The following is a 111,915-nucleotide window of genomic DNA, read 5'->3' as shown; positions in this document are numbered from 1 at the left end:
CCGGGCGAAGCTCGGGGAGAAGGTGGGGCGCGGTTAGGCGAAGCGGAGTCGGTCGCCGGTGCCGATGACGCCGGGGCGGGTGACGCGGGCGTAGGCGCCCAGGGTCAGGTTGTACGGGGTCAGGGACGCGAGCAGGTGGGGGCGGGCTGGTAGGGAGTTTTGGGCTTGGCCGAGCATGGCGCAGCGGGTGACCAGCCCGGTGATCTCCAGTTCGGCCGTTCCGATCCGGACCCGCCTGCCCACCCAGCCGTCCTCGACGCGGTCGGCGCCGTCGACGTCGACCACGACATTCGGCCGGGGCCGCTGCCACTCGGCGCCGGACCAGCGCAGCGAGGCGCTGGTGATCAGGTGCACGGGCGCGGCGTCGAGGTGGGGCACGTCCCGTTCCTCGACTACCGCCACCGGTCTGCCGACGACCTCCGACACCGCGTCGTGGACCTTCGCGTCCGTCGTGGCGAACTCGCGGCCGTCGGGCAGGCCGACCACCGTGCGCACACCCCACACGCCCTTCGACCACATGTCCAGCAGGCGGGGCAGGTGGACGAAGCGTCGGGTGCTCTTGCCCGATCCCAGCTTCCCGTCCTCGGTGCGCAGCGCCCACCGCCGGTCGCCGATAACGCCGCGCTCGTCCAGTTCGAGCACTTCGGCCCGCTCACCGCGCAGCGATTTGACCGGGTAGCGGGCGAGCACCCGCACGGAGGTCACGGGGTTCTCGCGACGAAGAAGATCCGGCGGAACGGGAACCACGTGCAGCCGTCCGCCCGGCGCGGATACGCCTCGGCCAACCGAGGCGCCAGCGCGGCGCGGAACTCGGCCCACTCGTCGTCGGACAACGCGGCGCGGATGGGGCGCAGCGCCGTCCCGGTGATCCATTCCAGCACCGCGTCCTCGCCTTCGAGGCGCTGCACGTAGGTGGTCTCCCAGGCGTCGATCTCGCAGCCCGCGCCGGACATCACCTCGGCGTACCCCTCGGGGTCCAGCACCGAGTCCTCTTCCCGCAACTGGACGGGGTCGAGCCGGTCCCGCCACCGGGGCTCGGCCACCAGCTCGCGCACCAGCCCGTGGGACGGCGCGGCGAAGTTCCCCGGCACCTGCACGGCGATCCAGGCGCACGACGGCAGCTTGGCCGCCCAGCGGACCAGCAGCTCGACGTGGTCGGGAACCCAGTGCAGAGCGGCGTTGCTGATCACCACGTCGGTGTGGTCGTCCGGGTCCCAGTCCCGCAGGTCCAGGTTCCGCGCCTCGACCCCGCGCTGCCGCGCCGCTGCCACCATTTCGGGCGAAGAATCGATGGCGGTCAGCCGCGTGTGCGGCCAGCGCTGCGCCATCGTGATAGTCAGGTTGCCTGGCCCGCAGCCCAGGTCGACCACCGCGCGCGGGCTCTCGGCGCGCACGCGCGCGAGCAGGTCGAAGAACGGGCGGGCGCGGTGGTCGCCGAAACTCAGGTACTTCGCGGGGTCCCACATCGACGCCTCCCAAGTAAACCGTACGTACGTACTTTTTACTGTAGTCGGTGGCTCAGGAGTCCGCGAGCCCGTTCACCTGACCCATCTTCGCGGCGACCTCGGCCGCGATCGTCCGCACGACGTCGGGATCGGTGTCCGGGTCCGGCCGGACTTGCAGCACCGTGCCGTCGTGACCAGGCACCTTGCGCTGCACGAACCACGCCCCGCCGCCGGGCAGCTCACGGTGGTGCCGGGAGCGGATCGAGCCTTCGACGCGCCGGTACACGGCCTGCGGCAGCTTCCCCGGCGCCGCCACGACGAACCGCCGCGGCGGCCGGTCGGCCAGCAGGACGGCCTCGCCCACCCGCTCGACCTCGTCGGCCTCGACGATCACGAACGCCCCGCTGCCCCAGGTCGCCTTCGACACCAGGTGCCACCCGATCCGCCGGGGCCCGTCGTCGTCGGGCACCCACAGGCCCAGCGACGTGGCCACGAGATGCCCGCCGTCGCGCACCGGCGCGGAGGTGGCCACCGCCTCGTCGGCCGCGAGCCGCCCGGTGAACCCCTTCGGCAGCCCGCCCAGGATCCTGCTCAGGAAACCGGTCATTTCATGCTCCCGGCGGCCTGCTCGCCCAGCGCCTTGTACCACTCCTCCATCGCCACCAGGTCGCCCCACAGCGCCCGCGCCTCGTCGGGCTGCTCGACCGGGGACACCCGCTGCAACCGCGACTTGATCTCGGCGATCTGCCGGGCAACCAGCTCCCGCTGCAGGGCGGCGAGGATCGCCGAGGCGTAACGCTCGGCGGCGGCGTTCTTGTTCGGCAGCGGCATCGGCTCGACCCCGAGTTCGCTTACCAGTTTGCGCACAGTCGGCGCGGCGCAGTTCTTGGTCACGACCTCAAGCAGCTCGGCTCCGGCGAGCCCGGAAGCCGCGCCGCCAGAGTCCAGGATGGCCCGGTGCAGCGCGGCGTAAGCCGGATCGGTGAAGACCTCGACAGGCAGCGAGTCGTACATCGGGCCCGCGAGGGCGGGCTCCTGCAACGCCAGCTTCAGCACCTCGCGCTGGGCGTGCAGCCGCGGGTTGCGCGGGTCCGGCCGCGCGGGGCCCTCGACGTCGACGGCCAGCGCGCCCTGGTTCGGGTCCGCCTGCCGGGTCCGGCGCGTCGTGGCGACCGCGCCGCCCGCGCTCTCCCGGACCCGCCGCACGACCGTGGCCGTGTCCTCCCAGCCGACCCACCCGGCGAGCTGGCGGGCGTACTCATCGCGCAGCGCGTGGTCTTTGATCCGCGCGACCATCGGAACGGTGCGGCGCAGCGCCTCGACCCTGCCCTCCGCGGTGTCCAGGTCGTGCGTGGCGAGTTCGGCGCGGATAGCGAAGGCGAACAGCGGCCGCCTGCGCGCCACGAGGTCGCGCACCGCGACGTCGCCCTTCTCCTGCCGCAGCTCGCACGGGTCCATGCCGTCGGGGGCGATGGCGATGAAGGTCTGCGCGGCGAACTCCTGCTCGCCCTCCTCGAACGCCTTGCGGGCGGCCTTCTGGCCCGCCTCGTCGCCGTCGAAGGTGAAGATCACCTCGCCGCGGAAGGCGTCGTCGTCCATCAGCAGCCTGCGCAGCACCTTGATGTGCTCGGCGCCGAACGCGGTCCCACAGGAGGCGACGGCGGTGAGGACGCCCGCGGCGTGCATGGCCATGACGTCGGTGTACCCCTCCACGACCACGACCTGGTGCCGCTTGGCGATTTCCCGCTTGGCCATGTCGAGGCCGAACAGCACCTGCGACTTCTTGTAGATGGGGCTTTCGCTGGTGTTGAGGTACTTCGCCTGGATCTGGTCGTCGTCGTAGAGCCTGCGGGCGCCGAACCCGACGACCTCGCCGCCGATGTCCTTGATCGGCCACAGCAGCCTGCGGTGGAACCTGTCGATCGGCCCCTGGCGGCCCTCCTTGACCAGGCCGCCCTTGATCAGCTCGGTCACCTCGAAGCCGCGGCCGAGCAGGTGCTTGGTGAGCTTGTCCCAGCCCCCTGGCGCGTAGCCGCAGCCGAACGCGGCGGCCGCCGCCTCATCGAACCCGCGCTCGGCCAGGAACTCCCGCGCCTTGATCGCGTCCGGCCCGCGCAGCTGCTCGGCGTAGAACTCCGCCGCCGCCTTGTGCGCGTCGACCAGCCGGGACCGCGTCCCCCGGTCCCGCTGGACGCTGGTGCCGCCGCCCTCGAAGGTCAGCTGGAGCCCGACCCGCTCGGCGAGCCGTTCCACGGCCTCGACAAACGACAGGTGGTCGATCTTCATGACGAAGGCGATGACGTCGCCGCCCTCGCCGCAGCCGAAGCAGTGGAAAGTGCCGTGGGTCGAGCGCACGTTGAACGACGGGGTCTTCTCGTCGTGGAAGGGGCACAGCCCCTTGAGCGCGCCGCCACCGGCCCGGCGCAGTTGGACGTACTCCCCCACGACCTCATCGATCCGGCTGCGCTCGCGAACCAGCGCTATGTCGCTCTCCCGGATGCGTCCTGCCACGGTCCCCGAGTCTAGGCGCGCGCGCCGGACCACAGCGCTCAGGTCGCTACGACGTTCAGGGGACCTGAGCATCCGGAGCGTTCGAGTTCCCGCGCGTCCGGTCACCATTACGATGAACGGGTGAGCGACAGCGACCTGGCCCGGCGGTTCACCGAGCACCGGTCCCACCTGCTCGGTGTCGCCTACCGGCTGACCGGCACGCTGTCCGACGCGGAGGACGCCGTCCAGGAATCCTGGCTGCGACTGTCCGGTGTGGACGAACAGACGCGGGCGGAGATCCGCGACCTGCGCGCCTGGCTCACCACTGTCGTCGGCCGCCTCTGCCTGGACCGTTTACGCTCGGCCACCGCCCGCCGCGAACGGTATGTCGGCCAGTGGCTGCCGGAGCCGGTGGTCACCCCGTTCGGCGCGCCGCCGAGCCAGGACCCGGTGGACGCGGTGGTCCGCGACGACGGGGTGCGCATGGCCGCGCTGGTCGTCCTGGACCGGCTCACCCCGGAGCAGCGCGTCGCGTTCGTGCTCCACGACGCGTTCGGCGTCCCGTTCGGCGACATCGCCGCCACCCTCGGCTGCTCCGACGCCGCCGCCCGCCAGCACGCCTCCCGCGCCCGCCGCGCCGTCGCCCACGCGGACCCGCCCCCGCGCGTCGCCCTGGCCGAGCAGCGCGCGCTGATCGAGCGGTTCCTCACCGCCCTGGCCTCCGGCGACTTGGCCCAGGTCGTCACCCTCCTGCACCCCGACGCTGTCCTGGTCGGCGACAGCGACGGCAAGGCCCGCACCGCGCGCCACCTCGTCCTCGGCCCGGACAAGATCGGCCGCTTCCTGCTCGGCCTCCTGCGCCGCTACGGCGCGGGCGCGGCCACCGCGGGCGACCTGGTCCTGGTCAACGGCGACCTGGGCATACTCCTGCCCGACATCCCCGCCGACGACCCCCGCCGCGCCCTGAACCGCCGGGTCACCACGTTCGCGGTCCGCGACGGCAAGATCGCCGCGATCTACGACGTGGTCAACCCGGACAAGCTCACCCGGGTCAGGCCGTAACCCGCTGTGGGTCAGTCACGCCGTTTCTTCAGGTAGGCGGCGAGTTCGTCGTAGGCGCCCGTGTCATTGCTGTAGAGGGCGTAGTTGCGCGCGATCTCCAGCCACTCGCCGACGCTCGGCCGCACGGCGCGGGCGGCGTCGGTCAGGTGGCGCTGGGTGATCGGCTCGATCCGCCCGGAGGTCAGCGAGGCGTCCATGGCCACTTCGGTCGCCTGCTCGCAGATCAGCGCCAGGTCGGCGCCGGACCTGCCCGAGGTGATCTTGGCGATTTTCGCCAGGTCGACCCGGTCCGTGGGGCGACCGCGCAGGTGGAAACGCAGGATCGCCTCACGCGCGGCGAGGTCCGGCGGCAGCACCAGCACGGTCCGGTCGAAGCGGCCGGGCCGCAGCAGCGCGGAGTCGATGTCCCAGGGGTGATTGCTGGCGGCCAGGACGAACACGCCGTCGTTGTCAGTGCTGGCGCCGTCTAGTTCGGCGAGGATCTGGTTCACCACACCGCGCAGGGCGCCCCCGCCGCCGCGCAGCTGGGACCGCTTCTGGCCGAGGGCGTCGATCTCATCGAAGAACAGCAGGCACGGCCGGTTGCGGCGGGCGGTGTCGAAGATCGCGCGCAGGTTGCGCTCACTGCTGCCGACCCACATGTCGAGCACGTCGCCGAGGCCGATTTCGTAGAAGCTCGCCCCCAACTCACCCGCCAGAGCGCGGGCGACGAGCGTCTTTCCACAGCCGGGCGGGCCCCACAGCAGCAGCCCGCCGCGCAGGGACTTGCCGAACCGCAGCCGCAGTTCCGGGTTGCGCAGCGGCTTGAGGAACGACAGCTCCAGCCGCTTCTTCACCTCGGCGAGGCCGCCGACGTCGGCCAGCGTGATCCCGGCCGCGCCGAGCGTGCCGCCGCCGGACTCGACCACCGGCTCGCTGGCGGTCCACCGTTCGAGGATCTCGTCCGCGGTGTCCGGGACGGCCGCGACCGGGGCCGCGGGGGACGGGGGCGGGGCGAGCGCCGCGGCGAGTCGGCCGTACGCGGTCGCCTTGGCGTCGTCGCCGACCGCTTCTGCGGCCGAGGCTGCGATACGCAACGCCTCGACGTTATCCGGTTGGGCGGTAAGCACGACTGTCGCCTGGGCGAGAGCGTCGGCGGGACGGTCCGCGTCGAGCAACAAAGTGGCGAGGTGAACCCGCACCGGATGGTTGTCCGCGTCGGACGCGAGCACGCCGAGCAGGGCCTCGATCACCGGATCATGCGTCACCCGCCGCACGGTACTCGGCCCGACGTCGACGGTGACCGACGACTTCTTTACCGTGTGCCGCAAAGTGCCCGCGATCCGCCACTGGGGTGTGCAATGGAAGACGTCACTGACGCCGCGCTGCGGCGCGGCCAAGCGCTGCTGGAACTCGGCCGGGCGCGGGAGGCCGAGACGCAGCTGCGGACGGCGCTCGCCGCCCGACCCGAAGACGTCTCAGCGCGGGTCATGCTCGCGCAGGCACTGCTGAGACAGGAGAAATACGACGAGGCCCACGACGTGAGCCGCGCCGCCCTGTCCGACGCCCCGGAAAGCGTCGTCGCGCACGCCGTCCACGCTGGATCGCTGTCCAGGCTCAACCTGCACTCCGACGCGCTCGCCGTGCTCCGCCGCGGCCTCGCGCTCGCCCCGCACATCCCGGGCCTGCACCTGCAAGAGGCGTCCGTCCTGCTGGCCGATGACCGCCCCGAAGAAGCTCTGGCCAGCGTGGCGAAGGCACGCGCCCTCGACCCCGAGGACTCCGCGGGCGCGACCCTCCAAGCGGCCGCTTTCCACGCGACCGGACAGTTCGACAAGGCCGACGCCGCGGTGGCCGAGGCCCTGCGGCTGGACCCGGAGAACGCCGACGCCCACCGCATCCAGGGCCTGCTCGCCCTGCGCCGGGGCGGCGGCAAGTCCGCGGTCAGGTCCCAGCGCACCGCCCTGCGGCTGGACCCCACCGACGAAGGCGCGCGCGAGGGTCTGGCCCTGGCCCTCAAGAGCCGCAACCCGCTCTACGGTCTCCTCCTGCGGTTCCAGGGGTGGATCAGCGCGTTGCCCAACGGCCTGCGCGTCGCGGTGCTGATCACCCCGTTCCTGCTCAGCCGCGTGCTTCAGCCCTACGAGGGGCAGACCTGGGCCGCGGTCCTGCTCGGCGTGGTGATCGGCCTGGTCGCGCTGAGCTGGGCACTCGAACCGATCATGAACTGCGTCCTGCTCCTGAGCCGCGACCGACACCTGGTCAGCGCCCCAGCCCGCGTCGCGACCTACGGGTTCGTCGCCCTCGCCGCCGCAGCCGTCGCCGCCGCGGTGGCGGGCAAGGTCAGTGGCCTGGACGGGCTGCTCACCCTCGCCATCGGCCTCGCCTTCTGGGCGTTGGCCACCGGCCTCGCCCACACCGTCCGCCCAGGCCCGCGCAAGGTGGTGCTGATGGCGGCCGTCGCCGCGGGGGTGCTGGCCGCCCTCGGGGTGGCGGCCGTCCTCGTGGACGCGCCGGGCGCCGCGATCGCCGCGACGCTGGTGCTCGTCAGCGCCATCGCCGCCACCTGGTTCACCGCCCTGGCCAAGTGACCGCCGCACTGACGATCCATAGTGGACAGCACATCGCCCGCGAACTCGGTCACACGAGTTCGCGGGCGACGGGCTGTCACCCTTTGAGGGTGCCGTAGACGATCCAGTTGTCACGGTAGCTGCGCGCGGCCTCGTCGTACTCGCCGCCGCAGGTGATCAGCCGCACCTGTGGGGTGGCGGTGTTCCCATACACCTCTTCGGTCGGGAACTGCTTCTTCGGCACCTGCTTCACCCGGTCGACGGCGAACACCACGACCGAGCCGTCCTGGCGGCCGATGCGCACCTCGGCGCCCGGCTTGACCTCGTGCAGGCGCCAGAAGACGCCCTTCTGCTGGTTGCCGTCGACATGCCCGAGGATGATCGACGGGCCGACCTCGCCGGGCGTCGGGCTGAACTTGTACCAACTCGCCTGCATCGGCTGGGTCACCGGCACGACCTCGATCGTCCGGTCCGCGTTGATTCCGGTGGGCACGAGCGACGAGTTCGCCCCGATGCTGGGAACGTCGATCCAGGCCGGGTCCGATCGGGCCAGCGGCGCGGGCGCCGGGGTCGGATGGGCCGCGCCGCTCGCGGGAGAACCGGTGTGCCGCGGGCCGGTGCCATTGTCCGAGCCCACGTCGTCCGACCCGCACCCGACCAACGCGAGCAACACGAGCAGGACCAGCGGCAGGGCAGGCGTCCGTCGCGGCCGCGGTGCTGTGCTGGGCGCCGTCACGATGTCACCCGCTCAGCGCTGGGCGAGGCCCGCGGCGCCGGTCTCCGGAGCGCCGACCGGCACGATGCCCACCTGGCCGCCGCCGACCGCGGGCGGAGTCGGACGCGGACCGGGCGCGGGCGTCGATGTCGGCGCCGGGGGGCGCGTGGACGTGGTCGACGGGGTGGGGCACTGGTTCGGCGGCGCGGGCGGGGCCGTCCGCTTGACGAACTCGTACCGCGCGATCTTGCCCTCGGTGTCGGCCCGCGGCCAGAGGAACTGGTCGTAGCGGCCGTCGGAGTCCACAAACCGCTTCAGCCAGGAGATGTAGGTCTTGGCGACGGTGGTTTTCGCCGCCGCGTCGGGGTTCGGGGTGGCGACCACGTCGTGCTCGGCGCCCTTGAGTTCCAGGTACGCCTTCGGGCGGTTGGCGGGCAGGCTCTTGTAGAACGGGTAGGGCATGGTGTTCGGCGGCGCCTGGTCGTCGCTCTCGGCGCCGAAGATCAGTGTCGGCGCCTGCACAGTGCTGTACCGCGAAGTCGGAAGCTCCCACGGAGTCAGGGGAATCGACGCCTTCAGGTCGCGGTTCCGCGTGGAGTAGTCCAGAGCGGCGCCACCGCCGAAGGACCAGCCCGACACGGCCAACCGGCGCTGTCCACGATGCTCTTGACCGGACTGGATTTCGTCAGGTAATTGATGGCCGGGGTGAACAACTGGGCACGCACGGCGGGCAATTCGTGCTCGCTGTTCGCGTCCATGGTGAGCACGACGAAACCCTGCGACGCGACCCGCGACCCCAGCCACGCGAGCCGGTCACGGTCAAGGCTTCGGCCGGACTGCACAATCACCGCGCCGTACTTGCAGTCACCGGTCCCGGTCGGGGCGAAAATAGTAGCCCCGCCCATGCCGTTGACCGAGCCTTTGGGCACGTCGGTCACCGCCGTCCGAAACGGCCCGGCCTCGGTGCCGATGCTCGCCTCAGTCGGATTGGGCCCACGCAGGGTGGTCTGCGAACACGGCGGCGGAGGGCAATCCTGCTGCGCCGACGCCGCCACGGGGCTGACCAGACCGATCGACGCGGCCACTGTCGCCGCGAGCACGCAGTCACGCACTGGGTTTACTTTCACGAAGGAACTCCACTTTTGGCTGAATACCGCAGGAAGGCTCGCATAGTATGAAGTAGTACGCACTACGGGCAACGCGCACACCCCACAAAGAGGGGTTTATCAACTCATCGGGTAGATCGCGCCGAGAGTTGATTGCAGGTAAACCACTGTCAGTAGATTTTCAGCCAGTCGACATCCAGTCTCGACGGCTTGGACTCCACTTAAGACTATCCTCGGTGGGCGTTCAGACAGGCAAGCCGCCCCGAACCGCTGGAATCAGGACGAATGTGGTCCAAATCTCAGTCCAACGTGGACGGAGGCGAGATGATCATTCCGCCCGGGCCGACTCTTCCCGATAGCCAGCAAGTTGATCAAAGCCACAACTGTGTGGTTTCCACGATTCCGTGTGACCTGGCCTCTGGCGCCCAGTCACCGACATTCGGCATCCAGGATCCGGCGCTACTCACCGAACCCGCTACCCGCACAATGCGCACGGCCCTAGACACGTCGCGCCAACGCACCAGAACTCCGCGCCCAGGCACCGGACGCCACCCACCACCCGGGCACCCACCACCCAGGCACCTCAAGCACCTGGCACCTAGCGTCAGGCACGAGGCGCCCCCAGGCTTCTGGCGCTCCGGCACCTGGCACGCCACATCAGGCACCCAAAGCACCCGGTAAACCAACACTGAGGCACCAGGCACCCAAGCACCCGGTAAACCAGCACTGAGGCACCAGGCATCCCGCGCCCGGGCACCCGCAGACGAGGGGCGTCAGGCAACCAGGCAGCAGCATCCCGCATCCGATCACCCCCGACACCCGGCACCCGAGCACCACCGACCCCCGCACCCGGGGCACCCGCATCCGGCGTCAGACACCCCGGCACCCCGGCACCCCGGCACCCCGGCACCCCGGCACCCCGGCACCCCGGCACCCCGGCACCCCGGCACCCCGGCACCCCGGCACAGGATCACGCTGGCACAGCGCAACAGCCCACCTACGGCCACGCCACGCCCAGCGGCCCCGTCGCCCGCCCAATCGGGCAGGCAGTCTGGGAGGACTCGGCGGTGCCTCGGTCGGCAGCCACTTGTGCATCCCGCTGAACTGGTGCACCGTCCACGGGTTGAACGCCTCCGGCGCGCGCCGCTCGGCCGAGCGCAGCCAGGCGAACGCCCACAGCGCTGGGCGTGTGCCTGCGAGCGCCTTCGCTACCGCCCCTGGCTTCTGCCACCACCTCACCCAGCAGGCAGGCAGGTCAGCCTTAGCCTTGGCCTGTATCAGCGGCAGCGCTCCCGTGCACCAGCGGCCCCCTGGTTCCACCGCCGCCACAACGCCACCCGCGACTGTCAGGACGCGGACGCCAGTAACCGCCAGCGGAGCGTCAGGGCGTGGGAACCCGGCAGGCGTCGCCCGAGGTGAAGCCCTGTTCGGTGATGCCCAGTGCGCTGTTCATCCTGGCGCGCTGGTTCTCCAGCGCTATCTGGTAGGTCAGCTCGATCAGTCCCTTCTTCCCGAAGGCCGCCGTCAGTTCGGCGACCTGCTCGTCGGTCACGGCGACCGGGTTGGCGGTCATCGCGTCGGCGTAGGCGATGGCGAGTCGCTCGTCGGCGCTGTAGGCGTCGGATGTGGCGTAGTCATCAATGTGCTTGAGCCGCTCGATGTCCAGTCCGTCGAGGCGCTGCAGCATGGTGCCGAAGTCGACGCACCACGAGCAGCCCAACTGCTGCGCGACCCGGTACACGGCCAACTCTCGGATATTGGCCGGAAGGACCCGGGACGCGCGTTCGGCGCCGAGTTCGTGCTTGGCGGCGGCCATCATGAGCTTGCGGTGATGCGCCAGCACGGTGAACGGCTCGGGCACCGCGCCGAAGCGGCGCTTGGCGAACCAGTACATCGCGCGCAGCAGCGGTCCGGCTTCCCGGACGCTCACACCGGCGATACGGGACATGGCGTTCTCCTCGCTGTGGCGTGCCCCGGATCAGGGCAGTTCACGAGGAGGACGAGGCGTCCCGCCCGGGTGTGACAGCTCGGCTCAGGACGGATCGGTGACACGGGCCACGAAATACACCACCCCCGTCCCCACGTGTCGGACCACGAACAGGAACGGCCGGTCCACGGTCACCTCGACCGGTTCGGCGGGCAGGGACATCAGGCGCATCATGACGGCGGTGGCCGCCGCGCCCTCGAAACCCTGTTCGTCGACCTTGAGCACCGACTCGTGCAGCACGGCCTGCACAGCCAGCGGGTCGGGGCTGATACCCGTGAGGTCGGCGTTCGACGAGAACACCGTTCGCACGCCCAGTTCGAGCAGCGGCCTCGTCAGCTCGGCCTGAGTGGACACCTCAAGTTTCGGCAGACGCAGCAGAACCTGCCTCGTGCTCGGCGCGTCGAGCAACGCGCCCAAGGAGTCCCCGGTCAGACCCGGCTCGACCTCGGCCAAGTCGCCATCCGGAAGCAGGACAACGGCTTCGACGCCGCCGACCGCGGGCAGTCCGACAACCTGCCAGCCGTCCACCGCCGCGTAGCCCACGCTCTCGTTCAGCGTCATCGTGGGCACGTCGACAGAACCCGCAGCACTATGGAAGGGCAGAGGCCGCGTCGCGTCCGAGTCGAACACAGTGCGCCAGCCACACTTGAGGTAGAGCGCGTTGACCAACGACGACACGGTGTCCGACCTGATCGTGCCCGCAGGCAGCAACTCCGGGATCAGGCCGCGGGTGGTCTCCGAGACGTCGGCGTTGATCGTGTCGCGGGCCTTCTCCGGCTCGGTCCGGAACGGCGCGTTGCGCACCGCGCCACTCGACCATCGCGACAGTTGGTCGGTGAAGGTTCGCTCGATCGTGATCGTCTCGTCGGCCCAGAGCGTGTTGGACACCGCGATCAGCGGCTGGTCCTCACCCGGTCGGGGCTCGGACAGCCGGGCCGCCCCGGCGAGCGCCTCGGTCACCTCGTCCAACTCGCCGAGCAGGGCGACGAGTTCGGCCTGGCTGTCCCCGTGAGCGCCGTGGGCCAGCAGACCGAGTGCGCTGGCCACGGAAAACGGCGACCAGCACACCTGCTCACGCGGGTAAGGTGCGACCGCGCGATGCAGGGCGAGGATGAAATCCAGGTGCGACACAGCGACTCCCGACGACTCCGACTCGGTGGTGACCGTGCCTTGAGTGTGCCGGCTCAGCCGGGGGTGGCTCGGAAGTTATCCACAAGCACCGCGTGCCACACCACGGCCTGCGCGTCCGTGAGCGAGGCGACCTGGTCGACCACCACTCGCAGCCGCCCCGCGTCGTCGTCCGCCGAGTGCCAGGCTGGTTGGAACGCGGGTTCAAGGGCGTCGGGCGCCCGGTCCGCCAACACCGCGACGAGCCGTTCGAGGAGTTCACGCTGCCCCGCTTGGAGAATCCGGCGGTCCGGGTCGCTCAGGACATAGTGGACGGCGGTCGCCTTGAGCAGCGCCACCTCGGCCGCGACCCGCCCGGGCACCACCAGGTCCGCCACGTATCTGGTCAGCGGCCGGTCGCCGTGAGCTCGCCTAGTCCCAGTAACCGCGGCGGAGGCGAATCGGCCCACTAGTTCGCTGGTCAACCGCTTGAGCGCGACCTGCGCGCCGAGCGTGCCGTCGTACTCACGGGCGACAAGATCGGCGACGACCGGCAGGGCGAGCAGCCCGATGGCGGCCTCTTCCAGGCACGACACCGGCTCTGCCGAGAAGTGCTTGGCCGCCAACTCGGCGACGACGGCGCGTTCGGCGGGGTCCGCCAGCGCGGCGAGAGAAATCCGGCCTGCCCGGACGCCGTCTTCGACGTCGTGCACCGAGTAGGCCACGTCGTCCGCCCAGTCCATTATCTGCGCCTCTATGCAGCGGATGTCCTCCGGCGCGCCTTCGCGTATCCAGGTGAAGACGGGCAAGTCATCCTCGTAGACACCGAACTTCACCATTCCGGCGCGCCGTGGCCACGGGTATTTGGTGGCGGCGTCGAGCGAAGCGCGGGCCAGGTTCAGGCCGTGCTCGGCGCCGTCCTCGCCGAGCACCTTCGGCTCAAGCCGAGTCAGGATGCGCAGAGTCTGGGCGTTGCCCTCGAACCCGCCGCACCCCTGCGCCGCTAGGTCCAGTGCTCGTTCGCCGTTGTGCCCGAAGGGCGGGTGGCCGATGTCGTGGGCGAGCCCAGCGGTGTCGACGATGTCGGGATCGCAGCCCAGTTCCTCGGCGATCCCCCGACTGATCTGGGCTACCTCCAGGGAGTGAGTCAGCCGGGTACGCGGGATCCCGTGCACTTCCGAGCCCTCGTTGGGACCCACTACCTGCGTCTTACCGGCCAACCTCCGCAGGGCCGCGGAGTGCAGGACCCGCGCGCGGTCACGGCTGAACGGGCTGCGGACAGCGGGCCACGCCCCGGGCAGCGTCGAGCCCTTGGGGGACTCGGCGAAGAAGCGCTCGGCGTCATGCTCGGTGTAACCGGAACTCACAGAGGGAGACTACGTGCCTCAGCCGACTTCCCCGTCTATCGCGATCCGGTCAGCGGAGGCGTTGGTCGACCGGTAGTACAAGAGGGCGGCTGTCTCCCGCAAGATGTACCGAGCCTGCGTCTCACGGGTTCGCACGATCGGGCCGGTGTGCGTCGGCGAGGTCCACGCGTCCAGGCCCGCGTCCTTGGCCATCGTGCGGGCGCGCAGCGAGTGCCACGGGTCGCTGACGATCACCGCCGACTCCCAGCCGCGTTTCTTCACCTCGACCGCGACCGCCCGCAGGGTGCCCAGTGTGTCGTTGCCCTCGCCGACCTCGATGACCTTGTCTTCCGGGATGCCCCGGTCCACCAGCCAGGCGCGGCCAGCCTCCGCCTCGGTGAACTTGTCGCCCACGCGCCGCCCGCCGCCGGTGACCACGTATTCGGCCACGCCCTCGTCGTAGAGCGCCTTGGCCTGCCGCAACCGGGCCTCAAGGACCTTGGAGGGCTTGCCCGCGTACTGGGCGGCGCCGAGGACGACGACGACGTCGGCGCGATCACGGTCATCGATTCTAGCCACCTGCCACACCCGAAAGCTGGTTCCGCCGACGACCAGCAGGCCCATCAGCACGAAGCCGAGGAGCAACCGGCGCAGGAAACGGCGAACAGGGTGGGGGTTGGGAGGCACGATTCGCATCCTTCCAGAATCGGCGTCGCGTGGTGCGGCGCGGGCAGGATACGCCAGAGACGAGCGCCACTCCGCCGAAACGCCCGAGTTATCCACAATGCCCCGAACTTATCCACAGATCACAAGGACCCCTGTCATTCGAGAGCCGAACCCGGTTACCTCGAAGCCATGAACTCAAACCGCGCACTCCTCGATCTCGATCATCTGCCCGGCGTCTTCCCGCACGGCGTGGCCCGGGCCTCCGAACTCGTCTCGCTGGGGCTGTCCGGCCGCAGCATCCGCAACCGGTGCCTGCCCCACGGGCCATGGCAGCGGTTGCAATCCGACGTCGTCCTGCTCACCGACGCCCCTCCTACCCGCGCCCAGCGGCTGAAGGCCGCGCTGCGCGTCACCAGCCCGGAGGCGGTGGTGACCGGGCGGGAAGCCATGTGGCTCAACGGGATGCCGGTCACGCCCTTCGGCGCGATCCACCTCGTCGTGCCGGAGCACGTTCCCGGGCGCGCGGACGGCTCCGTCACCGTCGAGCGGACGATCCGGATGCCAGACCCGTTGTACCGCAGGGGCTTTCCCACCGCCCCGCTGGCCAGGGCCACAGTGGACGCGTGCAGGCGCACCCCGTCCGCGGGCGAGATCCGGGTCCTGGTCATGGAAGCGGTGCAGCGCGGCGGCGTGCCGTTGAGCTCGCTCCACGAGGAGCTGGCCCGCGGGCCCAGCGCCGGAACGACACTGTTGCGGCGCGTGCTCACCGAGATCGACCGGAAAGTCCGGTCGGCGGGCGCCCGGATCGCCGCGGAGCTGGTCGACCGGGCCGGTCTCCCCCAGCCGACATGGACAGCGCGGCTGAGCACTGTCCACGACGTGCACTTGGCCGTGGTGGACGCGTGGTGGGACAACGTGGGACTGGCTTGGGACGCGGACATCCACCGGCCGTGGTCGCCGCGCACCGGTCTGCTCGCGTCGACCCGCGCGGCGCGCCTGACCGCGGCCGGGATCGTCGCGGTCCACACCGAACCCCTGCGAGTCCGCGACGACACAGCGGCCGTGGTGGATGAGCTACGCGGCGCCTACCGCTTGGCGTCCGCCCGGCCGAGACCGGAGGTGATCGTGTCCTGATCGTGGAGATCCGATGGCAGGAGACTCACGCTGTGTCGTGCCTTACACAGCCGTCCAGACCACGGAACTGGCCGGCGTGAACCGCACGAGCTGGCCCACGTCCCCCGACCCACGCGGACAACCGAGTGGACCAGACGCGGCTAGCCCGCTACCAACCCAAATCGGGAGGTGACGATGTCCTGAACTCGAATGCCCTGAACTCAGCAGCCGACAAGCTGCCCGGCGAGGTACGACTCCAGGCGATCGATCGAGATTCGCTCCTGGGACATGGTGTCGCGTTCGCGCACCGTGACCGCGTGGTCGTTGAGCGAGTCGAAGTCGATGGTCACGCAGAACGGGGTGCCGATCTCGTCCTGCCTGCGGTAGCGGCGGCCGATGGCGCCCGCGTCGTCGAAGTCGACATTCCAGTGCTTGCGCAACGCGGCGGCGACGTCGCGGGCCTTGGGTGAGAGGTCCGCGTTGCGCGAGAGCGGGAGCACGGCGACCTTGACCGGCGCGAGCCTGCGATCGAGCCGCAGCACGATCCGCTTGTCGACGCCGCCCTTGGCGTTCGGCGCCTCGTCCTCGACGTAGGCGTCGAGCAGGAACGCCATCATCGGGCGGCCGACCCCGGCGGCGGGCTCGATGACGAACGGCCGGTATCGGGAATTGGTGGCCTGGTCGAAGTAGGACAGGTCCACGCCGGAATGGTTGGAATGGGTGGTCAGGTCGAAGTCGGTGCGGTTGGCGATGCCCTCCAACTCGCCCCATTCCTGACCGCCGAACTGGAAGCGGTATTCGATGTCCACAGTCCGCTTGGAGTAGTGCGACAGCTTCTCCTGCGGGTGCTCATAGACACGGAGGTTGTCCTTGGCGATCCCCAGATCGGTGTACCAGCGCATGCGCTCATCGATCCAGTACTGGTGCCACTCGTCGTCGGTGCCCGGCTCGACGAAGAACTCCATCTCCATCTGCTCGAACTCGCGCGTGCGGAAGATGAAGTTGCCCGGAGTGATCTCGTTGCGGAACGACTTGCCGATCTGGCCGATGCCGAAGGGCGGCTTGCGACGGGAGGTGGTCTGCACGTTCAGGAAGTTCACGAAGATCCCCTGCGCGGTCTCGGGGCGCAGGTAGTGCATGCCGTCCTCGGTCTCGACTGGCCCGAGGTGGGTCTTGAGCATCATGTTGAACTCGCGCGGCTCGGTGTACTGGCCGCGGGTGCCGCAGTTCGGACACGGCACGTCGGAGACGTCGTTCTCGGCGACGTCTTTGCCGGTCCGGGCGGCGTACTCCTCGGCCAGCTGGTCCGCGCGAAAACGCTTGTGACAGGAGGTGCATTCGACAAGAGGATCGTGGAAAGCGGTGACGTGTCCGGAGGCGGCCCACACCTGGCGCGGCAGGATCACCGACGAGTCGAGGCCGACGACGTCGTCGCGACCCTGCACCATCGCCTTCCACCACGCGCGCTTGATGTTGTCCTTGAGTTCCACGCCGAGGGGGCCGTAGTCCCAGGCCGACCTCGTGCCGCCGTAGATCTCTCCGCACGGGTAGACGAACCCACGGCGCTTGCAGAGACTGACGACGGTGTCGATCCGGTCGGCTGGCACTGACCCTCCATGCGGGCGAACTCAAGGTCGGCGAGACAAACAAGGGTAGTCCGCAACGCCCGCGGGCCCGCCAGGGGCTGGCGCGCTCGACCCGTTCCGGACGACGGCCGCGGCGCCGTCCGGAACGGGAAGGGGCAACGGGCCTGGGCGTGAGCGAGTGGGAGCCAGGGCGACCTGCTGGCCGGGTGCGCGCCAGCTTGCTCAAGCGTGCGCGCGAAAGGCGGCCCGAGCTGTCGTCAGGGGTGCCAGCGGGGCATTCCGGACGTCGGCGGCTCCCGGCAGGGCTATGGGCAGGGCTGTGGAAGTCGCCCTCCAAGTGCGCTGCGAGGTTCTCGGGGAGCTGCCGGGCTGTCCGGGAGCCGCCAACTGCCCGGCAGTCGCCAGGCTGACAGGCGGGCAGCGGGCTGATGGGCAGTCAGCGGGCTGACGCAGGCAGAGGGCTTACGCGGGCAGAGGGCTTACGCAGGCAGGTAGGGGTCTGACGGGCAGGCAGCGGGGCTCGGGTGTCAACGCGCCCTCGGATGGTCGGCAGGTTCTCAGCACTCGGCGGGTCCTCGGCACCCGGCGAGGCTCTGGGTGCCGATGTGCCCGGGTGCTGACGGGCTCGGCGTCCGCGCGCTCTCAGGCATCCGCGCGCTCGGGCGCCTGCGCGCTCTCGGGTTGTGTGCACGCTCTCGGGTGTCTGCACGCTCTCGGGTCTCGGGGGCTCTCGGGTGTCGGAGGGCTTCGGGGGCGCGGGCTCTCAGGGGGCCCGCAGGCCCTCAGGGAGTGCGGGCTCTCAGGGGTCGGGGGGCCTGGGGGACGGCGGGCTGGCGCTTGCCGTAGAGGCGGTGAGCTCGTTGCCCGTGGCCGTGTCGACCAGCTTGCGGTTCGGTGGCGGGGGGCGTTCGGCGTTGTCGGCGGGTGGGTTGCCCTGGTGTCACCGGGCTGTGGTGGGGCCGCCTGCCTCGCCGAGGTTGACGGTGTCCGCGTCGGCGGCGAGGAGGCTGGTGTGCCTGCGGGTGGCGCCGGGAGCGGCCTCGACCACCACCTCGTACGCGGCGGGTTCGGTGGTGTCCGCTTCGGCGAGGAGCGGGATGACATGAGTACGGACGTCGAAAGGAGACAGCGATTTGCGGTAGGCGGACACGGAAGCGAACTCCACGGTCAGCACCCAACTGGTCGCCGACTCGGTGGACCGGGCCAGCAACCCCCGCACGCAGCCGGGCTGGGCCAGCAGCAGCTCCAGGGCATGCTGCGCGCGGGTGGTGAACGGCTCGGGCTCGGCGACGGTGAACCTGGCGATCAGCAGCACGCGCGGGCGCCTTTCCTGGACGGCAGTGCGAAGATGCAGCACCGTAGCCCAACCGCCCTGGGAGGCACTGTGCGGCGAACACGGTCGTTGAAGGCGCCGCTGCTCGCGGGGGACGGGCCGTTGGCCCGGGTGCCGCCGGTGGTGGCTTTCGCCCTGGTCATCGCGGTGTTCACGGCGGGGGTGCTGATTCGCGGCCCGGTCGGCGCGGGACTGCTCGGGGTGCTCGCGGCGGGGGTGCTGGCGCTGCTCGCGGCCACGTGGCGGGTGCTGTCACCCGCGCACCGGCTCGGGCGGGTGCTGGTGCTCGGCGTGCTCGTCGCGGTCATCGTCTCCGTGCTGTGACCACGGCGCGCACCTCGCTGCCCGCCGTGAACTGCGGAAGCGCCTAATATGAACACGGTAACCATCATCCGGGCAGGCGACTCCGCCGCCGGTCAGCGAGGAGAGGACGACGTCGATCGTGACCTCGGAAGCCGCGTCGCACGAGCTGCGGGCAGCCGCCGAGCAGCACGAGCACTCGCCTGACCGGCCGGTGGTCGAGCCGGTCCACCGACGGCCCGCCGTGACCCTGACCGCCGCGGGCGACCTGCTGCGGGCACTTGCCGCGCCCGTGCGGATCGCCATCGTGCTTGAGCTGCGCGAAGCCGACCGGTGCGTGCACGAGTTGGTGGAGGCGCTCAACGTCGCCCAGCCGCTCATCAGCCAGCACCTGCGGGTGCTCAAGTCCGCGGGCGTCGTCTATGGGGAGCGCCACGGCCGCGAGGTCGTGTACCGGCTCGTGGACGAGCATCTCTCACATATCGTGGTGGACGCTGTAGCGCACGTGGAGGAAGGCGACGCCCGGTGACGATGACTGACCGATCCTCGGCGACCGTGCCCGGCAGGCGCTCCACGCGCCAGCGCACGGCCGTCGCACAACTGCTGGACCAGCTCGACGACTTCCGCTCCGCCCAGGAACTGCACGAGGAACTGCGCAAGCGCGGCGAAGGCATCGGGCTGACCACGGTCTACCGAACGCTGCAATCGTTAGCAGACGCGGGCGAGATCGACGTCTTGCGCACCGACTCCGGCGAGGCCATCTACCGGCGGTGCTCCAGCCACCACCATCACCACCTGGTGTGCCGCTCCTGCGGCCACACGGTGGAGGTGGAGGGCCCGGCGGTGGAGCGCTGGGCGGACCGCGTGGCGGCGGAGAACGGGTTCTCCCAGATCAGCCACACCGTGGAAATCTTCGGAACCTGCGAGCGCTGCGCCTGACCACGATCGCTGACGGCCACCTCGGACCGACAGTCGGCTAGCGGCCCCGCGCGGCCGGACACCGTCGGGTTCCAGCAAGCCCGGTCGGCACCGGCTTCAGCGCGCACTGCGGGGCGTCTGACCAGGCTTCGATGGGCACCGGTGACCGTGGTCGGGCGCAACCTAGACGAGCCGCCGATACGCGCCGAGTCACCGCGCGTATCGGCGGCCCAAGGGCTGTCAAGAAGGCCGCTACCGCGGCCTCGGTCGGTATGCCGTTCGTCGTGGGGCGGGGCTTGCCAGTGGCCTGGTTATTGCTCGTAGGGGTTTTCCGGCTGGGTGATCCTGGCGACGTCCTCGACGGACAACGTGGGGACGTAGTCGGTTTCCTTGGTGGCCGAGCCGGGCTGGACCTGGCCGGTGACCTCGACCCAGGTGTCATTGGTCAAGCCCGATGCGGCTGGGCCGTCCAGCTTCACCTTCACCGGGAACGCGTCGGCGGCGCAGCAGGCGATGCTGAGGCGGGCCAGGAAAGTGTCCTCGCCCTGGACGACGATGAAGCCGGTCAGGCGCACGGTGCGGCCGTTGAGAGAGCCGCCGGAGTCCCAGGCGGCGCGGGCGGCGAAGTCGCTCATCGGGAGCGAGACGACGTCGCCCTGGGGAATCGCGGGGAACAGGGCTGAGCCGTCGGTGCCCGAGGAGCGGCTGGCCGCGGCGCGATTGTCGCCGCGCATCACCGAGTCGGAGCCCAGGGCGGGCGGGGCGATGAGGAAGATCGCCAGCACCGGCAGGAGCAGCAGCCACGCGCTGCGCGCCGAGTGGTTGTGGTCGCCGTGGGCGTCCGGGGCGCTTGTCAGACTCCCCGCGGCCTGCGGGGCGCTGGAGTGCTCCCCGCCGTCCTGAGCGCTCGCGGTGACACCGGAGGCGCCGTCCGCGATGGTGGCGGCGGTGGCCGTGCCTGCCGGGGCGGTGTGCGCGGCGTGGGCGCTGTCGGTGGCAACGGCGCCTGTGTCGGTGTGGCGGGCGGCCAGGAGGTCGCGGCCGATGGACACCGCGGCCAGCAGGACCATGATCAGGCCACCGGCGATCAGCCAGTACTGGTGGGCGGGCTTGACGTAGAGCAGGTACGTGCCGGTGAACGAGATCTTCAGCAGCGCGCCGCCCACCAAGACCAGCAGGATGTTCTGGGTTTCCCGCCTCATCCGACACCTCCGAGGAAGACGACGCCCGAGAGGACCGCGCAGACCGTGGCCACGACGAACGTGGCCGGGCCGAAGCGGACCGCGAAGGACTTGCCGAAGGTGCCCGCCTGCAGGGCGAACAGCTTGACGTCGATCGCCGGGCCGACCACCAGGAACACGAGCTTGGGCAGCAGCGGCATGCCCGAGATGGACGCCGCCACGAACGCGTCCGCCTCGCTGCACAGGGCCAGCAGGACGGCGAGGGCCGCCATCACGATGACACCGAAGACGATTTCCTCGCCCAGGGTGTCGACCCACTCGCGAGGGATGACGACGTTTAGGACCGCCGCGGTGAGACCGCCGATGACCAGGAACCCGCCCGCGTCGACCAGGTCGGCGCGGGAGGTCTCGAAGAACATGCGCCAGCGGGAGCGCCCGTCGAGGTCGGGCATGCGGCGCAGGGCGCGCTCGATGATCCACTCGGCCTTGCCGAAGCGGGCCCACAGCCAGCCCATGACGATCGCGGTGGCCAGCGAGCCGACCAGGCGGGCCAGCACCATGCCCGGGTTGTTCGGGAAGGCGACGTTCGTCGCGACCAGCACGATCGGGTTCACCGCTGGCGCTGCGAGCAGGAACGCCAAGGCGACCGAGGTGGGCACCCCCTGCTGCATCAGCCTGCGGGCCACCGGGACGGCCGCGCACTCGCAGGTCGGCAGGGCCACGCCCGAGACCCCGGCCACCGGGACGGCGATCGACTGGCGCTTGGGCAGCAGCCGGTTCAGCGCCGACGCGGGCACGAACGCCGCGATCGCCCCGCTGATGAGCACGCCCAGCACCAGGAACGGCAGCGCCTGCACGCAGACGGCGACGAAGATGGTCGAGCCGGTCTGGATGGCCGGGACGTCGAGCCAGGACGCCAGCCAGCTCTGCCCCACCAGGGCCGCGATCAGCAGGACGCAGAGCACCTCCAGGGAGGTGATCCGCCGCTTCGGCTCGGCCGGGGCCGCGGCCTGCCGGTCCGCGACCGCCACCGGCCCGCCCTGGGGGTCGCCGGGCTCGGGAGAACTCCGCGGCTGTTCGCTCATGAGCGCCTGCCGCCCGTCGGGGTCCAGCGGTGCAAGAGGGTCACCTGCCGAATGATGCCGGCCAACGCATCACTTGTGTGGGCCACTGGCGGCACTTCGCCCACTGGCCGTTCCCAAGAGCTCGCCGCGCAACTGGGAAGCCGTGGACACCACCAGCATGAGCAGGGTGCCGAGCGCGGGCGCGGTGAGCCCGTCGGCAGGGAAGGCGTAGCGCAGGGTCACGTCCATCCCCCGATCGGTGTGGACCACGCCGAGCGTGCCGAACAGGCCCTGGCCCGCGCGCTCGGACGCCGACACCGCCAGCGCCGGGTCGTCGGGCAGGTCCCAGGCGACGACGCAGGTCAGGCTGAGCACCGTCAGCCCTTCGGCGAGCTGCATGGCCTGCACCGCGCACGGGACGTCGGCGTGCCGGAAAGTGAGCGCGCCGTCGTCGTCGACGTTGACGTCGTGGTAGTGCTCAAGGGCTTCGCGGGCCTTGCCGAGCAGGCTCGCGGTGTTCGCCGCCTCCGTGGTCATACGGGTCCTCCCTGGGTGAGCCGCGCGGCGACTTCGGCCGAGTCGGCCGCCGCGCCGAAGCGGCGGTCGCGCCGGGCGTAGGTCTCGACAGCGCTCCACAGGTGAAGCCGGTCGAAGTCGGGCCACAGGATGTCCTGGAAAACCAGCTCCGCGTACGCGGACTGCCAGAGCATGAAGTTCGAGGTGCGCTGTTCGCCGGACGGCCGGATGAACAGGTCCACGTCGGGCATGTCGGGCTGGTACATGTGCCGCCCGAGCGTGCGCTCGTCCACCTTCTCGGGGTTGATCTTCCCGGCTGCCGCGAGCCGGGCGATCTCGCGGGCGGCGTCGCCGATCTCCGCCCGCCCGCCGTAGTTGACGCACATGGCGAGGTTGAGCACGTCGTTGTGCTTGGTGCGCTCCTCGGCGACCTCAAGCTCCTTGATGACGCTCTGCCACAGCCGCGGCCTGCGCCCGGCCCAGCGGACCCGGACGCCCATCTCGTCCAGCTCGTCGGTGCGGTCGCGGATGACGTCGCGCGAGAAGCCCATGAGGAACCGGACCTCCTCGGGGCTGCGCCGCCAGTTCTCGGTGGAGAAGGCGTAAAGCGAGAGCCACTTGACCCCGATCTCGATACAGCCGCGCGCCGCCTCGACGACCTGGGCCTCGCCGCGCTTGTGCCCCTCGATCCGGGTGAGTCCGCGCTGGTTGGCCCAGCGGCCGTTGCCGTCCATCACGATCGCCACGTGCTTGGGCACGAACTCGGCTGGAATCGCGGGCGGACGCGCGCCGGAAGGATGCGGATCCGGGGGCGCGATCGGCCGCCCCGCCTCACGCCTGCTGATCCGCCGCCGTCGCAGCACCACACACTCCTTCGCATCCCGGGACTTGGCACGCCGACCCTACTGACCCGCCCGGCCCAACCCGCGCGGCACCGTGGCCTACCCCTTTCCGGCACTCCATCATCCCGGACCCGCTCATCCGGCGACGCCAGTTATCCACATGCCCCCGATTCATCCACAGATTTCGCGCACCCCTTCCACCAGGTCTGACACCCGATAGACTGGAGCGGGGCAGCCCCCCGGGAAGGGTGGGGGCATGTCACCCGCGCGCGAGGGGCGCTTGCGTTGTGCGCAGTGACATCACCGGGCAGGCCTCTCGCGGCAGCAGCACCCGGGCAGGCCTGTCACGGCGACGGCACCGGGCAGGCCGTCACAGTGGCAGCGCCGGGGCAGGCCCCTCGCGCGATTTGGGAAGCACTCGCCAGTGGGCGTCCGGGGTGGGATTGGGCGCTGGCCGAGGGGCGGGACCGGTGCCGGTGGATCAGTCGGGGTCTGGGAGCGGGGTGGGCGGGTGGGGGTCGAAGGGGCGGCGTTCGACTAGGGGGAGGGAGCGTAGTTGGCGTTCAAGGTGCCATTGGAGCAGGGCGGCAACCAGGCCGCTGGTCTCGCGGCGGGTGGCGTCGGTGGCTTGTTCCGCTGTGTCCCAGCCGCCGGTGGCTAGGGCGTTCATCAAGGTCAGGGACTCGTGGGCGGGGCTGGCGGAGCCGGGAGGCTTGCAGCGGGGGCACACCGACCCGCCCGCTGGGACGCTGAAGGCTCGGTGGGGGCCGGGGTCGCCGCAGCGGGCGCATTCGGTGATGGCGGGGGACCAGCCCGCGAAGGCCATGGCGCGGAGCAGGAACGCGTCCAGGACCAGGGACGCGTCGCGGTGGCCGTCGGCGAGGGCGCGGAGGGCGCCCGCGACCAGCAGGTAGAGGCGCAGGACAGGCTCGCCCTCTTCGGCTGACATGCGGTCGGCGGTTTCGAGGACGGCGCAGGCCGCCGTGTAGCGCTGGTAGTCGTGGACCAAGCCCGCGCCGAAGGCGTCGAGGGTGTGCACCTGGGTGATCACGTCCAGGGTGCGGCCGGTGTAGAACTGCACGTCCACATGGGCGAACGGCTCGACCCGGGCGCCCAGCCGCGACGTGGTGCGGCGGACACCCTTGGCCACCGCGCGGACCTTGCCGTGCTTCTGGGTGATCAGCGTGATGATGCGGTCGGCCTCGCCGAGCTTCTGCACGCGCAGCACGACCCCCGTGTCGCGGTACAGGCTCACCGGGTCATTCTCGCACGCGCTAGAGCGCCGCCAGGCTCACGATCAGGAAGATCAGGCCGGTCACGCAGCCCAGGCCGCCGAGGATCGTGCCGATCAGGCAGAACGTCCTCGTCGTGTTCGACGCCGACTCGGCCATCTGGTAGTTGCCCTGCATCTTGTACTGGGCGACCTCGTTCGACTTCATGATCGCGAGGATGCCGAAGATCAGGGCGAAGAAGATCGTCGCGATCGCCCAGCCCTTGTAGTCGGGGATGGCGTTGATGTCGGGGTAACCGGGCTGGCCGTACCCGTAGCCAGGCTGGCCGTAGGGGGCGGGCTGGCCATACGGCGGCTGCTGACCGTACGGCGCGGGCGGACCGTAGGGCTGCGGCTGCTGGCCGTACGGCTGGCCGTAAGGCGGCTGGCCCTGCGGCGGCTGCTGGCCGTAGGGCTGCGGCTGGCCATAGGGATTGGTCACGTTTGGTCCCCCTCGAACACCGACTCAGTGCGCGAGAGCGTAACGGGTGCCGCCGACAGACTTGCCGGGGATGTCGGCAAGCGCGGTCGTGCTCACACGTACAGCCCCATGAAGGGCAGGTTCCTGGCCACGAACCACAGCGCCAGCACGGTGACCGCCGCGTGCGGCGCCCACCGCCAGTGCAGCCAGCTGCGCACGTGCCTGGCCCGCACCCGGCCGACCGCCCAGGCCGCCGTGCTCCACGCGAACAGGACCAGGAAGACCAGGGACACCGCGTTGTAGTGCAGCGCGTCGAGCAGACGGCCGTGCAGCAGGCTGTAGACCATCCGGAACCCGCCGCAGCCGGGGCAGCAGATCCCGGTGAGCGCCTTCGTCGGGCACTCCGGGAGCCAGCCGCCCGGGGTAGTCGGATCGGCCAGGGCCACGGCCACACAGCCCGCGGCGGCGACGCCGACGAGGACCAGCGGCGGGCCGAGGGCGGCGGGCAGAGACCGGCGGGGAACGTGCACGGCTACCCGAGGATGACGACCGTGCCCGCGGCCCAGTCATGCAGGCCGCGCTGGCGGCGCTCGTCGTAGGCCGCGGTCAGGAAACAGATCAACGGAAACACCCACAGCACCGCCGCGCGCGCCGCCGCCCGCTTCCAGCCGGGCGGGTCGCCAGTGGCGTCGTGGGCGATCTCCACGCCGAGGATCTTCTTGCCCGGGGTGGTGCCGCGCGCCCCGACCAGCGTGGTGTCGTAGACGAACCCGACCAGCGACACCGCGACCACGAACGCGACCGCGCGCAGCACCGGGTCGGTCAGCCCCGGCAGCAGCGCCAAGACCGCCAGCACGGCGGGCACGCCGACCACGGTGGTGTCGATCAGCCGCGCGCCGACCCGGGCGCCGAGGGTGGCCAGCGGGACGACGCCGCGCGCGCCGACCGTGACGCGCTCGATGTCCGGGCGGTGCTCCACGTCAGAAACCCAGTCGGCGCAGCTGCTTGGGGTCGCGCTGCCAGTCCTTGGCGACCTTGACGTGCAGGTCGAGGTACACCCGGGAGCCCAGCAGCGCCTCGATGTGCTTGCGGGCGGTGCTGCCGACGTGCTTGAGCCGCTCGCCGCGGTGGCCGAGCACGATGCCCTTCTGGCTGGCCCGCTCGACGTAGAGCAGCGCGTGCACGTCGATCATGTCGTCGCGGCCCTCGCGGGGGGCCATCTCCTCGATGGTGACCGCGATCGAGTGCGGCAGCTCGTCGCGCACGCCCTCCAGCGCCGCCTCGCGGATCAGCTCGGCGACCAGGGTGGCTTCCGGCTCGTCGGTCAGCTCGCCGCCGGGGTAGAGCTGCGGGCCTTCGGGCAGCCGGGCGACGAGCAGGTCGGCGAGGGTGGCCACCTGGAAGCCGTCGACCGCGGACACCGGCACCAACTCGGCGAACTCCATGACCTCCTGTAGCGCCAGGAGCTGCTCGCCCACCTGGTCAGGCGAGACCAGGTCGGTCTTGGTGACGACGCCGATGACCGGGGTGCGTTTGGCGACCTTGGCCAGTTCGGCGGCGATGAACCGGTCGCCCGGCCCGACCTTCTGGTCGGCGGGCACGCAGAAGCCGACGACGTCGACCTCCGACCAGGTGTCCCGGACGATGTCGTTGAGCCGCTGGCCCAGCAGCGTGCGCGGCCGGTGCAGGCCGGGGGTGTCGATGATGATGAGCTGCGCGTCCTCGCGGTGCACGATGCCGCGGATGGCGTGCCGGGTGGTCTGCGGCTTGCTGGAGGTGATCGCGACCTTGCTGCCGACGAGGGCGTTGGTGAGCGTGGATTTCCCGGCGTTGGGCCTGCCGACGAAACAGGCGAAGCCGGAGCGATGGCCCTCGATGGTGCTGGTCACCGACTCATTGTGCCTTCCGCGCCCCGGGCGGGGTGATGCGGTGCAGCTCCAGCGTCGCGGGCAGCGGCGCCACCCCGGGGCCGCCCTCGGCGAGCCAGGTGTCGAGGTCGTCGACGGCCGCGTCGGTGAGCACGAAGCCCAGCCACACCGGTTTCCCGCCCTTGGCCTGTACCACGACGACGTTGGACGTCGCGCAGGTGTCGAGGCACTCGGCGACCCGGACGACGGCGCCGTGCCGGGCGGCGACATCCTTGATGCGGGCGAGCTGGTAGCCGTGGTCGACCTCGGGGTGCTTCTTCACGGTGCCGCAGCAGCAGTCGCGGCACACGGTGACCCGGACGCTCACCGGACCACCTCACTTGTTCGGTGGCCCCGCGCGCCCACGCACTGCGTCAATGATTCACTCGCAAGCTCGCTCACCGGACCACCTCACTTGTTCGGCGGCCCCACGCGCCCACGCACTGCGTCAATGGTTCACCCGCAAGCTCGCTCACCTGAGCACGTCGATGACGGCGCCGGAGGCGTCGGCGCGCAGCACCGGGGCGGCCGCGGCCAGGTCCCGCACGGCGGCGACCGACGCGGCGTCGACCTCGCCGGACTCGGTGACCACGGCGGCGGCTTCGATGCCCTCGGCCCCGCTGGACACCGCGGCGGCCACGGCGGCCTGCAACGCGGTGAGCCGCAGCGAGGGCAGCGCGACGGTGGCCGCGGCGTAGGTGCGGCCGTCGGTGTCGCGGACGGCGGCGCCTTCGGCCGCGCCGGTCCTGGCCCGACTCGACCGGGCCAACGTGACGATCTTCGCGTCCTCCGGGTCCAGCTCAGCCACGCTCGCCGCTCCTCTCCCACTCCTGGTCGTCGGCGGCGCCGGTCCGCGCCCGCGAATCCACGGCCTGGGTCGGGCGCACGACCACCGAGGTGATGCGCATCCGGCCGCGGTTGTCCTTGCCGCCCTCGGCCCGGAACCGTAGCCCGCTGATCTCCGCCTCCGCACCCGGCAGTGGCACACGTCCCAGCCGCTGGGCGAGCAGGCCGCCCACGGTCTCCACGTCCTGCCCGTCGAGTTCCAGCCCGAACAGGGCACCGAGGTCTTCCACCGGCAACCGGGAGCTGACCCGGACCGCGCCGTCGGAGAGGTGCTCGACGGGCGGGCGGTCGTCGGTGTCGGACTCGTCGGTGATCTCGCCCACGATCTCTTCGAGGATGTCCTCGATGGTGAGCAGACCCGCGGTGCCACCGTACTCGTCCACGGCGATGGCCAGGTGGTTCTTGGAGAGCTGCATCTCGCGGAGCAGGTCGTCCAGGCGCTTGGTGTCGGGCACGAACGTGGCCGGGCCCATGGTGTCGGCCACGGTCTGGGTCTCGGCCGCCGCCTCCATCGAGGCGCGGACCAGGTCCTTGAGGTTGACCACGCCGACGATGTCGTCCACGCTCTCGCCGATCACCGGGATGCGGGTGTAGCCGGTGCGCAGCGACAGCGCCAGCGCCTGGCGCACCGACTTGGCCTGCTCGATCCACACCATCTCGGTGCGCGGCACCATGACCTCGCGGGCGATCGTGCCGCGCAGCTCGAACACCGAGTGGATCATCTCGCGCTCGTCGGCGTCGACAACGCCGCGCTCCTGGGCCATGTCGACCAGCTCGCGCAGCTCGACCTCGGAGGAGAACGGGCCCTCCCGGAAGCCCTTGCCGGGGGTGATGGCGTTGCCGACGAGGATCAGGAACCGCGACAGCGGGCCGAGCACCGAGCCCAGCACGCGCACCGGGCCCGCCGCGATGAGCCCCACGCCGTAGGGGTGCTGGCGGCCGATGGTGCGCGGGCCGACGCCGACCAGGACGTAGGACACCACGGTCATGCCCAGGACGGCCGTCAGCCCGGCGGCCCAGCCGGGGGCGACCGAGCGCATGCAGACGAACGCGACCAGGACCGTGGCGGCCAGCTCGCAGCTCAGCCGCAGCAGGAGCAGCAGGTTGATGTGCCGGGGCCGCTCGGAGACGACCGCGAGCAACTGCTTCGCCCCGGTGCGGCCCGCCCGGACCAGACCCTCGACCCGCGCCTTGGACACCGCGGACAGCGCGGCGTCCGCGCCGGCGAAACTCCCCGCGGCCAGCACCAGCACGACCGCGACGACGAGCAGGCCGAGCGAATCGGCGGACACCCGCGCTCAGTCCTCAGGCCGATCGGGCTCGGCCAGGCCGACCGCGCCGAGCAGTTTGTCGTCCTCGACGCGCTGCTCCGCGCGCCGCTTCGCCTCGGCCGCGGCCGTGCGGAAGTCGGCGAGGATGCGCTTCTGCAGCGTGAACATCTCGCGTTCCTCGGCGGGCTCGGCGTGGTCGTAGCCGAGCAGGTGCAGCACGCCGTGCACGGTGAGCAGGTGCAGCTCATCGATGAGCCCGTGGCCCGCCGCGCGCGCCTGCTCCTTGGCGAAGGCCGGGCACAGCACGATGTCGCCGAGCAGCGCGGGCCCGGCCTCGGAGGCGTCCGGCCTGCGCGCGGAGTCCAGCTCGTCCATCGGGAAGGCCATCACGTCGGTGGGGCCGGGCAGGTCCATCCAGCGCTCGTGCAGGTCGGCCATCACGTCGAGTTCGACAAGCAGCACCGACAGCTCGGCGAGCTTGCTGACGTTCATCCGGTCCAGCGCGAACCGGGCGGCCGAGACGATCGACGCTTCATCGACCGCCACCCCCGACTCGTTGGCGATCTCGATGCTCACCGGCTCATTGTCCCCACACCTGGTCCGGCCTGTCTCAGCGGCCCTGCCGCCTGCCGCCCGCGCGGACCGGCCCGCGCCGGGTTTCCTCTTCTTCCTCCTGGCTGACCGTCCAACGCTCGTAGGCGTCCACGATGTCGCCGACCAGCTTGTGCCGGACCACGTCGCCGCTGGTGAGCTGGGAGAAGTGGACGTCGTCCACGCCGTCGAGGATCTCCTTGACCACGCGCAGGCCGCTGCGCTGCCCGCCGGGCAGGTCGATCTGGGTGATGTCGCCGGTGACCACGATCTTGGAGCCGAAGCCGAGCCGGGTCAGGAACATCTTCATCTGCTCGGGCGTGGTGTTCTGCGCTTCATCGAGAATGATGAAGGCGTCATTCAAAGTACGGCCACGCATGTATGCGAGGGGGGCGACCTCGATGGTGCCCGCCTGCATCAGCCGGGGGATCGACTCGGGGTCGATCATGTCGTGCAGGGCGTCGTAGAGGGGGCGCAGGTACGGGTCGATCTTCTCGTAGAGGGTGCCGGGGAGGAAGCCGAGGCGCTCGCCAGCCTCGACGGCCGGGCGGGTGAGGATGATGCGGTTGACCTGCTTGCCCTGGAGCGCCTGCACCGCCTTGGCCATGGCCAGGTAGGTCTTGCCGGTGCCCGCCGGGCCGATGCCGAACACGACGGTGTTCTCATCGATGGCGTCGACGTAGCGCTTCTGGTTGAGCGTCTTGGGCCGGATGGTGCGGCCACGCCGGGACAGGATGTCGAGGCTGAGCACCTCGGCTGGCGACTCGCTGACCCCGGCGGAGAGCATGGCGACCGTGCGGCGGACGGTGTCCGGGCCGATCTGCTGGCCGCGCCCGGCGAGGGTGGCCAGCTCGGTGAACACGCGCTCGGCGAAGGCGACGTCGGCCGGGGCCCCGGAGAGGGTGACCTCGTTGCCCCGGACGTGGACGTCGGCGTCGAGCAGGTCCTCAGCGAGGCGGAGGTTCTCGTCGCGCGAGCCGAGCAGGCCCAGCACGGCGCCCTCGGGGATGGCGAACCGGGACTGCGCGTCCGTGGCCGGGGTGGTCGTCGCCGATGCGGTCGTCGGAGTGGCGGAACGACGGGGGTCTCCCCCTGGTGCGGTACCCGTCACGTGCTCTCGGTCCTGCCTTCTGCGCCACCGCGCTGTTCGGTGCTGTCCGGTCGGCTGTTCGGCCGTGCTCAGCCTGTGCCACCGATGCTAGTCCCAGGGACCGACAGCGCGCATCGGTGAAAACGGCTCAGCGGCCGAACCCGCCCAGCCGCTCACCGCCGAGAACGTGCAGGTGGGCGTGGAAGACGGTGCGGGAGGCGTCCTCGCCGGTGTTGAACACGAACCGGTAACCGGACTCCTCGATCCCCTCGATCCTGGCCACCTCCGCGCCCGCGGTGAGCACGTCGGCGAGCACCTTGGGGTCGCTCGCGGCCAGCTCCCGGGCGTCCTCGTGGTGCTCCCGGGGCACGACCAGCACGTGCACGCGCGCCTGCGGGCTGATGTCGCGGAAGCAGTACACGGTGTCGGTGCTGTGCACGGCCGTCGAGGGCACGTCGCCGGCGATGATCTTGCAGAACAGGCAGTCCGCGGTGCTCATGCGTGCAGCGTAATGGGACCGCGGCCGAGCCGGGAACGGCATGGCGGCCGACGCGGTTTTCCTCCACTTCGGACTACTCGACAGAAATCCGCTTCACCTATTTGTGGAATTACGACAAAGACCACGGACGGGGGACACTTATCGTTCCGACGTGTGATCGGAGGACAAGCGGAAAGAATGAGCACACTCCCGCCTGGTTCGCCGCGGAACCCGGCGCGCTCATCGCGGAGCAGCTTATGGGAAAGACGCACACCCTGCCACGCCTCGACGCGAACCAGGTCGAGCGGTTCACCGAACTCGGCTATCTCATCCTTCCGGCATTCCTGCCCGCCGATCTGGTCGGGCAGCTCAAGTCCGAAGTGGACCACTGGGTCGACGCGGGGCACCGGGCCCGGTCGATCGCGGCGTGCGCCGCACCCGGGCGCGCCGCGCCGCCGCTGCTGGAACTGGAGATGCCCGCGCACGGCAGACTGGTCGCCTATCCGGCGCTCATGGCGCTGCTCGCCCAGATCATCGCGCCGACGTTCGCGTTTCACCACCTGCACAGCGACCGGCGCGACCCCGGCTCGCCGGGAAAGGCGTGGCACCACGATTACGAGCAGAGCCCGCAGTCCCACCGCACGCACGTGATGGTCCACGCGATGCATTACCTGGCCGGGCTGGACAAGTCGACCGGCGGGCTGGCCACGCTTCCCGGGTCGCACCGCGAGGTGGCGGAGAAGACCGCGCGCGCCCATCTCGGCACGGCGGCGCTGCCCGGCGAAGTCGTCATCGAGGATCTGCCGCCGGGCTCGACGGTGCTGTTGCATTCCGCGCTGTTCCACGCCCGCAGGCCGTCGCGGGCCGAGCGCGGCGGTCCCCGCTACCTGATCGACGGGTCCTATTGCCAGACCGGGATCCGCTGGCCCAGCGTCAAACCGTACTGGCGGCACATGCTGGCCAGGGCGCGGGAACTGCGGCTGGACCACGGCCGCCTGCCGGATCTGTTCGCCGAGCGGCATTTCGCCGAGTACACCCGGCCCACGGCGCGAACGAGCCGCGCATGACGGGAAACCTGGTCACGGATCTGCGGGCCCGGGAGCGGTGGACGACGCGGCTCTCCGGGCAGGAGCGCGCCCTGCTGCGCGAAGACTGCCTGGCCGGTCGATGGGACGCCGCCGCGCCGGTGCGGGCGAGAATCCGGGATTTCGCGCGGCAGGCGATCGAGGCCACCGGCGTCGCCCTGATCGCCGACGCGTTCGACCCGACGCTGTCCGAGGCCGACGCGGTCCGCTGTCTTTGCTTCGCCGTAAGGGATTTCGGGGAGATCGTGCCGCAGACGCCCCGGGGCGCGTACTTCGAGATACTCCGCGACACCGATGGCGACGGGGCGACCGAACTGGCCCTGCACACCGACACCACCGACATGCTCATCCTGCTGTGCCTGCGCCCGGCCGCGGACGGCGGCGGGCAGACCCTGCTGGCGAGCGTGCGGCAGGTGCACGAGATCCTGCGGACCGAGCGCCCGGACGTGCTCGCCACGCTCCGGGCCGACTGGAGTTTCGACCGGCGCGGCCGTCCGGGCCCGCAGCTGATCGTCCGGCCGATCATCACCGAGGACGACGGGTCGGTCGGCTGCTACTACTCGCCCCGCACCGCGCGCAAAACCCCTGCGCTGCACGGAAAAAGTCTGACCCGGGAGCAGACGGAGGCGCTGGACTTCCTCGACGAGGTGCTGCGCAGGCCGGAGGTGGAACACCGGCTGTCGATGGCGGCGGGCGACCTCTTGCTGCTGGAAAGCAGCAAAGCGCTGCACGGACGGTCCCCGTTCGTGGACTCGGCCGATCCCCTGGCCGCACGGCGGATGCTGCGGCTTTGGCTGCGGTTCGGCCCGCGGGCCTGACGGCGCGGGGCGGGCGGGCATGCGGGTTCTGGAGACGGTCGACTTCGATGAGGTCCTGCGCCGGTTCACCGCCGAGCACATGGCCGACCGCGCGCACGAGGCGAACACCAACCGCGACGCGCTGCTGTCGCTGCGGCGCGCCGACGAGCTGTTCGCGCGGTGGACGAGAGTCGCGTTAGGACGGTCTGAGGTCCGGGACGTCATTCTGCCCTGGCACACCAGCGAAGGAGGCGCGATCACCCTCGTCCCCCCGTCCGGGCTCACCGTCGCCGACGCGGCGGCGTGGCTGTCCCCGATCACCCGCCGCTACGCGACGCTGTGCCCGACTTGCTGGCGCAAGCTTGAGCGCATGGGCGCGCGGGAGCCGACACCGGTTTTCCTGAGCACCCGGGCGATCGACCGCCCCGACTACGCGGATCTGCGCGTCCGGGACGGCCTGGTGCACCTCGACGGGCTGCACCGCCTCGTTTCCTGGGAACTGCACAACCTGCTCGCCGACGCCGAAGTGGAGGCGTACGTGGCCGGTCTCTGAGCCCGGCGCGCGCGGCGGACCGACAGCACCGACAGGGGTTCGGATTACATGGACAGCAAGATCTGCGTGGTCACCGGCGCGGGCAGCGGAATCGGCCGCGCCTGCGCGCTCGCCCTTCTGGACGACGGGTGGTCGGCCGTGCTGGCGGGCCGCCGCCGCGATCCCCTGGTGGAAACCGCGGCGCTGTCGGGCCTCGGCCAGGACCGGGTCGTGGTCGTTCCCACCGACATCGGGAAACCCGATCAGGTCGCGGCCCTGTTCGACACCGTGCGGGCCCGGTTCGGGCGTCTGGACCTCTTGCTCAACAACGCCGGGAAGGGAATGCCCGCGACGCCGATCGACGAGGTCGCCTACGCGGACTGGTCGCGGGTCGTGCACGACACCGTCACCGGCACGTTCCTGTGCTCGCAGCAGGCTTTCCGGCTGATGAAGGAGCAGTCGCCGCGCGGCGGGCGCATCGTCAACAACGGCGCGCCGTCCGCGCACGTCCCCCGGCCCAACGCCATCGCCTACACCGCGGCCAGGCACGCCGTTCTCGGGCTGACCAAGGCGCTGTCGCTCGACGGCCGCGAATTCGACATCGCGTGCGGGCAAATCGACCTCGGAAACGTGCGCCCGCCGGACGGCGGTGAGCAGCCGCCGTCGAAACAGGCGGACGGCTCGCTCGACGTGGAGCCGACGATGGAGATGCGGCAGGTCACCGACACCGTTCTCCTCATGGCCTCGATGCCACTCGACGTGAACGTCCAGTACGTCACCGTGCTGCCGACCAAAATGCCCTACGTCGGACGAGGATGACCATGACCGCCCAGCCCGCCCGAGCGAGCCTGACCGCCCTGGGCGGCCCCCGGTTCGCCACGATGACGAACACCCCGCTGGTCCGGCTCCGCGTCACCGTGGCGGGCCGCTCCCACGTCCTTGGCCTGAAGCTGGAACAGGCCAACCCCACCGGGTCGATCAAGTACCGCACGGCCCTGGGGCTGGTCGCCGAACTCGACGCCGACGCCCCGCTGCTGCCCGGGTCGCGGGTCGTGGAGTCCACCTCGGGCAACCTCGGCATCGCGCTGGCGTGGCTGCTGGGCAACCTGGGCTGCGGGTTCGTCGCGGTCATCGATCCCAAGGCGCCGCCGAAGGTCCGCGAGTCGCTGCTGGCGAACCGGGCGAGGGTGGTGGAGGTGGCCGAGCGGGACGCGCACGGCGGCTACCTGCTGACCAGGATGGCCAAGGTGGCCGAGCTGCTGGCCGCCGACCCGGGCCTGCGGTGGACCGACCAGTACGGCAACCGGGGCAACCCGGAGGCGCACCGCACGACACTGGCTCCGGAGCTGCTGCGGCAGACCGGCGGCGACCTGGACGCGGTGTTCGTCGCGGTGAGCACGGGCGGGACGCTCGCAGGGGTGGCCGAGTCGCTGCGGCTCACCGCGCCTTCGGCCCGCATTCACGCCGTGGACGTGGAGGGGTCGCTGGTGCTGTCCGACCGGGCGCACCCGCACCTGCTCACCGGGATCGGCGCGACCCGCAAGTCGTCGTTCCTGCGGGCGGAGCACTACGACCACGCCGCGCGGGTCAACGACATCGAGGCGATCGCCTACTGCCGGGCGCTGGCGCGGGAGACCGGGCTGAGCGTGGGCGGGTCCGGGGGCGCTGCGGTCGCGGCGGCCGTGTCGGCGATCCGGTCGGCCGCGCGCGCCGGTGTCCCCCCGCCGCGGTTCCCGGTGGCGGTCATCGCCGACGGCGGCAACCGGTACCGGGCCACGCTCTATGACGACACCTGGCTCGCGGCCCGGCACGCGCTCGCGCCCGTGCTGGCCGCCGAGCACGCCGTGCGCCGCGGCGTGGGGTTCCGGTTGTTGCGCGGCAGGCACGGCTGACAGCGCTAACACAGAACAGGTAAGGAGTCGTCAATGGCTGACGGTCAGGAAATCCGGTACCTGCCCCGCGCCGACGTCGTGCGCGCCGCCGAGGACGTGGACGTGGTGGCGGTCGTCGAGCGGGCGCTGCTGCTGCACGCCGAGGGGCGCACGACCCTGCCGGACGAGGCGTACCTGGGCTGGGAGACGGCCGGGGGCAGCCCGGCCCGCAGCCTCGCGCTGCCCGGCGCGCTGTGGGGCGAGCCCCGGGCGGTCGGCCTGAAAGTGATCAACGCCAGCCTGGGCAACACCGGCCGCGGCCTGCCTCGGGCGCAGGGCCTCACCCTGGTGTTCGACCCGGAGACCGCGCACCCGACAGCGATCATGGAGGCGGCGCACCTCAGCGGCCTGCGCACGGCCGCGTACACGGTGCTGAGCGTGCGCGCGCTCGCCCGGCGGCCGGTCGAGCGGGTCGCGGTGATCGGGTGCGGGCCGATCGGCGCCACCCACGTCCGGATGCTGGCCGCGGCGCACCCCGGCGCGGTGTTCACCCTCTACGACCAAGACCCCGACCGGGTCGAGCGGGTGGCGCGCGCGTTCGCGGGCGACGTGGCCTGCGACGCGGCGACCCGGTGCGAAGACGCCGTGCGGGGAGCCGACGTCGTGGTGACCGCGACGACGACCACGACCGGCTACCTCCCGCACGACTGGTTGCGCCCCGGCGCGCTGATCGCGCACGTGTCCCTGGACGACGTGCTCGCCGAGGTGGTGCTGCGGGCGGAGGTCGTCCTGGTCGACGACTGGCCACTGGTGAGCGCCGACACGCGCAGGCTGCTCGGCCGGATGCACCGCGACGGGGACCTGCTCGGGCCGGGCAGGGGACCCGCAGGGCCGGTGCGGACGGGCCCGAGGACCGTGGACGGCACGCTCGCCGACGTCGTGGCGGGCAGGCACCCCGGCCGCACGTCCGACGACGAGGTGATCCTGAGCAACCCGTTCGGCATGGGCGTGCTGGACGTCGCCGTCGCGGCGGAGGCGGTGCGGGCCGCCGAACGACTCGGGCTCGGCATGGTCCTGCCGGTGTGATCGGGAAACGGGCCCAGAAAAGGAGGAAGCCGCGCGGGCGGTGAAGCCTGGGGGTCGCTCCACCGCCCCGCGCGGCGCCGCCGGACCGAGGGGGGAGGTGTCCGGCGGTAGTCGTCGCACGCGTCCACGGCGGACCGTGGAGGCGTTGCCGGTAAAGAATAAACCCTGGTCGCCGGTCAGCGCCAGCGTGCGGTCAGCGCGCCCAGGGCACCCAGCGCCACCGCGGCGGCGGTGGAGGTGCGCAGAACGGACGGTCCCAACCGGACCGAGCGCGCGCCCGCCGCTTCGAGCGCGGCGATCTCGTGATCAGCGAGTCCGCCTTCAGGACCGACGACGAGCACGAGGTCACCCGTTTCGGGCAATGGGACCGCCGTCAACGGCGTCGCCATGTGCGCTTCGAGCACAAGGGTGGCCGAACTTTCCCCCACAAGGGTGAGAAGTCCGGGCAGCCCGACCGGGTCGGCCACCTCGGGCACCCAGGGCCGCCGAGCCTGCTTCGCGGCCTCCCGGGCGGTGCTGCGCCAGCGACTGAGAGCCTTCTCACCACGCTGCCCGTCATCCCATTTGGTGACACAGCGGGCCGCGCGCCAGGGGACGATCGCGTCCGCGCCCGCCTCGGTGGCCAGCTCCACCGCCAGCTCGCCCCGGTCGCCCTTGGCCAGCGCCTGGGCGACCACGACGCGCGGCGCGGGCTGGGGCTCGGTCCAGCGGTCGACCACGCTCAGGTCGAGCGAGTCGCGGGCCGCGGCGGCGACCGCGCAGCGGGCCACCGCTCCCCGGCCGTCGGAGACCAGCAGCTCCTCGCCGACGCGCAGCCGCCGGACGGCGGCGGCGTGCCTGCCCTCCGGGCCGTCGAGGGTGAACGCCGCCGCCGCGGGCAGCGCGTCGACCAGGAACAGCGCCAGGGTCATCGGGTGTGGCGCGACCGCAGCCGGGAGAACAGCCCGCTCGGGCGGCCGTTGGCCCCGGCCAGGGTGTGCTCCTCCTCGCCGCGCAGGGCGGCCAGCTCGCGCAGCAGCTCGGTCTGCCGGGGGTCGAGCTTGGTGGGCACCTCGACCTCGATGTGCACGTGCAGGTCGCCGCGGCCGTCGACCCGGCCGGTGGACCGCAGCCGGGGCAGGCCGCGGCCGGGCAGGACCAGCTCGGTGTCGGGCTGGGTGCCCGGCTCCAGCTCCAGCTCCACGGAGCCGTCGATGGTCTCCAGCGGCAGCGCCGCGCCCAGCGCCGCGGTGGTCATCGGGACCCGCAGCGTGCAGTGCAGGTCGGCGCCCGCGCGCTCGAACGTCGCGTGCGGCAGCTCCTCGACCTCGACGTAGAGGTCGCCCGCCGGGCCGCCGCCCGGGCCGACCTCGCCCTGGCCGGACAGCCGCACCCGCATGCCGTCGGCGACACCGGGCGGGATCTTCGCGGTGATCGTGCGCCGCGCCCGGACCCGGCCCTCGCCAGCGCACTGGTGGCACGGGTCGGGGATGACCTCGCCGAGGCCCCGGCAGGTCGGGCAGGCGCGCGCGGTGACGACCTGGCCCAGGAACGAGCGCTGCACCGACTGCACCTCGCCGCGCCCGCCGCAGGTGTCGCAGGTGATCGGGGACGTGCCCGCTGCCGTCCCCGCGCCGCGGCAGACGTCGCACAGGATCGCGGTCTCCACCGCGATCTCCCGGCTGACGCCGGTCGCGCACTCCTCCAGGGTCATCTGGATGCGCAGCAGCGCGTCCGACCCCGGCTGGACCCGGCTGCGCGGGCCGCGGCCACCGCCGCCGCCCGCCGCGCCGAAGAAGGCGTCCATGATGTCGCCGAGGCCGCTGAACCCGGCGAACGGGTCGCGCCCGCCACCGCCGCCGTTGCCCAGCGGGTCGCCGCCCATGTCGACGATCTTGCGCTTCTGCGGGTCCGACAGCACCTCGTACGCGGCGGTGACCTCGCGGAAGCGCGCCTGCGCCGCCTCGTCGGGGTTCACATCCGGATGCAGTTCGCGCGCGAGCTTGCGGTAGGCGCGCTTGATCTCGTCGGAGGTCGCGTCCTGCCGCACCCCGAGAGTGCCGTAGTAGTCCCTCGCCACCGTGTCCAGTCCTCCTGCCCCGGGCACGCCGGGGACCCATTGTCGTCTTTCGGAAAGAGCCCTCTTACTGTCCGAGGATCTCGCCGACGTAGTTCGCCACCGCGCGGACCGCGGCGATGTTGGTGGGGTAGTCCATCCTGGTCGGCCCGACCACGCCCATGCCCCCGAGCAGGGTCGCACGCGTGCCGTAGCCGATGGACACCACCGACGTGCTGCGCATCTCCTCCGCCTCGTTCTCCCCGCCGATGCGCACCGTGATGGTGCCCGGATCGGCGGTGGCGGCGAGCAGCTTGAGCACGACGACCTGTTCTTCCAGGGCCTCCAGCACCTGGCGCAGCGAGTTCGGGAAGTCCGCGGCGTTGCGGGTGAGGTTCGGGGTGCCGCCCAGCACCAGCCGCTCCTCCGGGTGCTCCACCAGCGACTCGACCAGCACCGTGGCCAGCCGGGTCATCGGCTCGCGCAGCTCGCTCGGCGCGGTCTCGGGCAGCTCGGCGACCTTGGCCGCGGCGTCGGTGAGCCTGCTGCCGGACAGGGTCGAGTTCAGCATCGCGCGCAGCCGGGCGACGGCGTCGTCGGACACCACGTCGCCGAGGTCGACCATGCGCTGGTCGACGCGGCCGGTGTCGGTGATCAGCACCATCATCAGCCGGGCCGGGGTGATGCTGACCAGTTCGACGTGGCGGACGGTGGACGTGGTCAGCGTGGGGTACTGCACGATCGCGACCTGGCGGGTCAGCTGGGCGAGCAGCCGGACGCTGCGGCGCATCACGTCGTCGAGGTCGATGGCGCCTTCCAGGAAGCTCTGGATGGCGCGGCGCTCCGCGGCGCTGAGCGGCTTGACGTCGGTGAGGCGGTCCACGAAAAGCCGGTAGCCCTTGTCGGTGGGGATGCGGCCCGCGCTGGTGTGCGGCTGGGTGATGTAGCCGTCCTCTTCCAGCGACGCCATGTCGTTGCGCACTGTGGCGCTGGACACCCCGAGGTTGTGCCGCTCGACAATGGCCTTCGAGGCCACCGGCTCCTGATTGCTCACGTAGTCGGCGACGATCGCCCGCAGCACCTCGAATCGGCGCTCGTCAGTGCTGACCACCTGCCACCTCCCTCGCGTGCTTGACCCGTGTCGAGTCAAGTTTACGGAGCGCCGGGCGTCCTTGGTCGATTCGCCCTGAGATCGACTCGTGGTTGCGTCCTCGGCCCGATCGTCTGAATGATGCTCGGATCGGGTTCCACCCACGCGGTGTCTGGAGCGGCATAGTGTCATCCCCCCTGACCACGGTGTTCCTGCCGATCGCCCTGGCGATCATCATGTTCGGCCTCGGCCTGACGCTGACGGTGGCCGATTTCACTCGGGTCGCCAAGATGCCCAGAGCCGTGCTGCTGGCCCTGGCCGTGCAGGTGATCGTGCTGCCCGCGCTGTGCCTGGGCCTGGTGCTGCTGTTCGACCTGGAGCCCGACCTCGCGGTGGGGATGATGCTGCTGGCGGCGTCGCCGGGCGGGACGACGGCCAATATCTACAGCCACCTCGCGGGCGGCGACGTCGCGCTGAACATCACCCTCACCGCCGTCAACTCGGTGCTGGCGATCGTGACGCTGCCGATCATCGTGAACCTCTCCCTCGCGGGCTTCCTCGGCGCGTCGGGAAGCATCGGCCTGCAACCGGGGAAGATGGTGCAGGTGTTCGCGATCGTCCTGATCCCGGTCGCGGTGGGGATGGCGATCGCGCGCCGCTTCCCGGGCGCGGCGGCCCGGCTGCGGGGGCCGGTGCGGATCGCGTCGATCGTGGTTCTGGCGGCGGTCATCGTGGGCACAATGCTCGCCGAGCGGGCCAACATCGCCCGCCACATCGGCGCCGTCGGGCTGCTGGCGGTCCTGCTGTGCGTGCTGAGCCTGGCCATCGGGTACGCGGTGCCGCTGCTGGCCCGGGTCCCCCGCCCGCAGGCGATCGCCTCGTCGTTCGAGATCGGCATCCACAACGCGGCCCTGGCCATCACCATCGCCGTGTCATTGCTGAACAACGCGACCATGGCGGTCCCGGCGGCGGTTTACGGGGTCGCGATGTTCTTCCCCGCCGCGATCTTCGCCTGGCTGATCAGCCGCCGGAAAACCCCGGTCGCCGCCGTCGCCTGACTCAGCCCCGCCCAGCCGCCCACTCCAGGTTCCGCAAAGCGGCAGCAGCCGCGATCCGCACGATCGGGTCCTCATGCCCCGCCGCCCCCGCCACGATCACGGTCGAGTCCGGTCCCCCGATGAGACTGGCGAGATAGACGGCCTTGCACGCGAGCACGGTCTCGGGCCCCGCCGCCAACTCGGCCAGATGGGGCAACACGGCGGGCCCCAGCGCGGCGACGTCCTCATAGTCGACCGCGTCAGCGGCTAAGCGTCTGCGCATGTCCTGCAAGGTGACCGACATGGGCGCTCCCGGAGTTGGCTGGAAACAGCATGCAGCCAACAAGAGCCCCGAAACACACCCCGGATACCACTAGACGAAAACCCGCCGCCGGGTCACTCACCACCTGCCACAGTGACGCCCATGACGAGAACCCGGGCAGGCGCGGCCCTCGCACTGCTGCTGTTGGCAAGCTGCGCGACCGAGACAGCGGCGCCCGCTCCCCCGCCTCCCCGTCCGCCCGCGGCGGGCCATGAGCACTGCCGCGCGAACCCCGCGCAGATCCTGGTGTATGCCAAGGGAGACCCGGAGATGCGCCAAGTGGTCGAGCAGTTGCGCGGCGACCCGGACATCGCCGCCATCGCGACCGAAGACCAGATGGCGGCCTACGAGCGGTTCAAGGTGCTGTTCAAAGACCAACCCGAACTGGTGAAACTGGCCCGCCCGGAGGCGCTGCCTGCCTCAGTGTGGGTGGCGGTCTCGCCGAACGTCGACCAGGGCCGAATGGCGGAGCGCCTGCGCCAGGAGTTGACCTCGGCCGATTCGGTCGAGGCGAGCCCCTGCGCGTGGCCACCAGAGCCGGACTGAGGCGCCCGTCCGGGTACGCGGCGAGCGGCCACAGCGGAACCCCTGCGACCCCCACCCATCTACCAGCCGCACCCACGCGCGCCAGGTGCCCGATGGTGCCGACCGAACAGCGAACCCGAGCACCTACCAGCAGGAACCCGAAGCTGCCAGGTGCCCGATGGTGCGGACCGAACAGCGAACCCGCGTTCCTGCCAGGCCGCACCCAACGCTGCCAGGTGCTCGATGGGGTGGAGTGGTTTCTTCGGGGGAGAAGGAAGATCGCTAAGCTGGCTGCGCGTGTGAGGCCGTAGGCTTCCCACCCTCTTTCACACGGGCGATCTTCCTTCGTAGGGGCCCCGAAGAAACCACTCCACCCCATCGAGCAGGCCCCACCTCTCACACGCGAACGGGAACCTTCGCCGCCCCACGCAGATTGATCCGGCCGTTCCACTCGACCTCGCCGTCGAACGCGAGGTCAGGGAACCGCCGCACCAGGCGCCCGATCGCCACCCGACCTTCCAGACGTGCGAGGGCAGCGCCCAGGCAGTGATGCGGCCCCGCGCCAAAGGACACGTGAAAACGAGCGTTCGGACGGTCGAGCTTGAGTTCGGCCGCGTCCGCCCCCCAGAAGCGCTCATCGGTGTTGGCCGACGCGAGGCTGGCAACCACGAACGTCCCCGGCGGGATCTCCCGACCGCCCACCTCGAACGGCGCGAGGGTGATCCGCCTACTGGACTGAACCGGGCTGTCGTAGCGCAGCAACTCCTCAACGGCGTTGCCGACCAGCTCGGGGTCATCGCGCAGGGCCGCCAGCTGGCCGGGATTGCGCAGCAACGCCACGACACCGTTCGAGATCAGGTTGACCGTGGTCTCATGCCCGGCCACATACAGCAGGATCACCTGGGCGACCAGCTCGTCATCGGTGAGGACAGCGTCGTTCTCCTCGGCGTGGATAAGAGCGGTGAGCAGATCGTCCCCGGGGTTAGCCCGCTTCCAAGCGATCACCTCGGCGGTCAGCGCGGCCAGTTCGGCGTCGGCCGCCGCGATGCGCCGGGCCAGGTCCGGGTCGGCCAGTGGCTCCAGCGAGCGGACCAGGGTCCCGGTGAGCTCCCGGATGTGCGCCTCGTCCGCGGGCGGCATGCCCAGCATCTCGTTGATCACCGTGAACGGCAGCGGGAACGCCAGCTCCTCGACCAGGTCGGACCGGCCAGCCTCGGCCATGCGGTCGAGCGCGGCGTCGACCAGCGCGACCACCCTCGGCTCCAGCGCGGCGATGGCGCGCGGGGTGAAGACCTTGGCGACCAGGCCGCGCAGCCGGGTGTGGTCGGGCGGGTCGCGGTCGAGCATGGACAGTCCGCCGGACCGCCAATCCTCGCCGCCAGCGGCCTCGCGCATCTGGTCGCGGACCGGGTGCGGGGCCAGGTTGCGCTCCTCCGCCGACATCCCGGCGCGCAGGAGGGCGGTGACGTCCGCGTGCCGGGACAGCAGCCAGAACCCGAGCGGGTGCTCCTGGACGGGGTCGAGGTCGCGCAGCTCGCGGTAGTGCGGATACGGGTTCTCGGCGAACCCCGGCGCGAAGGGATTGAACAGCGTCTCCGTCATCGCTTCACCTGCTCCACGTTGGTCACATACACAGTGTATGTGAGTAGGGTCTCAGCCTATGGCTGCTGTCAAGAGTCGGCGCGAGCAGTACTCCGACGCGACACGGGCGGCGCTGATCGACGCCGCCACCAAGAGGTTTGCCACGGACGGCTTCGCCGCGACCGGCCTTGAGGACATCGCCACCGACATCCAGGCGACCCGGGGCGCGGTCTACCACCACTTCAGCAACAAGAAAGCCCTGTTCGAGGCCGTCCTGCACGAGTTGGAGACCCAGGCGACCCAGCGGGTCGACGCCGCGTACAGCGCGGCGGCGGACCCCTGGTCCGGCGCACAAGCCGCGCTCGGCGCCTACCTCGACTACTGCCTCGACCCCGTCTACAGCCGGGTGGTCTGGCGCGAGGGCCCGATCGCGCTGGGCTGGGAGAGCTGGATCGCGCTGGAGCAGGAGCACGCCTACGGGGTGATCGAGAACATCCTGCGCGCCCTGGTCGACCACGGCCTGCTGGTCCCGCTGCCGCTGGCCACCACGACCAGGGTGATCTTCTCCGCGCTCGGCGCCGCGGGCGTCGGGCTGGCCGAGGCCGACGGCGCGGACCAGCTCCGGCTGCGCGCGGAGTACGCCGAGGTGATGCTGCGGATGGTCACCGGCCTGCGGCCCGGCCTAGGTCAGCCGCCGGACGACCGCGTCGGCGAGCAGCCTGCCCCGTGAGGTGAGCACGCACCGGCCCGCGGCCAGCGCCGGGCCGTCGAGCAGGCCGTCGCGGACCGCCAGCTCGGCCTCGGCGACCGCCGGGCGGTCCAGTGCGTCGACCGGCAGGCCCTCGGCGAGCCGCAGTTCCAGCAGCACCCGCTCGACGCGCTGGTCGTCGGCGCTGAGCCGCTCCCGGCCCGCCGCTGGCGAATGGCCCTCGGCGAGCAGCGCGGCGTAGCGGGCCGGGTGCTTGACGTTCCACCACCGCACGCCGCCGACGTGGCTGTGCGCGCCCGGCCCGGCGCCCCACCAGTCGCCGCCGAGCCAGTAGCCCAGGTTGTGCCTGCACCGCGCCGCCTCCGACGACGCCCAGTTCGACACCTCGTACCAGCGCAGACCGGCCGCCGACAGCGTCGCGTCGACCTGCTCGTACCGGTCGGCCAGCACGTCGTCGTCTGGCATCGGCAGCTCGCCGCGCCGGACCCGGCGGGCCAGCGCGGTCCCCTCCTCCACGATCAGCGCGTACGCGGACACGTGGTCGACCCCGGCCGCCAGGACCGCGTCCAGCGACGCGGCCAGGTCCTGCGGGCGCTCGCCGGGGGCGCCGTAGATGAGGTCGAGGTTCACGTGCCCGATCCCGGCGGCGCGCGCCTCGCGGGCGGCGGCGACGGCCCGGCCGGGCGTGTGCGTGCGGTCGAGCACAGTCAGCACGTGCCGGGCCGCGGACTGCATCCCCAACGACACCCGGGTGTAGCCCGCGTCGGCGAGACCGGCGAAGAACTCCGGCGACGTGGACTCCGGGTTGGACTCCGTGGTCACCTCGGCGCCGTCCGCGAGGCCGAACGAGGCGCGGACCGCGTCCAGGACGGCGGCGAGCCCGTCGGCGCCCAGCAACGACGGGGTGCCGCCGCCGACGAACACGGTGTCCGCGCGCGGCGGGTCGCCGAGCACCCGGGCGGCCAGGTCCAGTTCCCGGCGCAGCCCGTCCAGCCAGGACGCGGGCGACGCGGACGTGCCCAGCTCGCCGGGGGTGTAGGTGTTGAAGTCGCAGTAGCCGCAGCGGGTGGCGCAGAACGGCACGTGCACGTAGACCCCGAACGGGCGCGCGCCCAGTCCGGCGAGCGCCGTAGCGGGCAGCGCGCCGTCGGTGGGAGCGGGTTCGCCTTCGGGGAGTGTGGAGGCCACCGGGCCATCATCCCAGGTGGGGACGGCACTTTCGGCGGCCGGGCGCAAGGGACGTGGCGGTCGTCCCAGTATGCGGATGGCGGTGGACCACACCTTGGACGCGTGGCACGCTGAGCCCATGTTCGCGACTCAAGTCTTCCTGGTGGCCCGCCGCCACGTGGACTTCCGTCGCGTCTCCAGCGCGATGTGCCGTCAGCACCGCTGACCGCCGCCGCGAATTCGCATTCAGCAGGCGTCGGGCGCGCCCACTGAGTGATCCCCACCAGTTCCGCACGGGGTTGCCGAGGGCGCGCACGAGCGCCCCGACCCCGGAGGACTACCGGTGGCTCCCACCACACCCCCCACCAACACCCCGGCAGCCAAGGGCACGCGCGCGCACGCCCGCCGGGGCGAGGGCCAATGGGCGCTCGGCTACCGCGAGCCGCTGAATCCGAACGAGCGGTCCAAGAAGGACGACAACCCGCTGCACGTGCGGGACCGGATCGAGAACATCTACGCCCGGGGCGGCTTCGACAGCATCGACCCGGGCGACCTGCGGGGCCGGTTCCGCTGGTACGGGCTCTACACCCAGCGCAAGCCCGGGATCGACGGCGGCCGCACCGCCACCCTGGAGCCCGAGGAGCTGGACGACGAGTACTTCATGCTGCGCGTGCGCATCGACGGCGGCGCGGTCACGACCCAGCAGCTCGCCGTGATCGGCGAGGTGTCGCAGACCTACGCGCGCGACACCGCCGACATCACCGACCGGCAGAACATCCAGTACCACTGGATCCGGGTCGAGGACATGCCCACCATCTGGGCCAAGCTCGAAGGCGCCGGGCTGACCACGATGGAGGCCTGCGGCGACAGCCCCCGGGTCGTGCTGGGCTCCCCGGTCGCGGGCATCGCCGCCGACGAGGTGATCGACGGCACCCCGGCGATCGACGAGATCAAGCGCCGGTTCATCGGCGACAAGGCGTTCTCCAACCTGCCGCGCAAGTTCAAGTCGGCGGTCTCCGGGCTGCCCGACGTCGCCCACGAGATCCACGACGTCGCCTTCGTCGGCGTCGTGCACCCCGAGCACGGCCCCGGGTTCGACGTGTGGGTCGGCGGCGGCCTGTCGACCAACCCGATGATCGGCCAGCGGCTGGGCGCGTGGGTGCCGCTGGACGAGGTCGCCGACGTCTACGGCGCGGTGATCAGCGTGTTCCGCGACTACGGCTACCGGCGGCTGCGGCACCGCGCCCGGATCAAGTTCCTGGTCAAGGACTGGGGCGCGGCGAAGTTCCGCGAGGTCATGGAGGAGAAGTACCTCGGCCGCAAGCTGGTCGACGGGCCCGCCCCCGAGGTCCCGGACGCGCAGCGCGACCACGTCGGCGTGCACCGGCAGAAGGACGGCAAGTTCTACGTCGGCGCCGCGCCGATCGCGGGGCGGGTGTCCGGCTCGACCTTGGTCGAGGTCGCCAAGGCCGCCGAGCGGGCTGGCTCGACCCGGGTGCGGTTCACCCCGCTGCAGAAGCTGGTCGTGCTCGACGTCGCCGAGGGCGAGGTCGCGGGCCTGCGGGCGGAGCTGACGAAGCTGGGGTTGCAGACCGAGCCGTCGCCGTGGCGGCGCGGGATCATGGCCTGCACCGGCATCGAGTTCTGCAAGCTCGCCATCGTGGAGACCAAGGGTCGCGCGGTCGACCTGGTCACCAAGCTGGAAGCCCGGCTCACCGATATCACCGACGGGGTAACGGCTCCTATCTCGATCCACATCAACGGCTGCCCCAACTCCTGCGCCCGCATCCAGACGGCGGACATCGGCCTCAAGGGCCAGATCGTGACCGACGACGAGGGCAACCAGGTCGAGGGCTTCCAGGTGCACCTCGGCGGCGGCCTCGGCCTCGACGCCGGGTTCGGCCGCAAGCTGCGCGGGCACAAGGTGACCGGCGACGAGCTGCCCGACTACGTGGAGCGGGTCGTGCGCAACTTCGTCGCCAAGCGCGAGGCCGACGAGCGGTTCGCGCAGTGGGTCACGCGGGCTGACGACGCGGATTTGCGATGACCAGCCGACGTACTTGTCGCAGCGGAGGCCGCATATGACTGAGCGCGCGACGCCGTTCTACTGCCCCTACTGCGGCGACGAGGACCTGCGGCCGCAGGAGGAGCCGCGGGCGGCCTGGCTGTGCGCGGGCTGCCGCCGAGTCTTCACGGTCACGTTCATTGGGCTCAATCTCAACACCGCACCAGCGGAGGCGGGTCGATGACCACCACACTGCAAGAGATCGCCGAAAAGGCCGAGCGCGAGCTGGCCGAGGCCACCGCAGCCGAGGCGCTTGCGTGGACCACGCAAACCTTCGGCGACAAGTTCATCGTGGCCTCGAACATGCAGGACGCCGTGCTGATCGACCTGGCTTACCAGGCCAAGCGCGACATCGATGTGCTGTTCCTGGAGACCGGCTACCACTTCGCCGAGACCATCGGCACCCGCGACGCGGTCGCGGTGGTCTACCCCGAGGTGCGCATCGTCAACGCCGAGGCCGAGCAGTCGGTGGCCGACCAGGAGGCCGAGTTCGGCCTGCTGAACAAGACCGACCCGACGCGGTGCTGCTTCCTGCGCAAGGTGGTGCCGCTGCGCCAGACCCTGGCGAAGTACGACGCGTGGGTCACCGGTGTGCGCAGGGTCGACGCGCCGACGCGGGCGAACACCCCGATCGTGCAGTGGGACGACCGCAACGGCCTGGTCAAGGTCAACCCGATCGCGGCGTGGTCGGACGAGGAGTTCAACGGCTACATCGCCGACCACGGGATTCTGGAGAACCCGCTGGTGAGCGAGGGCTACCTGTCCATCGGCTGCGCGCCGTGCACGGCCAAGCCGCTGCCGGGCCAGGACGCGCGCAGCGGCCGCTGGGCGGGGCAGGCCAAGACCGAGTGCGGATTGCACGGGTAGGGACACATGAGCATCTTGGAAACCAAGCCCTTGGACGCGTTGGACCGCCTTGAGTCCGAGGCGATTCACATCTTCCGCGAGGTCGCGGGCGAGTTCGACCGGCCGGTGATCCTGTTCTCCGGCGGCAAGGACTCGACCGTGCTGCTGCACTTGGCGGTCAAGGCGTTCTGGCCCGCGCCGGTGCCGTTCCCGCTGCTGCACGTGGACACCGGGCACAACCTGGACGAGGTCATCGCGTTCCGCGACCGCACCGTCGAGCGGCACGGGCTGCGGCTGGTTGTGGCGAGCGTGCAGGACTACATCGATGACGGCCGACTGGAGGAGCGCCCGGACGGGACGCGCAATCCGCTGCAGACCGTGCCGCTGCTCGACGCGATCACCGAGAACAAGTTCGACGCGGTCTTCGGCGGCGGGCGCCGCGACGAGGAACGCGCCCGGGCGAAGGAAAGAATCTTCAGCCTACGCAATTCCTTCGGCCAGTGGGACCCGCGCCGCCAACGTCCCGAACTCTGGAACCTCTATAACGGCAGGCACCGCGCCGGCGAACATGTTCGCGTGTTCCCACTGTCCAACTGGACCGAACTCGACGTCTGGCGCTACATCCAGCGCGAGCGCATCGACCTGCCGTCGATCTACTTCGCGCACCGCCGCGAGGTTTTCCAGCGCGACGGCATGTGGCTCACGGCCGGGCCGTGGTTCGGCCCGAGGGCGAACGAGCCGGTCCAGGAGCTGACGGTGCGGTACCGGACCGTCGGCGACGGCTCGTGCACGGGGGCGGTGCTGTCCGAGGCCGCCGATCTCGACCAGGTCATCGCCGAGGTGTCGGCGAGCAGGCTCACCGAGCGAGGCGCTACCCGCGCGGACGACCGACTGTCCGAGGCGGCCATGGAAGACCGCAAGCGGGAGGGCTACTTCTGATGACTGATCTGCTCCGGCTGGCCACGGCGGGCAGCGTCGACGACGGCAAGTCCACGCTGGTGGGCAGGCTGCTGTACGACACCAAGTCCGTGCTGGCCGACACCCTCGACGCCGTGCACCGCGCCAGTGTCGACAAGGGACTGTCCACTCCGGACTTGTCGCTGCTGGTCGACGGCCTGCGCTCCGAGCGCGAGCAGGGCATCACGATCGACGTGGCGTACCGCTACTTCGCGACGCCGAAGCGGTCGTTCGTGCTCGCCGACACCCCCGGCCACGTGCAGTACACCCGCAACACGGTCACCGGCGCGTCCACCGCGCAGCTCGCCGTGCTGCTGGTCGACGCGCGCAAGGGGGTGCTGGAGCAGACCCGCCGCCACGCCGCGGTGCTGGCGCTGCTCGGCGTGCCCCGGCTGGTGCTCGCGGTGAACAAGATCGACCTGGTGGGCTACGACGAGGAGACCTTCGAGGTCATCGCCAAGGAGTTCACCGACCACGCCACGGCCCTGGGCTACCCGATCGGCTCGGTGCTCTCGATCCCGGTCTCGGCGCTGGTCGGCGACAACGTGGTCGAGCGCTCCGCGCACACCCCCTGGTACGGCGGGCCGACGCTGCTTGAGCACCTGGAGACCGTGCCGGTCGAGCCCGACCCGCACCACACGCCGTTCCGTTTCCCGGTGCAGTACGTGATCCGCACGAACACCGCCGAGCACACCGACTACCGCGGCTACGCGGGCCAGGTCGCCGCGGGCACGGTCCGCGCGGGCGAGGAGATCGTGGTCCTGCCCGCCGGGCTGCGCACCACGGTCACCCGCATCGACACCCCCGACGGCGAGCTGGCCGAGGCCGAGGCGGGCCGCTCGGTGACGCTGGTGCTGGCCGACGAGATCGACATCTCCCGCGGCGACCTCATCGCCGGGGTCGCCGACGCGCCCGCCGCCGTGGACGAGTTCGAGGCGACTGTCGCGTGGCTGTCGGACAAGCCGCTGCGGCCGGGGGCGCGGGTGCTGGTCAAGCACGGCGCGCGCACGGTCCCGGCCATCGTCGGCGAGCTCAACGCCCGCTTCGACGAGCAGAAGCTGGCCGCGGTGGCCAACCCGGAGACGCTGGCGCTCAACGAGATCGGCCGCGTGCGGATGCGCACGGCCGAGCCGCTGCCGGTAGACGACTACGCGGCCAACCGGCGCACCGGCGCCTTCCTGGTCATCGACCCGGCGGACGGGTCGACCCTCGCCGCCGGTCTCGTGGGAGCGGGCCTCCCGGCACTGGAGACGGACCCGAGCTGTACCAGCGGCGGAAAGGCCGCCGCGACGCCTGGTCCGTGACCATCCCCCACCTGAAAGGCCCAGAAGTGACTTCGCACCGAAAGCGCGTCGCGATCGCCATCGCGTTATCCCTGGTCACCGCCCTCGCGGGCTGCTCCCGCGTCGAGTCGACCAACACCGCGGACGCGGCGACCGACAAGGGCGAGGCGGCCGAGCTGCGACTGGGGTACTTCCCCAACGTGACGCACGCTTCCGCCCTGATCGGCCTGGAGAAGGGCCTGTTCGCCCAGGAGCTGGGCGCGACCAAGCTGGTCCCGACCAAGTTCAACGACGGCCCCACCGAGGTCGCCGCGTTCCTCGGCGGCTCGCTCGACGCGGGCTTCATCGGCTCCGGCCCGGCGATCAACGCCTACGCCAAGTCCAACGGCGAGGCCGTGCGGCTGGTCGCGGGCGCCACCTCCGGCGGCGCGCAGCTGGTCACCACCGCCGACATCGCCAAGCCGGAAGACCTGGCGGGCAAGACCGTGGTCACCCCGGCGCTGGGCAACACCCAGGACGTGGCGCTGAAGAAGTGGCTGGTGGACAACGGCCTCAAGGACAAGGTCCAGGTCACCAACCGGGAGAACGCGCAGACCTTCGACGCGTTCAAGAAGGGCGAGGTGCAGGCGGCCTGGCTGCCCGAGCCGTGGTCGTCGCGGCTGGTGCTCGACGCGGGCGCGAAGGTCCTCGTCGACGAGAAGGACCTGTGGGCGCAGGGCAAGTTCCCGACCACGGTGCTGCTGGTGCGCACCCAGTACCTGCGTGAGCACCCGCAGACGGTGCGGAAGCTGCTCAAGGGCCTGCTCGCGGCCAACGACTACGTCAAGACCGACGCGGCCGGAGCCAAGACCGCGGTGAACAAGCAGCTTGAGGCGCTGACCGGCAAGGGCTTGGCTGCCCCGGTCCTCGACCGCGCGTTCACCTCCATCGAGCTGAACCCCGACCCGCTGGCCGCGACGTTCCCCCAGCTGGCCAAGGACGCGGTCACCGCGGGCGTCGCGGAGAAGGAGACCCAGCTCGCCGGATTCGCGGACCTGAGCGCGCTCAACGCGGTTCTCACCGCGGCGGGCAAACCCGCGGCCGACGCCGCGGGCCTGGACAAGAAGTAGTCAGTGGACGACCGAGGAAGGCAGGCGAAGACCATGACCGCCACGCTTGAGGCCACCCCCGCGCGCGCGGGCGCCGCGGCCGCGGTTCGGCTGACCGATGTCCGGAAAACCTTCGGCCACGGCCCCCGCGCCGTGACCGCGCTCGACGGGATCGACCTGCGGGTCGAGCCCGGCGAGTTCGTCTGCCTCCTCGGCGCGTCCGGCTGCGGCAAGACGACGGTGCTCAACCTGATCGCCGGTCTCGACGCGCCGTCGTCCGGCGAGATCGAGCTGACCACGACCCGGCCCGCGGTGATGTTCCAGGAGGCCGCGCTGATGCCGTGGCTGACCGCGGCGCGCAACGTGGAGCTGCCGCTGCGGCTCGCGGGCGTCAAGCGGGCCGACCGGGTGGCGCGCACCACCGAGCTGCTCGACCTGGTGCGGCTGCGCAACGTGGGCGACAAGCGCCCGCACGAGCTGTCCGGCGGCATGCGCCAGCGGGTGGCGCTGGCCCGCGCGCTGGCCTCGGCGCTGGACGGCAACAACGGCGAGGCCGCGTCGCTGCTGCTGATGGACGAGCCGTTCTCCGCGCTCGACGCGATCACCCGCGACGTGCTGCAGGGCGAGTTGCTGCGGGTCTGGGAGGCGACCGGCACCGCGGTGGTGTTCGTGACCCACGACGTGCGCGAGGCGGTCCGGCTGGGCCAGCGGGTCGTGCTGCTGTCATCCAAGCCGGGCCGGGTCGTGCAGGAGTGGGCCGTCGACGGCCTCACCGGAGCCGACGAGGCCAAGGCGATCGAGAGCGTCAACGCCCGGCTCCGCGAGGTGATCAGCAGCCATGCCGCGTGAGGTGGCCGACAAGGTCGAGGACTCCGCCGCCGTCGAAGCGGGCCTGGACGCCCTCGACACCCCGCCGCCGACCAGGGCCAAGAGCACGCTGACCCGGTCGGTCCTCTCGCCGATCATCGCGCTGGCGCTGTTCGTCGGGGTGTGGCAACTGCTGTGGTCGCAGGCGATTTGGCCGGAGTTCCAGCTCCCCGCGCCGCTGGCGGTGTGGGACCAGATCTGGAAGGTCATCGACAACGGCCAGGTGTGGGAGTTCCTCTGGGTCTCGGTGCACCGGGCGATCATCGGGTTCCTGGTCTCGGTGGCCGTGGCGACCCCGCTGGGGCTGCTGCTGGCCAAGGTCCCGCTGGTGCGGGCGGCCATCGGGCCGACCATCTCCGGCCTGCAGAGCCTGCCCTCGGTCGCCTGGGTGCCCGCGGCCGTGCTGTGGTTCGGGGTCACCGACGGCGCGATCTACACCGTGGTCCTGCTCGGCGCGGTCCCCTCGATCGCCAACGGGCTGGTCGCGGGCATCGACCAGATCCCGCCGATCCTGCCCCGGGTCGGCAAGGCGCTCGGCGCGGGCAGGCTCGACTCGGCCCGCTACATCCTGCTGCCCGCCGCCCTGCCCGGCTACCTCGCCGGACTCAAGCAGGGCTGGGCGTTCTCCTGGCGGTCGCTGATGGCCGCCGAGCTGATCGCCACCTCGCCGCAACTCGGGTTCGGCCTCGGGCAGTACCTGCACAACGGCATGGCCCTGTCGGACATGTCGATGGTGCTGGCGGGCATCCTGCTGATCTTCTTCGTCGGCGTCGGCATCGAACTGCTGGTGTTCCGGCCGCTGGAACGCGCCGTGCTGCGCGCCCGCGGGCTCACCGGAGCGCTGTAAGCGAATGCCCCCTGTCCCCCTGGTGGCCGTCGCGCACGGCAGCCGAGACCCGCGCTCGGCTGCCTGCGTCGGCGACCTCCTGGCCGTGGCCAGGACCCGGCGGCCGGACCTGGACGTGCGCGGCGCGTTCCTGGACCTGTCGGCGCCCCGCCTGGCCGACGTGCTCGCCGCCCTGCACGGCGAGGGGCACCGCGCGGTCGTCGTGGCGCCCCTGCTGCTCGGCCGCGCTTTCCACGCCCGGGTGGACCTGCCCGCGCTGATCGACGACGCGGTGGGCAGGCTTCCCCGGCTGTCGGTGACCGTCGCCGACGTCCTGGGGCCGGACGCGGCGCTGGAGCGGGCCGCGCTGCGCAGGCTCGCCGAGATCGGCGCCCACCCCGGCGACCCCGGGCTCGGCGTGGTGCTGGCGGCCACCGGCTCGTCGCACCCGCCCGCGAACGCCCGGGTCCACGAGATCGCCGACCGCTGGGCGCGCGCCCTGGGCTGGTCCGGGGTGCGCGCCGCGTTCGCCTCGGCCGCCGACCCGGGCGTGCCCGCCGCCGTCGCGGCCCTGCGCGCCCGGGGAGCGGAGCGGATCGCGGTCGCCGGGTACTTCCTGGCCCCCGGCCTGCTCCCCGACCGCGTCGCGGCCCAGGCCACCGCGGCCGACCCGGGCGCCCGGGTCGCCGCGCCCCTCGGCCCCGCCGTCGAAGTCGCCGACCTGCTGCTGTCCCGCTACGACGAGGTCAGCACCGCCCGCGCCCGCACAGCCTGACCGCGGGCACTGTCGACCACCGCCGTTCGCGCCGTTCCCTCACCAGTCCGCTGCGAGACCGGGCCGCCTGGTCCTTCCGCGGCCACGCCCTGGCTCCTCGGCCGTGAGCGTGGTGGCCCCGGTTGCCGGGGCCACCACACCGGTCACGCGAGCAGGCCCCGCATCTCGGCGATCTCCGCCTCCTGCGCGGTGATCACCGCGTCCGCGAGGTCCCGCACCCGCTGGTCGGCCGCCTTAGCCTTGGCTTCCCTGGCCATGGTGACCGCGCCCTCGTGGTGGCGGACCATCATCTCCAGGAACATCCGGTCGAACTCCGGGCCGGACGCGCCCGCGAGGGCGACCATCTCGGCGTCGGTCATCGTGCCGTGCGCGCCGTGCCCCGGCTCGGTCGACTGGCCCCACTCGGCCAGCCACCGGGTCATCTGCTCGATCTCCGGGGCCTGCGCCCGCTCGATGCGCGCGGCGAGGTCCTTCACCTGCCCGCCGCTCGCCTTGGTCGCGGCGAGCGCGGACATCTCCAGCGCCTGCCGGTGATGGGTGATCATGTCGCGGGCGAACGCCACGTCAGCGGGGTTGTGGGCGGTGTGCGCGGACGACGAAGGCGCCGAGTGGCCGCCACCGTGCGTCTCCTGCCCCGCCGAACACCCGGTCAGCGCCAAGAGCGCGCCGAGAACGAGAACTGTCTTCTTCATATCGACTCCACCAGAACGTCGTCGGATCGGACGCGTGCCGAACCGCGCGGCCGGGTCGTCCGGTCGCCGGGTTCGGGATGGGTCGGTCTAGATCCGCCAGACCTGGAGGTCGGCGCGCGCGGGCGGCCCGCAGCCGGTGCCGGCCACCTCGGCCCAGGCGACCCGCCCCAGCAGCCCCTCGGGCGGCGGCGCGGGAACAACCGGCAGGTCGAGCACCGCGTCGGGGTGGACCGGCAGGGCGCCGGACTCGCACACCGGGCCGACATGCCCGTGCTCGACGGGCGCGTGTTCGTCGGCGGGATGCTGGGTGACGGAGGACGTGTGCCGGTCGCTCACCTGCGGCCCCGAGAGGGCGTGCATCCCGAGCACCCCGACCAGCACGGCGAGAAGAAGCACCAGGCGGCCGAGCGCGGGCGTCTTCGTCCTCACGGGCGCCAGGTTAGCGCAGCCCACGGCCACCCCGTCGGCGCGGAAACCGGACACTAGGCTGAGGCGCATGGCTGACGAGCTGGTGCACTACGAGGTCGCCGCGGGGGTCGCGCGGGTCACCCTGGACTCGCCGCACAACCGCAACGCGCTGTCCGCGCGACTGCGCGCCGACCTCCGCGACCACCTGACGACGGCGAACGCCGACGACGCCGTCCGGGTGATCGTGCTCGACCACACCGGACCGGTGTTCTGCGCGGGCATGGACCTCAAGGAGGCGGGCGGCGCGTCGTCGTCCGCGCAGGGCGTCAACGAGTTCCCGGCCATCCTGGAGCAGATCTGGACCAGCCCGAAGCCGGTCGTGGCCAAACTCGCTGGCCCGGCCCGAGCGGGCGGGGTGGGCATCGTCGCCGCCGCCGACATCGCCGTGGCCGCCGACACGGCGACGTTCGCGTTCACCGAGGTCCGCATAGGCGTGGTCCCCGCCGTCATCTCGGTGACCGTCCTCCCCCGCCTCCTCCCCCGAGCCGCCCACGAGCTGTTCCTCACCGGCGAACAGTTCGACGCGGCCCGCGCCGTCGCCATCGGCCTGCTCAACTCCACCGTCCCAGCCGACAACCTCGACGCCGAAGTGGACCGCTACACCGGCATGCTCGCCCTCGGCGGCCCCCAAGCCCTCGCCGCCACCAAGCGGATGCTCCGCCGCACCCGCCCCGCCGACCTGTCCACCGACTTCGCCGAGATGCTGACCCTCTCGGCTGGCTTCTTCGCCAGCGCCGAGGGCCAAGAGGGCATCACCGCGTTCGCCCAGAAGCGCAAACCCCACTGGGTCCCCGAGCCCTAACCGCTCACCGCACCCGCCAACCTCAGTCCGGCCCCACCACCCAACGCACTCTCGACCAGGCGGCGAGCCACCCTCGCCTTCCGCCATGCGTGCGGGTCCCCGCCGTCCCGGCAGGGCTCCGTCAAGGTCGGAGTTGACATTCCGTGGCCTCGGCGACCAAGCCCACAAGCCCGGTCGGCTGACCGTCTCGACACCGGTCACATCAGTCCATACCGGACACAGTCACCCGCCGACCAAGTCCACACCGCCGGGTGACTGATCTTCGGGCCGATCACGCGTTCCAGGGCCGGGTGGATGCCGGTGAGCAGCCCTCGGATGCGGTTGCCGAGCCGAGTGGCCTCGCAGGCCAGGTCGTCATCGAACCCGACCAGCACGTCCAACTCGGCCAGCGCCTCGTCGCCGACATCGACGCCCCGTGATGCTCGCCCTTGCCCACATCCAGGCCGAGAAACACCCCGAAAACCGCTGCTCATCCACCATGCCGTTCGTTCGTCGCGACTGGTCGCCGGTCGAGCGTCGAGCGCAGGCACCCACGCCTGCGACGAGACCTCCCCGAAGGCGGCCATGTCCCTATTCAGCGGTCCCCCGATGCCACCAGACCCGGTGACACCACCCCCCGAATCATGGGTTCGACTGGGGACGTCAGTCATGCCGGGCCCGGCGACCACAGCTCCTTGATCAGGAACTGCGAAAAAAGTAACGGGGGGCGGCCCCGCTCCAGTCTATCGGGGGTCGGCAGCGCGAGGAAGGTGCGCGCGGCGCCTGTGGACAACTCGCCGGGGTGACAGGGGCGACGCGCCGGGCGGCGGCCGGGAATCACCCGTCAGGGTTTGTTCTCGGCCAGGACGACGGTGAGGGTGCGGTCCGGGTCGGTGAAGCCTTCGACGGCGTCGTCGAGGACTTCCTTGATCGCGCGGTAGCCCGCCGGGTCGGCCTTGGCGAGGATCTCCGGGTGGGTCCAGATGAGCACGTGCTCGCCCGGGGCCAGCCAGGACAGGTCGACCAGGCAGTCGTAGAGGGCGTCGAGGTTGTGGCCGAACCAGTCCGGAAAGGACAGTGTTTCGGCGAGGGCGGTGAACATGGCGCGCTTGCTGCGCACCCGGGTCCCGTCCAGCACGTGTTCGGTCATCGCGTGGGGTCCACGGCGACGAAGGACACGTAGTGGTCCTCGGTGTAGAACAGTTCCTTCTCGGCGCCGGTGACCAGGCGGCGGGGGCCGCGGTCGGGGCTGCCAGGGGTGGGCACGGTGTACTCCCGGTAGTAGCCGGAGCGCTGCTGGGGGAGCAGCTTTTGCCGGTTCTCGAACGTCTTTCCGTCGTGGCGCGGATACGGGAACGGCCCGTCGGCCTCGATGAGCCGCCAGGTGGTCGCGGCCTCGGGCGGCAGTTCGGACAGCGGTCGCAGGGGCATCCCGGCGACCGAGTCCGCGGAGGTGGCTGCGGGCGGCGGCGCGGTGGTGCCCGAGTCGCGGATCAGCCAGCCCGCCAGGACCAGCACGACGAGCCCGACCAGGGCGGTGGTGATGCGCTTTCGGGAACCCACTCGGTCAGCCTACGAATCCGGGTCCGCGGTGTGGCGCGAGCCCAGCGGCGCCTCGTCGCGGGAGGTGCCGAAGCGGGCGGACGCGTAGTCCACGACCCGGTCGATGAACCAGGCGAGGACCACGCACAGCGGGAGCAAGATGGCCATGACCAGGGCGAACTGCAACGGGAACGAGAGCTGGATCAGCCACAGCTCCACGTCGTTCCACCAGTCGGACAGCCCTTGCAGCACGCCCCGAGACTAGACCTAGGCCACTTCCGTGGGGCGACGGGCCGCGCCCGTCGCTATGTTTCCACCCATGTTCGCCGTCTACGCCGCTGAGCCGAACCCGGACGACCCGCTGGCCTCCCTCATCGTGGGGGAACGGCCCGAACCGGAGGTCCCCGACGGTTTCGTGCCGGTGACGGTGAAGGCCGCCAGCCTGAACATGCACGACCTGTGGACCCTGCGCGGCGTCGGCATCAAGGCCGAGCGGTTCCCGATGATCCTGGGCTGCGACGGCGCGGGCCTGCTGCCCGACGGCACCGAGGTGGTGCTGCACTCGGTCATCGGCGACCCCACCTGGTCCGGCGACGAGACCCTCGACCCGAACCGCACCCTGCTGACCGAGAAGCACCAGGGCTCGTTCGCCGACACCGTGGTGGTCCCGGCCCGCAACGCGCTGCCCAAGCCGCCCGGCCTGACCTTCGCCGAGGCCGCGTGCATGGGCACGGCGTGGCTGACCGCGTACCGGATGCTGTTCGTCAAGTCCGGTCTCCGCCCCGGCCAGACCATGCTCGTCCAGGGCGCGTCCGGCGGCGTCTCGACGGCGCTGATCGAGCTCGGCAAGGCGGCGGGCCTGCGGGTCTGGGTCACCGGCCGCACCGAGGAGAAGCGCGCCCTGGCCACCGAGCTGGGCGCCCACGAGACCTTCGAGTCCAACGCCCGCCTCCCCGAACGCGTCGACGGCGTGTTCGAGACGGTCGGCAAGGCGACCTGGTCGCACTCGATGCGCGCCCTCAAGCCCGGCGGGGTCATCGTGGTGTCCGGCTCGACCAGCGGTCCCGATCCCAGCGCCGACCTCCAGCGCCTGTTCTTCCTGCAACTGCGGGTCGTCGGCGCCACCATGGGCACCCGCGACGAGCTGGCCGACCTGATCAGCTTCTGCGACCTGGCGGGCATCAAGCCCCGGATCGGCGCCGAGCTGCCGATGACCGAAGCGCGTGACGGCTTCGAGCAGATGCTGGCGGGCGAGACCGCCGGGAAGATCGTCTTCACCCGCTGAACCGGCTCCCGGCAGGTCTCGGGGGTCGGTCGGTCCGGCTGGACGCCGCTTAGGCGGCGTCCAGCCCGTCCTGGAAGCGGTCGATCAGCGGCCAGGTGCTGTGGCGGGCGGCGCGGCCGGTGAGGACGCCGAGGTGCCCGCCGGGAGCGGTCTCGAACCGGACCCCCGCCGACTCGGGAAGCAGGTCGACCAGCTTGCCGACCGCCCGGGGCGGGGCGATCGCGTCGGCGGCGCCCGCGATGACGAGGGTGGGCTGCTTGACGTCCGCCAGGGTGGTGGTCGTGCCCGCCAGGGTCAGCGATCCGGACGCGAGGCTGTTCTCGCGGAAGAAGCGGTGGTAGATCTGCGCCACGGTCCGCCCCGGATAGGCGACCATGCGGTCGGTGAACCGCTCCACGGCCTCGATCTGCGCCAGGTAGTCCCGGTCGGCGAGGTTGAGCGCGATCGCGAACGGCTTGGTGATCTGCTTGTCCAGCCCGCTGATCTGGAACGCGGTGCGCACCAGGGGCGCCGGGATGGACCCGAACGCCCGGTACAGCGGGGTCAGGGCGTGCCCGCCGGTCGCGTTGATTAGCGGCCGGAACGGCGCGACCAGCGGGATCGCGGTGAAGTCGAACGGGCTCGCGACCACCGTCAGCGACGCGATCGGCCACGCCCCCAGCCGCGCGGCGGCCAGGACCGACATGATGCCGCCCAGGCACCACCCGACGACGTGCAGCGGCTTGCCACCGGAGTGCTCGTGCGCCACGCGCACGGCGGCGGGCAGGACTTCCTCGACCCAGTGCTCCAGCCCCAGCGCGCGGTCGGCGAAGCCGATCTCGCCGTACTCGACCAGGTAGGTGGGTCTGCCCCGGTTGACCAGGTGCTCGACGACGCTGCACCCGCGGCGCAGGTCGAAGCAGGAGTCGGGCACCGCCAGCGGCGGCACCAGCAGCGTCGGGTTGCCGGTGGGCTCGACGCCCGCGGGCAGGTGGTAGGAGAACACCTGCCGGGTGCGGCCTTCAGCGATCAGCGTGCGCGGCACCGGGCGGAAGTCCGCCAAGCCGCCGAACAGCCAGCGGTGCGCGACGTTGGACGCGGCGTCGCGGACGGTGTCCATGGTGGGCAGTCCAAGCATGGCGGGGCCTCCTCTCCGGATTACTCCCGGTAAGTTAGCCCGACAGCGGACCGGTTTCCCCACGCTCTGTGGGCAACGGCACAGGCGCCAGAAAGTCCACTGTGGACTATTCCAGTCCGGTGATCCCCAACCGGCCCGCCACCGCCGCCGCGGCCTCCTTGGCCTGCCGGGCGAGCACGGCGACCACCTCGGCGACCGGCGCGTCCCCCGCGAGCGAGTACGCCTGCCCAGCCCACAGCGACATAGCCTCGGGGTCCCCCGCCCGTGCGGCAGCGGCACGGAGCGGGCGCGTGAGGTTGTTCAGGTTCGGGTAGGCACTGGGGGCGTCGGGGTGGTCGGTGATGAACCGGTTGACCAACCCGCGCGCCGGTCGCCCGGTGAACGCCCGCGTCAGTGTGGTCTCCCGCCCACCCGCGGCGAGAGCGGCCCGCTGGACGGCGGAGGCGCCCGCCTCCGGGCAGCGCAGGAACACCGTCCCCAACTGCGCGGCGACCGCCCCGGCGGCGAGCACGGCGGCGACGTCCCCACCGTGGCTCAACCCACCCGCGGCGATGAGCGGAAGCCGGGTCTCCTCGGCGATCAACCGCAGGGCGGGCAGCAGGTCGTAGAGCGGCCCGCCACCCGGGAACGCGGGGTCGTCAAGGAACACGCCCCGGTGCCCACCTGCGGCTGCCCCCTGCACGCAGAGCGCATCAGCACCCACCTCGGCGGCGGCCTTGGCCTCCGCCGGGGTGGTGACGGTGACGACCACGGACGTCCCCACGTCCTTCAGCCGCGCCACGTCCGCCACCCGAGGCAGCCCGAAGGTGAACGACACGACCGGCACCCGGGCCTCAACCACCAACGCGACCTTGGCCGCGTAGTGGTCGTCATCCCACTCCGCCTCTCCCGGCGCCACCCCATACCGCCGCGCCTCGACGCGAACCCGCTCGCGGTAGTCGCCAAGGTCCACCGCGGACCGAGCACTGGGCGTGAAGATGTTGACCCCGAACGGCTCCCCCGTGAGCGCCCGCACCTCCTCGATCTGCGCGCGCACCGCATCGACACTCAACATCCCCGCCGCGAGAAACCCGAAGGCCCCCGCCTCGACCGCCCCCGCCACCAACCCGGGCGTGCTGACCCCACCAGCCATCGGAGCGACGACAACGGGCACACGCAGCTCACCAAACACCCGCCGACCGTACCGCCCGCCCTCGAACCAAACCCCTCCCTGCCCCCGGCGCGCTGAACCACAAGCAGCCACCAACGAACGCCCCAACGTCCCGCCCCCGCAGAGCCAGTGCGCGCGACCAAACCCAAGGCTCACCACCAGGACAAGGCGGCACCGCCAGCAGCCCCTCAGCGCCCATCCACCAGACTCACCGACCCGTAATGTCACCACCTCCCATCGAGCGGCGCGCCCCACCACCAGGTAGGCGACCGCATCCCCGATCACATCGACTACCGCACCTCACGCCAGCACAGGCGCCAACGGCATCCCCCTCAGCCACCTGTCAATGGCATCTCACGCCACCACATGGACCAACAGCGTCCCCCGCAACCACCCCAGCGTGAGCGTCTGCCGCCACCACACGGATTAACGACATCCCCCACAGCCACCTGGCAACGGCATCTCGCCCCACCACATAGCCCAACGGCCTCCCCCACCACCAGCGTCAGCGTCTGTCACCGCCACACAGCCCAACGGCGTCCCCCACCACCAGCGTGAACGTCTGTCACCGCCACACGGACCAACAGCGTTCCCACAGCCCACCTGGCAACGGCATCTCGCCTCACGACACAGGCCAACGGCCTCCCCGCCACCAGCAGCGTCAGCGCCTGTCACCACCACACAAGCGAACGGCGTCGCCCACCGGCAGCATCGGCTGCTGTCGCCGCCACAGGGCCAACAGCCTGCCCGCCACCACCAGAGCGCAGGCATCTGTCGCCACCACGCTGGCCAACAACGCCGGCCCGCAACCACCAGACGCCGGCATTTCGCCCTACCACGCAGGACGACAGCGTCTCCACCACGTCCCAGCGCAGGCATCTACCACCGCCGCACGCCGAGCGACCGCACCTCAAGTCGCGCCAGGCGACGCCTGGTTGAGCGGCGACGGTGGCCACGGCAGCGCTGTGCCGCTGGCTCGGAACCGCGCGAGCGCGGCCAATTCGCCTGTGCGTGCCCGACCAGCCGCTAGATTGCCCTTATGTTCACTTTGGACGACGCCATCCGCATCGCCCGCGATGCCCACGACGGCCAACTGGACAAGTGCGGGATGCCCTACATCGGCCATCCCCTGCGCGTGATGAACGCGGTCACCGGCGAGCACGAGCGGATGGTCGCCGTGCTCCACGACGTCATCGAGGACACCGCCGTGACAGCGGACGATCTGCTGGCCGCGGGCTGCCCACCGGAGGTCGTCACCGCGGTCGTGGCCATCAGCAAGGAGCCGGGCGAGTCCCAGTCGGACTACCTGGCACGGGTGTCGGCGAACCCCATCGCGCTGACGGTCAAGCACGCGGACATCGCCGACAACTCCTCCCCCGCCCGCCTGGCCCGACTGGACGCCGCGACCCGCGACCGCCTGAGCGCGAAGTACGCCCAAGCTCTCGCATTCCTCGCCCAGTCCGCGGGTCCCCGGTGACGACCTCGTCACCGCGTTCAACGCGATCAGGTACGGCACCAGCGCCAACAGCCTCGGCAACCGCTCCTGCGACCCGGTCACGACGCCCCCTCCGTCACCGCCACCAGCCGCTCCCGCACCGACTTCGCCAGCACGTCCGGCTCCCGCTGACCGTCCTCACGGGACGAACAGGTCAATCCGCCGCGCGCCCTCGCAGACATCGCCACATCGACGCCACATTCCCGTCGACCTGACGCCGCACCCGCACACGCACGCACCGCCCTGCCGCACACGCACGCGCCGCCTTGCCGCCTGCTGCACCCGCACGCGCCGCCCTGCCGCCTGACGCGCACTCGGCCAGCGCGCCACTCAGCCAATGCGCGCACTCTCGATACGGCGATTCCCGAATACCGTCACCTCCCCTGATGACCAACTCCCTTGTGGCACACGACCACCTCCTTCCAATTCACAGAAGCATCCAGCCAATCCATGTCCGCTACTTGTCCACGCCGAGGACCGCCTCGCCGGGGCGCGTGCCGCCGAGACCAGACCTCTGTGGATAGAGCGCTAACCGGTGCGGGCGTCGAGTTCGGCGAGTAATCGCTTGGGCGCCACGACCCGGTACGCCTGGTCGACGATTTCGGCGACTTCAGCCCAGTCCACATCGATGTCCAAGTAGACACCCAGCCAGCCCCGATGCCCGACGTACGGCGGCCGGTAGAAGCGGTCCGGGTCCTCGGCGATCATCTCCTCCTGAACGCCGGGTGGGGCGGCGCACCAGAAACCGACGCGGTCGCCGTGGTGATGGGCCGCGTAGTTGACGAAAACCTTCTTGTCGCGCACGAACCAGGTGGGCTCGCCGTGGCTGACGCGCTCGGTGGCCTCCGGCATGGCCAGGCACAGCGACCGCAGCCTCTCCAGCGGATCGGTGTCCATCAGTCCGCCAGCGAGCCGAGAAGGCCGACCGGGATGACGCGGGCCGGAAACAGATTCCGCGCCACCAACGGATCTTCGCCTGTGACCGGACGGCCGTGGGCGAGCGGAGACGAACCGGGAGTTGGGACCACGGTTCCCATGGGGCTCTCCTTTCTTGTCGAAACCAACACGACCAGAATGCCGCAGGGGGACGACGGGTGGAGAAAGTTATCCACAACCCCGAAAGTTATCCACAGGCCAGCGGAAGCAGGAGGCACATCAATCGTGAGCGAGTATGCTGCGGGCACCTTCGTGGTGGATCTCTGGGACGCGCAGGACCCCTACGACGAGCACGAGGGCATCGCGCTGGGGCGCACGGTCATCCGCAAGACGTTCTCCGGGGCGTTGGTCGGCACCAGCGAGGTGCAGATGACCCGGGTGGTCGCGGGCGGGTCCGGCTCGGCCGCCTATGTGGCCTTCGAGAAGGTCCACGGCACGCTCGACGGCCGCAAAGGCAGCTTCGTCTTGCACCACACGGCTACCGCGACGAAGACAGCGCAAGAGGCCGTGATCACCGTCGTGCCGGACACCGGCACCGACGAGCTGACCGGTCTGACGGGCACCTTCGACATCGCCAAGAACGCCGATGGCTACACCTACAGCTTCTCTTACACGCTGCCCTGACGACCACGCTGTCGGACAACACTGCCGCGAATGGTCAATAGTGACTCTTTCCGCGCGCCCGCCCGGTCGAGAATCCGGCCAAGCGACAACGCGGGGAGGACGCAGTGAGCGAGCAGGCGACCGGCACGTTCGGCATCGAGGCGTGGCAGCCGGAGGAAAGCGACGAGCAGCACGGAACCACGGTCACGCGCACGACCGCGCGCAAGAGATACACCGGCGACCTGACCGCCACCAGCGTGGTGACGATGTTCCAGGTGCAGGCACCGGTCGAGGGCTCGGCCGCCTATGTCGCGGTGGAGCGGGTCAGCGGCACGCTCGGCGGGCGCGCGGGCACGTTCGTGCTCCAGCACAACGCCACCTCGACGCCGGAGAAGCAGTCGATGGACATCACCGTCGTGCCGGACACCGCCTCCAGTGAGCTGACCGGCCTCACCGGCGAGATGGTGATCGCCCTAGTGGACGGGACGCACCACTACACGATCGACTACAAGTTCGACTGAGCCGCACCGCCGGGGCCCGCGCCAGGGCCCCGGCGGCAGGCGCTACTTCTTGCCCTTGCCCTTGTCGGAAGACTCGTCGGTGGACAGCGCCGCGACGAACGCCTCTTGGGGCACCTCGACGCGGCCGACCATCTTCATCCGCTTCTTGCCTTCCTTCTGCTTCTCAAGCAGCTTGCGCTTACGGCTGATGTCACCGCCGTAGCACTTGGCGAGGACGTCCTTGCGCATGGCGCGGATGGTCTCGCGGGCGATCACGCGGGACCCGATCGCGGCCTGGATCGGCACCTCGAACTGCTGGCGCGGGATGAGCTCGCGCAGCTTGGTGGCCATCCTGGTGCCGTAGCCGTAGGCCGAGTCCTTGTGCACGATCGCGCTGAACGCGTCGACCGCCTCGCCCTGGAGCAGGATGTCGACCTTGACCAGTTCCGCGTTCTGCTCGCCGGACTCCTCGTAGTCCAGCGACGCGTAGCCGCGCGTGCGGGACTTCAGCGCGTCGAAAAAGTCAAAGATGATCTCGCCCAGCGGCATGGTGTAGCGCAACTCGACGCGGTCTTCGGACAGGTAGTCCATGCCGCCGAGCTGTCCGCGCTTGCCCTGGCACAGCTCCATGATCGCGCCGATGTAGTCGCTGGGCGCGATGATCGTGCACTTGGTGACCGGCTCGTACACCTCGGCGATCTTGCCCACGGGCCAGTCCGACGGGTTGGTGACCGTCAGCTCCTTGCCGTCGTCCAGCACGACCCGGTAGACCACGTTGGGCGCGGTGGAGATCAGGTCGAGGCCGAACTCCCGTTCCAGGCGGTCGCGGGTGATCTCCAGGTGGAGAAGTCCGAGGAACCCGCAGCGGAAGCCGAAGCCGAGCGCGGCGGAGGTTTCCGGCTCGTAGGTGAGCGCGGCGTCGTTGAGCTGAAGCTTGTCCAGCGCCTCTCGCAGGTCCGGATAGTCCGAACCGTCGACCGGATAGAGCCCGGAGTAGACCATGGGCCGGGGTTCGCGGTAACCGGCCAGCGGCTCGGTCGCGCCCTTGCGCTCGGAGGTCACGGTGTCGCCGACCCGGGACTGGCGGACGTCCTTCACGCCGGTGATCAGGTAGCCCACCTCGCCGACGCCGAGGCCCGCGCTGGGCTTGGGCTCGGGCGAGATGATGCCCACTTCCAGCAGCTCGTGGGTGGCGTTGGTCGACATCATCCTGATGCGCTCGCGCGGGGTGATCTTGCCGTCGACCACGCGGATGTAGGTGACCACGCCGCGGTAGGTGTCGTAGACCGAGTCGAAGATCATCGCGCGGGCCGGGGCGTCGGCGACGCCGACCGGGGCGGGCACCTGCCGGACGACCTCGTCGAGCAGTTCGCGCACCCCCTGGCCGGTCTTGGCCGAGACGCGCAGCACGTCGCCGGGCTCGCAGCCGATGATGTGCGCGATCTCGGCGGCGTACTTGTCCGGGTCGGCCGCGGGCAGGTCGATCTTGTTGAGCACCGGGATGATCTGCAGGTCGCGGTCGAGGGCCATGTAGAGGTTGGCCAGCGTCTGCGCCTCGATGCCCTGGGCGGCGTCGACCAGCAGGATCGCGCCCTCGCAGGCGTCGAGCGCGCGGGAGACCTCGTAGGTGAAGTCGACGTGCCCGGGGGTGTCGATCATGTGCAGGATGTGCTCGGCGCCGTCGAGGACCCACGGCAGGCGCACGTTCTGCGCCTTGATGGTGATGCCGCGCTCGCGCTCGATGTCCATCCGGTCGAGGTACTGCGCGCGCATCGCCCGCTCCTCGACCACGCCGGTGATCTGCAGCATCCGGTCGGCCAGGGTGGACTTGCCGTGGTCGATGTGCGCGATGATGCAGAAGTTCCGGATTTGCTCCGGAGCGGTGAAGGTCGTGTCAGCGAACGTAGCCACTCAGGTCCTCGCATGGTCATAAGGGGTGACTCCATCGTCCCATGCCCGCCCACGGGTGAGCCGAGCAGGCGGAATGGGATCGTCCCCGGGCGCGTTGACCCCTCGCATGGAGATCGAGATCTGGTCGGATGTCGCCTGCCCGTGGTGCTATATCGGCCGGGCCCGGCTCAAGCAGGCGCTGGCGCGGTTCGCGCACGCCGACGCGGTGACCGTGCGGTGGCGCAGCTACGAGTTGATGCCCGAGGGCGGCCCGGACGAGGGCATGGCCCGCGACGTGCTGGTCCGGCTGCGCGGCATGACCTCGGAGCAGGTCGCCCAGATGACCGCGCACGTCACCAAGGTGGCCGCGGCCGAGGGGCTCACGCTGGACTACGGCAAGGTGCGGTCCTACAACACCGCCCGCGCCCACCAGGTCCTGCACCTGGCCGCCGAGCACGGTCTCCAGGACGCGCTGAAGGAGCGGCTGCTGCGGGCGCACTTCACCGAGGGCAGGTTGCTCAGCGACGAGGGCGTCTTGGTCGAGTTGGCCGAAGAGGTCGGCCTCGACCGCGACCTGGTGGCGACAGCGCTAAGCGAAGGCTCTTACGCCGACGCGGTGCGCGCGGACGAGCGGGAGGCGACCGAGCTGGGCGCCAACGGGGTGCCGTTCTTCGTCGTCGACCGGCGCTACGGTTTCTCCGGCGCCCAGCCCGCCGACCAGATCCTCGCGCTGCTCGACCGGGCGTGGGCGGAGTCCGCGCGGGTCACGCCAGCCGGGTGACGTCCACCGACACCTCGATGGCCGTGGCGGCTCCCCCGCTGTAGGTGCCCTTGAGCGGGGAGACGTCGGCGTAGTCGCGGCCGATGGCCACCCAGATGTGGCGTGGGCCGATCTCGATGTCGTTGGTGGGGTCGAATCCCCACCAGCCGCCGGTCCACGCCTCGATCCACGCGTGGCTCTCCCCTCGGACGGTCTCGTTGACCTTGCCGTCGGGATTGGTGTGCAGGTAGCCCGAGACGTAGCGGGCGGGGATGCCGATGGAGCGCAGCATCGCCAGGGTGAGGTGGGCGTAGTCCTGGCAGACGCCCTCACGCGCCTCCCAGGCGTCCGCGGCGGAGCTGTGCACGCCGGTGGTGCCGCGCCGGTAGGTGAGCCGGTCGTGGATGAGCTCGGCGATGGCGAGCACGGTCTCATGCGGCTTGCGGCCCTTGCGCATCGTCCGCGCCAGCTGGCCCAGCTCGGCGTGCCGCGGCACGTACCGGGTCCACTCCAGGAACTCGGCGTAGCGGTCGACCACTTCCGGGGCGCGGAGATCGACCCAGCTCGCCCCGTCCACCGGCTCGACGGTGGCTCCCGTCTCGACCACCGACGAGGACACGATCTTGAGTTCGGTGTGCGGGGCGTGCAGGTCGAACGAGGTGACCTCGGTGCCCCAGTAGTCGGTGTAGCGGAACGAGCGGGTCGGCGGCGTCGTCTCGATCCGGCTGACCACCAGGTTCTGCCACCGGTCGCTGCGCGGGGTGAGCCGGGCCTCGTTGTAGGACTGCACCACCGGCGCGGCATAGCGGTACCCGGTGGTGTGCACCACCCGAATCCGCCAGTTCTCCTCGGTCACAGACTCACCTCCGCGTTCGTCCAGGCCACCCACGGCACCGAGTGGAAATACTGCTGCGACACGGCCTCGCCGACCTCGCGCACGGTGGTCTGCAACTCCATGAGCCGGTCGGTCAGGTTCTCCAGCAGCTCGTCGGGCCGGAGGAACTCCAGGTCGCTGCGGGCCTTGCCGAGCAGCCGGATGGCCTCGGCCTTGGACCCGACCCTGGTCACCGGGCGGTGGTCCAGGTGTTCGAGGCAGGACTCGGCCTGGCGCAGCGCGTGGAAGACCGAGCGCGGGAACAGCCGGTCGAGTAAGAGGAACTGCACTACGCGTCGAGCGTCAAGAGCGCCCCGGTAAGTGCGTAGATAGGTGTCGTGCGCGCCTGCTGACCGCAGCACGGTTACCCAGCCCGGAGAGGACGGTTTGTCTCCCACTCGGGACATGAGAAGACGCACGATCATGTCCACGCGCTCGACCGAGCGTCCCAGCACGAGATAGCGCCACCCGTCGTCGCGGCTCATCGTGGAGTCGGCGAGTCCGGCGAACATCGCCGCCCGCTCCTCCACGAAGGAGAAGAACGAGTGCGGCCCGGTCCGCTTGGCCGCTTTCTGCCGCTCGGGCAACGCGTTCCACATGGCGTTGATGCACTCCCACAGCTCGGTCGACACGACCTCGCGGGCGACCCGGGTGTTCTCCCGCGCGCTGGAGATCGAGGACACAATCGAGCCGGAGTGCTCCCGCGAGAACGCCACCAGGTCGGTCAGCGACCGCATGTCGAACGCGGTGCCCTCGGGCGGGACGATGCCCAGCACCACCAGGAGCTGGCGGCTGGTGGCATCGGCGTCGACGGTGGCGTCTTCGAGCAGGTGGTGGACCGACACGTCGAGGATGCGCGCGGTGTCGTCGGCGCGCTCGACATAGCGGCCGATCCAGTAGAGCGATTCAGCGTTGCGTGCGAGCATCGGTCTCCTCCCCGCCTTGCTGTTGCTGCTGTTGCTGCTGTTGCGCCGCGGTCAGCTCCGGGCCGCGCTCGGGGGCGATCTCGTCCAGCGGCGAGGAACCGGCGAGGCCCTGGCCGCTCAGTTCGGCGTCCGCTGTGGACGAGCGCGCGGCGAGCACCCAGGTGTCCTTGGACCCGCCGCCCTGCGAGGAGTTCACGACCAGGCTGCCTTCGGGGATCGCGACCCTGGTCAGCCCACCGGGGAGGACGAACACGGACTTGCCGTCGTTCACCGCGAACGGCCGCAGGTCGACGTGACGCGGCTTGAGGCGCTGACCCACCTTCGTCGGCACTGTCGACAACTGCACCACCGGCTGCGCGATCCAGCCACGCGGGTTGGCGCGCACTCTCTTGCGCAGCGCCGCCAACTCCTTCGCCGAGGAGTTCGGGCCGAAGACGATGCCGTAGCCGCCGGACCCCTCCACCGGCTTGACCACCAGCTCGGAGATCCGGTCGAGCACCTGCTCCTGCTCGTCGGGCAGCCAGCAGCGGTAAGTGTCCACATTGGGCAGCAGCGGAGTCTCGCCCAGGTAGTACTTGAGGATTTCCGGCAGGTAGGTGTAGACGAGCTTGTCATCGCCGACGCCGTTGCCTACCGCGTTCGCGATAACCACGTTCCCCGCACGCGCGGCGTTGAGCACACCCGCGACCCCGAGCACCGAGTCCGGCCGGAACTGGACCGGGTCGAGGTAGTCGTCATCGATGCGCCGGTAAATCACGTCTACCTGGCGCTCTCCTTCTGTCGTGCGCAGGTAAATGACGTTGTCGCGGCAGAACAGGTCGCGCCCCTCGACCAGTTCGACCCCCATCTGCCTGGCCAGCAGCGAGTGCTCGAAGTAGGCGGAGTTGTGCACGCCAGGGGTGAGCACGACGATGTTCGGATCCGCCACGTTGGCCGCGGCCGCAGCCCGCAGCGCGCGCAGCAGGTGCACCGCGTAGTCGCCGACCGCACGGACCCGGTGCTTCGCGAAGAGGTCGGGGAAGACCCGCGCCATGGTGCGCCGGTTTTCCATCACATAGGAGACCCCGGACGGGTTGCGGAGGTTGTCTTCCAGCACGCGGAAAGTGCCCTCTTCGTCCCGGACGACATCGATGCCCGAGACGTGCACGCGCACGCCGTTGGGCGGGAGGACGAACGCGGCGGCGCGGTGGAAGTGCTCGCACGAGGTGATCAGCCGCCGGGGCAGCACGCCGTCGCGGATGATCTGCTGGTCGCCGTAGACGTCGGCGAGGAACATCTCCAGCGCCCTGACCCGCTGGACGATTCCCTTTTCCAGCCTCGACCACTCCGCGGCGGTGATCACCCTGGGCACCAGGTCGAGCGGGAAGGGCCGTTCCTGGCCGGAGAGCGAGAAGGTGATGCCCTGGTCGACCAGGGCCCGGTCGAGGGCTTCGGAGCGGGCAGTCAGGTCACCGGGCCGGGACGCGGCCAACTGCTCGTGCAGCCGCCGGTAGGCCTGCCGGACGGAGCCGTCTGGCCCGAACATCTCGTCGTAGGCGCCCGCGTGCGGACGTCGCGGGTCGAGGTAGCCGTCGAAGAGTCCGCCCAGATCCGGGCCGGTGTCACGCGCCCGGCGTGGGGCTCGCCGAGACGTGTCCGTGGTCGTTGAGCGCTCCATCCAGGCATCTTTGCCTACCGCGCCGGAATCTCGCAGTATCGCGACATCACTTCGACCCTGGGCGCCGTGTGAGATTCCCCTATTTGCCGTGGTCACCACGGTGGCCGATCATGATTGGCCGTTGCCTTGTATATTCCCGGTCGGTAATGTTCAGTGGATGGCGACCACCTTCACCGTGCTGGCCGAACCGACCCGGCGGCGCATCCTCGACCTCCTGCGCGAGCAGCCGCGGTCGGTCGGCGAATTGGTCACCGAACTCGGCCTCACCCAGCCGGGCACGTCCAAGCACCTCAAAGTGCTGCGCGACGCCGGGCTGGTGCGGGTCCGCAGGGACGCCCAACGCCGCTGGTACGAGCTGCGGCCGGAACCGCTCGCGGAGATCGACTCGTGGCTGGCGCCGTACCGGCGGCTCTGGTCCAACAGCCTGGACAAGCTGGAACAGCACCTCGACACGATGGACTGACGCGGCGCGTTGAGCGTCAGGCTGGCTCCCGGGAGTCCCGCCGGATCGGATGGTCGGCGGGAACCTCCACCAGCACGATCCGCACACCGTCGGGGTCGGCCAGCCACGCCTCACGCAGTCCCCAGGGCTCTTGGCGAGGCTCACGCAGCAACGTCACACCGTTGGCGGTCAACTCGGCCGCGGCGGCGGCGAGATCGCGCACCTGCAACCAGACAGCCAGGTCCGGACTCGCCTCCCCGGCGCCCTGCCCGGAGATTTCCAGGTAGCCGCCGCCGAGGAAGAACACGACCCCGCCCGGGAACTCTCGGTACACCGCCAGCCCCAACACGTCCCGGTAGAACGCCAGGGACCGCTCGGGGTCACGCGGACGGAGGATGAGCCTGCTGCTGAGAAACTCCACGGGTAAGTCCTACCTGCCCGCGACAGTCCGCGCGACTACGCTCGCCGTCCGTGCGACCTTCCTCGGACGACCCCCGCCCCGCCCACGGCGCCGTGTGGGAGGTCCCCACCCGCAACCGCCCGGACGCCATCGCCTACGCCCCCGACCTCGACGGCGCGGCCGACCCCGGCGAGATCGTCTGGGCCTGGGTCCCCTACGAGGACGACCCCGCCCGAGGCAAGGACCGCCCCCTGCTCGTGGTGGGCCGCACCGGCGCGACCTTGCGCGCGCTGATGCTGTCGAGCAAAGCCCCGCACGACCGTGAGCGCCGCGACTGGCTCGAACTGGGCACCGGCCGCTGGGACCGCGACGGCCGAGTGTCCTACCTGCGCATGGACAGGCTGTTCGGACTCGGCGAACAAGACATCCGCCGAGAGGGCTCGGTGCTGGAGGCCGACCGGTTCGCCCTGGTCGCCGAGGCCCTGCGGGTCCGCTACGGCTGGCAGTGACCACAGGCGGTCACCAACACTGCCTGTGATGGCGTCGAAGAACGCGGTCGGCGGCGTCCCGAGAGTGAACTCGGGCGAGGTCGCGCTCGGCGATGTTCCGCGCGAAGGGGATTAGCCGCGTCTCCCACAACTCGACGGGCGAGCCGCTCACTCGCCTGCCGCGCGTGCCCGTGATCGCGATGTCCAACGGCTGCTCCTTGGCGAATCCCGCTACCCGACCGGGCGAAAAAATGATATCACTTAGATAGAACATCGCTAGCCGGGAGGGGACCATGAACACGACCGTCACACCGCAGGACATCGACCGACCGGCGCTGCCGCAGCCCCACGTGCGGGAGAAGGTCGCGTTCGGGGTCGCCGGGCTGCCGATCGGGGCGGTCGCCGTAGTGCTGACGTTGGCCGGGTTAGCGCTGATCGGCGGCGGGATCGCCGGTCTTATCGGGGTGCTGTCGCTGGCTGACGCCGTGGCGGTCACCGCGGTCGTGCTCGGTGTGCTGGCCGTTGCCGCGGCGGCGATAGCGGGGGGCGGGCTGACCATGGTGGAGCCCGGTGAGGCGCGAGTTCTGCAGTTCCTCGGCCGCTACGTCGGCACCGTCCGGCTCGACGGGCTGCGGTGGGTGAACCCGTTCACCACGCGGCGGAAAGTGTCGACGCGCATCCGGAACCACGAGACGGCGGTGATGAAGGTCAACGACGCCGACGGCAACCCGATCGAGATCGCCGCGGTCGTCGTGTGGCAGGTCCAGGACACCGCCCGCGCGGTGTTCGAGGTGGACGACTTCATCGCCTTCGTCGCGATCCAGACTGAGACCGCCGTGCGGCACATCGCCACCACCTACCCGTACGACGCGCACGGCGAGCACGCGCAGCTGTCATTGCGCGACAACGCCGACGAGATCACCCACCGGCTCTCCGCCGAGATCGCGGCGCGCGTCGAGGCCGCGGGCGTCGGCGTGATCGAGTCGCGCATCACTCACCTGGCGTACGCGCCGGAGATCGCGGGCGCGATGCTGCGCAGGCAGCAGGCGGGCGCGGTCGTCGCGGCCCGGCAGCGGATCGTGGAGGGCGCGGTGGGCATGGTGGAACTCGCGCTGGATCGGCTCGCCGAACGGGAGGTGGTCAACCTTGACGAGGAGCGGAAAGCGGCGATGGTGAGCAACCTCTTGGTCGTGCTGTGCAGCGACCGAGAGGCCCACCCCGTGGTCAACACAGGGTCCCTCTACCACTGATGGCCGAACGCAAGAAGGTCCTCCTCAGGCTGGACCCCGCCGTGCACGACGCGGTGGCCCGGTGGGCGAACGACGAGCTGCGCAGCACCAACGCGCAGATCGAGTTCATGCTCCGCCGCGCCCTCGCCGAGGCCGGACGGCTGCCCGAGGGCGCGGGCGGTCTCCCGCGCCGGGGCAGGCCGCCCAAGGACGAGCCGCCCGAGGACTGAGCGTCGGCCACCGACTGTTACTCTTGCTCGTCGCGCCGTGCGGCACTCCGACGTGGAGGAGACCTGCTCAGCAGGGCCAGGGGACCGATTCCGGTCCCGTGAGTGCGGCGCGCCGATCCGGACTCGACACGAGGAGCACACGCATGGCCAACATCAAGTCCCAGATGAAGCGGATCAAGACGAACGAGAAGGCGCGCCTGCGCAACAAGTCCGTCAAGTCCTCGGTCAAGACCGCGATCCGCAAGTTCCGCGAGGCCGCCGAGGCGGGCGACAAGGCCAAGGCCCAGGAGCTGTTGGCCGTGGCGAGCCGCCAGCTCGACAAGGCCGCGGGCAAGGGCGTCATCCACGCCAACCAGGCCGCCAACAAGAAGTCGGCCATGGCGCTGCGGGTCAACAAGCTCGGCTGACCCACACCCACACGTGCCAGCGGCGCCGTCCACCTCCGGGTGGGCGGCGCCGCTGCCGTGTGCATAAGACTCGTCGCATGGACCTGGAGCCCAAACCCACCTCAGCGGCGAGGACCTCGCTCTCGCACATCATGACCGCCCTGGACACCAACCTCCTGGGCACCGTCCACGGCGGCGTCATCATGAAGCTGGTCGACGACGTGGCGGGCGCGGTGGCCCAACGCCATTCCGGCGGGCCCGCCGTGACCGCGGCGATGGACGACATGACCTTCCTGCACCCGGTTCGGGTCGGCGACCTCGTGCACGCCCACGCCCAGGTCAACTGGGCAGGCCGCTCCTCGATGGAGGTCGGCGTCCGGGTCCTGGCCGAGCCGTGGGACCGGGCGGGCGTCCCGCCGACCCAGGTGGCGACGGCCTACCTGGTGTTCGTGGCGGTGGACAGGACGGGCCAACCGCGCGCCGTCCCCCCGGTCTTACCCGAAACCCCGGAAGACGAGCGCCGCCTCCGAGAAGCGGAGATCCGCCGCCACCACCGTCTCGCCAAGCGAGCCGAGATCCTGGAAAGCCGCACCGCACCCCACTGACGCCCGCGCCCCACGAAAGCGGCCCCAGCTTCCACCTCACCCCGCGTGAACGCCCTGAGCAGGCGAAGGAACGCGGTCAGTCTCGCCGGTGCGCGTGGGCGAGTCGCAGCACTGCCCGTTCCAGGGCGTAGTCCGCGTCCGCCGCGACGCCCTTGACGTCGGCGTTCACCTCGGCCACCACGCGCATGGCCTCCGCGAGGCCCGCGGGCTTCCAGCCTCGGGCCTGGCCCAGCGCCTTCTTCACCTTCCACGCGGGCATCCCCAACTCGCCTGCCAGCCGGAACGGGTCGGCGCGGCCCGCGCCAGCGACCCTGGCCACGGTCCGCACGGCGTCGGCGAGCGCGTCGGCGACCAGGACGTGCGGAACGCCGAGGTTCATGGCCCAGCGCAGCGCCTCCATCGCCCCCGCCAGGTCCCCCGTCACGGCCTTCTCGGCGACGGCGAACCCGGTGACGTCGGCGCGCCCGCGGTGGTACCGCCGGACCGCCTCCTCGGTCACCGATCCCCCGGTGTCGGCGACGAGCTGGCCCGCCGCCGCGGCGAGTTCCCGCAGGTCGGAGCCGACGGAGTCGATGAGCGCGGCCACCGCGGCCGGATCGGTCTTGCCGCCCGCCCGGCGGATCTCGTTGCGGACAAACGCCTCCCGCTCCGACGCTTTGGTGATCTTGGCGCACTCGGTGACCACCGCGCCCGCCTTGCGCATAGCGGCCACGATGTCCTTGCCCGCCTTGCGTCCGCCGCCGTTGTGCACCACGACCAGCACGATCCCGTCCGCGGGCGCCTTGGCGTAGGACACGACCAGCGCCGCGATGTCCTGGGTCGCCTCGTGGGCGGCGTCGAGGACGATCACCCGCCCCTCGGCGAACAGCGAGGGGCTGACGAGTTCGGCCAGCTCAGGGCCTGTGAGATCAGCCACCCGGAGCCGGGTCAGGTCGGCGGCGGGGTCGGCGAGCCGGGCGGTGTCGAGCGCGGCGCGGATGGCGCGCTCGACCAGCAACTCCTCTTCCCCGAGCACGAGTTGCAGCGGGGCTGGCGTGACCGCGGGCGAGTTCACGCCCGCGATCCTCCCATGGCCGCGCCGCACCCAAGTGAGCAGACGAACAGGCTCCGCTCTCGAATACTGGACAGGGGACTGGCCGATCGCGTTCATGGTGCCGTAGCGTGGCGGGCAAGTCGCGGGCCCGCTTCGGCGCGCTCGGACCACAACTGAATACCGCTCATCCAGAGGGGCAGAGGGATCGGCCCGAAGAAGCCCCGGCAACCGGCGTTACGCGTCACTTCCTCATCGCGAGGAGGCGGACGACCACGGTGCCAATTCCGACCCGCGCAGCGGGATAGATGAGGAGATACCTCGCGATGACATCGACCGTTGACGTCCAGCAGACCAGCGCTTACGACCTCGGCCCCGCCCGGGCGCTCTCCTGCCGCGAATGCGGCCACCAGATCCCACTCGCCGCCGAGTTCGCCTGCGCCGAGTGTTTCGGCCCGCTTGAGGTCGCCTACGAGTTCGGCAACATCACTCGGGCTGACATCGAAGCGGGACCCCAGTCGATTTGGCGCTACCGGGGGCTGCTGCCGGTCCCCAGCGACGTCGCCGCCCACCCCAACACCGACCCGGGCATGACCCGGCTGGTCAAGGCCGACCGCCTCGCCGCTGCGCTCGGCGTGAAGTCGCTGTGGGTCAAGGACGACACCGGCAACCCCACGCACTCGTTCAAGGACCGCGTCGTCGCGGTCGCGCTCGCCGCCGCCCGCCAGCTCGGCTTCAGCGTGCTGGCCTGCCCGTCCACCGGCAACCTCGCCAACGCGGTCGCCGCGGCGGCGGCCCGCGCGGGCTGGGACTCGGTCGTGCTGATCCCGTCGTCGCTGGAGCGGGCGAAGATCCTGACCACGGCGGTCTACGACGGCGCGCTGATCGCCGTCGACGGCAACTACGACGATGTCAACCGGCTCGCCACCGAGCTGGCCGCCGAGCACGAGAACTGGGCGTTCGTGAACGTCAACGTCCGCCCGTACTACGCGGAAGGCTCCAAGACCCTGGGCTACGAGGTCGCCGAGCAGCTCGGCTGGCGGCTCCCGCGGCAGATCGTGGTGCCGGTCGCGTCCGGCTCCCAGCTGACCAAGGTCGACAAGGCGTTCCGCGAGCTGGGCGAGCTGGGCCTGGTCGAGCCGACGCCGTACCGCGTGTTCGGCGCGCAGGCCACCGGCTGCTCCCCGGTCTCCTCGGCGTTCAAGTCCGGCCACGACGTGATCCGCCCGGTCAAGCCGGACACCATCGCCCGCTCGCTGGCGATCGGCGCCCCCGCCGACGGCCCGTACGTGCTCGACTCGGTCCGCCGCACGGGCGGCGCGGTCGAGGACGTCACCGACGCCGAGGTCGTCGAGGGCATCCGCCTGCTGGCCCGCACCGAGGGCATCTTCGCCGAGACCGCAGGCGGCGTGACCGTCGCCACGGCGAAGAAGCTCATCGAGAGCGGCCAGATCGACCCCGACGCCGAAACCGTCCTCCTCATCACCGGCGACGGCCTCAAGACCCTCGACGCGGTCCAGGACCACATCGGCCCGCGCGCCACCATCCCGCCGACCGCCGCCGCCGTCCGCGAGGTCCTCGGCCGCGGCTGACCCACGACGCGTGTCCAGTGGCCGCACCCCGGGCGGGGTGCGGCCACTGCCGTTCCACACACCGCACACCCAGCCCAACTCCCCGGACAGCGCCTTGTCGCCCACGAGTCAGGGCGCGGCCGATCACCCGCCCGAAGTTCTCAGCCATCGGATCGGGTTCAGCGCCCAGCCGGCCCAGTTCCCAGCAGGTTTCAGTTCCCGGCAGGTTCAGTTCCCCGGCAGGTTCAGGTCCCCAGCAGGATTCAGCACCCCCAACAGGTTCAGGTCCCCAGGAAGATTCAGTACCCAGCAGGTTCGGTTCCCCGGCGAGATTCAGTTCCCCGGCAGCGTTCCCGGCCGCGCCAAGGGCGGTGGCGTGGCGAAGCCGCTGGCCCGCCGAGATTCAGCGGCCAGGAGGGGATCTGGGCTCGCCGCGCACCATCGCGGCGGGCCTCCCCCCGTCCTCGACTACCGCGCAATCGCCTCCGGTGTCGGTTCGGACAATTAGAACTCCTTTCTGGGTAAGGCTTCCCAACGTGCGCGGGCTCGGATGGCCGTAGCGGTTGCCAGCGCCCACACTGACCAACGCCACCCGCGCACCGGTGGCCGCGAGGAACTCCGGCGCGGTGTATCGACTTCCGTGGTGCGGGACCTTGACGATGTCGGCGGACAGGTCGACGCCCGCGGTCAGCAGGTCGGCCTGAGCGGCGAGTTCGATGTCCCCGGTGAGCAGCAGCCGTCCAGCCCGGGTGGTGGCCCGGAGCACCACCGAGCGGTTGTTGATCTGTGTGCCGTCCGGTTCGGCAGGCTCATCCTCCTTCGTTTGTGGGGCAAGGACTTCCACGGCAAGGCCCGGCCAGCTCAGTCGCTGCCCAGCCGTCAACTGCACGAGCGGGACCCCGGCGTCGGCCACTTCCTCGCGCACCTGCCGCCAGGCCCACGCAGGCGCCCGCCCGGGACCGACCGCGACAGCGCCGACCGCGTGGCCGGATAAGACCGCCGACAGGCCGCCCACATGGTCCGCGTGCAGATGGCTGAGGATCACCAGAGGAATCCGGTCGACCCCTAGCCGGTCCAGGCACTCGCGTGTCGGAGCCGATTCGGGGCCGGTGTCGACCAGCACCGCCCTGTCAGGGTCCGCTGTGGACAGTGCGATCGCGTCCCCTTGACCGACGTCACACGCGACCGCGGCCCAACCGGACGGCGGCCAGCCCGGAGCGATGACCCGGACCGGAATCACCACCAGCAGAACAGCGGTGAGCCCCAACCCGACCACCAACCGCGCCGTGCGCCGCCGCATCGCCACAGCCAACCCGACGGCTGTCAGGAGCAGCGCCGCCCCGCCCCACCACCCCGCGGGCCAGTCGAGGGCCGCTCCCGGCATCCCGGCCGCGGTCCGGCCGACCGCGACCAGCCACCCGACTTCGGGACCGGCAAGGCGCGCCAGCCACTCCGCGAGCCACGGCAGGACCGGCATCACCAACGCGGCCAGCACCCCGAGGACCGTCGCGGGCGCGACGACCGGAGCGGCGGCCAGGTTCGCCGCCACCGCGACGAGGCTGACCTGACCGCTCATCCCGGCCACGACCGGCGCCGTCACCAGGTGCGCCGCCGCGGGCACGGCGAGCGCCTCGGCCACGATCCGGGGAACGCCACGCCGCGTGAGCCGCCGCGTCCACCTCGGCGCGAGCAGGACCAGCGCACCGGTGGCCAGCACCGACAGCACGAACCCGAAGGCGACGGCCATCGCCGGGTCGTGCACGACGAGCACGATCACCGCCGCTCCGAGGGCGGGCAACGCGGACCGTTCCCGCCCGAGAGCGAGGGCGAGCAGGCCGACCGCGCCCATGACCCCGGCCCGCAGAACACTGGGTTCCGGACCGGCCAGGATCACGTATCCGACGAGCGCGCACAGCGCACCGGCCGCCGACCCTCGCGGCCCTATCCTGACCAACCGCAACAGGTAGAGAACGGCGACGCAGACAATGGCGAGGTTAGCCCCGCTGACCGCCAGCAAATGGGACATCCCGGCGACGCGGAACTCGTCCTCGACCGTGGTGGACATGCCGTCCTTGTCACCGACGACGAGCGCGGGCAGCAGCCCGGCGGACTCGGGTTCGAGCACGCCCGACGCCTGCCGGAGGCCCGCGCGGAGCGCGTGGGCGGCCCGTTGCCAGGCGGGCGCGTCGCCGACGGACGCCGGTGACCCCCGGGCGCGAAGCACGGCCACGGTGAGCGTGCCGCCCTCCGCCGGGGCGAGCGTGCCCTCGGCCACGGCCCGCTGACCGGGCAGCAATGCCGCCCACCGGTCCACCGGGGCCAGAATCAGGATCCGGGTCCCGGAGGGCGCCACAACGGCGGGCACGACGACCGAGCGCACCCCGGACGGCAGGCCGCCGAATCCGGCCGCGCGCACAGGTTTGGGCCGTTCGACGACCTCGACCTGGAGACGGGCCGCCGCGCCGCGGGCCGCCTCCGCCCGGAGCGGGTCCGCCGCGGCCTCGTGGATCCGCGCGGCGACCGGCCACACGGCGAGCACGCCGCAGACGAACAGCGGCACACCGGCGGCCAGCCGAACGGGCCCATCGCGCGCGGACTCGCGCCCGCGGCGCTCACGGCGTCGAGTGTGGGCGGCCCCGGCTAGAGCCGCGAGGCAGCCGACGACCACCGTCAGCGACCAGTGCACGAGCAGTCCCAGCAGCGCGGACAGCCACACCGCCAGCGCGCCGGACAACAGCCGCCAGTCGTGCGGTCTCGGGTCGGGTGGCGGCTGGTTCATCGGACCGTGACGAGATCGCGCAGGGTCGTGAACCGGGCCGGGCCGATGCCCTCGATCTCATGGAGCTGGTCGACCTTGGTGAACTGGCCGTGGCGCGTGCGCCAGTCGAGGATGCGTTGGGCGGTGACGCTGCCCACCCCGGGCAAGGTGTCCAGCTGCGCCAAGGACGCCGAGTTGAGGTTGACGAGCGCGCCCGGTTGCTCGGTCTGGGCATCGACGGGTGCGGGGACGCCGACGTGGATCTGCTCACCGTCGGCGAGTTTGCGGGCGAGGTTGAGCGCGCTCAGGTCGGCGCCGGGCAGGGCGCCGCCGCTGGCCCGGAGCGCGTCCACGACCCGCGCCCCATCCGGGAGCGACCGGATACCTGGGCTCCCGACCTTGCCGACGACGTCGACCACAACCTCGGCCGCGACACTCGGACTTGGGTTGGCCTGGTCGACGGTGGCAGCGGCCAAATTGGGCGGCACCTCTTTTACCGGGGAGTCGGAAAGAGCGACAAACCCGGCGACCACCGCGACGACCACGGTCAAGCCCGCGATGAGCGGAATCGGAACCCGGCGTCGATCAGGCGGGCTGTGCGGGGTGAACCGGCGGATGAGATGGCCTGTGGGACGGCGCCACGGGAACCTTCGCTCGACCCGGGGATCGGATTCAGGAGACTCAGAATCCGGTGATCCGGGATCAGGCGAACTGGTGGGCCGCGCCAAGAAAGATGGATCAGATACGTCTCGATCGGGGCGGGTGAAGAAGCGCCGCCACGGAATGGCCCCGGCTGGCGTCTGCTGGCGTTCGGAATCCGGCCGCGGTTCTTGACCTGGCAGGAGGTCAGGCTGGTCTCTGCGGCGAACGGGCGCGCTGGAGAAACCGATATCCGGAGGCTGTCGCGGATTTTGCGACTCGGGTCGGGGCTCGTCCCAGGGGCGGGCCGCGATGGTGGTCAACCGGGCCAGGACGGCGTCCATCTGAGCTGCGCGAGTGGCGTTGATCTGTGGCATAGCACCAACGCTAGGGACGAATCAAGGCCGTGGGTAGGCGTCTCCGTCGCCTGTGGACAACTCCGTCCTATGTGGATAACTCAGTTGTCAAAACGGCCAGGGCAGAGTACAACGCCGAGAACTCCGGGGCCGGTGTGCGCGCCGATGACGGCGCCCAACTCGGAAACCACGCAACCAGCGGACCGCGGAATGCGCTCGTCCAAGCGGGTGGCGAGTTCAGCGGCGCGATCGGGGGCGGCGAGGTGGTGCACCGCCAGTTGGACCGGCTCGTCGCCCGCCGCGGCCACGGCAAGGTCCACCAAGCGGGCCAACGCCCGGCTGGTCGTGCGCACTTTCTCCAACGGCACTATCTCGCCATTGTGGACATGGAGAACGGGTTTCATGGACAACGCTGTGCCCAGGAGGGCGGCGGCCGCACCGATCCGTCCTCCGCGACGCAGATACTCCAACGTCTCAACAATGAAGAAGCTCTTAGTGTTCTCCGCCGCCTCTACCGCGGCGGCTTCCACCTCCGCTCCCCCAGCGCCTCCCGCCGCGACCGCGGCGGCGCGCAGGGCGGCGAACCCGAGGCCCATGGCGGTCGTGCGGGAGTCGACCACACGGACCACGTCCGCACCGACCTCCTCAGCGGCCACCCGAGCCGACTCCCACGTCCCGGAGAGCCGCCGGGACAGGTGCACGGACAGCACGCCATCCGCCCCGCCGTCGAGAAGGCGGCGGTATTCGGCGGCGAACTCGTCGGGGTTGGGGCGGGAGGTCGTCACCACGCGGTGCCGCGTGAGCGCTTCCGCGAGTTCACCGGGGCCGAAGTCGACACCGTCGCGGCCCTCTCGATCGTCCACACGCACCAGGAGCGGCACCACCCGGACCGCGTGCCGGTCGGCGAAGCCTTCCGGCAGATACGCGGTCGAGTCGGTGACTACGGCGAACGGCACGATGCCGAAGCCTAAGGCGTGTCCTGTGGATCACGGCAGGTGGGATTCCCGATCCACAGGGCCGCCCTGGTTGCTCAAAGCCGGGAAACTACGTCGCGCGCCGCGCGCGATCCAGCAGCGGCCCGACGACCTCCGCGAGGGCCTTGCCAGCCAGTTCGTGGCCCCGCCAACCCCAGTGGATGCCGTCGACATTGCCGTGTCCGCTGAGCACGTGCTCACCGATGACTTCTGCCAAGTCGAGCACGGGCACGTTCGCGCTGTGCGCCCAGCGGCGGATCTCGGCCACGGCGTGGTCGCGGGCCGTGTGGACGTACCCGTACGCCCGGGAGCGGTGCACTCCCGGGAGGATGGCGACGGCGGGAAGGTCGGGCCGCAGGGCGCGAATGGCGACCAGAGTCTCATCGAGGTAGCGGACGGTCAGCTCGGCGGGCAACGCGACGGGCTTGCCTCGGGTTATCCGCGCCAACCAGGGCAGAGCCGACAGATAGGTCTGTCGGACACAACGGCGCAAGCTGTCTGGGCGCAGGTAGCGGATGCCCTGCCGCAGGTAAGTGGGCAGAGGCGAGGGCAGCGTGTCCATGCCGCCGACGGCGAGGACCAGAACATCGGCGTGCGGAAGCTGAGCCCACACCCGGGGGTCGCCGACGAGCGACCAGTACGCGTCGCGGGCGGTCCAGCCGAAGCCAGCGAACAGCTCGGCGCGGCCGCCGATGGCTGCCGCGGCCAGGTTCGGCCAGAGGCGGGGATCGTCAGCGGGATGGGGACCGTCTGGGCCGTGGAAGGTCAGCGAGTCGCCGAACATCAGCACGGTTGGCGACGACATGTCTAGCCGGTGATGCCCGCGTTGTACGCGATCAGGCGCCACGCCAAGCCGCTGGTCTCCCGGCGCGCCAGCACTGTCCAGTGACAGTTGCTGATGCCGCCAAGCTGCCACCAGTTGACCACCGGCAGCCCCAAGAGGCTGCCGGTAAGCGCGGTTATCAGGCCGCCGTGCGCGCACAACACGGCGGTCTCTTCGGTTCCTTCGTCCAGCGCGGTGACGACTTCGGTGGCCCGGGCGGCGACCTCGATTCGGGCCTCCCCGCCAGGCGGAGTCCAGGTCGCGTCGGTCTGCCACTGGGCGCGGCCGCCCGGCCACCCCTCATCGACCTCCGCGCTGGTCTTGCCCTGCCAAAGGCCGAGATTCGTCTCCCGCAAGCGCTTGTCAATGCGCAGCGGCACGCCGATCGCCTCGCTGAACACGGTGGCCGTGTCGGTCGCGCGGCGCAGGTCGGAGGCCACGATGACGTCCGGGGAGAACCGGGCCAGCGCGGGCACGGCGAATCGGGCCTGGTTCCACCCCACCTCGGTCAGGTTGGAGTCGAGGTGGCCCTGCATCCGTCCGGAGGCGTTGTAGTCGGTTTCCCCGTGCCGCCAGAGCACGAGTCTGCGCAATGTCACGGGGCGCTCTCCTCCTCCGCGGGTGGCGCCGCGTCGAACTCGATACGGGGGCAGTCCTTCCACAGCCGCTCCAAGCCGTAGAACGAGCGCTCCTCCGCGTGCTGGATGTGCACCACGACGTCGACGAAGTCGAGCAGGACCCACCGGCCTTCGCGGGCGCCCTCTCGGCGAACCGGCTTGGTGCCCGCCTCGCGCATCTTGTCCTCGACGTTCTCCACGATCGCGCCTACCTGCCGCTCGTTGGCGGCGGAGGCGATCACGAAGCAGTCTGTGATCACGAGCTGGTCGGAGACGTCCAGCACGATCACGTCGCTGGCCTTCTTGTCCGCGGCCGCGTTGGCCGCGACCAATGCCAGTTCGCGTGCGTCGTGCGTCGCTGCCACGTCACTCCTCAGTCCGGTTTCTCGATAGGTTGAACCCGTCGAGACTACCCGTGCCCGCACCTCGGTTGGCGAGGAAGGACCGGTTGGGGGCTTGTCTGTCACTGTTCGGGCGCGTAGAGGCCGCGCTTGGAGATGTACTGGACGACACCATCGGGAACGAGATACCAGACCGGATCCCCGGCGGCGACCCGTTTGCGGCAATCGGTCGAGGAGATCGCCATCGCCGGGACCTCGATCAGGCTTACCGATCCGCTGGGCAGATGCGCGTCCTTGAGGTGGTAACCCGGCCGGGTGACGCCGACGAAGTGGGCCAGGGTGAACAGCTCGTCCACGCGGTGCCAGGACAGGATCTGCTCCAGGGCGTCCGCGCCGGTGATGAAGAACAGCTCGTCGTCGGGATAGGTGGAGCGCAGGTCACGCAGGGTGTCCACGGTGTAGGTGACGCCCTTGCGGTCGATGTCCACCCGGCTGACGGAGAACCGAGGATTGGACGCGGTGGCCACTACCGTCATCAGGTAGCGGTCCTCGGCGGCGCTGACCTCCCGGTCGCCCTTCTGCCAGGGCAGCCCGGTCGGCACGAAGATGACCTCGTCCAGGTCGAACCGGGCCTGCACCTCGCTCGCGGCGACCAGGTGCCCGTGGTGCACCGGGTCGAAGGTGCCGCCCATGATCCCTATCCGGCGCGCCATGGCCGGAGCCTACGACGGCGCGAGCGCCGCGTCTTGGCATGCGGGGATGTGTGGGCGACGTCTCCGACGGGGGGCGTTCGACGCACGCCGCCCACACATCGTGGCCGAGCCTGGCGGGACCGAGCCCGTGCACTCGTCCCTCGCCGTGCCCGCGACGAGGAGACGCGGGTCCGCACGGCCTATGACGCCGATTGGCGGCGCCGTTCAAGATCTCAAGTTATCCACAGGCGAGCCGCGGGCGGTTCGACGCCCGTCGGGGCGGTGGGGTAAGCACGAGGTGTGGACGAAACAGCATTGCGGACTTCCGCGGAAGACCGGCTCCGCGCCCTGGCGGGCCCGGACGCGCGGCTGCGCGACGACCAGTGGACCGCCATCGAGGCGCTGGTGGCCGGGCGCAAACGGGCGCTGGTCGTGCAGCGCACCGGATGGGGCAAGTCCGCGGTGTATTTCGTGGCCACGGCGCTGCTGCGGGGGCTGGGCGAGGGGCCGACGGTGATCGTGTCGCCATTGCTGGCCCTGATGCGCAACCAGGTGGAGGCCGCGGCGCGGGCGGGGGTGCGCGCGGCCACGATCAACTCGGCGAATCCGCAGGACTGGGAGGCGGTGCACGACGCGGTCGCCGACGGCGATGTCGACGTGCTCCTGGTGAGCCCCGAACGGCTGAACAATCCAGACTTCCGGGACGCCGTGCTGCCCAAGCTCACGGCGTCGGCCGGGATGCTGGTGGTGGACGAGGCGCACTGCATCTCCGACTGGGGCCACGATTTCCGGCCGGACTACCGCAGGCTGCGAACACTGCTCAGCGAGCTGCCCGAAGGCGTCCCGGTGCTCGCCACGACGGCCACGGCCAACGACCGGGTGGTGCGCGACGTCGCCCAGCAGCTTGCCTTGGCCGAGAGCGACGCGCTGGTCCTGCGTGGCCCGCTCGCCCGGGAGAGTCTGCGGCTGGGCGTGTTGCGGCTGCCCACGGCGCAGGCCCGGCTGGCGTGGCTCGCCGAGCACCTGGCCTCGTTCACCGGATCGGGGATCATCTACACGCTCACGGTCGCCGCGGCCGAGGAACTGGCCGCGTTCCTGCGTGAGCGCGGGTACGAGGTGACCGCCTACACCGGGCGCACCGAGGCCGCCGACCGGCAGCGCGCCGAAGAGGACCTGCTGGCCAACCGGGTCAAGGCGCTGGTCGCCACGTCCGCGCTGGGCATGGGATTCGACAAACCCGACCTCGGGTTCGTGGTGCACGTCGGCGCGCCACAGTCGCCGATCTCCTACTACCAGCAGATCGGCCGTGCGGGCCGTGGCGTCAAGCGAGCGGACGTCGTGCTCTTGCCCGGCACGGAGGACCGCGACATTTGGTCTTACTTCGCCTCGCTGGCGTTCCCCGCCGAGCATGTGGTGCGCACGGTGCTCGGCGCTCTCGCTGAGGCGGGGAAACCTCTGTCGACACCGGCCCTGGAACCGCGGGTGGACCTGTCGCGGGGGCGGCTGGAGATGGTGCTCAAGGTGCTCGATGTCGACGGCGCGGTGCGGCGGGTGCGCGGCGGGTGGGAGTCGACGGGGGCGAGCTGGGAATACGACGCCGAGCGGTACCAGCGGATCGCGGCCGCGCGGGAGGCCGAGCAGCGGGCGATCCTGGACTACCAGGCGACCGATGGCTGCCGCATGGAGTTTCTGCTGCGCCAACTCGACGACCCGCACGCCGCGCCGTGCGGCCGGTGCGACAACTGCACCGGACAGCACTGGAGCGCCGAGGTCTCCGGCGCGGGCGTGGCGGCGGCCGAGGAGCGGCTGCGCAGGCCCGGGGTGGAGGTGACGCCGAAGAAGCAGTGGCCGACGGGCATGTCCGCGCTTGGTGTGCCGTTGGCGGGGAAGATCGCCCCGGGGCTGGCGGCGGAGCCGGGTCGAGCGCTGGGGCGGCTGACCGACATCGGCTGGGGCAACCGCTTGCGTGAGCTGTTCGCCGCGCCTGAGGACGACGTGGTTCCCGACGACGTGTTCAACGCCTGTGTGAAGGTTCTGTCGGCCTGGGGTTGGGCGGAGCGACCGGTGGGGGTCGTCACGGTCGGGTCGAGCAGGCGACCCAGGCTGGTGTCGAGCTTCGGCGAACGAATCGCGACGATCGGCAGGCTGCCGCTGCTGGGCGAAGTCCACAGTGGGCGGTCGGCGCCCCAGGCGAACAGCGCCCAACGGCTGGCGTGGCTGTGGAACTCGCTCCAGGTGCCGGACGAGTTGGCGGCGCGGGTGGCCGAGGTGACGGGGCCGGTGCTGTTGGTCGACGACCGGATCGACACGGGGTGGACCGTGACGGTGGCCTCGGCGCTGCTGCGCAAGGCTGGCGCGGATGGGGTGATGCCTTTCGCCTTGGCGACGACGAGCTGAACTCAAACCGCGCCTGCCCAGGTTCGCTGCCGTCGTTGGGTGTGGCAGGGGCGGTGGACGCGGCCGCCTTGGCGCGGGCCAGAAACGAGCCAGGCGAGTGCCCGGGGCCAGACGTGGCAGGACGGGCGCGGAGCCTGGGAGCAGTGGCGGAGTCCCAGAGCGGATGCGCGGTGGCCGGTGGACGCCGTCAACGGGATGGGGCTTCCCACGAAGGGGATGCCGAGGGTGGCGCGGCGAAGGATGCGGCGCGCGAGGTCAACCAGGCGGGTTCGGTCGGTCAGTGGTGGCGTGTGGTGCTTGTGAGCGGCGCTTTACGAGCACCACGCCGACAAGCCGTCTTGGTGCCCCTTGCGTGGGTGCGGGTCTGTGCCTGCCCGCCGAACGCAGCGGTTTGGTCCTGAGTGGAGCGAGTGGGCAATTGAAGGGGAGGGTGATCTGAACGGGGTGAGCCAGCTGAGCGGGCGTGGCAGCTAAGCGGGCGCGGGACAGCTATGCGAGGTGAGGAACCTGATCGGGCGTGGGACAGCTGGGCGGCTGTGCGGCAACCGGTCGGCCGTGCACGACCGACCGGGCGTGCGGGACCTAACTGGCGCGCGGCGGCCGAGCAGCCGCGCGACGGCCGATCGCGGTGCGGCAACCGAGCAGCTATGCGACACCTGACCGGGCGCGCGACAACCGAACAGCAATGCGGCACCTCACCGGGCGCGCGACAGGCAAGCGGCAGTCAATCGGGTGCGACAACTGAGCGGCCGTACGGCAACCGAGCGAGCACGCGACAACCGAGCCAGCCGTGTGGGACCCAACCGCGCGGGCAGCGGCCAAGCGGGCGCGCACGACCGACCGGTCGTGCACAACCGACCGGGTGGGCGGAACCTGACTGGCGCGCGGCGACCGAGCGCGGTGCGACACACGGACAGCTATGCGGCATTTGACGGGGTGCGCGACAACCGAACAGCAATGCGGCACCTCACCGGGCGTGCGGTAGGCGAGCAGCAGCCGATCGGGTGCGACAACTGAATAGCCGTACGGCAACCGAGCGGGCACGCGACAACCGAACCAGCCGCGTGCGACCCGACCGGGCGCGCACGACCGTCGGTCGTGCACAACTGACCGGGTGTACGGAACCTGACTGGCGCGGGACGGCCAAGCAGCGCGCGGCGACCGAGCGGGGTGCGACACACGGGCAGCAATGCAGCACCTGACGGGCGTGCGACAACCGAACAGCAATGCGGCACCTCACCGGGCGGGCGATAGGCAAGCAGCAGCCGATCGGGTGCGACAACTGAGCGGCCGTACGGCAACCGAGCGAGCACGCGACAACCGAACCAGCCGTGTGCGACCCAACCGCGCACGCAGTGGGCCAAGCGGGCGCGCAGCGGCCAGCATGCAGCGGCCGAGCGAGCGTGCACGACCGAGCGCATGAGGCGGCTGGGGAAGGGGGCGACTGAGCGGATGAGGCGACTGGTCGGGAATACGGCAACTGAGCGAAGGTCGGGGAGTAAGGCTGTGGAAGGGGGAGCGTAGGTCAGTGGCGGTGGAGGGGGACCAGGTCGTCAGCGTGGACCACTTCTCGGCGGCGGTTGGCGGGGAGGTTGTGGGTGGAGTGGCCGATCATCGTGGCTAGTTCGGCCGCGTCGAAGTTGGTGATGCCTCTGGCGATGACTTTGCCGGTGGAATCGGCTAGTTCGACCACGTCGCCTGCTTGGAACTCGCCTTTGGTCGCGGTGATGCCGGCGGCCAAGAGGGAACGGCGGCGGTCTACGACCGCGGTGACGGCGCCGTCGTCGAGGGTGAGGACGCCGGAGGCGTCGGCGGCGTAGCCGAGCCAGAAGCGGCGGGAGGTGAGGCGGCGGCCGCTGGTGGCGAACGCAGTGCCCACATCGGCCCGGTGCAACGCTTGCGCCGCGTCGGCGGCTGCGGCTAGCAGGACCGGCACGCCCGCGGCGGACGCCAGGCGGGCGGCGGCCAGTTTGGACGCCATGCCGCCGGTGCCCAGGCCGGACGCCCCGGTGGTGCCCGCCTCGACGCCCTCCACATCGGACTCGTCGGCCACCTCATCGATGCGGCGGGCGGCGCCCAGGCGGGGGTCGCCGTCGTAGAGTCCGTCCACATCGGACAGCAAGACCAGCGCGTCGGCACCGATGAGGTGCGCCACCAAAGCCGCCAGGCGGTCGTTGTCGCCGAACCGGATTTCCTCCGTGGCCACCGTGTCGTTCTCGTTGACCACGGGGACCACGCCCAAGGCGAGCAGCCTGGACAGGGTCCGCTGGGCGTTGCGGTAGTGCGCGCGGCGCACGACGTCGTCCGCGGTCAGCAGGACCTGGCCGACCTGCAAGCCGTACCGGCCAAACGAGGCGACATACGCGTGGCCCAGCACGATCTGGCCCACGCTGGCCGCTGCCTGCTGGGTCGCCAAGTCGCGGGGGCGGCGGGTGATGCCCAGCGGGGGCATGCCCGCCGCGATGGCGCCCGACGAGACCAGGACGACCTGGCTCCCCGCCGTGCGGCGGGCGGCCACCGCGTCGACCAAGGCGTGCAGGCGGGCCGGGGCGAGGCCGCCCGCGGCCGTGGTGAGCGACGACGAGCCGACCTTCACCACGACCAAGCGGGCCGCGGCGATGGTGTCGCGGGTGGCGGAGCGGGCGGTGCTCACTCGTCTTCGGGGCGGATTCGGCGGGCGATCTTGGCGGCCTTGCGCTCGTCGGCGGTGACGCGCTCGTTCTGCTCCAGGCGCGGGTCGCTGCCCCGGCCGTGCATCATGATCGCGACCCCCGCTGGCGTCGACGGCTCCCAGTCGAAGGTGACGCCGCCGATGGTGACCGGGCACCCCGGGCGCGCGCCCGCCTTGGCCAGCGCCTCCTCCACACCCAGGCGGGCCAAGCGGTCGCCCAGGTAGCCCACGGCCTCGGTGTTGTTGAAGTCGGTCTGGCGCACCCACCGCTCGGGGCGCTCGCCGCGCACGATGAAGCCTTCCGCGTCTTCCGGGTCGGCGACCACGGTGAAGCCCGCGTCATCGACCGCGGTGGGCCGCAGGACTACCCGGGTGGACTCGGGCGCGGGCTTGCTCGCCCGGTCGTCCTCGATGATCTTGGCCAGGGCGAAGCTCAGCTCCCGCAACCCTTCCCGGGACGCGGTGGACACCGCGAACACCGGCAGGCCGCGCGCCTCGATGTCCGGCCGCACGAACTCGGCCAGCTCGCGGGCCTCGGGCACGTCGATCTTGTTGAGCACGACCAGCCGGGGCCGGTCGGCGAGGTCGCCGCCGAGAGCCGGGGTGTAGCGGGCCAACTCCTGCTCCAGCGCGTCGATGTCGGAGATCGGGTCGCGGTCCGCCTCGTACGTGGCGCAGTCGATGACGTGCACCAGCACCGCGCAGCGCTCGATGTGGCGCAGGAAGTCCAGGCCCAGTCCCTTGCCCTGGCTGGCGCCCGGGATCAGGCCGGGCACGTCGGCGATGGTGTAGACCGACTCCCCCGCGGTGACGACCCCGAGGTTGGGCACGAGCGTGGTGAACGGGTAGTCGGCGATCTTCGGCTTGGCCGAGGACAACACCGAGATCAGCGACGACTTACCCGCGGACGGAAAGCCGAGCAGGCCCGCGTCGGCGACCGAGCGCAGTTCCAGCACCAGGTCGCGGGTCTCCCCCGGCTCGCCGAGAAGCGCGAACCCGGGCGCGCGGCGGGCCTTCGAGGACAGCGCCGCGTTGCCGAGGCCGCCGCGTCCGCCCTGGGCGGCGACGAACCGGGTGCCGTGGCCGACGAGGTCGACGATGATCTCGCCGTTCTCATCGAGGATGACCGTGCCGTCGGGCACCTTCAGCTCAAGGTCTTCCCCGGTGGCGCCGTCGCGGTTCGCGCCTTGGCCCTGCTTGCCGCTGGCGGCGTCGGCGTGCGGGCGGAAGTGGAAGTCCAGCAGCGTGTGCACGTTGCTGTCCACGACCAGCACGACGTTGCCGCCGTTGCCGCCGTTGCCGCCGTCTGGGCCGCCCAGTGGCTTGAACTTCTCGCGGTGCACCGAGGCGCAGCCATTGCCGCCGCTGCCCGCGGCAACATGGATGACCACTCGGTCTACGAATCGGGACACCAGGGGGTTCCTCTCAGAAAACACGAACGAGGGGCGGGCCGGATGCGCTCCAGCCCGCCCCTCGTCGGGGGTCTAGCGTCGGTCCGGTCGCTACTCAGACCTCGACCGGGACGATGTTGACGGTCTTGCGACCGCGCTTCGAGCCGAACTCGACCGCGCCCGCGGCCAGCGCGAACAGCGTGTCGTCCTTGCCGCGGCCGACGTTCACACCGGGGTGGAACTTGGTGCCGCGCTGGCGGATCAGGATCTCGCCGGACTTGACGACCTGGCCGCCGTAGCGCTTCACACCGAGGTACTGGGCGTTGGAGTCGCGCCCGTTACGGGAGCTGGATGCGCCCTTTTTGTGTGCCATGGCTGCTCAGGTCCTCTACTTGGTGATGCCGGTGACCTCGACACGGGTCAGCTTCTGGCGGTGACCCTGTCGCTTGTGGTACCCGGTCTTGTTCTTGAACTTGTGGATGCGGATCTTCGGGCCCTTGGTCTGCTCGACGACCTTGCCGGTCACCGAGACCTTCGCCAAAGCGCCCGCGTCCGTGGTGACGTCGGTGCCGTCGACGACGAGCACCGCGGCGAGGCTCAGCTCAGTGCCCGGCGCGCCTTCGAGCTTCTCGACCTCGACGACGTCGCCAACAGCCACCTTGTACTGCTTGCCGCCGGTCTTGACGATCGCGTACATCGGGACGGAAGTCTCCTGCTACTCGACGATGGGGGCCATGCGCGCCCTGATGTTCGGCAGTCATTCTCCGAACCGGGCTTCGCACGACACAGCCCACCGAGCGGCGGGCCGTGTCATAGGTTACGTGCCTTATCCAATCAGGGTCAAACCGGGGTGGCTTAACCGCGGCGTGATGCCCGCCATCACCCTTCCTGGGTCGCCGCGACCGGCGGACCAGCGGGGCGGGAAGCCGCCCGACGCGCGGTCCTGCGGCGCGGCGTGGCGGAAGTCACGGCGGCTGGCCGCGGCTCGGCGGCCACCGGCGTGGCCTCGGCGACCGGCTGCGGCTCGCTCGCCTGCGGCGCCTGGCCGTTGCCGCCGTGGTCGCGCTCCACGACCGGCTCCGGGACCGACCCGTTGCGCTCGGCGTGCTCCGCCGCCACCGGCTCGGCCACGGCCTGCTCGGCGGCCTTGCTGGTCGCCTTGGCGATGTCGCGGACGGCGACCTTGGCGGCCTCGTCCTTGGCCGGGTCCTTCGTCAGGTCCTTGACCTGGCCCCGGCCGTGGTCCTTGGGCTCGTCGGAGCCGCCGCGGCCGCGGTTGCGCCTGCTTTGCTGCTGGCCCCGGTCCTGTTGGCTCCGGTCCTGCTGGCGGTTGTCTTGCTGGCGGTTGTCCTGCTGGCCGCTGGGCTGGGGCGCCTGCGCGGCGGGGGCGGCAGGCGCGGCGGGAGCGGACATCTTGAGCTCGGTGGAGACCACCACGCCGCGGCCCTTGCAGTGCTCGCAGGTGGTGCTGAACGCCTCAAGCAGGCCGGTGCCGACCCGCTTGCGGGTCATCTGCACCAGGCCGAGCGAGGTGACCTCGGCCACCTGGTGGCGGGTGCGGTCACGGCCGAGACATTCGGTGAGCCTGCGCAGCACCAGGTCGCGGTTGGATTCGAGCACCATATCGATGAAGTCGATGACGATGATGCCGCCGATGTCGCGCAACCGGAGCTGGCGGACGATTTCCTCGGCCGATTCCAAGTTGTTCCGGGTGACGGTCTCTTCGAGGTTTCCGCCGGACCCGGTGAACTTGCCGGTGTTGACGTCGATGACCGTCATGGCCTCGGTGCGATCGATCACCAGGTAGCCGCCGGAGGGCAGCCAGACCTTGCGGTCGAGCGCCTTGAGCAGCTGCTCGTCGACGCGGTGCTCGGCGAAGACGTCCTTCGGGCCGACGTGCCTGCGCACGCGTTCGAGCAGCTCGGGGGCCACGTGCCGGACGTAGGCGTCGATGGTCTCCCAGGCGGTCTCGCCCTGGACGACCAGCGAGGTGAAGTCCTCGGTGAACAGGTCGCGCACGACCTTGACCAGCAGGTCGGGCTCCTCGTAGAGCAGCGAGGGCGCGCCAGCCTTCTTGACGCCGTTGGCGCCTTCGGCCTTGTCCTTGATGACCTGCCACTGCGCCTGCAGACGGCGCACGTCGCGGCCGAGTTCCTCTTCGCTGATGCCCTCCGACGCGGTGCGGATGATCACGCCCGCGTCCTCGGGGACGATCCGCTTGAGGACGTCCTTGAGCCTGCGCCGCTCGTTCTCCGGCAGCTTGCGGGAGATGCCCGTCGCCCCGCCGCCGGGCACGTAGACCAGGAAGCGGCCGGGCAGGCTGATCTGCGTGGTCAGCCGGGCGCCCTTGTGGCCGACCGGGTCCTTGGTGACCTGGACGAGCACGCTGTCTCCGGTGGAGAGAGCCTGCTCGATCTTGCGCGCCTTGCCTTCGAGGCCAGCGGCATCCCAGTCGACCTCACCGGCGTAGAGCACGGCGTTGCGGCCGCGGCCGATGTCGACGAACGCGGCCTCCATGCTCGGCAGCACGTTCTGGACCCGGCCGAGGTAGACGTTGCCGACCAGCGACCCGGTGCCCGACGAGGTGACGAAGTGCTCCACGAGCACGCCGTCCTCCAAGACGCCGATCTGCGTGCGGTCGCCGTGCTCGCGCACGACCATCGCCCGGTCGACGGCTTCGCGGCGGGCCAGGAACTCCGCCTCGGACAGGATCGGGGCGCGCCTGCGGCCCGCCTCCCGGCCGTCGCGGCGGCGCTGGCGCTTGGCCTCCAGCCGGGTCGAGCCGCGCACGCTGCGCACCTCGTCGCGGGCGTTGGCCGACTCGGTCTTCTCGTCGCGCGCCTCGCGGGACTCACGGACCTCGCGAACCTCACGGACGTGCACGACGGTGTTCGGCGGGTCGTCAACGGTGGCCTCAGCCTCGCTGTCGTCCCCGCCCTTGCGGCGGCGGCGACGGCGCCTGCGGCGGGTGGCTCCCTCGCCCGCCTCGTCGGCCTGGTCCTCTTCGACGTCGGCGGACTCGGCCTCGGGCTCGTCCGCCTCGGGCTCCGGCTTGCGGCGCTGCTCGTCCTCGGTCTGCTCGACGCCATCGTCCGCGGCGCCCTTGCCGCGGCCGCGGCCGCGGCGGCCACGCCGACGGCGGCGGCTGGCCGAACTGTCGTCGTCCTCGTCCGCGCCGTGGTCCTCGGCCTCGACCGGCTCCGGTTCGGGCTCGCGGACCGGCTCCCGGACGGGCTTGGGGGCGACCGCCGCCGGGGGCTCCGGCGGCAGGAACAGCGGCGACGCCGAGGCGAACACCGGGGTCGGCGGGACGCGCCGGGGAGCGCTCTCCGGTTCGGGCGCGAGCGCGGCCGCGGTCGCGGCGTCGACGACCTCCGGCTCGACATCGGCGGTCTCGACCTCCCACGGCGTGTCGGCGACGAGCGCGGCGGCGACCCGCAGCGCGGTGTCCTTGGCGACGCTGGACTGCGCGCCGCGCACCGGCTCACCGAGGTCGGCGAGCGCGGCGATGACGTCCTTGCTGCTCACTTCGAGCAGCTTGGCGAGCGCGTGGACGCGCACCTTGGCTGGCAGATCGGCCAAGGCGGCGTTGATGGGTGTGGTGGCAGCCCCGCCGGTGGATCCGGCAGGGGTCGACATATCCGACATGTAGCTCCTCCGCCCCCGGGCGCGTCGTCCAGACGCGGCCGCTCAGGGGCCTAGTTGTCATTTCCACCGCGCGAGGCGGCGGGAATCCTCGCCTGTCACCGTCCCGGCTCCGGACATGGGACCGGAGCCTGCTGACGGCAGGTCGTTCGACCACGGGTGAGGCGCTCCGACTCCGCAGTGGGCTAACCGAGGGCCGCCTGCCTGTCGAGGGCCAGCGGGTCGGACAGACCGCCATCGTCGTCAAGCCGTCCCTGGGCCATCCGGGTCGCCTTCGCGGGCACCGGCGGATCCAAGGCGGCGACGACGCGGAGCGCGCTCAGTACGTCGTCGGGTCGCACGGCTGGTGTTGTCTGCCGAACGACCACACGTAGTATCCCACACGAATCCTGTGGGTAGGACATGTCAGTGCCCACACCCTCGGGCGCGTCGTCGCCGGGGCCGCCGGGTCGCAGCACTTCGGCTCGGATAACCGCAGGTCGGGCGTCTATCAGCCGTCTGCCGTCCTTGGTCAGCCGCTCCACCTCGACGTGCTCGCGCGCGAGCAGCGAGTCGACCGCCGACTGGAGTTCGGCGACGCTCACCCCGGGCAGCTCGATGCGCCAGCGGCTGGCCTCCATCCGCTCCGCGAGCCCGCCCGGCCCCGCGGCGACCGCCTCCAGCACGTCGAGGCCGGGGGCGAGCGCGGCGTCGAGCACCTCGGCGAGCCGCGCCGGGTCGACGGCCTCGACTAGCTGGATCTCGACGTACTCCGCCTCGCTGGCGACCCCGGTCGGCGCCGCGCCGATCCAGGAGATCTTCGGGTGCGGGGAGAACCCCTGCGAGTAGGCCATCGGCACGCCCGCGCGGCGCAGGGCCCGCTCGAACGCCCGGGCGACGTCGCGGTGCGAGGTGAAGCGGAGCCTGCCGCGTTTGGCGTAACGCAGGCGGATCTTCTGCACTGGCGGCGCCGACGGGTTGGGCTGATCCTGGCGGCTCAGGACTACTCCTTCTGCTGGTCTCGTTTTATCCCAATGGTGAGTGAACCGGGATAGTGGCACCGTACCGGGGTCGCCAATTCAGGCCGTCGGGTTGTTTCCGACTCTCCGTCTGGCTAGCGTCCGCACGAAAGTGGTCAGCCCCGACTGGGAGGTCGCCTGTGCCTCTGTTCCGCCGCACGATGGCGGCAGCGGCAAGCGTCGCGGTAGTCGCGGCCGTGCTCGCAGTCCCGGGGACCGCCGTGGGCGCGCCGCTGGAAGACGGGGCGACGTCCTGCCTCGGCAACGGTCCCGACCTGAGCTATCTCGTGCTGTTCGACCCGGGCACCAGCGCGGGCGACGCGACGGCCGAGACCGCGTCGGCCTGCGGCTCGACCGTGGTCTACCACCCCGAGATCGCGGTCGCCGTCGTCGTCTCGGCGGAGCCGCGGTTCGCGGACCGGATGGGCCGTCACCGCGCGTTCAGCGCTCAAGCGGCGCTCGGTAAGTCGGCTAAGAAGGCTTCTCTTACGACTAGCGCGAGCGGTGGGGTGGACACCAGAGACCGCACTGACGAGCAGTGGGACATGGCCATGATCCGGGCCGACGAGGCCAGGGCGCTGGAGCGGGGCAGCGGCGACGTTGTCGTCGGCGTCCTCGACTCGGGCATCGATCCCGACCACCCCGACCTGGCGGCGGCCCTCGACCCGACGCGCTCGGCGGGGTGCCTGACCGGCAAGGCGGACCCGGCGCCCGCCGCGTGGCGGCCGACGACCTCGGCGCACGGCACGCACGTCGCGGGCCTCATCGCCGCGGCAGACGACGGGCGCGGCATCACCGGCGTCGCTCCCGGCGCCCGGGTCGCCTCGGTCAAGGTCGTCGGCGACGACGGGTACGTGCGGCCGGAGGCCGTGGTCTGCGGGCTGATGTGGGCCGCGGCGACCGGCATGACGCTGACCAACAACAGCTACTTCGTTGACCCGTGGCCGCTTACCTGCGACCGGGACGAGGAGCACGTGGTCTACGAGGCCGTGCGCCGCGCGGTCGAGCACGCCACGAAGGCCGGGGTGCTGACCGTGGCGGCGGCGTCCAACGAGGGCGTCGACCTCGCCGACCCGCACGGGCAGACCGCGGGCCCCGACGGCGAGCGGCGGGACCTCGACGGCTCGTGCAAGGTGCTGCCCGGCGGGCTGCGCGGGGTCGTCGCGGTGTCCGCGGTGAGTTCCGACCGGCTCAAGGCCGGGTACAGCGCCTACGGCCTCGGGGTGATCGACGTGACCGCGCCCGGCGGCGACCAGGCCCACGACGGCTGCGTGCTCTCCACGGTCCCCGGCGGCTACGCCAAGTCGTGCGGCACGTCCATGGCCGCCCCGCACGCGACCGGCGTCGCGGCCCTGCTGGCCTCGACGCGCCCCGACGCGTCCCCGCAGCGGCTCGCCCGGCTGCTCACCGAGCAGGCGCAGTCGGTCGAGTGCCCCGGCGACTACGACCTCGACGGCACCGGCGGGCAGGACGCCTACTGCTCCGGGTACGCGCCGTTCAACAGCTTCTACGGGCACGGGTTAGTCGACGCGCTTGCCGCGGTCTCTTAGCCCTGACCGACAGGCTGGTAGTCCCCGCTGTCAGCGCCTGTCACTGGCCGGTAAGCGCCGGGTTCCGGGTGGGCGAGCCGACACCGACCGGGCTGATCGGGAGCAGTTTGCGGCCGGTGGGACCGATCTCGATGTCGGTGCCCATGGCCGGGCAGACCCCGCAGTCGAAGCACGGCGTCCAGCGGCAGTCGTCCTGCTCGCGGGCGTCGAGCGCGTCCTGCCAGTCGTCCCAGAGCCATTCCTTGTCCAGGCCGGAGTCCAGGTGGTCCCAGGGCAGGACCTCGGCCTCGGCGCGCTCGCGGGTGGTGTACCAGTCGAGCGAGACGCGCAGCGGCTCCAGTTCCGCCGCGGCGGCGGAAACCCAGCGGTCGTAGGAGAAGTGCTCGCTCCAGCCGTCGAACCGGCCGCCGTCGCGCCAGACCCGCTCGATCACGCGGCCGACGCGGCGGTCGCCCCGGGAGAGCAGTCCCTCGATGAGGCTGGGCTTTCCGTCGTGGTAGCGCATGCCGATGTTGCGGCCCAGGCTGCGGTCGCGGTCAGAGTTGACGGCCTCGCGCAGCTTCCGCAGCCGACTGTCCACTGTGTCCGGATCGCACTGCGCGGCCCACTGGAACGGCGTGTGCGGCTTGGGCACGAACCCGCCGATGGAGATGGTGCAGCGGATGTCCCTGCGCCCGCTGGCTTCCCGGCCCGCGCGGATGACGTTCTTAGCCATCTCGGCGATCTGCAGGACGTCTTCGTCGGTCTCGGTGGGCAGGCCGCACATGAAGTAGAGCTTCACTTGCCGCCAACCGTTGGCGTACGCGGCGCTCACCGTCTTGATGAGGTCCTCTTCGGACACCATCTTGTTGATGACCCGCCGGATGCGCTCGCTGCCGCCTTCCGGGGCGAAGGTAAGCCCGGAGCGCCTACCGTTGCGCGACAGCTCGTTCGCCAGGTCGATGTTGAACGCGTCTACCCGCGTGCTCGGTAGCGACAGACCGGTGTTGGTGCCCTCGTAGCGGTCGGCGAGCTGCTTGGTGATCTCGCCGATCTCGGAGTGGTCCGCGCTGGACAGCGACAGCAGGCCCACCTCCTCGAAGCCGCTCGCCTCAAGGCCGGTCTGGATCATCGCGCCGATGCCCTCGATGGACCGCTCCCGCACCGGGCGGGTGATCATGCCAGCCTGGCAGAAGCGGCAGCCGCGGGTGCAGCCGCGGAAGATCTCCACGCTCATTCGCTCGTGGACGCTCTCGGCGAGCGGCACCAGCGGCTGCTTCGGGTACGGCCAGGCGTCGAGGTCCATGGTCGTGCGCTTGGCGACGGTGGCCGGGACGCGGTCTCGGTTAGGCGTGACCGCGTCGATGTGGCCGTCTTCGCGGTAAGAGACGTCGTAGAAGCGCGGGATATAGACCGTGCCGGTCTCCGCCAACCGGGTCAGCAGCTCGTCGCGCCCGCCGGGACGCCCCTCGGCTTTCCACTGCCGGATGATGTCGGTGATCTCGCCGACGGCCTCTTCGCCGTCGCCCAGCACGGCGGCGTCGATGAAGTCGGCGATGGGCTCGGGGTTGAACGCCGCGTGCCCGCCCGCGAGAACCACAGGGTGCTCGACGGCGCGGTCGGCCGCGTGCAGCGGGATGCCCGCCAGGTCGAGCGCGGTGAGCATGTTCGTGTAGCCCAGCTCGGTGGAGAAGCTGACGCCGACCACGTCGAACGCGCCCAGGGGCCGGTGGCCGTCGACGGTGAACTGCGGGACGCCGTGCTCCCGCATGAGCTTCTCCAGGTCCGGCCAGACCGCGTAGGTGCGCTCGGCCAGGACGTCGGGCATCTCGTTGAGCACCTCGTAGAGGATCATGACGCCCTGATTGGGCAGCCCGACCTCGTAGGCGTCCGGGTACATCAGGGCCCAGCGCACCGCGGCGCTGTCCCAGTCCTTGACGGTGGCGTTCAGCTCCCCGCCGACATACTGGACCGGCTTGGACACCCGGGGCAGCAGGGGCTCAAGGCGGGGGAACACAGACTCGACGCTCACAGTGAACCAGGGTAACCCTTCACCCGAATGGCGCTCGCACGCAGCGAGCCGTGCGACCTCGGTAGGGCTGCCCGTTCCCGGACAGCCCTACCGCGCGGATCAGAGGTTGGGGAACCAGAGCTTGATCTCGCGCTCGGCCGACTCCGGGGAGTCCGAGCCGTGCACCAGGTTGTACTGGACCTCCAAGCCGAAGTCGCCGCGGATGCTGCCCGGCGCGGCCTTGTCGACCGGGTCCGTGCCCCCCGCCAGCTGACGGAACGCGGAGATGGCCCGCGGCCCCTCCGCGACCAGCGCCACGACCGGGCCGGAGGTGATGAACTCCAGCAGCGACTCGAAGAACGGCCTGCCGTCGTGCTCGGCGTAGTGCTGCTCGGCGACGGCGCGCTCGACGGTCTTCAGTTCCAGGGCGGCCAGGGTCAAGCCCTTGCGCTCGATGCGGGAGATGACCTCGCCGACCAGTCCACGGCTCACGCCGTCGGGCTTGACCAGGACCAGGGTGCGCTCACTCACGGCTTTCCGTACTCCTTCATGGGAATGGCTACGCACCGTGCACGGCCGCACGCGCGTGTGAGGAGAGTAACCCGGTGTGGTGGCAGTGGTTGCCGGGCTCCCGAGAACACCCCACGGTGACCTCATCCCGCACAAGATCGGAGAGCACTATGCGCCTTGCCCGCCGGGCCGTCCTCGCCCTCGTCGCGGCGCTCGCCATGAGCGTCCCGGTGTCCGCCGCCGCCCAGCCGTCCGGCATGTCCTACAGCTTCGGGTACTCGCTGCGGCTGGAGACCGCGCGGACACCGGAATCACTCACGACCGCCGTGACCGCGGAACTGGCCCGGCTGTTCCCATTCAAGTCCAACTGCGCTGTCTTGCCACCGGTCGGCGGCAAGTGCGACCTCTACGCGATCCCGAACGTCGCTATGTGGAACGCGGTAAACCCGGTGCAGGTGAGCGGCCGAACCGCGACGGGATGGACGTTCCACACGCTTCCCGGTCACGGGGAAGGCGCAGGCCGCACCATCACGTTCTCCTTCGACTGGCTCGGCTCCGCGCCGACGTTGCAGGTGCGCGGGGAGGGACCGTATTCGCAAGAGGTCTGGAACACGGTCTTCTCCGGCGCGGCGTTCAAGGTCTGGCAGAGGCTTGCCGACAACGTGTCAGCCGCGTTCTAGCGGCTTGGTCGCAGGGTCTTAGACCACAGAGAGACGCCGCTACCGTCGCGCAGGTAAACGGTGAGTTCGCCGCTCCGCCCGTCGACCTGCACCTCCCCGAAATGCTGGAACCCCAGCAACGGCGAGGTGTTGGCCGCGGGCGGGGCGTGCACGAACACCGCCTCCGGGCCGAAGGTCGGGTCGAGGACGTTCGGCCCGAAGGCCCCCGCGTGCAGCGGCCCGGACACGAACTCCCAGAACGGCTCGAAGTCCCCCACCGCCGCCCGATCCGGCGAGTAGTGGTGCGCGGCGGTGTAGTGCACGTCGGCGGTAAGCCAGACCACGTCGGACACCCGGCGCTGGGCAAGCGTGCGCAGGACCCACGCCAACTCGTGCTCTCGACCACCCGGCACGCCGGGCAGTCCGTTGGCGACGCCCTCGATGTGCGCCCCGTCCGGCACGGTCAGCCCGATCGGCAGGTCGGCGGCGACGATCTTCCAGGTCGCGCGGCTGCGGCTGAGGCCGTCGACCAGCCACCGCGCCTGCCGCTCCCCCAGCACCCGCCCCGCACCGTCCCTCGGCGCGGTGTTGGCGTCCTTGTAGCTGCGCATGTCGAGCACGAACACCTCGACGTGCTTGCCGTAAGCGAAGCTGCGGTAGATCCGCCCGTCCTCGGCGAGGCGCCGGTCGATCGGCTGCCACTCGTGGAACGCCTGGAACGCGCGCGCGGCCAGCACGTCGACCCGCTTCTCGGTGTACTGCGGCAAGTCGAGGATCTCGCCCGGGTACCAGTTGTTGACGACCTCATGGTCGTCCCACTGCACGATGGTAGGCACCCGCGCGGCGAAGGCGCGGACGTTGTCGTCAAGCAGGTTGTAGGCGAACTGGCCGCGGTACTCGGTCAGGGTTTCGGCGACCTTGGCCTTCTCCGGGGTCACGAGGTTCCGCCAGACGCGGCCGTCCGGGAGGGGCACCGTCTCCTTGAGCGGCCCGTCCGCGTAGACGGTGTCACCGCAGTTCAGGAAGAAGTCGGGGCGGCGGGCCGCCATCGCGGCGTAGGCCGTCATGCCGCCCAGGTCCGGGTTGATGCCCCAGCCCTGGCCTGCCACGTCGCCCGACCAGGTGAACCGGACATCGGCGCGGCCCACCGGCGCGGTGCGGAACGAGCCGACGAGGGGTTCGCTGGCGGCGCGGCCGTCCAGGTCCTCCGCACGGACCCGGTAGTGCACCTCGTGGCCTGGCGGCAGACCGGTGAGCCGCACCTTGCCGGTGCCGTCGGTGTCCGGGGTCAGCAGCGGCCCCCGCACGTGCCGGACGTGCCGGAACGACGGGTCGCGCGACACCTCGATCAGCATCCGGGCGGGCCGGTCGGACCGGGTCCAGACGAGGGCGCCGTCAGTGGTGACGTCGCCGGTCTGCACGCCGTGGGTCAGCACGGGCCGGGCCTTCGGGGAGGCGAACGCCACCCCCGGCACGGTCAGTCCCGCTACCGCCGCTATCCCGCCCGCTCTTAACAGTGTCCGCCTGGATAACCCGCGCTCATCAGTCATGGCGCCGTTGTAATCCCGGACCGCTGCGCGCGGGCCAACCGCACATGTCCTGCGGATGACGTTTCCGCGCGCGCCGCTACCCCTGCTGGCTCGGCAGCCTGCCCTCGGCCATGCGCTTGGCGACGTCGTGGCGCAGCCAGATCATCCAGGCCCAGGCGAGGCCGAACAGGACGCCGACCGCGCCGAGGGTGGGCACGGCGAAGTAGCCCAGGATCATCACGGCCTGCAGCGCCACCGCCAGCCAGATGCCCCAGGGTTTGCCGACGAACCCGCAGGCCAGGATCATCGCCAGGGCGAGGCCGCCGACCAGGCCGCCCTGCCAGCCCACCACGCCGCCGTCCATCTTGGCGATGACGAGCAGCGCCAGGAGCACCACGATCGCTTCCAGGATGAGCATCGCGGCCATGACGCCGCGGAAGCCCTTCATGGGGTCGGGGGGCGGGGCGTCGGTCATGCGGGCTCCTTGCCGAACAGCGCGCGGACCTCGCCCGCGGTGACGACCGAGCCGGTGGCGACCACGCCGCCGCCCGCGACGGGCTCGTCGGGGTCGTCGGTCTCCTCCGCGAGGCGGACCGCGGTCTCGATGGCGTCGTCCAGGCGGGCCTCGACGGTCACCCGGTCGTCACCGAAGATCTCGACGGCGATGGCGGCGAGGCGGTCGGGGTCCATGGCGCGCTGCGAGGAGTTGGTGGTGACCACCAGGTCGGTGAAGACCGGCTCCAACGCGGAGAGGATGCCGGTGGCGTCCTTCTCCGAGAGGACGGCGACAACGCCGACGAGCCGCCGGAAGCCGAACTCGTCGTCCAACGCCGCCGCCAGGGCCGCCGCGCCGTGCGGGTTGTGCGCGGCGTCGACGAACACGCTGGGGGCCATCCGCACGCGCTCCAGCCTGCCGGGCGAGACGACCGAGGCGAAGCCCTCCCGGACGGCCTCGACGTCGAGCTGGCGCTGGGCGCCCGCGCCGAAGAACGCCTCCACCGCGGCCAGCGCGAGCGCGGCGTTGGCGGCCTGGTGGGCGCCATGCAGGGGCAGGAAGATGTCGTCGTAGACGCCGCCGAGGCCCTGCAGCTTGAGGACCTGGCCGCCGATCGCGACGTCGCGCTGGAGCACGCCGAACTCCTGACCCTGGCGGGCCACCGTCGCGTCGACCTCGGTGGCGCGCTCCAGCAGCACGCGGGCGACCTCGGGGTCCTGTTCGGCGAGCAGCGCGATAGAGCCCGGCTTGATGATCCCCGCCTTCTCCCGGGCGATGCCCAGGATGTCGGGGCCCAGGTACTCGACGTGGTCGATGCCGATGGGCGTGATCACGGCGATGCGGGCGTCGGCGACGTTGGTGGCGTCCCAGGAGCCGCCTAGACCGGTTTCCAGGACAGCGACGTCTACCGGGGCGTCGGCAAACGCGGCAAACGCCATGGCGGTAAGCACCTCGAACTTGCTCAACCGCACGTCGGACTTGGCGTCGATCATCTCCAGGTAGGGCTCGACGTCCCGGTAGACCTCGACGTAGCGCTCCGGGTCGATGGGCGCGTTGTCGAGGCTGATGCGCTCGGTGACGATCTGCAGGTGCGGGCTGGTGAAGCGGCCGGTGCGCAGCCCGACGCGGGTGAACAGCGCGTCGATCATGCGGGTGGTGGAGGTCTTGCCGTTGGTGCCCGCGATGTGCACGACCGGATAGGCCTTGTGCGGGTCGGCGAGCAGGTTCACCAGCGCCGCGATCCTGGCCAGCGACGGCTCGATCTTCGTCTCCGACCACCGGGTGTCCAGCTCGGACTCGACCTGGTGCAGTTCCTCCAGCGCCCCGGGGTCCAGCTTGGGCACGCTCATTCTCCTTGGAGGTAGCCGACAGTCACCCGTCGAGTCTACGTGCGGGTTCCCGCACGCGGTCAGCCCGCCGGGAGCGCCGCGATGCGCGCCTGGATGCGGGTGATCTCGGCGGCCGCGGTGTCCCGCCGGGTGCGGATCTTGGCCACGACGTCGGCGGGGGCCTTGTCGGTGAACTTCGGGTTGCCGAGCTTGGCGTCGCACTGGGCGAGTTCCTTCTCGGCGACGGTGAGGTCCTTGGTCAGCCGCTTGCGCTCGGCGGCGACGTCGACCGTGCCCGACAGGTCCAACTCGACGGTGACGGCGCCGCCCGCGAGCGGGATCTCCAGCGACGCGCTGGGCGCGAACGCCTCCCCGGGAGCCTCCAGCCGGGCTAGCGAGGCGACCGCGGCCTGGTGCGCGGCGAGGCCTGCGGCGTCCACCCCAGACAGCCGGGCGGCGACCTTCTGCCCCGGCTTGACGCCCTGGTCGGCGCGGAACCGGCGGATCTCGGTGATCAGCTTCTGCACGCCCTCGATCCGGCGCTCGGCGTCGGTGTCGGCGGGCGCGCCCGACGCGGTCGGCCAGTCCGCGACGACCAGGGACTCCCGGCCGGTCAGGGACTTCCACAGCACCTCAGTGACGAACGGGGTCACCGGGTGCAGCAGCCGCAGCACCGTGTCGAGCACGTGGCCGAGCACCGCGCGGGTCGCGTCGGCGCGCGGGCCGCCCTCGGCGATCTGCGTCTTGGCCAGCTCCAGGTACCAGTCGCAGTAGAGGTCCCAGGTGAAGTGGTAGAGCGCGTCGCAGAGCTTGGCGAACTGGAAGCCGTCGAACAGCGCGTCCACTTCGGACACCAGGGCGTCGGCGCGGTCGAGGATCCACCGGTCGGCGTCGGTCAACTCGGCGCGGTCGGGCACCGGGCGGTCGGTGGTGGCGCCGTTCATGAGCGCGAAGCGGCTCGCGTTCCACAGCTTCGTGCAGAAGTTGCGCGAGCCCGCCGCCCACTCCTCGGCCAGCGCCATGTCGCTGCCGGGGTTGGCGCCGCGGGCGAGGGTGAAGCGGGTCGCGTCGGCGCCGAAGCGGTCGAGCCAGTCGAGCGGGTCGAGGACGTTGCCGCGCGACTTCGACATCTTCTTACCCTGCGCGTCACGGATAAGACCGTGCAGGTAGACGTGGTCGAAGGGCTGCTTTCCGTCCATCGCATAGAGGCCGAACATCATCATCCGGGCGACCCAGAAGAAGAGGATGTCGTAGCCGGTGGACAGCACGCTCGTCGGATAGAACTTGGCGAGGTCGGCGGTCTGGGCGGGCCAGCCGAGCGTGGACACCGGCCACAGGCCGGAGGAGAACCAGGTGTCGAGCACGTCGGGGTCCTGGGTCCAGCCCTCGCCCGATGGCGGCTCCTCGTCCGGGCCGACGCACACGACCTCGTCGTTCGGGCCGTACCAGACCGGGATGCGGTGCCCCCACCAGAGCTGCCGCGAGATCGTCCAGTCGTGCATGTTGTCGACCCAGTCGAAGTAGCGCTTGGCCAGCTCCGGCGGGTGGATCTGGGTGCGGCCGTCGCGCACCGCGTCTCCCGCGGCGCGGGCAAGCGGCTCGACGTTGACCCACCACTGCAAGGACAGCCGCGGCTCGATCACTGTGTCGCAGCGAGAGCAGTGGCCAACGGAGTGCAGGTAAGGCCGCTTCTCGGCGACGATCCTGCCCTCTTCGCGCAACGCGGCCACGACAGCGGGCCGCGCCTCGAACCGGTCGAGGCCCTCGAACGGGCCGGACGCGGTGATCACGCCGGTCGCGTCCATGATCGTCATGGACGGCAGGTCGTGGCGGCGGCCGATCTCGAAGTCGTTCGGGTCGTGCGCCGGGGTCACCTTGACCGCGCCGGTGCCGAACTCCGGGTCGACGTGCTCGTCGGCCACGACCGGGATACGGCGGCCGGTCAGCGGCAGCACGACCTCGGTGCCGACCAGGTGCCGGTAGCGCTCGTCGTCGGGGTGCACCGCGACGGCGGTGTCACCGAGCATCGTCTCGGCGCGGGTCGTGGCGACGACGATCGCGTTCTCGCCCTCGCCGTAGCGGATCGAGACCAGCTCGCCCTCGTCCTCGGAGTGCTCCACCTCGATGTCGGAAAGCGCGGTGCGACAGCGCGGGCACCAGTTGATGATGCGCTCGGCGCGGTAGATGAGCTGGTCGTCGTAGAGCCGCTTGAAGACGGTCTGGACGGCGCGGGACAGGCCCTCGTCCATGGTGAACCGCTCGCGGGACCAGTCGACGCCGTCGCCGAGGCGGCGCATCTGGTCGAGGATCTTGCCGCCGTACTCGGCCTTCCAGTCCCAGACGCGCTCGACGAACTTCTCCCGGCCGAGGTCGTGCCGCGAAAGCCCCTCACCGGCGAGCTGGCGCTCCACGACGTTCTGGGTCGCGATGCCCGCGTGGTCCATGCCGGGCAGCCAGAGCACCTCGTAGCCCTGCATCCGGCGGCGGCGGGTGAGCGCGTCCATCACCGTGTGGTTGAGCGCGTGGCCCATGTGCAGGCTGCCGGTGACGTTGGGCGGCGGCAGCACGATAGTGAACGGCGGCTTGTCGCTCGACGCGTCGGCGGTGAAGTACCCGGCGTCTACCCAGCCCTGGTACAGCTCCGCCTCTACCGCGGCAGGCTCCCAAGCCGGGGGAAGGTCGGTGCTGGGCAGGGTGGGGGTATCGGTCACGGTGGAAGAGTCTACGAAGGCCAGCGAAAACGGGTCGAGCCGGGCGCACGCCCCCGACTACCGTCCGTTCATGGCGGAGAGCGAGCGCCGGGCGCAGATGGCGCACAACGTCCGCTGCGACCCTTCCTTGCCGTACGACCCGCATTTCTCGCCTACCGGTCAACCGACAGCCATCTCGCGGCGCAACTTCGTGGAACTGTGCGAGCGGCAGACAGCAGAAGACGAGCGCTCTTATGAGGCTCTATGGCGCAGGCTCGGGCTGTCGGTGGACTGGTCTCGCACCTATACGACGATCGGTGAGCGGGCGCGGCGGCTCTCGCAGCGCTCTTTCCTGCGGCTGCTCGCGGCGGGCGAGGCGTACCAGGCCGAGGCGCCGACCCTGTGGGACGTCGGTTTCCGCACGGCCGTGACGCAGGCCGAGGTCGAGCACGGGTCAGCCGGGGCGCCTGGCACACGCTGCGCTTCTCCGACGGCGTGGAGGTCGACACGACCCGCCCGGAGCTGCTGCCCGCGTGCGTGGCGCTCATCGCCCGTCCCGACGACGAGCGCCACCGCGGGCTCGTCGGCACGACGGTCCGCACGCCCGTGTTCGGCGTGCCCGTGCCGGTGCTCACCCATCCGGACGCCGAGCCGGACCGGGGCAGCGGGTTGGTGATGTGCTGCACCTTCGGCGACCCGGCCGACGTGCGCTGGTGGCGCGAACTCGGGCTGCCGGTGCGCGCGGTGATCGGCCGGGACGGCCGGTTCCGGCCCGACCCGCCCGACGAGGTGCCCGCGACGCCTTACGCCACGCTGGCGGGGGCGACCGTCCACACGGCACGCGAGCGCATGGTGGCCCTGCTTCGCGAAGAGGGCGCGCTTGTCGGCGAACCACGGCCGGTGGAGCGCCCGGTCGCGTACTACGAGCGCGGCGACAAGCCGCTGGAGATCGCGTCCGGCAGGCAGTGGTTCATCCGGTCGGCCGAGCACCGGGACGCCCTGCTGGCGCGCGGCCGCGAGCTGGACTGGCGGCCCGAGCGCATGCGGGCGCGGTACGAGACCCGGGTGCGCGGCCTGGCGGGCGACTGGCTGATCAGCAGGCAGCGGTTCTTCGGCGTGCCGTTCCCGCTCTGGTACCCGCTCGACGCTAACGGCGAGCCGGATCACGCGCGCCCGATCCTGCCCGAGGTCTTGCCCGTGGACCCGGCCTCGGCCACACCGCCCGGGTATCGCGAGGAGCAGCGCGGTAAGCCGGGCGGGTTCGCCGCCGAGCCGGACGTGATGGACACCTGGGCGACCTCGTCGCTCACGCCGCTGCTGGTGTGCGGAGCCGACGACGACACGGACCTGTTCGCGCGGGAGACGATGCTCGACGCGCACGGCTCGGACGCGGTGCGCTACTGGGCCGCCTCCGGTCGGCCGGGCGTGGACACGGTGTTCGATGAGACCAAGATGCGGGTCGGCCGCAGGCTCGCGACGAAGCTGCTGCACGCGAGCCGGTTCGCGCTCGGCTTCCCGACGCCTTCGTCGGCCGCGGTGACCGAGCCGCTTGACGTGGCCGTCCTCGCCGAGCTGGACGCGGTGGTCGACGCGGCTACCGAAGCGCTGGACGCGGGCGAGCACACCGACGCGTTGGAACGGGTCGAGCGGTCTTCTGGTTCTGGTGCGACGACTACCTGGAACTGGTTAAAGACCACGCGTACGGCGACGGGCCGGGTGCGGAGTCGGCGCGGGCGGCGCTGCGGACCGGGCTGTCGGCGCTCCAGCGGCTGCTCGCGCCGTACCTGCCGTTCGTGGCCGAGGAGACCTGGTCGTGGTGGCAGGACGGTTCGGTACACCGGAGCCCGTACGGCTGGATCGCCGAGGACGCGGGTGACAACGGCTGGTTGACGCCGGTGGTGGTCGCGGTGCTGGAGGCGATTCGGCGGGCCAAGTCCCAGGCCAAGCGGTCCATGCGGGCGCCGGTCGCCGAGGTGGTGGTCGCCTGTGATCCCGACGTGGAGACCGCGCTGACCGCGGTCGAGGCAGACCTGCGGGCGGCGGGCGCGGTGCGCGAGTTTCGCTTCACTCGCTCCGACCAGGGGCCAGTCAGCGTCGAGGTCGTTCTCGAAGCCGAGTGAGCCGTGACGGCCAGTGCCCACCAAACGCCAGAAACGCGCACTCTGTGTACACCCATCCGAGAGCATCCTGTCCGATTTAGGCCATTCGGGTGACGCTGTGCGACGACAACCGGCCAATTCGACCGTTGGTCCGGCGTTGGATGCCGTTCACCGCAGAGCGGGCTGAGGTACGGATCTGTTTGCTAACACCCGCGCGGGCCGAATCGATGAGGTGTGCACCAGGCAGTCGACACCTCAACCAGTCCGGCCCGCCCGGTCTGGAGCGCCCTTGGGGGGCCGGTGAACCAACGCGAGTTCGGTGATCACGCAGCGTTACAAGACGCCGCGTGGCGCAGCAGCGTGCGCGAGACCGCGCGCGCGGACGTGAAGGCGATGCTCCGCGGCACCCGGCGGCGCCGGGCCGAGCGGTGGCTGGTCACGTCCATGGTGCTGGTGGCGATCGTGGCCGTGCTCATGCTCATGGTCGGCGTCGGCATGTTCGACCGGATGTTCGCCAAGTCCGACGAGTTCGCCGCGGACGGCCACGCCGAGCAGATGACCTCCCTGGCGCCCGCGGTCGACGTCACCCGCCCATTCGAGCGCACCCCCGCCGCCGCCTGGGCCGACGGCGCGGCGGGCATCGAGACGCCGCCGCCCATGCGCATCGGCGAGTTCAGCGCGGAGGAAGTGGCCGCGGCCACCGCGCGCGTCCGCGACACGCTGATCGCCAGCAGGCTCGACCCGGCGTTGCTGCGCCAGCACGACCCGAGCCGCTACCTGGGCCTGCTCGCCCCGGACGCGCGAAGACAACTGCAGCCGCTGTTCGGCACCGGCCGCGAGCCGGAAGCCCAAGCGTTGGTGAGCATGGTCGCCCACGGCAGCGAGTTACTCCCCGTGGACCCCAAGGTCAAAGGCACTATGCGCGTCGCGGCGGGCGGGCCGGACGAGCTGGTGGTGCACACCAACTACGTCTTCGCCTACGCGTTCACCGCCGATCCGAGCGCCCCGCCTCTCGACCCGATGGACTTCGTGGTCGTCGTGCGAGCCGACGTCGAGTACGTGCTGCGCGACGGCCCCCGCTGGACCGCGGGCAGCCAGGGCCTCTGGTACGGCCATGTCGGCGGCTACGGCTACTCGATCTCGTGCGACGCGTACAAGAAGGGCTTTCTCGCCCCCGCTTACCGCGACGAAGGTCTGACCCACACTTCGCAGAAGCAGGACCGCGGCACGTACTTCGACCCGAACGCCGCCCTGCCCGCCGAAAGCGGCTGCCCGTCCTAATACGCCCGCCTACCCCCGCCGTCAAGCCCCTCCGCTGATCTGTGGATGGTTTTCGGCCCTGTGGATAGTTTCTGGCAAACCCTCGCCAAGTGGCCCACGATGAGTCCATGGCAGGCAAACCCCCCGAGCAGGACGTCGACGAGTCGGCGCTGGACGTGACCCCACCCAAGCGGTGGGCCGCAGGCATTCCCGGTGTCATCGTGTCGCTGAAGCGCGGCGTCGAGCAGATGGGCGTGGCGCGGACGGCGACGACCCTGCGGCTGCTCAACCAGCGCGACGGTTTCGACTGCCCGGGCTGCGCCTGGCCCGAGCCCCAAGGGCCGGACCGCAAGATTGTCGAGTTCTGCGAGAACGGCGCCAAGGCCGTCGCGGAGGAAGCGACCACCTGGCGCGTCGGGCCGCGGTTCTTCGCCGAGCACCCGGTGGCGGAGCTGACCGAGCGCACCGACTACTGGCTGGGGCAGCAGGGCCGCATCACGCACCCGATGGTGCTGCGGCCAGGGGCGACGCACTACGAGCCGGTGTCTTGGGCGGCGGCGTTCGAGCTCATCGCGACGCATCTGCGCGCGCTGTCCACTCCGGACGAAGCCGTGTTCTACACCTCCGGCCGGACGAGCAACGAAGCCGCTTTCCTGTACCAGTTGCTGGTCCGCGGCTTCGGAACCAACAACCTGCCCGATTGCAGCAACATGTGCCACGAGTCCTCCGGCGCCGCGCTCGCCGAGACGACGGGCATCGGCAAGGGCTCCGTGACCCTGGCCGACTTCGCCAAAGCCGACCTGATCGTGGTGGTGGGGCAGAACCCGGGCACCAACCACCCGCGGATGCTGTCCGCGCTGGAAGAGGCCAAGGCCGCAGGCGCGCGGATCGTCGCGGTCAACCCGCTGCCCGAGGCGGGGCTGCTGCGGTTCAAGAACCCGCAGAACGCGCGCGGCCTGCTCGGCAAGGGCACCGAGTTGGCCGACGTGTTCTGCCAGATCAAGCTCGGCGGCGACCAAGCGCTGTTCCAGGCGATCGGGCACCTGCTGCTGCGCTGGGAGGCGGAGCGGCCCGGCACGGTGGTTGACCAGGCGTTCGTCAACGTCTGCACGCAAGGGTTCACCGAGTACGCCGACCACGTCCGCTCGGTGGACTGGGCCGCCGTCGACACCGCCACCGGCCTGCCGCGCGCGGAGATCGAGAACGTCGCGCGGCTGTTCGCGGAGTCCGAGCGGACGATTGTGTGCTGGGCGATGGGGCTGACCCAGCACCGGCACTCGGTGCCGACGATCCGCGAGATCGCGAACGTGGCGCTGCTGCGCGGGATGATCGGCAAGCCGGGGGCGGGCCTGTGCCCGGTGCGGGGCCACTCCAACGTGCAGGGCGACCGGACGATGGGCATCTGGGAGAAGATGCCCGAGAAGTTCCTGTCGGCGCTGGAGACCGAGTTCGGCATCAGCGTGCCCCGCGAACCTGGCCACGACACGGTCAGCGCCATCCGGGCCATGCGCGACGGCCGGGCGAAGGTGTTCATGGCCATCGGCGGCAACTTCGCCTCTGCGTCGCCGGACACCGCGGTGACGGAGGCGGCGCTGCGGTCGTGCGAGTTGACCGTGCACGTCTCGACCAAGCTGAACCGGTCGCACGTGGTCCACGGCCGCACCGCGCTGATCCTGCCCACCCGGGGGCGCACCGAGCGCGACACCCAGGCCAGTGGCGAGCAGTTCGTCACGGTCGAGGACTCGATGTCGGTGGTGCACCGCTCGCGCGGCAGGCTGGAGCCCGCGTCCGAGCACCTGATGTCCGAGGTCGGGATCGTGTGCGGGCTGGCGGAGGCGCTGTTCGGCCCCGACCATCCGGTGCCGTGGAGGGACTTCGCGGGCGACTACGACCTTATCCGCGAGCGCATCGCCCGGGTCGTGCCTGGCTGCGAGTCCTACAACGAGAAGGTCCGTCAGCCGGACGGCTTCGTCCTCCCGCACGCCCCCCGTGACTCCCGGGAGTTCACCGGCACCCGTACCGGCAAAGCCATGTTCACCGCGAACCCGCTGACCGTCCTGCACGTCCCTCCGGGGAGGCTGCTCCTGCAAACCCTGCGCAGCCACGACCAGTACAACACCACCATCTACGGCTTGGACGACCGCTACCGCGGCATCAAGGACGGCCGCCGCGTCGTCTTCGTCAACCCAGCCGACATCACCGCCCTGAGCCTCGCCGACGGCCAACTGGTCGACCTGGTCAGCGAATGGCCGAACGACCCCACCAGCACCCCCGAACGCCGCGCCGAGAAGTTCCGCGTCGTTGCCTACGCCACCACCCAGGGCTGCGCCGCGGCCTACTTCCCCGAAGCCAACTCCCTGATCCCCCTCGACTCCACCGCCGAGACATCCAACACGCCCACCTCAAAGTCAGTGGTGGTCCGCCTAGAACCCCACATTCCCCACCCGCACAACCCACCCCCGCCGCCAACCCCCACTACCACTCAGGAAGGAGGAAACACGCGCCCCTGAACCCCCACCGCCCAAGCGAAACCCGCCCGTTGCGGCCATCCCCCCAGCCCCAGCCAGCGCACTCCACAACGCCCGCCTGCCCGCCCGGATCGTGGGCCACACCCGAAGTGACCCATACCGCCGAAGCCCCGTCTCGCCCTCACCAGCCCGGCCCACCGGGCGAGGCCCGGCCCACCGGGCGAGGCCCGGCC

The 111,915-nt window shown here is 71.0% G+C and carries 113 protein-coding genes, 3 pseudogenes and 1 riboswitch (1 of these 117 running past the window's edge); of the genes and pseudogenes, 47 read left to right on the top strand and 69 right to left on the bottom strand.

All coding sequences use genetic code 11. The annotated features are described in order from the left end of the window. On the top strand, positions 1-37 hold the end of the coding sequence (locus ACZ6SD_RS10005) for a hypothetical protein (RefSeq protein ID WP_465316587.1). The gene continues 137 nt to the left of window position 1, outside the view; 37 of the gene's 174 nt are visible here — the last part of the coding sequence; the start codon falls outside the window, past its left edge; it ends in the stop codon at positions 35-37. Here the strand turns inward: ACZ6SD_RS10005 and ACZ6SD_RS10000 are convergent. Genes ACZ6SD_RS10000 through dnaG form a run of 4 tightly spaced genes read right to left on the bottom strand, consistent with a single transcriptional unit; the run spans position 34 to position 3,956 of the window. Further along, the gene (locus ACZ6SD_RS10000) at positions 34-705 is read right to left on the bottom strand and encodes an MOSC domain-containing protein (protein WP_465316549.1); all 672 of its coding nucleotides are present in this window, start codon (positions 703-705) and stop codon (positions 34-36) included. The two genes, ACZ6SD_RS10005 and ACZ6SD_RS10000, sit on opposite strands and share 4 nt — an antisense overlap. Continuing rightward, positions 702-1,466, bottom strand: coding sequence for a trans-aconitate 2-methyltransferase (locus tag ACZ6SD_RS09995; RefSeq protein WP_465316548.1), 765 nt, complete (start codon positions 1,464-1,466; stop codon positions 702-704). The genes ACZ6SD_RS10000 and ACZ6SD_RS09995 overlap by 4 nt, the downstream gene beginning before the upstream one ends. A gap of 52 nt (positions 1,467-1,518) precedes the next feature. Further along, on the bottom strand, positions 1,519-2,052 hold the full coding sequence (locus ACZ6SD_RS09990; protein ID WP_465316547.1) for a hypothetical protein: 534 nt from the start codon (positions 2,050-2,052) through the stop codon (positions 1,519-1,521). Further along, positions 2,049-3,956 (bottom strand): DNA primase, encoded by a 1,908-nt coding sequence (dnaG, locus tag ACZ6SD_RS09985; RefSeq protein ID WP_465316546.1) that lies wholly within the window; start codon positions 3,954-3,956, stop codon positions 2,049-2,051. The genes ACZ6SD_RS09990 and dnaG overlap by 4 nt, the downstream gene beginning before the upstream one ends. A gap of 120 nt (positions 3,957-4,076) precedes the next feature. On the opposite strand from dnaG, the gene ACZ6SD_RS09980 reads away from it, so the two are divergent. Beyond that, the gene (locus tag ACZ6SD_RS09980; RefSeq protein ID WP_465316545.1) at positions 4,077-4,997 is read left to right on the top strand and encodes a sigma-70 family RNA polymerase sigma factor; all 921 of its coding nucleotides are present in this window, start codon (positions 4,077-4,079) and stop codon (positions 4,995-4,997) included. An 11-nt stretch (positions 4,998-5,008) separates the two neighbouring features. Here the strand turns inward: ACZ6SD_RS09980 and ACZ6SD_RS09975 are convergent, their stop codons facing one another. Next, positions 5,009-6,244 carry an ATP-binding protein gene (locus ACZ6SD_RS09975; protein WP_465316544.1) on the bottom strand — a complete coding sequence of 412 codons (1,236 nt, stop codon included), beginning with the start codon at positions 6,242-6,244 and terminating at the stop codon, positions 5,009-5,011. Between the two features lie 93 nt (positions 6,245-6,337). Here ACZ6SD_RS09975 and ACZ6SD_RS09970 point away from each other — a divergent pair, with 93 nt between their 5' ends. Beyond that, positions 6,338-7,567 (top strand): tetratricopeptide repeat protein, encoded by a 1,230-nt coding sequence (locus ACZ6SD_RS09970; protein ID WP_465316543.1) that lies wholly within the window; start codon positions 6,338-6,340, stop codon positions 7,565-7,567. A 76-nt stretch (positions 7,568-7,643) separates the two neighbouring features. Here ACZ6SD_RS09970 and ACZ6SD_RS09965 read toward each other — a convergent pair whose 3' ends face one another. The 6 genes and pseudogenes from ACZ6SD_RS09965 to ACZ6SD_RS09940 all read right to left on the bottom strand — a co-directional run bounded on the left by ACZ6SD_RS09965 (position 7,644) and on the right by ACZ6SD_RS09940 (position 14,503). Then, positions 7,644-8,282: a class F sortase gene (locus tag ACZ6SD_RS09965; protein ID WP_465316542.1), complete on the bottom strand. Its 639-nt coding sequence runs from the start codon at positions 8,280-8,282 to the stop codon at positions 7,644-7,646. A 12-nt stretch (positions 8,283-8,294) separates the two neighbouring features. Next, a pseudogene (locus ACZ6SD_RS09960) lies at positions 8,295-9,316 on the bottom strand (dienelactone hydrolase family protein). 1,432 nt (positions 9,317-10,748) lie between these two features. Continuing rightward, positions 10,749-11,315, bottom strand: coding sequence for a carboxymuconolactone decarboxylase family protein (locus ACZ6SD_RS09955; RefSeq protein ID WP_465316541.1), 567 nt, complete (start codon positions 11,313-11,315; stop codon positions 10,749-10,751). Positions 11,316-11,399: 84 nt separating this feature from the next. Next, positions 11,400-12,485, bottom strand: a complete 1,086-nt coding sequence (locus ACZ6SD_RS09950; RefSeq protein ID WP_465316540.1) for a serpin family protein — start codon at positions 12,483-12,485, stop codon at positions 11,400-11,402. Between the two features lie 53 nt (positions 12,486-12,538). Continuing rightward, the gene (locus tag ACZ6SD_RS09945) at positions 12,539-13,828 is read right to left on the bottom strand and encodes a deoxyguanosinetriphosphate triphosphohydrolase (protein WP_465316539.1); all 1,290 of its coding nucleotides are present in this window, start codon (positions 13,826-13,828) and stop codon (positions 12,539-12,541) included. 18 nt (positions 13,829-13,846) lie between these two features. Beyond that, positions 13,847-14,503, bottom strand: a complete 657-nt coding sequence (locus tag ACZ6SD_RS09940; RefSeq protein ID WP_465316538.1) for a YdcF family protein — start codon at positions 14,501-14,503, stop codon at positions 13,847-13,849. A 159-nt stretch (positions 14,504-14,662) separates the two neighbouring features. On the opposite strand from ACZ6SD_RS09940, the gene ACZ6SD_RS09935 reads away from it, so the two are divergent. Further along, positions 14,663-15,607: a hypothetical protein gene (locus ACZ6SD_RS09935; RefSeq protein ID WP_465316537.1), complete on the top strand. Its 945-nt coding sequence runs from the start codon at positions 14,663-14,665 to the stop codon at positions 15,605-15,607. Positions 15,608-15,807: 200 nt separating this feature from the next. Here the strand turns inward: ACZ6SD_RS09935 and ACZ6SD_RS09930 are convergent, their stop codons facing one another. Beyond that, positions 15,808-17,193, bottom strand: coding sequence for a glycine--tRNA ligase (locus tag ACZ6SD_RS09930; RefSeq protein ID WP_465316536.1), 1,386 nt, complete (start codon positions 17,191-17,193; stop codon positions 15,808-15,810). Positions 17,194-18,112: 919 nt separating this feature from the next. After that, positions 18,113-18,487 carry an antibiotic biosynthesis monooxygenase family protein gene (locus ACZ6SD_RS09925; protein ID WP_465316535.1) on the bottom strand — a complete coding sequence of 125 codons (375 nt, stop codon included), beginning with the start codon at positions 18,485-18,487 and terminating at the stop codon, positions 18,113-18,115. Between the two features lie 69 nt (positions 18,488-18,556). On the opposite strand from ACZ6SD_RS09925, the gene ACZ6SD_RS09920 reads away from it, so the two are divergent. The 3 genes from ACZ6SD_RS09920 to ACZ6SD_RS09910 all read left to right on the top strand — a co-directional run bounded on the left by ACZ6SD_RS09920 (position 18,557) and on the right by ACZ6SD_RS09910 (position 19,744). Next, positions 18,557-18,829 (top strand): hypothetical protein, encoded by a 273-nt coding sequence (locus ACZ6SD_RS09920; protein WP_465316534.1) that lies wholly within the window; start codon positions 18,557-18,559, stop codon positions 18,827-18,829. A gap of 190 nt (positions 18,830-19,019) precedes the next feature. Further along, entirely contained in the window at positions 19,020-19,334 is a 315-nt protein-coding gene (locus ACZ6SD_RS09915; RefSeq protein WP_228772014.1) for an ArsR/SmtB family transcription factor, read from the top strand. A gap of 2 nt (positions 19,335-19,336) precedes the next feature. After that, entirely contained in the window at positions 19,337-19,744 is a 408-nt protein-coding gene (locus ACZ6SD_RS09910; RefSeq protein ID WP_091457209.1) for a Fur family transcriptional regulator, read from the top strand. Positions 19,745-20,034: 290 nt separating this feature from the next. On the opposite strand, the gene ACZ6SD_RS09905 is transcribed toward ACZ6SD_RS09910, so the two are convergent. The 15 genes from ACZ6SD_RS09905 to ACZ6SD_RS09835 form a co-directional block, all read right to left on the bottom strand. After that, positions 20,035-20,925, bottom strand: coding sequence for a TIGR03943 family putative permease subunit (locus ACZ6SD_RS09905; protein ID WP_465316533.1), 891 nt, complete (start codon positions 20,923-20,925; stop codon positions 20,035-20,037). After that, positions 20,922-21,989 carry a permease gene (locus tag ACZ6SD_RS09900; protein WP_465316532.1) on the bottom strand — a complete coding sequence of 356 codons (1,068 nt, stop codon included), beginning with the start codon at positions 21,987-21,989 and terminating at the stop codon, positions 20,922-20,924. Before ACZ6SD_RS09900 ends, ACZ6SD_RS09905 begins: the two co-directional genes overlap by 4 nt. Before the next feature lie 69 nt (positions 21,990-22,058). Next, the gene (locus ACZ6SD_RS09895) at positions 22,059-22,505 is read right to left on the bottom strand and encodes a hypothetical protein (protein ID WP_465316531.1); all 447 of its coding nucleotides are present in this window, start codon (positions 22,503-22,505) and stop codon (positions 22,059-22,061) included. Further along, positions 22,502-23,347, bottom strand: coding sequence for an isoprenyl transferase (locus ACZ6SD_RS09890; protein WP_465316530.1), 846 nt, complete (start codon positions 23,345-23,347; stop codon positions 22,502-22,504). The genes ACZ6SD_RS09895 and ACZ6SD_RS09890 overlap by 4 nt, the downstream gene beginning before the upstream one ends. A 460-nt stretch (positions 23,348-23,807) precedes the next feature. Further along, positions 23,808-24,581, bottom strand: coding sequence for a DNA repair protein RecO (gene recO / locus ACZ6SD_RS09885; protein ID WP_465316529.1), 774 nt, complete (start codon positions 24,579-24,581; stop codon positions 23,808-23,810). A 19-nt stretch (positions 24,582-24,600) separates the two neighbouring features. Next, positions 24,601-25,038, bottom strand: a complete 438-nt coding sequence (locus ACZ6SD_RS09880) for a CD225/dispanin family protein (RefSeq protein WP_465316528.1) — start codon at positions 25,036-25,038, stop codon at positions 24,601-24,603. Positions 25,039-25,130: 92 nt separating this feature from the next. Then, a complete protein-coding gene (locus ACZ6SD_RS09875; RefSeq protein ID WP_465316527.1) occupies positions 25,131-25,547 on the bottom strand; it encodes a DUF2752 domain-containing protein in 417 nt (138 codons plus the stop codon). A 2-nt stretch (positions 25,548-25,549) separates the two neighbouring features. After that, positions 25,550-25,996 carry an RDD family protein gene (locus ACZ6SD_RS09870; RefSeq protein WP_465316526.1) on the bottom strand — a complete coding sequence of 149 codons (447 nt, stop codon included), beginning with the start codon at positions 25,994-25,996 and terminating at the stop codon, positions 25,550-25,552. Position 25,997: 1 nt separating this feature from the next. Then, entirely contained in the window at positions 25,998-26,894 is an 897-nt protein-coding gene (era, locus tag ACZ6SD_RS09865) for a GTPase Era (RefSeq protein WP_465316586.1), read from the bottom strand. 16 nt (positions 26,895-26,910) lie between these two features. Beyond that, a complete protein-coding gene (locus ACZ6SD_RS09860; protein ID WP_465316525.1) occupies positions 26,911-27,252 on the bottom strand; it encodes a (2Fe-2S) ferredoxin domain-containing protein in 342 nt (113 codons plus the stop codon). Positions 27,253-27,396: 144 nt separating this feature from the next. Then, the gene (locus tag ACZ6SD_RS09855; RefSeq protein WP_465316524.1) at positions 27,397-27,732 is read right to left on the bottom strand and encodes a cytidine deaminase; all 336 of its coding nucleotides are present in this window, start codon (positions 27,730-27,732) and stop codon (positions 27,397-27,399) included. After that, complete coding sequence (locus tag ACZ6SD_RS09850; RefSeq protein ID WP_465316523.1) at positions 27,725-29,062, bottom strand: hemolysin family protein; 1,338 nt, start codon at positions 29,060-29,062, stop codon at positions 27,725-27,727. Before ACZ6SD_RS09850 ends, ACZ6SD_RS09855 begins: the two co-directional genes overlap by 8 nt. A 6-nt stretch (positions 29,063-29,068) precedes the next feature. Beyond that, on the bottom strand, positions 29,069-29,617 hold the full coding sequence (ybeY, locus tag ACZ6SD_RS09845) for an rRNA maturation RNase YbeY (RefSeq protein WP_091457234.1): 549 nt from the start codon (positions 29,615-29,617) through the stop codon (positions 29,069-29,071). A 34-nt stretch (positions 29,618-29,651) separates the two neighbouring features. Beyond that, complete coding sequence (locus ACZ6SD_RS09840; RefSeq protein ID WP_465316522.1) at positions 29,652-30,743, bottom strand: PhoH family protein; 1,092 nt, start codon at positions 30,741-30,743, stop codon at positions 29,652-29,654. 127 nt (positions 30,744-30,870) lie between these two features. Continuing rightward, entirely contained in the window at positions 30,871-31,221 is a 351-nt protein-coding gene (locus ACZ6SD_RS09835) for a histidine triad nucleotide-binding protein (RefSeq protein ID WP_465316521.1), read from the bottom strand. A gap of 236 nt (positions 31,222-31,457) precedes the next feature. On the opposite strand from ACZ6SD_RS09835, the gene ACZ6SD_RS09830 reads away from it, so the two are divergent. The 6 genes from ACZ6SD_RS09830 to ACZ6SD_RS09805 are packed head-to-tail and all read left to right on the top strand — an operon-like array spanning position 31,458 to position 36,571. Continuing rightward, complete coding sequence (locus tag ACZ6SD_RS09830; protein ID WP_465316520.1) at positions 31,458-32,267, top strand: phytanoyl-CoA dioxygenase family protein; 810 nt, start codon at positions 31,458-31,460, stop codon at positions 32,265-32,267. Then, positions 32,264-33,103: a TauD/TfdA family dioxygenase gene (locus ACZ6SD_RS09825; RefSeq protein ID WP_465316519.1), complete on the top strand. Its 840-nt coding sequence runs from the start codon at positions 32,264-32,266 to the stop codon at positions 33,101-33,103. Before ACZ6SD_RS09830 ends, ACZ6SD_RS09825 begins: the two co-directional genes overlap by 4 nt. 19 nt (positions 33,104-33,122) lie before the next feature. Next, positions 33,123-33,635, top strand: coding sequence for a DUF6309 family protein (locus tag ACZ6SD_RS09820; RefSeq protein WP_465316518.1), 513 nt, complete (start codon positions 33,123-33,125; stop codon positions 33,633-33,635). A 48-nt stretch (positions 33,636-33,683) separates the two neighbouring features. Further along, positions 33,684-34,433: an SDR family oxidoreductase gene (locus ACZ6SD_RS09815; RefSeq protein ID WP_465316517.1), complete on the top strand. Its 750-nt coding sequence runs from the start codon at positions 33,684-33,686 to the stop codon at positions 34,431-34,433. Between the two features lie 2 nt (positions 34,434-34,435). Beyond that, a complete protein-coding gene (locus tag ACZ6SD_RS09810) occupies positions 34,436-35,506 on the top strand; it encodes a cysteine synthase family protein (RefSeq protein WP_465316516.1) in 1,071 nt (356 codons plus the stop codon). A 33-nt stretch (positions 35,507-35,539) separates the two neighbouring features. After that, a complete protein-coding gene (locus tag ACZ6SD_RS09805) occupies positions 35,540-36,571 on the top strand; it encodes a Gfo/Idh/MocA family oxidoreductase (RefSeq protein WP_465316515.1) in 1,032 nt (343 codons plus the stop codon). A 176-nt stretch (positions 36,572-36,747) separates the two neighbouring features. On the opposite strand, the gene ACZ6SD_RS09800 is transcribed toward ACZ6SD_RS09805, so the two are convergent. The 3 genes from ACZ6SD_RS09800 to hrcA form a co-directional block, all read right to left on the bottom strand. Continuing rightward, complete coding sequence (locus ACZ6SD_RS09800; RefSeq protein WP_465316514.1) at positions 36,748-37,482, bottom strand: 16S rRNA (uracil(1498)-N(3))-methyltransferase; 735 nt, start codon at positions 37,480-37,482, stop codon at positions 36,748-36,750. Next, positions 37,479-38,630, bottom strand: coding sequence for a molecular chaperone DnaJ (dnaJ, locus tag ACZ6SD_RS09795; RefSeq protein WP_465316513.1), 1,152 nt, complete (start codon positions 38,628-38,630; stop codon positions 37,479-37,481). Before dnaJ ends, ACZ6SD_RS09800 begins: the two co-directional genes overlap by 4 nt. A gap of 64 nt (positions 38,631-38,694) precedes the next feature. Beyond that, positions 38,695-39,717 (bottom strand): heat-inducible transcriptional repressor HrcA, encoded by a 1,023-nt coding sequence (hrcA, locus tag ACZ6SD_RS09790; RefSeq protein ID WP_465316512.1) that lies wholly within the window; start codon positions 39,715-39,717, stop codon positions 38,695-38,697. Between the two features lie 164 nt (positions 39,718-39,881). Between hrcA and ACZ6SD_RS09785 the strand changes: the two genes are divergently transcribed. Next, a complete protein-coding gene (locus ACZ6SD_RS09785; protein ID WP_465316511.1) occupies positions 39,882-40,754 on the top strand; it encodes a bile acid:sodium symporter family protein in 873 nt (290 codons plus the stop codon). A 1-nt stretch (position 40,755) separates the two neighbouring features. On the opposite strand, the gene ACZ6SD_RS09780 is transcribed toward ACZ6SD_RS09785, so the two are convergent. Continuing rightward, entirely contained in the window at positions 40,756-41,037 is a 282-nt protein-coding gene (locus ACZ6SD_RS09780; RefSeq protein WP_465316510.1) for a hypothetical protein, read from the bottom strand. A gap of 120 nt (positions 41,038-41,157) precedes the next feature. Here ACZ6SD_RS09780 and ACZ6SD_RS09775 point away from each other — a divergent pair, with 120 nt between their 5' ends. After that, a complete protein-coding gene (locus ACZ6SD_RS09775) occupies positions 41,158-41,601 on the top strand; it encodes a permease-like cell division protein FtsX (RefSeq protein ID WP_465316509.1) in 444 nt (147 codons plus the stop codon). 375 nt (positions 41,602-41,976) lie between these two features. Here the strand turns inward: ACZ6SD_RS09775 and ACZ6SD_RS09770 are convergent, their stop codons facing one another. After that, positions 41,977-43,182, bottom strand: a complete 1,206-nt coding sequence (locus ACZ6SD_RS09770) for a cytochrome P450 (RefSeq protein ID WP_465316508.1) — start codon at positions 43,180-43,182, stop codon at positions 41,977-41,979. A 58-nt stretch (positions 43,183-43,240) separates the two neighbouring features. Here ACZ6SD_RS09770 and ACZ6SD_RS09765 point away from each other — a divergent pair, with 58 nt between their 5' ends. Next, positions 43,241-43,891, top strand: a complete 651-nt coding sequence (locus ACZ6SD_RS09765; protein ID WP_465316507.1) for a TetR/AcrR family transcriptional regulator — start codon at positions 43,241-43,243, stop codon at positions 43,889-43,891. Here the strand turns inward: ACZ6SD_RS09765 and hemW are convergent. Beyond that, the gene (gene hemW / locus ACZ6SD_RS09760) at positions 43,844-45,058 is read right to left on the bottom strand and encodes a radical SAM family heme chaperone HemW (RefSeq protein WP_465316506.1); all 1,215 of its coding nucleotides are present in this window, start codon (positions 45,056-45,058) and stop codon (positions 43,844-43,846) included. The genes ACZ6SD_RS09765 and hemW overlap by 48 nt on opposite strands. A 70-nt stretch (positions 45,059-45,128) precedes the next feature. Here hemW and ACZ6SD_RS09755 point away from each other — a divergent pair, with 70 nt between their 5' ends. The 10 genes from ACZ6SD_RS09755 to ACZ6SD_RS09710 all read left to right on the top strand — a co-directional run bounded on the left by ACZ6SD_RS09755 (position 45,129) and on the right by ACZ6SD_RS09710 (position 53,744). Continuing rightward, a complete protein-coding gene (locus ACZ6SD_RS09755; protein ID WP_465316505.1) occupies positions 45,129-45,263 on the top strand; it encodes a putative leader peptide in 135 nt (44 codons plus the stop codon). 117 nt (positions 45,264-45,380) lie between these two features. After that, the gene (locus ACZ6SD_RS09750; protein WP_465316504.1) at positions 45,381-47,084 is read left to right on the top strand and encodes a nitrite/sulfite reductase; all 1,704 of its coding nucleotides are present in this window, start codon (positions 45,381-45,383) and stop codon (positions 47,082-47,084) included. 34 nt (positions 47,085-47,118) lie between these two features. Then, a complete protein-coding gene (locus ACZ6SD_RS09745) occupies positions 47,119-47,286 on the top strand; it encodes an Insertion element protein (RefSeq protein WP_465316503.1) in 168 nt (55 codons plus the stop codon). Then, entirely contained in the window at positions 47,283-47,969 is a 687-nt protein-coding gene (locus tag ACZ6SD_RS09740; RefSeq protein ID WP_465316502.1) for a phosphoadenylyl-sulfate reductase, read from the top strand. The genes ACZ6SD_RS09745 and ACZ6SD_RS09740 overlap by 4 nt, the downstream gene beginning before the upstream one ends. Positions 47,970-47,975: 6 nt before the next feature. After that, positions 47,976-48,887, top strand: coding sequence for a sulfate adenylyltransferase subunit CysD (gene cysD / locus ACZ6SD_RS09735; protein WP_465316501.1), 912 nt, complete (start codon positions 47,976-47,978; stop codon positions 48,885-48,887). Beyond that, on the top strand, positions 48,887-50,209 hold the full coding sequence (locus ACZ6SD_RS09730) for a sulfate adenylyltransferase subunit 1 (RefSeq protein WP_465316500.1): 1,323 nt from the start codon (positions 48,887-48,889) through the stop codon (positions 50,207-50,209). The genes cysD and ACZ6SD_RS09730 overlap by 1 nt, the downstream gene beginning before the upstream one ends. A gap of 26 nt (positions 50,210-50,235) precedes the next feature. Then, entirely contained in the window at positions 50,236-51,297 is a 1,062-nt protein-coding gene (locus tag ACZ6SD_RS09725) for an ABC transporter substrate-binding protein (RefSeq protein ID WP_465316499.1), read from the top strand. A 33-nt stretch (positions 51,298-51,330) separates the two neighbouring features. After that, positions 51,331-52,125, top strand: coding sequence for an ABC transporter ATP-binding protein (locus ACZ6SD_RS09720; RefSeq protein WP_465316585.1), 795 nt, complete (start codon positions 51,331-51,333; stop codon positions 52,123-52,125). Beyond that, positions 52,115-52,990 (top strand): ABC transporter permease, encoded by an 876-nt coding sequence (locus tag ACZ6SD_RS09715; RefSeq protein ID WP_465316498.1) that lies wholly within the window; start codon positions 52,115-52,117, stop codon positions 52,988-52,990. The genes ACZ6SD_RS09720 and ACZ6SD_RS09715 overlap by 11 nt, the downstream gene beginning before the upstream one ends. Positions 52,991-52,994: 4 nt before the next feature. Continuing rightward, positions 52,995-53,744, top strand: coding sequence for a sirohydrochlorin chelatase (locus ACZ6SD_RS09710; protein ID WP_465316497.1), 750 nt, complete (start codon positions 52,995-52,997; stop codon positions 53,742-53,744). Between the two features lie 143 nt (positions 53,745-53,887). Here the strand turns inward: ACZ6SD_RS09710 and ACZ6SD_RS09705 are convergent, their stop codons facing one another. Next, positions 53,888-54,436 (bottom strand): DUF305 domain-containing protein, encoded by a 549-nt coding sequence (locus ACZ6SD_RS09705; RefSeq protein ID WP_465316496.1) that lies wholly within the window; start codon positions 54,434-54,436, stop codon positions 53,888-53,890. 87 nt (positions 54,437-54,523) lie between these two features. Next, positions 54,524-54,865 carry a hypothetical protein gene (locus ACZ6SD_RS09700; protein WP_465316495.1) on the bottom strand — a complete coding sequence of 114 codons (342 nt, stop codon included), beginning with the start codon at positions 54,863-54,865 and terminating at the stop codon, positions 54,524-54,526. 67 nt (positions 54,866-54,932) lie between these two features. On the opposite strand from ACZ6SD_RS09700, the gene ACZ6SD_RS09695 reads away from it, so the two are divergent. Then, positions 54,933-55,706, top strand: coding sequence for an enoyl-CoA hydratase family protein (locus ACZ6SD_RS09695; RefSeq protein ID WP_465316494.1), 774 nt, complete (start codon positions 54,933-54,935; stop codon positions 55,704-55,706). A 242-nt stretch (positions 55,707-55,948) separates the two neighbouring features. Here the strand turns inward: ACZ6SD_RS09695 and ACZ6SD_RS09690 are convergent. From ACZ6SD_RS09690 to ACZ6SD_RS09675, 4 genes and pseudogenes are all read right to left on the bottom strand, one after another. Continuing rightward, a pseudogene (locus ACZ6SD_RS09690) lies at positions 55,949-56,122 on the bottom strand (IS110 family transposase); the annotation flags it as partial. A gap of 407 nt (positions 56,123-56,529) precedes the next feature. Beyond that, entirely contained in the window at positions 56,530-56,835 is a 306-nt protein-coding gene (locus tag ACZ6SD_RS09685; RefSeq protein WP_465316493.1) for a barstar family protein, read from the bottom strand. Next, on the bottom strand, positions 56,832-57,248 hold the full coding sequence (locus tag ACZ6SD_RS09680) for a guanyl-specific ribonuclease (RefSeq protein ID WP_465316492.1): 417 nt from the start codon (positions 57,246-57,248) through the stop codon (positions 56,832-56,834). Before ACZ6SD_RS09680 ends, ACZ6SD_RS09685 begins: the two co-directional genes overlap by 4 nt. Before the next feature lie 9 nt (positions 57,249-57,257). Further along, entirely contained in the window at positions 57,258-57,479 is a 222-nt protein-coding gene (locus tag ACZ6SD_RS09675; protein ID WP_091457296.1) for a hypothetical protein, read from the bottom strand. Positions 57,480-57,546: 67 nt separating this feature from the next. On the opposite strand from ACZ6SD_RS09675, the gene ACZ6SD_RS09670 reads away from it, so the two are divergent. Beyond that, positions 57,547-58,512, top strand: a complete 966-nt coding sequence (locus ACZ6SD_RS09670; RefSeq protein ID WP_465316491.1) for a zinc-binding dehydrogenase — start codon at positions 57,547-57,549, stop codon at positions 58,510-58,512. 49 nt (positions 58,513-58,561) lie between these two features. Here ACZ6SD_RS09670 and ACZ6SD_RS09665 read toward each other — a convergent pair whose 3' ends face one another. Beyond that, on the bottom strand, positions 58,562-59,629 hold the full coding sequence (locus tag ACZ6SD_RS09665) for an alpha/beta hydrolase (protein WP_465316490.1): 1,068 nt from the start codon (positions 59,627-59,629) through the stop codon (positions 58,562-58,564). Positions 59,630-59,735: 106 nt separating this feature from the next. Continuing rightward, a complete protein-coding gene (locus ACZ6SD_RS09660) occupies positions 59,736-60,800 on the bottom strand; it encodes an NAD(P)H-dependent flavin oxidoreductase (RefSeq protein WP_465316489.1) in 1,065 nt (354 codons plus the stop codon). Positions 60,801-61,818: 1,018 nt separating this feature from the next. On the opposite strand from ACZ6SD_RS09660, the gene ACZ6SD_RS09655 reads away from it, so the two are divergent. Further along, a complete protein-coding gene (locus ACZ6SD_RS09655; protein ID WP_465316488.1) occupies positions 61,819-62,256 on the top strand; it encodes an HD domain-containing protein in 438 nt (145 codons plus the stop codon). Between the two features lie 77 nt (positions 62,257-62,333). On the opposite strand, the gene ACZ6SD_RS09650 is transcribed toward ACZ6SD_RS09655, so the two are convergent. Further along, positions 62,334-62,456 carry a hypothetical protein gene (locus ACZ6SD_RS09650; protein ID WP_465316487.1) on the bottom strand — a complete coding sequence of 41 codons (123 nt, stop codon included), beginning with the start codon at positions 62,454-62,456 and terminating at the stop codon, positions 62,334-62,336. Between the two features lie 346 nt (positions 62,457-62,802). Then, the gene (locus tag ACZ6SD_RS09645) at positions 62,803-63,171 is read right to left on the bottom strand and encodes an MmcQ/YjbR family DNA-binding protein (protein ID WP_465316486.1); all 369 of its coding nucleotides are present in this window, start codon (positions 63,169-63,171) and stop codon (positions 62,803-62,805) included. Positions 63,172-63,435: 264 nt separating this feature from the next. Between ACZ6SD_RS09645 and ACZ6SD_RS09640 the strand changes: the two genes are divergently transcribed. Both ACZ6SD_RS09640 and ACZ6SD_RS09635 read left to right on the top strand, forming a co-directional pair. Beyond that, positions 63,436-63,834 (top strand): DUF3224 domain-containing protein, encoded by a 399-nt coding sequence (locus tag ACZ6SD_RS09640; protein WP_465316485.1) that lies wholly within the window; start codon positions 63,436-63,438, stop codon positions 63,832-63,834. Between the two features lie 104 nt (positions 63,835-63,938). Then, positions 63,939-64,334: a DUF3224 domain-containing protein gene (locus ACZ6SD_RS09635; protein WP_465316484.1), complete on the top strand. Its 396-nt coding sequence runs from the start codon at positions 63,939-63,941 to the stop codon at positions 64,332-64,334. A gap of 42 nt (positions 64,335-64,376) precedes the next feature. Here ACZ6SD_RS09635 and lepA read toward each other — a convergent pair whose 3' ends face one another. Further along, positions 64,377-66,224: a translation elongation factor 4 gene (lepA, locus tag ACZ6SD_RS09630; protein WP_465316483.1), complete on the bottom strand. Its 1,848-nt coding sequence runs from the start codon at positions 66,222-66,224 to the stop codon at positions 64,377-64,379. 106 nt (positions 66,225-66,330) lie between these two features. Between lepA and ACZ6SD_RS09625 the strand changes: the two genes are divergently transcribed. Next, positions 66,331-66,984: a DsbA family oxidoreductase gene (locus tag ACZ6SD_RS09625; protein WP_465316482.1), complete on the top strand. Its 654-nt coding sequence runs from the start codon at positions 66,331-66,333 to the stop codon at positions 66,982-66,984. On the opposite strand, the gene ACZ6SD_RS09620 is transcribed toward ACZ6SD_RS09625, so the two are convergent. The 3 genes from ACZ6SD_RS09620 to ACZ6SD_RS09610 are packed head-to-tail and all read right to left on the bottom strand — an operon-like array spanning position 66,968 to position 70,420. Then, complete coding sequence (locus ACZ6SD_RS09620; protein ID WP_465316481.1) at positions 66,968-67,819, bottom strand: transglutaminase family protein; 852 nt, start codon at positions 67,817-67,819, stop codon at positions 66,968-66,970. The genes ACZ6SD_RS09625 and ACZ6SD_RS09620 overlap by 17 nt on opposite strands. Next, on the bottom strand, positions 67,816-68,763 hold the full coding sequence (locus tag ACZ6SD_RS09615; RefSeq protein ID WP_091454706.1) for an alpha-E domain-containing protein: 948 nt from the start codon (positions 68,761-68,763) through the stop codon (positions 67,816-67,818). Before ACZ6SD_RS09615 ends, ACZ6SD_RS09620 begins: the two co-directional genes overlap by 4 nt. Beyond that, complete coding sequence (locus ACZ6SD_RS09610) at positions 68,744-70,420, bottom strand: circularly permuted type 2 ATP-grasp protein (RefSeq protein WP_465316480.1); 1,677 nt, start codon at positions 70,418-70,420, stop codon at positions 68,744-68,746. The genes ACZ6SD_RS09615 and ACZ6SD_RS09610 overlap by 20 nt, the downstream gene beginning before the upstream one ends. A gap of 157 nt (positions 70,421-70,577) precedes the next feature. Between ACZ6SD_RS09610 and ACZ6SD_RS09605 the strand changes: the two genes are divergently transcribed. Further along, entirely contained in the window at positions 70,578-70,883 is a 306-nt protein-coding gene (locus ACZ6SD_RS09605; protein ID WP_465316479.1) for an ArsR/SmtB family transcription factor, read from the top strand. Between the two features lie 16 nt (positions 70,884-70,899). Here the strand turns inward: ACZ6SD_RS09605 and ACZ6SD_RS09600 are convergent, their stop codons facing one another. Beyond that, positions 70,900-71,283, bottom strand: a complete 384-nt coding sequence (locus ACZ6SD_RS09600; RefSeq protein ID WP_465316478.1) for a VOC family protein — start codon at positions 71,281-71,283, stop codon at positions 70,900-70,902. A gap of 50 nt (positions 71,284-71,333) precedes the next feature. On the opposite strand from ACZ6SD_RS09600, the gene ACZ6SD_RS09595 reads away from it, so the two are divergent. The 5 genes from ACZ6SD_RS09595 to ACZ6SD_RS09575 all read left to right on the top strand — a co-directional run bounded on the left by ACZ6SD_RS09595 (position 71,334) and on the right by ACZ6SD_RS09575 (position 74,200). Further along, complete coding sequence (locus ACZ6SD_RS09595; protein WP_465316477.1) at positions 71,334-71,771, top strand: type II toxin-antitoxin system PemK/MazF family toxin; 438 nt, start codon at positions 71,334-71,336, stop codon at positions 71,769-71,771. Between the two features lie 272 nt (positions 71,772-72,043). After that, positions 72,044-73,000, top strand: a complete 957-nt coding sequence (locus tag ACZ6SD_RS09590) for an SPFH domain-containing protein (RefSeq protein ID WP_465316476.1) — start codon at positions 72,044-72,046, stop codon at positions 72,998-73,000. Further along, positions 73,000-73,209, top strand: a complete 210-nt coding sequence (locus ACZ6SD_RS09585) for a type II toxin-antitoxin system antitoxin (RefSeq protein WP_465316475.1) — start codon at positions 73,000-73,002, stop codon at positions 73,207-73,209. Before ACZ6SD_RS09590 ends, ACZ6SD_RS09585 begins: the two co-directional genes overlap by 1 nt. Before the next feature lie 143 nt (positions 73,210-73,352). Further along, positions 73,353-73,616 (top strand): 30S ribosomal protein S20, encoded by a 264-nt coding sequence (gene rpsT / locus ACZ6SD_RS09580; protein WP_091454689.1) that lies wholly within the window; start codon positions 73,353-73,355, stop codon positions 73,614-73,616. 77 nt (positions 73,617-73,693) lie between these two features. Further along, positions 73,694-74,200: an acyl-CoA thioesterase gene (locus ACZ6SD_RS09575; RefSeq protein ID WP_465316474.1), complete on the top strand. Its 507-nt coding sequence runs from the start codon at positions 73,694-73,696 to the stop codon at positions 74,198-74,200. Positions 74,201-74,276: 76 nt separating this feature from the next. On the opposite strand, the gene holA is transcribed toward ACZ6SD_RS09575, so the two are convergent. After that, the gene (gene holA, locus ACZ6SD_RS09570) at positions 74,277-75,254 is read right to left on the bottom strand and encodes a DNA polymerase III subunit delta (RefSeq protein ID WP_465316473.1); all 978 of its coding nucleotides are present in this window, start codon (positions 75,252-75,254) and stop codon (positions 74,277-74,279) included. Between the two features lie 160 nt (positions 75,255-75,414). Beyond that, positions 75,415-75,545, top strand: a riboswitch (SAM riboswitch). Positions 75,546-75,556: 11 nt separating this feature from the next. On the opposite strand from holA, the gene thrC reads away from it, so the two are divergent. Further along, on the top strand, positions 75,557-76,822 hold the full coding sequence (gene thrC / locus ACZ6SD_RS09565) for a threonine synthase (RefSeq protein ID WP_465316472.1): 1,266 nt from the start codon (positions 75,557-75,559) through the stop codon (positions 76,820-76,822). 382 nt (positions 76,823-77,204) lie between these two features. Here thrC and ACZ6SD_RS09560 read toward each other — a convergent pair whose 3' ends face one another. From ACZ6SD_RS09560 to nadD, 7 genes are all read right to left on the bottom strand, one after another. After that, positions 77,205-79,580 carry a ComEC/Rec2 family competence protein gene (locus ACZ6SD_RS09560; RefSeq protein WP_465316471.1) on the bottom strand — a complete coding sequence of 792 codons (2,376 nt, stop codon included), beginning with the start codon at positions 79,578-79,580 and terminating at the stop codon, positions 77,205-77,207. Further along, entirely contained in the window at positions 79,577-80,104 is a 528-nt protein-coding gene (locus ACZ6SD_RS09555; protein ID WP_465316584.1) for a ComEA family DNA-binding protein, read from the bottom strand. Before ACZ6SD_RS09555 ends, ACZ6SD_RS09560 begins: the two co-directional genes overlap by 4 nt. Before the next feature lie 551 nt (positions 80,105-80,655). Beyond that, entirely contained in the window at positions 80,656-81,510 is an 855-nt protein-coding gene (locus ACZ6SD_RS09550) for a DegV family protein (protein ID WP_465316470.1), read from the bottom strand. Between the two features lie 88 nt (positions 81,511-81,598). Continuing rightward, positions 81,599-82,333, bottom strand: coding sequence for a diglucosylglycerate octanoyltransferase (octT, locus tag ACZ6SD_RS09545; RefSeq protein ID WP_465316469.1), 735 nt, complete (start codon positions 82,331-82,333; stop codon positions 81,599-81,601). A gap of 2 nt (positions 82,334-82,335) precedes the next feature. Further along, on the bottom strand, positions 82,336-82,950 hold the full coding sequence (locus ACZ6SD_RS09540) for a histidine phosphatase family protein (protein ID WP_465316468.1): 615 nt from the start codon (positions 82,948-82,950) through the stop codon (positions 82,336-82,338). Then, the gene (rsfS, locus tag ACZ6SD_RS09535; protein ID WP_465316467.1) at positions 82,947-83,333 is read right to left on the bottom strand and encodes a ribosome silencing factor; all 387 of its coding nucleotides are present in this window, start codon (positions 83,331-83,333) and stop codon (positions 82,947-82,949) included. Before rsfS ends, ACZ6SD_RS09540 begins: the two co-directional genes overlap by 4 nt. Positions 83,334-83,431: 98 nt before the next feature. Beyond that, complete coding sequence (gene nadD / locus ACZ6SD_RS09530) at positions 83,432-84,022, bottom strand: nicotinate-nucleotide adenylyltransferase (RefSeq protein ID WP_465316466.1); 591 nt, start codon at positions 84,020-84,022, stop codon at positions 83,432-83,434. Positions 84,023-84,301: 279 nt separating this feature from the next. On the opposite strand from nadD, the gene ACZ6SD_RS09525 reads away from it, so the two are divergent. Next, positions 84,302-86,398 carry a RecQ family ATP-dependent DNA helicase gene (locus tag ACZ6SD_RS09525; protein ID WP_465316465.1) on the top strand — a complete coding sequence of 699 codons (2,097 nt, stop codon included), beginning with the start codon at positions 84,302-84,304 and terminating at the stop codon, positions 86,396-86,398. A 1,525-nt stretch (positions 86,399-87,923) separates the two neighbouring features. On the opposite strand, the gene proB is transcribed toward ACZ6SD_RS09525, so the two are convergent. From proB to ACZ6SD_RS09495, 6 genes are all read right to left on the bottom strand, one after another. Beyond that, positions 87,924-89,051 (bottom strand): glutamate 5-kinase, encoded by a 1,128-nt coding sequence (proB, locus tag ACZ6SD_RS09520; protein ID WP_465316464.1) that lies wholly within the window; start codon positions 89,049-89,051, stop codon positions 87,924-87,926. Next, positions 89,048-90,484, bottom strand: a complete 1,437-nt coding sequence (obgE, locus tag ACZ6SD_RS09515) for a GTPase ObgE (RefSeq protein WP_465316583.1) — start codon at positions 90,482-90,484, stop codon at positions 89,048-89,050. The genes proB and obgE overlap by 4 nt, the downstream gene beginning before the upstream one ends. Before the next feature lie 91 nt (positions 90,485-90,575). After that, entirely contained in the window at positions 90,576-90,833 is a 258-nt protein-coding gene (rpmA, locus tag ACZ6SD_RS09510; protein ID WP_465316463.1) for a 50S ribosomal protein L27, read from the bottom strand. 15 nt (positions 90,834-90,848) lie between these two features. Continuing rightward, positions 90,849-91,157, bottom strand: a complete 309-nt coding sequence (gene rplU / locus ACZ6SD_RS09505; RefSeq protein WP_091454655.1) for a 50S ribosomal protein L21 — start codon at positions 91,155-91,157, stop codon at positions 90,849-90,851. A gap of 182 nt (positions 91,158-91,339) precedes the next feature. Continuing rightward, positions 91,340-94,108 carry a translation initiation factor IF-2 N-terminal domain-containing protein gene (locus tag ACZ6SD_RS09500; RefSeq protein WP_465316462.1) on the bottom strand — a complete coding sequence of 923 codons (2,769 nt, stop codon included), beginning with the start codon at positions 94,106-94,108 and terminating at the stop codon, positions 91,340-91,342. A gap of 182 nt (positions 94,109-94,290) precedes the next feature. Beyond that, positions 94,291-95,046 (bottom strand): TIGR03936 family radical SAM-associated protein, encoded by a 756-nt coding sequence (locus ACZ6SD_RS09495; protein WP_465316461.1) that lies wholly within the window; start codon positions 95,044-95,046, stop codon positions 94,291-94,293. 218 nt (positions 95,047-95,264) lie between these two features. On the opposite strand from ACZ6SD_RS09495, the gene ACZ6SD_RS09490 reads away from it, so the two are divergent. Then, positions 95,265-96,653: a S8 family peptidase gene (locus ACZ6SD_RS09490; protein WP_465316582.1), complete on the top strand. Its 1,389-nt coding sequence runs from the start codon at positions 95,265-95,267 to the stop codon at positions 96,651-96,653. 40 nt (positions 96,654-96,693) lie between these two features. Here ACZ6SD_RS09490 and ACZ6SD_RS09485 read toward each other — a convergent pair whose 3' ends face one another. Then, entirely contained in the window at positions 96,694-98,664 is a 1,971-nt protein-coding gene (locus ACZ6SD_RS09485) for a TIGR03960 family B12-binding radical SAM protein (RefSeq protein WP_465316460.1), read from the bottom strand. Positions 98,665-98,763: 99 nt separating this feature from the next. After that, a complete protein-coding gene (ndk, locus tag ACZ6SD_RS09480) occupies positions 98,764-99,174 on the bottom strand; it encodes a nucleoside-diphosphate kinase (RefSeq protein ID WP_465316459.1) in 411 nt (136 codons plus the stop codon). A gap of 149 nt (positions 99,175-99,323) precedes the next feature. Here ndk and ACZ6SD_RS09475 point away from each other — a divergent pair, with 149 nt between their 5' ends. Continuing rightward, positions 99,324-99,833, top strand: coding sequence for a hypothetical protein (locus ACZ6SD_RS09475; protein WP_465316458.1), 510 nt, complete (start codon positions 99,324-99,326; stop codon positions 99,831-99,833). On the opposite strand, the gene ACZ6SD_RS09470 is transcribed toward ACZ6SD_RS09475, so the two are convergent. The 4 genes from ACZ6SD_RS09470 to ACZ6SD_RS09455 form a co-directional block, all read right to left on the bottom strand. Further along, entirely contained in the window at positions 99,830-101,362 is a 1,533-nt protein-coding gene (locus ACZ6SD_RS09470) for an alkaline phosphatase D family protein (RefSeq protein ID WP_465316457.1), read from the bottom strand. The two genes, ACZ6SD_RS09475 and ACZ6SD_RS09470, sit on opposite strands and share 4 nt — an antisense overlap. 76 nt (positions 101,363-101,438) lie before the next feature. Further along, complete coding sequence (locus tag ACZ6SD_RS09465; RefSeq protein WP_465316456.1) at positions 101,439-101,816, bottom strand: DUF4233 domain-containing protein; 378 nt, start codon at positions 101,814-101,816, stop codon at positions 101,439-101,441. Beyond that, the gene (gene folC, locus ACZ6SD_RS09460) at positions 101,813-103,186 is read right to left on the bottom strand and encodes a bifunctional tetrahydrofolate synthase/dihydrofolate synthase (protein WP_465316455.1); all 1,374 of its coding nucleotides are present in this window, start codon (positions 103,184-103,186) and stop codon (positions 101,813-101,815) included. The genes ACZ6SD_RS09465 and folC overlap by 4 nt, the downstream gene beginning before the upstream one ends. A gap of 59 nt (positions 103,187-103,245) precedes the next feature. Next, a complete protein-coding gene (locus ACZ6SD_RS09455) occupies positions 103,246-105,876 on the bottom strand; it encodes a valine--tRNA ligase (RefSeq protein ID WP_465316454.1) in 2,631 nt (876 codons plus the stop codon). A gap of 70 nt (positions 105,877-105,946) precedes the next feature. Here ACZ6SD_RS09455 and ACZ6SD_RS09450 point away from each other — a divergent pair, with 70 nt between their 5' ends. The 5 genes and pseudogenes from ACZ6SD_RS09450 to ACZ6SD_RS09430 all read left to right on the top strand — a co-directional run bounded on the left by ACZ6SD_RS09450 (position 105,947) and on the right by ACZ6SD_RS09430 (position 111,724). Continuing rightward, positions 105,947-106,531: a class I tRNA ligase family protein gene (locus tag ACZ6SD_RS09450; protein ID WP_465316453.1), complete on the top strand. Its 585-nt coding sequence runs from the start codon at positions 105,947-105,949 to the stop codon at positions 106,529-106,531. Further along, positions 106,531-107,205: pseudogene (locus ACZ6SD_RS09445) on the top strand (class I tRNA ligase family protein); the annotation flags it as partial. The gene ACZ6SD_RS09450 and the pseudogene ACZ6SD_RS09445, both read left to right, overlap by 1 nt. 326 nt (positions 107,206-107,531) lie before the next feature. Beyond that, the gene (locus ACZ6SD_RS09440; RefSeq protein WP_465316581.1) at positions 107,532-107,975 is read left to right on the top strand and encodes a class I tRNA ligase family protein; all 444 of its coding nucleotides are present in this window, start codon (positions 107,532-107,534) and stop codon (positions 107,973-107,975) included. 339 nt (positions 107,976-108,314) lie between these two features. Next, the gene (locus ACZ6SD_RS09435) at positions 108,315-109,235 is read left to right on the top strand and encodes a hypothetical protein (RefSeq protein WP_465316452.1); all 921 of its coding nucleotides are present in this window, start codon (positions 108,315-108,317) and stop codon (positions 109,233-109,235) included. A gap of 107 nt (positions 109,236-109,342) precedes the next feature. Continuing rightward, positions 109,343-111,724 carry an FdhF/YdeP family oxidoreductase gene (locus ACZ6SD_RS09430; protein WP_465316451.1) on the top strand — a complete coding sequence of 794 codons (2,382 nt, stop codon included), beginning with the start codon at positions 109,343-109,345 and terminating at the stop codon, positions 111,722-111,724. Positions 111,725-111,915 lie beyond the last annotated feature (191 nt).

Source organism: Actinokineospora sp. NPDC051303 (assembly GCF_055586285.1).
Note: the sequence above shows the minus strand (reverse complement) of the source record. Positions and strands in the feature narration are given on the sequence as shown.

Excerpts from the sequence above, each read along its gene's own strand:
- ACZ6SD_RS09995 (WP_465316548.1), bottom strand. The coding sequence starts at position 1,466 with ATGTGGGACCCCGCGAAGTACCTGAGTTTCGGCGACCACCGCGCCCGC.
- ACZ6SD_RS09990 (WP_465316547.1), bottom strand. The coding sequence starts at position 2,052 with ATGACCGGTTTCCTGAGCAGGATCCTGGGCGGGCTGCCGAAGGGGTTC.
- ACZ6SD_RS09970 (WP_465316543.1), top strand. The coding sequence starts at position 6,338 with ATGGAAGACGTCACTGACGCCGCGCTGCGGCGCGGCCAAGCGCTGCTG.
- ACZ6SD_RS09955 (WP_465316541.1), bottom strand. The coding sequence starts at position 11,315 with ATGTCCCGTATCGCCGGTGTGAGCGTCCGGGAAGCCGGACCGCTGCTG.
- ACZ6SD_RS09940 (WP_465316538.1), bottom strand. The coding sequence starts at position 14,503 with ATGCGAATCGTGCCTCCCAACCCCCACCCTGTTCGCCGTTTCCTGCGC.
- ACZ6SD_RS09935 (WP_465316537.1), top strand. The coding sequence starts at position 14,663 with ATGAACTCAAACCGCGCACTCCTCGATCTCGATCATCTGCCCGGCGTC.
- ACZ6SD_RS09910 (WP_091457209.1), top strand. The coding sequence starts at position 19,337 with ATGACTGACCGATCCTCGGCGACCGTGCCCGGCAGGCGCTCCACGCGC.
- ACZ6SD_RS09905 (WP_465316533.1), bottom strand. The coding sequence starts at position 20,925 with ATGAGGCGGGAAACCCAGAACATCCTGCTGGTCTTGGTGGGCGGCGCG.
- ACZ6SD_RS09900 (WP_465316532.1), bottom strand. The coding sequence starts at position 21,989 with ATGAGCGAACAGCCGCGGAGTTCTCCCGAGCCCGGCGACCCCCAGGGC.
- ACZ6SD_RS09895 (WP_465316531.1), bottom strand. The coding sequence starts at position 22,505 with ATGACCACGGAGGCGGCGAACACCGCGAGCCTGCTCGGCAAGGCCCGC.
- ACZ6SD_RS09835 (WP_465316521.1), bottom strand. The coding sequence starts at position 31,221 with ATGAGCACCGCGGACTGCCTGTTCTGCAAGATCATCGCCGGCGACGTG.
- ACZ6SD_RS09830 (WP_465316520.1), top strand. The coding sequence starts at position 31,458 with ATGGGAAAGACGCACACCCTGCCACGCCTCGACGCGAACCAGGTCGAG.
- ACZ6SD_RS09825 (WP_465316519.1), top strand. The coding sequence starts at position 32,264 with ATGACGGGAAACCTGGTCACGGATCTGCGGGCCCGGGAGCGGTGGACG.
- ACZ6SD_RS09820 (WP_465316518.1), top strand. The coding sequence starts at position 33,123 with ATGCGGGTTCTGGAGACGGTCGACTTCGATGAGGTCCTGCGCCGGTTC.
- ACZ6SD_RS09815 (WP_465316517.1), top strand. The coding sequence starts at position 33,684 with ATGGACAGCAAGATCTGCGTGGTCACCGGCGCGGGCAGCGGAATCGGC.
- ACZ6SD_RS09810 (WP_465316516.1), top strand. The coding sequence starts at position 34,436 with ATGACCGCCCAGCCCGCCCGAGCGAGCCTGACCGCCCTGGGCGGCCCC.
- ACZ6SD_RS09805 (WP_465316515.1), top strand. The coding sequence starts at position 35,540 with ATGGCTGACGGTCAGGAAATCCGGTACCTGCCCCGCGCCGACGTCGTG.
- ACZ6SD_RS09800 (WP_465316514.1), bottom strand. The coding sequence starts at position 37,482 with ATGACCCTGGCGCTGTTCCTGGTCGACGCGCTGCCCGCGGCGGCGGCG.
- ACZ6SD_RS09780 (WP_465316510.1), bottom strand. The coding sequence starts at position 41,037 with ATGTCGGTCACCTTGCAGGACATGCGCAGACGCTTAGCCGCTGACGCG.
- ACZ6SD_RS09775 (WP_465316509.1), top strand. The coding sequence starts at position 41,158 with ATGACGAGAACCCGGGCAGGCGCGGCCCTCGCACTGCTGCTGTTGGCA.
- ACZ6SD_RS09770 (WP_465316508.1), bottom strand. The coding sequence starts at position 43,182 with ATGACGGAGACGCTGTTCAATCCCTTCGCGCCGGGGTTCGCCGAGAAC.
- ACZ6SD_RS09765 (WP_465316507.1), top strand. The coding sequence starts at position 43,241 with ATGGCTGCTGTCAAGAGTCGGCGCGAGCAGTACTCCGACGCGACACGG.
- ACZ6SD_RS09755 (WP_465316505.1), top strand. The coding sequence starts at position 45,129 with ATGCGGATGGCGGTGGACCACACCTTGGACGCGTGGCACGCTGAGCCC.
- ACZ6SD_RS09745 (WP_465316503.1), top strand. The coding sequence starts at position 47,119 with ATGACTGAGCGCGCGACGCCGTTCTACTGCCCCTACTGCGGCGACGAG.
- ACZ6SD_RS09740 (WP_465316502.1), top strand. The coding sequence starts at position 47,283 with ATGACCACCACACTGCAAGAGATCGCCGAAAAGGCCGAGCGCGAGCTG.
- cysD (WP_465316501.1), top strand. The coding sequence starts at position 47,976 with ATGAGCATCTTGGAAACCAAGCCCTTGGACGCGTTGGACCGCCTTGAG.
- ACZ6SD_RS09730 (WP_465316500.1), top strand. The coding sequence starts at position 48,887 with ATGACTGATCTGCTCCGGCTGGCCACGGCGGGCAGCGTCGACGACGGC.
- ACZ6SD_RS09720 (WP_465316585.1), top strand. The coding sequence starts at position 51,331 with ATGACCGCCACGCTTGAGGCCACCCCCGCGCGCGCGGGCGCCGCGGCC.
- ACZ6SD_RS09715 (WP_465316498.1), top strand. The coding sequence starts at position 52,115 with ATGCCGCGTGAGGTGGCCGACAAGGTCGAGGACTCCGCCGCCGTCGAA.
- ACZ6SD_RS09710 (WP_465316497.1), top strand. The coding sequence starts at position 52,995 with ATGCCCCCTGTCCCCCTGGTGGCCGTCGCGCACGGCAGCCGAGACCCG.
- ACZ6SD_RS09705 (WP_465316496.1), bottom strand. The coding sequence starts at position 54,436 with ATGAAGAAGACAGTTCTCGTTCTCGGCGCGCTCTTGGCGCTGACCGGG.
- ACZ6SD_RS09695 (WP_465316494.1), top strand. The coding sequence starts at position 54,933 with ATGGCTGACGAGCTGGTGCACTACGAGGTCGCCGCGGGGGTCGCGCGG.
- ACZ6SD_RS09685 (WP_465316493.1), bottom strand. The coding sequence starts at position 56,835 with ATGACCGAACACGTGCTGGACGGGACCCGGGTGCGCAGCAAGCGCGCC.
- ACZ6SD_RS09670 (WP_465316491.1), top strand. The coding sequence starts at position 57,547 with ATGTTCGCCGTCTACGCCGCTGAGCCGAACCCGGACGACCCGCTGGCC.
- ACZ6SD_RS09665 (WP_465316490.1), bottom strand. The coding sequence starts at position 59,629 with ATGCTTGGACTGCCCACCATGGACACCGTCCGCGACGCCGCGTCCAAC.
- ACZ6SD_RS09655 (WP_465316488.1), top strand. The coding sequence starts at position 61,819 with ATGTTCACTTTGGACGACGCCATCCGCATCGCCCGCGATGCCCACGAC.
- ACZ6SD_RS09650 (WP_465316487.1), bottom strand. The coding sequence starts at position 62,456 with ATGTCTGCGAGGGCGCGCGGCGGATTGACCTGTTCGTCCCGTGAGGAC.
- ACZ6SD_RS09645 (WP_465316486.1), bottom strand. The coding sequence starts at position 63,171 with ATGGACACCGATCCGCTGGAGAGGCTGCGGTCGCTGTGCCTGGCCATG.
- ACZ6SD_RS09625 (WP_465316482.1), top strand. The coding sequence starts at position 66,331 with ATGGAGATCGAGATCTGGTCGGATGTCGCCTGCCCGTGGTGCTATATC.
- ACZ6SD_RS09615 (WP_091454706.1), bottom strand. The coding sequence starts at position 68,763 with ATGCTCGCACGCAACGCTGAATCGCTCTACTGGATCGGCCGCTATGTC.
- ACZ6SD_RS09610 (WP_465316480.1), bottom strand. The coding sequence starts at position 70,420 with ATGGAGCGCTCAACGACCACGGACACGTCTCGGCGAGCCCCACGCCGG.
- ACZ6SD_RS09605 (WP_465316479.1), top strand. The coding sequence starts at position 70,578 with ATGGCGACCACCTTCACCGTGCTGGCCGAACCGACCCGGCGGCGCATC.
- ACZ6SD_RS09590 (WP_465316476.1), top strand. The coding sequence starts at position 72,044 with ATGAACACGACCGTCACACCGCAGGACATCGACCGACCGGCGCTGCCG.
- ACZ6SD_RS09585 (WP_465316475.1), top strand. The coding sequence starts at position 73,000 with ATGGCCGAACGCAAGAAGGTCCTCCTCAGGCTGGACCCCGCCGTGCAC.
- rpsT (WP_091454689.1), top strand. The coding sequence starts at position 73,353 with ATGGCCAACATCAAGTCCCAGATGAAGCGGATCAAGACGAACGAGAAG.
- ACZ6SD_RS09575 (WP_465316474.1), top strand. The coding sequence starts at position 73,694 with ATGGACCTGGAGCCCAAACCCACCTCAGCGGCGAGGACCTCGCTCTCG.
- thrC (WP_465316472.1), top strand. The coding sequence starts at position 75,557 with ATGACATCGACCGTTGACGTCCAGCAGACCAGCGCTTACGACCTCGGC.
- ACZ6SD_RS09560 (WP_465316471.1), bottom strand. The coding sequence starts at position 79,580 with ATGAACCAGCCGCCACCCGACCCGAGACCGCACGACTGGCGGCTGTTG.
- octT (WP_465316469.1), bottom strand. The coding sequence starts at position 82,333 with ATGTCGTCGCCAACCGTGCTGATGTTCGGCGACTCGCTGACCTTCCAC.
- nadD (WP_465316466.1), bottom strand. The coding sequence starts at position 84,022 with ATGGCGCGCCGGATAGGGATCATGGGCGGCACCTTCGACCCGGTGCAC.
- rpmA (WP_465316463.1), bottom strand. The coding sequence starts at position 90,833 with ATGGCACACAAAAAGGGCGCATCCAGCTCCCGTAACGGGCGCGACTCC.
- rplU (WP_091454655.1), bottom strand. The coding sequence starts at position 91,157 with ATGTACGCGATCGTCAAGACCGGCGGCAAGCAGTACAAGGTGGCTGTT.
- ACZ6SD_RS09500 (WP_465316462.1), bottom strand. The coding sequence starts at position 94,108 with ATGTCGGATATGTCGACCCCTGCCGGATCCACCGGCGGGGCTGCCACC.
- ACZ6SD_RS09490 (WP_465316582.1), top strand. The coding sequence starts at position 95,265 with ATGGCGGCAGCGGCAAGCGTCGCGGTAGTCGCGGCCGTGCTCGCAGTC.
- ACZ6SD_RS09475 (WP_465316458.1), top strand. The coding sequence starts at position 99,324 with ATGCGCCTTGCCCGCCGGGCCGTCCTCGCCCTCGTCGCGGCGCTCGCC.
- ACZ6SD_RS09470 (WP_465316457.1), bottom strand. The coding sequence starts at position 101,362 with ATGACTGATGAGCGCGGGTTATCCAGGCGGACACTGTTAAGAGCGGGC.
- ACZ6SD_RS09465 (WP_465316456.1), bottom strand. The coding sequence starts at position 101,816 with ATGACCGACGCCCCGCCCCCCGACCCCATGAAGGGCTTCCGCGGCGTC.
- folC (WP_465316455.1), bottom strand. The coding sequence starts at position 103,186 with ATGAGCGTGCCCAAGCTGGACCCCGGGGCGCTGGAGGAACTGCACCAG.
- ACZ6SD_RS09450 (WP_465316453.1), top strand. The coding sequence starts at position 105,947 with ATGGCGGAGAGCGAGCGCCGGGCGCAGATGGCGCACAACGTCCGCTGC.
- ACZ6SD_RS09430 (WP_465316451.1), top strand. The coding sequence starts at position 109,343 with ATGGCAGGCAAACCCCCCGAGCAGGACGTCGACGAGTCGGCGCTGGAC.